General features: G+C 27.5%; 107 protein-coding genes, 4 tRNA genes, 2 pseudogenes and 2 other annotated features (2 of these 115 running past the window's edge). Of the genes and pseudogenes, 15 read left to right on the plus strand and 98 right to left on the minus strand.

Annotation, left to right across the window (positions count from 1 at the left end):
• The 3 genes from WFJ11_RS05300 to gcvH all read right to left on the minus strand — a co-directional run.
• A protein-coding gene (locus WFJ11_RS05300) for a 3D domain-containing protein (RefSeq protein WP_338817063.1) crosses the window boundary here: on the minus strand, positions 1–544 show its 5' portion. Its footprint begins 1,025 nt before the window's first position; only the first 544 of its 1,569 coding nucleotides appear in the window; the start codon lies at positions 542–544; its stop codon lies beyond the left edge, outside the window.
• Between the two features lie 284 nt (positions 545–828).
• Positions 829–1,716: a DMT family transporter gene (locus tag WFJ11_RS05305; RefSeq protein ID WP_293439114.1), complete on the minus strand. Its 888-nt coding sequence runs from the start codon at positions 1,714–1,716 to the stop codon at positions 829–831.
• Positions 1,717–1,786: 70 nt separating this feature from the next.
• Entirely contained in the window at positions 1,787–2,158 is a 372-nt protein-coding gene (gene gcvH, locus WFJ11_RS05310; RefSeq protein ID WP_009354933.1) for a glycine cleavage system protein GcvH, read from the minus strand.
• Between the two features lie 558 nt (positions 2,159–2,716).
• Between gcvH and guaB the strand changes: the two genes are divergently transcribed.
• A complete protein-coding gene (guaB, locus tag WFJ11_RS05315) occupies positions 2,717–4,180 on the plus strand; it encodes an IMP dehydrogenase (protein ID WP_338817066.1) in 1,464 nt (487 codons plus the stop codon).
• A gap of 18 nt (positions 4,181–4,198) precedes the next feature.
• Here guaB and WFJ11_RS05320 read toward each other — a convergent pair whose 3' ends face one another.
• From WFJ11_RS05320 to WFJ11_RS05355, 8 genes are all read right to left on the minus strand, one after another.
• On the minus strand, positions 4,199–5,125 hold the full coding sequence (locus WFJ11_RS05320) for an aminoglycoside phosphotransferase family protein (RefSeq protein WP_338817067.1): 927 nt from the start codon (positions 5,123–5,125) through the stop codon (positions 4,199–4,201).
• Between the two features lie 15 nt (positions 5,126–5,140).
• Complete coding sequence (locus WFJ11_RS05325) at positions 5,141–5,683, minus strand: TIGR01440 family protein (RefSeq protein ID WP_118058591.1); 543 nt, start codon at positions 5,681–5,683, stop codon at positions 5,141–5,143.
• 9 nt (positions 5,684–5,692) lie between these two features.
• On the minus strand, positions 5,693–7,027 hold the full coding sequence (locus tag WFJ11_RS05330; protein ID WP_338817068.1) for an MATE family efflux transporter: 1,335 nt from the start codon (positions 7,025–7,027) through the stop codon (positions 5,693–5,695).
• Positions 7,028–7,039: 12 nt separating this feature from the next.
• Positions 7,040–8,056 (minus strand): UDP-glucose 4-epimerase GalE, encoded by a 1,017-nt coding sequence (gene galE, locus WFJ11_RS05335; RefSeq protein ID WP_338817069.1) that lies wholly within the window; start codon positions 8,054–8,056, stop codon positions 7,040–7,042.
• Positions 8,057–8,065: 9 nt separating this feature from the next.
• Positions 8,066–8,992, minus strand: a complete 927-nt coding sequence (locus WFJ11_RS05340; RefSeq protein WP_338817070.1) for a bifunctional riboflavin kinase/FAD synthetase — start codon at positions 8,990–8,992, stop codon at positions 8,066–8,068.
• Positions 8,993–9,139: 147 nt separating this feature from the next.
• On the minus strand, positions 9,140–9,976 hold the full coding sequence (locus WFJ11_RS05345) for an Mrp/NBP35 family ATP-binding protein (RefSeq protein WP_313961042.1): 837 nt from the start codon (positions 9,974–9,976) through the stop codon (positions 9,140–9,142).
• A gap of 12 nt (positions 9,977–9,988) precedes the next feature.
• Positions 9,989–11,734 (minus strand): ABC transporter ATP-binding protein, encoded by a 1,746-nt coding sequence (locus WFJ11_RS05350; RefSeq protein WP_338817071.1) that lies wholly within the window; start codon positions 11,732–11,734, stop codon positions 9,989–9,991.
• Positions 11,727–13,517, minus strand: a complete 1,791-nt coding sequence (locus WFJ11_RS05355) for an ABC transporter ATP-binding protein (protein WP_338817072.1) — start codon at positions 13,515–13,517, stop codon at positions 11,727–11,729. Before WFJ11_RS05355 ends, WFJ11_RS05350 begins: the two co-directional genes overlap by 8 nt.
• Before the next feature lie 107 nt (positions 13,518–13,624).
• Here WFJ11_RS05355 and WFJ11_RS05360 point away from each other — a divergent pair, with 107 nt between their 5' ends.
• The gene (locus tag WFJ11_RS05360) at positions 13,625–14,512 is read left to right on the plus strand and encodes a linear amide C-N hydrolase (protein ID WP_338817073.1); all 888 of its coding nucleotides are present in this window, start codon (positions 13,625–13,627) and stop codon (positions 14,510–14,512) included.
• A 51-nt stretch (positions 14,513–14,563) separates the two neighbouring features.
• Here WFJ11_RS05360 and WFJ11_RS05365 read toward each other — a convergent pair whose 3' ends face one another.
• From WFJ11_RS05365 to WFJ11_RS05375, 3 genes are all read right to left on the minus strand, one after another.
• Positions 14,564–15,154 carry a DUF4230 domain-containing protein gene (locus tag WFJ11_RS05365; RefSeq protein ID WP_338817074.1) on the minus strand — a complete coding sequence of 197 codons (591 nt, stop codon included), beginning with the start codon at positions 15,152–15,154 and terminating at the stop codon, positions 14,564–14,566.
• Positions 15,155–15,318: 164 nt separating this feature from the next.
• The gene (gene whiA, locus WFJ11_RS05370) at positions 15,319–16,242 is read right to left on the minus strand and encodes a DNA-binding protein WhiA (protein ID WP_338817075.1); all 924 of its coding nucleotides are present in this window, start codon (positions 16,240–16,242) and stop codon (positions 15,319–15,321) included.
• Positions 16,242–16,655 (minus strand): NUDIX hydrolase, encoded by a 414-nt coding sequence (locus WFJ11_RS05375; protein ID WP_009354350.1) that lies wholly within the window; start codon positions 16,653–16,655, stop codon positions 16,242–16,244. The genes whiA and WFJ11_RS05375 overlap by 1 nt, the downstream gene beginning before the upstream one ends.
• A 209-nt stretch (positions 16,656–16,864) precedes the next feature.
• Here WFJ11_RS05375 and ychF point away from each other — a divergent pair, with 209 nt between their 5' ends.
• Both ychF and WFJ11_RS05385 read left to right on the plus strand, forming a co-directional pair.
• Positions 16,865–17,959, plus strand: coding sequence for a redox-regulated ATPase YchF (gene ychF / locus WFJ11_RS05380; protein ID WP_293439139.1), 1,095 nt, complete (start codon positions 16,865–16,867; stop codon positions 17,957–17,959).
• A gap of 18 nt (positions 17,960–17,977) precedes the next feature.
• The gene (locus WFJ11_RS05385) at positions 17,978–18,883 is read left to right on the plus strand and encodes a hypothetical protein (protein ID WP_338817078.1); all 906 of its coding nucleotides are present in this window, start codon (positions 17,978–17,980) and stop codon (positions 18,881–18,883) included.
• A gap of 109 nt (positions 18,884–18,992) precedes the next feature.
• Here the strand turns inward: WFJ11_RS05385 and WFJ11_RS05390 are convergent, their stop codons facing one another.
• From WFJ11_RS05390 to WFJ11_RS05405, 4 genes are read right to left on the minus strand one after another with little or no spacing between them, the layout of a single operon-like run.
• Positions 18,993–20,066 carry an ABC transporter substrate-binding protein gene (locus WFJ11_RS05390; protein ID WP_338817079.1) on the minus strand — a complete coding sequence of 358 codons (1,074 nt, stop codon included), beginning with the start codon at positions 20,064–20,066 and terminating at the stop codon, positions 18,993–18,995.
• Complete coding sequence (locus tag WFJ11_RS05395; protein WP_338817080.1) at positions 20,063–20,764, minus strand: class I SAM-dependent methyltransferase; 702 nt, start codon at positions 20,762–20,764, stop codon at positions 20,063–20,065. Before WFJ11_RS05395 ends, WFJ11_RS05390 begins: the two co-directional genes overlap by 4 nt.
• Complete coding sequence (locus tag WFJ11_RS05400) at positions 20,751–21,542, minus strand: ABC transporter ATP-binding protein (RefSeq protein WP_338817081.1); 792 nt, start codon at positions 21,540–21,542, stop codon at positions 20,751–20,753. Before WFJ11_RS05400 ends, WFJ11_RS05395 begins: the two co-directional genes overlap by 14 nt.
• Complete coding sequence (locus WFJ11_RS05405; protein ID WP_338817082.1) at positions 21,529–22,545, minus strand: iron ABC transporter permease; 1,017 nt, start codon at positions 22,543–22,545, stop codon at positions 21,529–21,531. The genes WFJ11_RS05400 and WFJ11_RS05405 overlap by 14 nt, the downstream gene beginning before the upstream one ends.
• Before the next feature lie 364 nt (positions 22,546–22,909).
• On the opposite strand from WFJ11_RS05405, the gene WFJ11_RS05410 reads away from it, so the two are divergent.
• Entirely contained in the window at positions 22,910–23,110 is a 201-nt protein-coding gene (locus WFJ11_RS05410; protein ID WP_338817083.1) for a hypothetical protein, read from the plus strand.
• Between the two features lie 154 nt (positions 23,111–23,264).
• On the opposite strand, the gene WFJ11_RS05415 is transcribed toward WFJ11_RS05410, so the two are convergent.
• The 10 genes from WFJ11_RS05415 to rplU form a co-directional block, all read right to left on the minus strand.
• A complete protein-coding gene (locus WFJ11_RS05415) occupies positions 23,265–24,155 on the minus strand; it encodes a M15 family metallopeptidase (protein WP_338817084.1) in 891 nt (296 codons plus the stop codon).
• Positions 24,156–24,230: 75 nt separating this feature from the next.
• Positions 24,231–24,410 carry a 50S ribosomal protein L32 gene (gene rpmF / locus WFJ11_RS05420; protein ID WP_004832204.1) on the minus strand — a complete coding sequence of 60 codons (180 nt, stop codon included), beginning with the start codon at positions 24,408–24,410 and terminating at the stop codon, positions 24,231–24,233.
• 91 nt (positions 24,411–24,501) lie between these two features.
• Positions 24,502–25,689 carry an acetate kinase gene (locus tag WFJ11_RS05425; RefSeq protein WP_338817086.1) on the minus strand — a complete coding sequence of 396 codons (1,188 nt, stop codon included), beginning with the start codon at positions 25,687–25,689 and terminating at the stop codon, positions 24,502–24,504.
• 110 nt (positions 25,690–25,799) lie between these two features.
• Positions 25,800–26,351 carry a DUF2812 domain-containing protein gene (locus WFJ11_RS05430; RefSeq protein ID WP_338817088.1) on the minus strand — a complete coding sequence of 184 codons (552 nt, stop codon included), beginning with the start codon at positions 26,349–26,351 and terminating at the stop codon, positions 25,800–25,802.
• Positions 26,335–26,673, minus strand: coding sequence for a PadR family transcriptional regulator (locus WFJ11_RS05435; protein WP_313961053.1), 339 nt, complete (start codon positions 26,671–26,673; stop codon positions 26,335–26,337). The genes WFJ11_RS05430 and WFJ11_RS05435 overlap by 17 nt, the downstream gene beginning before the upstream one ends.
• Before the next feature lie 202 nt (positions 26,674–26,875).
• On the minus strand, positions 26,876–27,472 hold the full coding sequence (plsY, locus tag WFJ11_RS05440) for a glycerol-3-phosphate 1-O-acyltransferase PlsY (protein ID WP_338817089.1): 597 nt from the start codon (positions 27,470–27,472) through the stop codon (positions 26,876–26,878).
• Complete coding sequence (gene der / locus WFJ11_RS05445) at positions 27,465–28,790, minus strand: ribosome biogenesis GTPase Der (protein WP_338817090.1); 1,326 nt, start codon at positions 28,788–28,790, stop codon at positions 27,465–27,467. Before der ends, plsY begins: the two co-directional genes overlap by 8 nt.
• A 79-nt stretch (positions 28,791–28,869) precedes the next feature.
• On the minus strand, positions 28,870–29,148 hold the full coding sequence (rpmA, locus tag WFJ11_RS05450) for a 50S ribosomal protein L27 (protein ID WP_004832215.1): 279 nt from the start codon (positions 29,146–29,148) through the stop codon (positions 28,870–28,872).
• 3 nt (positions 29,149–29,151) lie between these two features.
• A complete protein-coding gene (locus WFJ11_RS05455) occupies positions 29,152–29,490 on the minus strand; it encodes a ribosomal-processing cysteine protease Prp (RefSeq protein WP_338817091.1) in 339 nt (112 codons plus the stop codon).
• Positions 29,490–29,801 (minus strand): 50S ribosomal protein L21, encoded by a 312-nt coding sequence (gene rplU / locus WFJ11_RS05460; RefSeq protein ID WP_004832219.1) that lies wholly within the window; start codon positions 29,799–29,801, stop codon positions 29,490–29,492. Before rplU ends, WFJ11_RS05455 begins: the two co-directional genes overlap by 1 nt.
• Positions 29,802–30,031: 230 nt before the next feature.
• Here rplU and WFJ11_RS05465 point away from each other — a divergent pair, with 230 nt between their 5' ends.
• Positions 30,032–32,959, plus strand: a complete 2,928-nt coding sequence (locus WFJ11_RS05465) for a transglycosylase domain-containing protein (RefSeq protein WP_338817093.1) — start codon at positions 30,032–30,034, stop codon at positions 32,957–32,959.
• Between the two features lie 29 nt (positions 32,960–32,988).
• Here WFJ11_RS05465 and mnmA read toward each other — a convergent pair whose 3' ends face one another.
• From mnmA to WFJ11_RS05495, 6 genes are all read right to left on the minus strand, one after another.
• On the minus strand, positions 32,989–34,065 hold the full coding sequence (mnmA, locus tag WFJ11_RS05470; RefSeq protein WP_338817094.1) for a tRNA 2-thiouridine(34) synthase MnmA: 1,077 nt from the start codon (positions 34,063–34,065) through the stop codon (positions 32,989–32,991).
• A 10-nt stretch (positions 34,066–34,075) separates the two neighbouring features.
• Complete coding sequence (locus WFJ11_RS05475) at positions 34,076–34,906, minus strand: DegV family protein (protein ID WP_009354327.1); 831 nt, start codon at positions 34,904–34,906, stop codon at positions 34,076–34,078.
• Position 34,907: 1 nt separating this feature from the next.
• Positions 34,908–36,242 carry a phosphoglucosamine mutase gene (gene glmM, locus WFJ11_RS05480; protein WP_313961060.1) on the minus strand — a complete coding sequence of 445 codons (1,335 nt, stop codon included), beginning with the start codon at positions 36,240–36,242 and terminating at the stop codon, positions 34,908–34,910.
• Between the two features lie 170 nt (positions 36,243–36,412).
• Entirely contained in the window at positions 36,413–37,684 is a 1,272-nt protein-coding gene (locus tag WFJ11_RS05485) for an MFS transporter (RefSeq protein ID WP_338817095.1), read from the minus strand.
• A gap of 9 nt (positions 37,685–37,693) precedes the next feature.
• Positions 37,694–37,828: a hypothetical protein gene (locus WFJ11_RS05490; RefSeq protein WP_338817096.1), complete on the minus strand. Its 135-nt coding sequence runs from the start codon at positions 37,826–37,828 to the stop codon at positions 37,694–37,696.
• A 45-nt stretch (positions 37,829–37,873) separates the two neighbouring features.
• On the minus strand, positions 37,874–38,458 hold the full coding sequence (locus tag WFJ11_RS05495) for a methyltransferase domain-containing protein (protein ID WP_338817097.1): 585 nt from the start codon (positions 38,456–38,458) through the stop codon (positions 37,874–37,876).
• Between the two features lie 163 nt (positions 38,459–38,621).
• Between WFJ11_RS05495 and WFJ11_RS05500 the strand changes: the two genes are divergently transcribed.
• Complete coding sequence (locus WFJ11_RS05500) at positions 38,622–38,819, plus strand: DUF1858 domain-containing protein (protein ID WP_009354496.1); 198 nt, start codon at positions 38,622–38,624, stop codon at positions 38,817–38,819.
• Between the two features lie 98 nt (positions 38,820–38,917).
• On the opposite strand, the gene pepD is transcribed toward WFJ11_RS05500, so the two are convergent.
• The 5 genes from pepD to WFJ11_RS05525 all read right to left on the minus strand — a co-directional run bounded on the left by pepD (position 38,918) and on the right by WFJ11_RS05525 (position 45,930).
• Positions 38,918–40,333 carry a beta-Ala-His dipeptidase gene (gene pepD, locus WFJ11_RS05505; RefSeq protein WP_338817098.1) on the minus strand — a complete coding sequence of 472 codons (1,416 nt, stop codon included), beginning with the start codon at positions 40,331–40,333 and terminating at the stop codon, positions 38,918–38,920.
• A gap of 9 nt (positions 40,334–40,342) precedes the next feature.
• The gene (locus WFJ11_RS05510) at positions 40,343–40,609 is read right to left on the minus strand and encodes a glutaredoxin domain-containing protein (protein WP_338817099.1); all 267 of its coding nucleotides are present in this window, start codon (positions 40,607–40,609) and stop codon (positions 40,343–40,345) included.
• A gap of 8 nt (positions 40,610–40,617) precedes the next feature.
• Positions 40,618–42,009 carry a glycine--tRNA ligase gene (locus WFJ11_RS05515; RefSeq protein ID WP_009355004.1) on the minus strand — a complete coding sequence of 464 codons (1,392 nt, stop codon included), beginning with the start codon at positions 42,007–42,009 and terminating at the stop codon, positions 40,618–40,620.
• A gap of 240 nt (positions 42,010–42,249) precedes the next feature.
• Positions 42,250–44,814, minus strand: coding sequence for a L,D-transpeptidase family protein (locus WFJ11_RS05520; RefSeq protein WP_338817100.1), 2,565 nt, complete (start codon positions 44,812–44,814; stop codon positions 42,250–42,252).
• A gap of 216 nt (positions 44,815–45,030) precedes the next feature.
• The gene (locus WFJ11_RS05525) at positions 45,031–45,930 is read right to left on the minus strand and encodes a YitT family protein (RefSeq protein ID WP_009355037.1); all 900 of its coding nucleotides are present in this window, start codon (positions 45,928–45,930) and stop codon (positions 45,031–45,033) included.
• 213 nt (positions 45,931–46,143) lie between these two features.
• On the opposite strand from WFJ11_RS05525, the gene WFJ11_RS05530 reads away from it, so the two are divergent.
• Complete coding sequence (locus WFJ11_RS05530) at positions 46,144–46,677, plus strand: hypothetical protein (protein ID WP_009354522.1); 534 nt, start codon at positions 46,144–46,146, stop codon at positions 46,675–46,677.
• Positions 46,678–47,090: 413 nt separating this feature from the next.
• Positions 47,091–48,428 (plus strand): C1 family peptidase, encoded by a 1,338-nt coding sequence (locus WFJ11_RS05535; protein WP_338817101.1) that lies wholly within the window; start codon positions 47,091–47,093, stop codon positions 48,426–48,428.
• Between the two features lie 59 nt (positions 48,429–48,487).
• On the opposite strand, the gene WFJ11_RS05540 is transcribed toward WFJ11_RS05535, so the two are convergent.
• The 18 genes from WFJ11_RS05540 to WFJ11_RS05625 form a co-directional block, all read right to left on the minus strand.
• On the minus strand, positions 48,488–49,273 hold the full coding sequence (locus WFJ11_RS05540) for an RNA methyltransferase (RefSeq protein WP_338817102.1): 786 nt from the start codon (positions 49,271–49,273) through the stop codon (positions 48,488–48,490).
• On the minus strand, positions 49,248–49,889 hold the full coding sequence (locus WFJ11_RS05545; RefSeq protein WP_009354784.1) for a potassium channel family protein: 642 nt from the start codon (positions 49,887–49,889) through the stop codon (positions 49,248–49,250). Before WFJ11_RS05545 ends, WFJ11_RS05540 begins: the two co-directional genes overlap by 26 nt.
• A gap of 8 nt (positions 49,890–49,897) precedes the next feature.
• On the minus strand, positions 49,898–51,247 hold the full coding sequence (locus WFJ11_RS05550) for a TrkH family potassium uptake protein (RefSeq protein ID WP_338817104.1): 1,350 nt from the start codon (positions 51,245–51,247) through the stop codon (positions 49,898–49,900).
• 46 nt (positions 51,248–51,293) lie between these two features.
• Positions 51,294–51,638: a 50S ribosomal protein L20 gene (gene rplT, locus WFJ11_RS05555; protein ID WP_009354971.1), complete on the minus strand. Its 345-nt coding sequence runs from the start codon at positions 51,636–51,638 to the stop codon at positions 51,294–51,296.
• 18 nt (positions 51,639–51,656) lie between these two features.
• Entirely contained in the window at positions 51,657–51,848 is a 192-nt protein-coding gene (gene rpmI / locus WFJ11_RS05560; RefSeq protein WP_009354463.1) for a 50S ribosomal protein L35, read from the minus strand.
• A gap of 15 nt (positions 51,849–51,863) precedes the next feature.
• Entirely contained in the window at positions 51,864–52,415 is a 552-nt protein-coding gene (gene infC, locus WFJ11_RS05565) for a translation initiation factor IF-3 (protein ID WP_009354441.1), read from the minus strand.
• Between the two features lie 142 nt (positions 52,416–52,557).
• Positions 52,558–53,475, minus strand: coding sequence for a TDT family transporter (locus WFJ11_RS05570; RefSeq protein WP_338817105.1), 918 nt, complete (start codon positions 53,473–53,475; stop codon positions 52,558–52,560).
• A gap of 76 nt (positions 53,476–53,551) precedes the next feature.
• Complete coding sequence (locus WFJ11_RS05575) at positions 53,552–54,352, minus strand: DUF169 domain-containing protein (protein ID WP_338817106.1); 801 nt, start codon at positions 54,350–54,352, stop codon at positions 53,552–53,554.
• Positions 54,353–54,669: 317 nt separating this feature from the next.
• Positions 54,670–56,763 carry a Tex family protein gene (locus tag WFJ11_RS05580; protein WP_338817107.1) on the minus strand — a complete coding sequence of 698 codons (2,094 nt, stop codon included), beginning with the start codon at positions 56,761–56,763 and terminating at the stop codon, positions 54,670–54,672.
• Positions 56,764–56,819: 56 nt separating this feature from the next.
• Complete coding sequence (gene lpdA / locus WFJ11_RS05585; protein WP_009354968.1) at positions 56,820–58,220, minus strand: dihydrolipoyl dehydrogenase; 1,401 nt, start codon at positions 58,218–58,220, stop codon at positions 56,820–56,822.
• 158 nt (positions 58,221–58,378) lie between these two features.
• Positions 58,379–59,086: a CPBP family intramembrane glutamic endopeptidase gene (locus WFJ11_RS05590; RefSeq protein WP_009355079.1), complete on the minus strand. Its 708-nt coding sequence runs from the start codon at positions 59,084–59,086 to the stop codon at positions 58,379–58,381.
• A 50-nt stretch (positions 59,087–59,136) separates the two neighbouring features.
• Entirely contained in the window at positions 59,137–59,853 is a 717-nt protein-coding gene (locus WFJ11_RS05595; protein WP_338817109.1) for a CPBP family intramembrane glutamic endopeptidase, read from the minus strand.
• 67 nt (positions 59,854–59,920) lie between these two features.
• Positions 59,921–60,643: a type II CAAX endopeptidase family protein gene (locus tag WFJ11_RS05600; RefSeq protein ID WP_338817110.1), complete on the minus strand. Its 723-nt coding sequence runs from the start codon at positions 60,641–60,643 to the stop codon at positions 59,921–59,923.
• A 60-nt stretch (positions 60,644–60,703) separates the two neighbouring features.
• Positions 60,704–60,985 (minus strand): CPBP family intramembrane glutamic endopeptidase, encoded by a 282-nt coding sequence (locus WFJ11_RS05605; protein ID WP_338817111.1) that lies wholly within the window; start codon positions 60,983–60,985, stop codon positions 60,704–60,706.
• Positions 60,978–61,430 carry a hypothetical protein gene (locus tag WFJ11_RS05610; RefSeq protein ID WP_338817112.1) on the minus strand — a complete coding sequence of 151 codons (453 nt, stop codon included), beginning with the start codon at positions 61,428–61,430 and terminating at the stop codon, positions 60,978–60,980. Before WFJ11_RS05610 ends, WFJ11_RS05605 begins: the two co-directional genes overlap by 8 nt.
• Positions 61,431–61,459: 29 nt before the next feature.
• Entirely contained in the window at positions 61,460–62,173 is a 714-nt protein-coding gene (locus WFJ11_RS05615; RefSeq protein ID WP_293439239.1) for a CPBP family intramembrane glutamic endopeptidase, read from the minus strand.
• 778 nt (positions 62,174–62,951) lie between these two features.
• Positions 62,952–63,602, minus strand: a complete 651-nt coding sequence (locus WFJ11_RS05620; RefSeq protein ID WP_293439242.1) for a YaaA family protein — start codon at positions 63,600–63,602, stop codon at positions 62,952–62,954.
• Positions 63,603–63,713: 111 nt separating this feature from the next.
• Positions 63,714–64,049 (minus strand): hypothetical protein, encoded by a 336-nt coding sequence (locus WFJ11_RS05625; RefSeq protein ID WP_009354838.1) that lies wholly within the window; start codon positions 64,047–64,049, stop codon positions 63,714–63,716.
• A gap of 8 nt (positions 64,050–64,057) precedes the next feature.
• Here WFJ11_RS05625 and WFJ11_RS05630 point away from each other — a divergent pair, with 8 nt between their 5' ends.
• The 4 genes and pseudogenes from WFJ11_RS05630 to WFJ11_RS05645 form a co-directional block, all read left to right on the plus strand.
• Complete coding sequence (locus WFJ11_RS05630) at positions 64,058–64,192, plus strand: hypothetical protein (RefSeq protein WP_255260946.1); 135 nt, start codon at positions 64,058–64,060, stop codon at positions 64,190–64,192.
• Positions 64,193–64,260: 68 nt separating this feature from the next.
• On the plus strand, positions 64,261–64,803 hold the full coding sequence (locus tag WFJ11_RS05635) for a helix-turn-helix domain-containing protein (protein WP_293439249.1): 543 nt from the start codon (positions 64,261–64,263) through the stop codon (positions 64,801–64,803).
• A gap of 56 nt (positions 64,804–64,859) precedes the next feature.
• On the plus strand, positions 64,860–65,423 hold the full coding sequence (locus tag WFJ11_RS05640) for an IS3 family transposase (RefSeq protein ID WP_009354466.1): 564 nt from the start codon (positions 64,860–64,862) through the stop codon (positions 65,421–65,423).
• Positions 65,368–65,679: pseudogene (locus WFJ11_RS05645) on the plus strand (transposase); the annotation flags it as partial. The gene WFJ11_RS05640 and the pseudogene WFJ11_RS05645, both read left to right, overlap by 56 nt.
• A gap of 65 nt (positions 65,680–65,744) precedes the next feature.
• On the opposite strand, the gene WFJ11_RS05650 reads toward WFJ11_RS05645, so the two are convergent.
• Complete coding sequence (locus WFJ11_RS05650; protein WP_338817114.1) at positions 65,745–72,416, minus strand: S8 family serine peptidase; 6,672 nt, start codon at positions 72,414–72,416, stop codon at positions 65,745–65,747.
• 376 nt (positions 72,417–72,792) lie between these two features.
• Here WFJ11_RS05650 and WFJ11_RS05655 point away from each other — a divergent pair.
• Positions 72,793–73,447: pseudogene (locus WFJ11_RS05655) on the plus strand (IS30 family transposase).
• 85 nt (positions 73,448–73,532) lie between these two features.
• Here WFJ11_RS05655 and WFJ11_RS05660 read toward each other — a convergent pair.
• The 24 genes from WFJ11_RS05660 to WFJ11_RS05775 form a co-directional block, all read right to left on the minus strand.
• A complete protein-coding gene (locus tag WFJ11_RS05660; RefSeq protein WP_338817115.1) occupies positions 73,533–75,290 on the minus strand; it encodes an ABC transporter ATP-binding protein in 1,758 nt (585 codons plus the stop codon).
• On the minus strand, positions 75,283–77,037 hold the full coding sequence (locus WFJ11_RS05665) for an ATP-binding cassette domain-containing protein (RefSeq protein ID WP_338817116.1): 1,755 nt from the start codon (positions 77,035–77,037) through the stop codon (positions 75,283–75,285). The genes WFJ11_RS05660 and WFJ11_RS05665 overlap by 8 nt, the downstream gene beginning before the upstream one ends.
• 89 nt (positions 77,038–77,126) lie before the next feature.
• Positions 77,127–78,299, minus strand: coding sequence for a cation diffusion facilitator family transporter (locus WFJ11_RS05670; protein WP_324008663.1), 1,173 nt, complete (start codon positions 78,297–78,299; stop codon positions 77,127–77,129).
• A gap of 2 nt (positions 78,300–78,301) precedes the next feature.
• Positions 78,302–78,796: an anaerobic ribonucleoside-triphosphate reductase activating protein gene (nrdG, locus tag WFJ11_RS05675; protein ID WP_338817117.1), complete on the minus strand. Its 495-nt coding sequence runs from the start codon at positions 78,794–78,796 to the stop codon at positions 78,302–78,304.
• Between the two features lie 12 nt (positions 78,797–78,808).
• Positions 78,809–80,932, minus strand: a complete 2,124-nt coding sequence (nrdD, locus tag WFJ11_RS05680) for an anaerobic ribonucleoside-triphosphate reductase (protein ID WP_269720959.1) — start codon at positions 80,930–80,932, stop codon at positions 78,809–78,811.
• Positions 80,933–81,215: 283 nt separating this feature from the next.
• A complete protein-coding gene (locus WFJ11_RS05685; RefSeq protein ID WP_041953603.1) occupies positions 81,216–81,635 on the minus strand; it encodes a YbaN family protein in 420 nt (139 codons plus the stop codon).
• Between the two features lie 57 nt (positions 81,636–81,692).
• On the minus strand, positions 81,693–83,348 hold the full coding sequence (locus WFJ11_RS05690; protein ID WP_338817120.1) for an ABC transporter ATP-binding protein: 1,656 nt from the start codon (positions 83,346–83,348) through the stop codon (positions 81,693–81,695).
• Positions 83,338–85,128 carry an ABC transporter ATP-binding protein/permease gene (locus WFJ11_RS05695; RefSeq protein ID WP_338817121.1) on the minus strand — a complete coding sequence of 597 codons (1,791 nt, stop codon included), beginning with the start codon at positions 85,126–85,128 and terminating at the stop codon, positions 83,338–83,340. Before WFJ11_RS05695 ends, WFJ11_RS05690 begins: the two co-directional genes overlap by 11 nt.
• A gap of 110 nt (positions 85,129–85,238) precedes the next feature.
• Complete coding sequence (locus WFJ11_RS05700) at positions 85,239–86,942, minus strand: proline--tRNA ligase (RefSeq protein ID WP_338817122.1); 1,704 nt, start codon at positions 86,940–86,942, stop codon at positions 85,239–85,241.
• Positions 86,943–87,026: 84 nt separating this feature from the next.
• Positions 87,027–87,203 (minus strand) — a binding site (T-box leader).
• 169 nt (positions 87,204–87,372) lie between these two features.
• On the minus strand, positions 87,373–87,819 hold the full coding sequence (locus WFJ11_RS05705; RefSeq protein ID WP_338817123.1) for a DNA starvation/stationary phase protection protein: 447 nt from the start codon (positions 87,817–87,819) through the stop codon (positions 87,373–87,375).
• A 116-nt stretch (positions 87,820–87,935) separates the two neighbouring features.
• Positions 87,936–88,619, minus strand: coding sequence for an aspartate/glutamate racemase family protein (locus WFJ11_RS05710; protein WP_338817124.1), 684 nt, complete (start codon positions 88,617–88,619; stop codon positions 87,936–87,938).
• Positions 88,619–89,809: a D-alanine--D-alanine ligase gene (locus WFJ11_RS05715; RefSeq protein ID WP_338817126.1), complete on the minus strand. Its 1,191-nt coding sequence runs from the start codon at positions 89,807–89,809 to the stop codon at positions 88,619–88,621. The genes WFJ11_RS05710 and WFJ11_RS05715 overlap by 1 nt, the downstream gene beginning before the upstream one ends.
• Before the next feature lie 11 nt (positions 89,810–89,820).
• Complete coding sequence (gene asnB, locus WFJ11_RS05720) at positions 89,821–91,644, minus strand: asparagine synthase (glutamine-hydrolyzing) (protein WP_338817127.1); 1,824 nt, start codon at positions 91,642–91,644, stop codon at positions 89,821–89,823.
• Between the two features lie 73 nt (positions 91,645–91,717).
• Positions 91,718–93,193 carry a UDP-N-acetylmuramoyl-L-alanyl-D-glutamate--2,6-diaminopimelate ligase gene (locus tag WFJ11_RS05725; RefSeq protein WP_338817128.1) on the minus strand — a complete coding sequence of 492 codons (1,476 nt, stop codon included), beginning with the start codon at positions 93,191–93,193 and terminating at the stop codon, positions 91,718–91,720.
• A gap of 87 nt (positions 93,194–93,280) precedes the next feature.
• Positions 93,281–93,354, minus strand: a tRNA-Cys gene (locus tag WFJ11_RS05730).
• 9 nt (positions 93,355–93,363) lie between these two features.
• Positions 93,364–93,438, minus strand: a tRNA-Gly gene (locus WFJ11_RS05735).
• A gap of 3 nt (positions 93,439–93,441) precedes the next feature.
• Positions 93,442–93,517, minus strand: a tRNA-Phe gene (locus WFJ11_RS05740).
• 697 nt (positions 93,518–94,214) lie between these two features.
• Positions 94,215–94,290, minus strand: a tRNA-Lys gene (locus WFJ11_RS05745).
• Positions 94,291–94,450: 160 nt separating this feature from the next.
• Positions 94,451–94,942: a molybdopterin-guanine dinucleotide biosynthesis protein B gene (mobB, locus tag WFJ11_RS05750; protein WP_338817129.1), complete on the minus strand. Its 492-nt coding sequence runs from the start codon at positions 94,940–94,942 to the stop codon at positions 94,451–94,453.
• Complete coding sequence (gene glp / locus WFJ11_RS05755; RefSeq protein ID WP_338817130.1) at positions 94,932–96,161, minus strand: gephyrin-like molybdotransferase Glp; 1,230 nt, start codon at positions 96,159–96,161, stop codon at positions 94,932–94,934. The genes mobB and glp overlap by 11 nt, the downstream gene beginning before the upstream one ends.
• Complete coding sequence (locus WFJ11_RS05760; RefSeq protein ID WP_323988293.1) at positions 96,151–96,723, minus strand: AI-2E family transporter; 573 nt, start codon at positions 96,721–96,723, stop codon at positions 96,151–96,153. The genes glp and WFJ11_RS05760 overlap by 11 nt, the downstream gene beginning before the upstream one ends.
• Positions 96,724–96,736: 13 nt before the next feature.
• On the minus strand, positions 96,737–98,002 hold the full coding sequence (locus tag WFJ11_RS05765) for a glucose-6-phosphate isomerase (RefSeq protein ID WP_338817132.1): 1,266 nt from the start codon (positions 98,000–98,002) through the stop codon (positions 96,737–96,739).
• Complete coding sequence (locus WFJ11_RS05770) at positions 98,002–99,111, minus strand: SpoIIE family protein phosphatase (RefSeq protein ID WP_255260947.1); 1,110 nt, start codon at positions 99,109–99,111, stop codon at positions 98,002–98,004. Before WFJ11_RS05770 ends, WFJ11_RS05765 begins: the two co-directional genes overlap by 1 nt.
• A gap of 17 nt (positions 99,112–99,128) precedes the next feature.
• Positions 99,129–100,262, minus strand: a complete 1,134-nt coding sequence (locus tag WFJ11_RS05775; protein ID WP_338817134.1) for a class I SAM-dependent RNA methyltransferase — start codon at positions 100,260–100,262, stop codon at positions 99,129–99,131.
• A 171-nt stretch (positions 100,263–100,433) separates the two neighbouring features.
• Here WFJ11_RS05775 and WFJ11_RS05780 point away from each other — a divergent pair, with 171 nt between their 5' ends.
• Positions 100,434–100,997: an ECF transporter S component gene (locus WFJ11_RS05780; RefSeq protein ID WP_009354650.1), complete on the plus strand. Its 564-nt coding sequence runs from the start codon at positions 100,434–100,436 to the stop codon at positions 100,995–100,997.
• Positions 100,998–101,080: 83 nt separating this feature from the next.
• On the opposite strand, the gene WFJ11_RS05785 is transcribed toward WFJ11_RS05780, so the two are convergent.
• From WFJ11_RS05785 to WFJ11_RS05860, 16 genes are all read right to left on the minus strand, one after another.
• The gene (locus WFJ11_RS05785; RefSeq protein WP_009354820.1) at positions 101,081–101,320 is read right to left on the minus strand and encodes a Veg family protein; all 240 of its coding nucleotides are present in this window, start codon (positions 101,318–101,320) and stop codon (positions 101,081–101,083) included.
• Positions 101,321–101,450: 130 nt separating this feature from the next.
• Entirely contained in the window at positions 101,451–101,579 is a 129-nt protein-coding gene (locus tag WFJ11_RS05790; protein ID WP_293440089.1) for an LPXTG cell wall anchor domain-containing protein, read from the minus strand.
• Between the two features lie 12 nt (positions 101,580–101,591).
• Positions 101,592–102,398: a hypothetical protein gene (locus WFJ11_RS05795; protein WP_338817135.1), complete on the minus strand. Its 807-nt coding sequence runs from the start codon at positions 102,396–102,398 to the stop codon at positions 101,592–101,594.
• A gap of 3 nt (positions 102,399–102,401) precedes the next feature.
• Complete coding sequence (locus tag WFJ11_RS05800; RefSeq protein ID WP_009354493.1) at positions 102,402–102,674, minus strand: cyclic-di-AMP receptor; 273 nt, start codon at positions 102,672–102,674, stop codon at positions 102,402–102,404.
• 8 nt (positions 102,675–102,682) lie between these two features.
• Positions 102,683–103,009, minus strand: coding sequence for a cyclic-di-AMP receptor (locus tag WFJ11_RS05805; protein WP_338817136.1), 327 nt, complete (start codon positions 103,007–103,009; stop codon positions 102,683–102,685).
• A complete protein-coding gene (gene tmk, locus WFJ11_RS05810; RefSeq protein WP_338817137.1) occupies positions 103,006–103,635 on the minus strand; it encodes a dTMP kinase in 630 nt (209 codons plus the stop codon). Before tmk ends, WFJ11_RS05805 begins: the two co-directional genes overlap by 4 nt.
• Before the next feature lie 11 nt (positions 103,636–103,646).
• Complete coding sequence (locus tag WFJ11_RS05815) at positions 103,647–103,964, minus strand: pro-sigmaK processing inhibitor BofA family protein (RefSeq protein WP_293440097.1); 318 nt, start codon at positions 103,962–103,964, stop codon at positions 103,647–103,649.
• Positions 103,965–104,072: 108 nt separating this feature from the next.
• Positions 104,073–105,434, minus strand: a complete 1,362-nt coding sequence (locus WFJ11_RS05820) for an aldehyde dehydrogenase (RefSeq protein ID WP_338817138.1) — start codon at positions 105,432–105,434, stop codon at positions 104,073–104,075.
• A 177-nt stretch (positions 105,435–105,611) separates the two neighbouring features.
• The gene (locus tag WFJ11_RS05825; RefSeq protein WP_338817139.1) at positions 105,612–106,421 is read right to left on the minus strand and encodes an MBL fold metallo-hydrolase; all 810 of its coding nucleotides are present in this window, start codon (positions 106,419–106,421) and stop codon (positions 105,612–105,614) included.
• A gap of 111 nt (positions 106,422–106,532) precedes the next feature.
• Positions 106,533–108,038 carry a DKNYY domain-containing protein gene (locus tag WFJ11_RS05830; protein WP_338817140.1) on the minus strand — a complete coding sequence of 502 codons (1,506 nt, stop codon included), beginning with the start codon at positions 108,036–108,038 and terminating at the stop codon, positions 106,533–106,535.
• 137 nt (positions 108,039–108,175) lie between these two features.
• On the minus strand, positions 108,176–109,225 hold the full coding sequence (gene mcrC, locus WFJ11_RS05835) for a 5-methylcytosine-specific restriction endonuclease system specificity protein McrC (RefSeq protein ID WP_338817141.1): 1,050 nt from the start codon (positions 109,223–109,225) through the stop codon (positions 108,176–108,178).
• Positions 109,222–110,952: an AAA family ATPase gene (locus tag WFJ11_RS05840; protein WP_338817142.1), complete on the minus strand. Its 1,731-nt coding sequence runs from the start codon at positions 110,950–110,952 to the stop codon at positions 109,222–109,224. Before WFJ11_RS05840 ends, mcrC begins: the two co-directional genes overlap by 4 nt.
• Before the next feature lie 220 nt (positions 110,953–111,172).
• The gene (locus WFJ11_RS05845; RefSeq protein ID WP_338817143.1) at positions 111,173–112,453 is read right to left on the minus strand and encodes an O-acetylhomoserine aminocarboxypropyltransferase/cysteine synthase family protein; all 1,281 of its coding nucleotides are present in this window, start codon (positions 112,451–112,453) and stop codon (positions 111,173–111,175) included.
• A 24-nt stretch (positions 112,454–112,477) separates the two neighbouring features.
• Entirely contained in the window at positions 112,478–113,764 is a 1,287-nt protein-coding gene (brnQ, locus tag WFJ11_RS05850) for a branched-chain amino acid transport system II carrier protein (protein ID WP_338817144.1), read from the minus strand.
• Positions 113,765–113,882: 118 nt separating this feature from the next.
• Positions 113,883–114,133: a binding site (T-box leader), on the minus strand.
• 100 nt (positions 114,134–114,233) lie between these two features.
• Positions 114,234–114,950 carry a putative ABC transporter permease gene (locus WFJ11_RS05855; protein WP_338817145.1) on the minus strand — a complete coding sequence of 239 codons (717 nt, stop codon included), beginning with the start codon at positions 114,948–114,950 and terminating at the stop codon, positions 114,234–114,236.
• A 190-nt stretch (positions 114,951–115,140) separates the two neighbouring features.
• A protein-coding gene (locus tag WFJ11_RS05860; protein ID WP_338817146.1) for a GNAT family N-acetyltransferase crosses the window boundary here: on the minus strand, positions 115,141–115,343 show its final stretch. The gene runs 208 nt beyond the window's last position; the window shows 203 of its 411 coding nt (coding positions 209–411); the start codon falls outside the window, past its right edge — the gene reads right to left on this strand; its stop codon occupies positions 115,141–115,143.

Raw genomic sequence — 115,343 nt, forward strand, 5'->3', positions numbered from 1 at the left:
AATTCATATTATAAATTCGTGCATAATGAATAGCTCCTAAAATATCAGAATCATTTCCTGAATCTACAACCAAAAGATCACGTTTTTCTGAAACCTTATTTACGTGATAATTTGTATCGTCTGGATTATCGGAACCAATTCTTTCGAATTTGATGTCTAAACCATTCAAAATATCATCTGAAATTGAACTTTTATCTCCAACAACATACACTTGCTCACTATTTTTTAAAATAGCTTTCGAAACGTCATCAATATTATTATTCTTTACAGGAATAACAACTCCACCCTTATCTAATGAAAGTAAACCTGCCAAACTGAAGCTAATTTTATCGTCTATATTAACTACATAAGATATCTTAGATGCACTACCTTTAGTGTTATCTAAAATTCTGTCGTTTACCTTTTCAATAGTTTTGGAATCGGATTCTGATGAGATTACAAATCCTTTAACCTTTTCGTCTGCAAGTGACTTAGATGAAAATCCAGAAAATGTAGCATAAACACACAAACATGCTAAAACACTTCTAAATATTGCTCTTTTCAAATAATCACTCCTTAATTAAATTAATCAGCAATAAGCTGACAATAGAATTATAATGATTTTCTCCAAAATCGTCAACAAAATTCCTATTTTTCAATGAATTTTTCAAAAAAAAATAAAAATTTAACAATATTTTTAATTCAAAATGAGTGTTTGTAACATTTTTGTAATTTTTTGAGAAATATAGTTCCCTAGTTTTCAAAGGTTACAGAATGGTTACAAAAAATGACCTGTTTTCCCAAGCGAAAACTAAAAAATATTAAAAAAATGTAATATCTGCTATTTTTTTACATTTTTTTATCTCTATTTTTTCTCGTATTTACTATATATGACATCAATGACATAGAAAAAATAAGGGCAATTCCTATTAAACTATAAATACTTACTGACTCTCCAAGTATTACTTTTCCCAAAACAACTACAAATACAATTCCTAAATAATTAAATATACTTACTTCAGAAGCATTTGCATATTGATAACTAATAGTTAATCCAAACTGACCTACTGCAGATGCAATTCCAATTAAAATCAAATAAATTAACATCTTAAAATCAGGAATATTTAAATTATTAAAAATAAAAGGAAAACTACAAATAGTTGAAAACAAAGAAAATACAAAGATTATAGTCTCAGTTCTTTCAGCCTTTCCTATTCTTGATACACACATGTATGCGATAGATGCACTAAGAGCAGAGCTCATTGCAACTAATGCGGGAAATAATCTAGAATTAAATTGTGGTCTTACTACAAAAATTGCTCCAATGAAAGAAAATGTTAATGTTAAAAATCTTTCTAATGTAAACTTTTCTTTAAATATAAAACAAGCAATTAAAACTACAAAAATAGGACTAGTTCTTTGCAATATTCCTGCATCTGCAACAACCATATGATTTATAGCATAAAAATTAAAAATAACTCCCATATATCCAAAAGCTGATCTCATTAGTAGTAATTTTCTATTCTTTTTTTCGCCTAAAAAACTACTACCTCTTATAAGAATATATATAGTACAAATAATAAGCATTACAAAATTTCTCATAAAAACTTGTTGCATAAGTGTAAATTGACCTGATGTTAGCTTTACAAAAATCTGCATAAAACTAAAACCAAGTGTAGAAATAATCATAAAAATAATACCTAATTTTAAATTTTTATTTTTGGAATTATCTACCATAATACCTCCTTATTAAAAAAATAAATGCCACGCAAGTGGCATTTATTAAAAATATAATTTTAAGAAATTATTATAATGATGCTTCATAATCAGCGTCATTAGTTAATTTTTCTAATTCAGCTGGATTAGACATTTCAATTTTGCAAACCCATGCAGCATAACAATCTTTGTTAATTTCACCTGGTTCATCGTCTAATAATTCATTTACTTCTATAACTTTTCCTGAAACAGGAGCGTTAATATCACTAGCAGCTTTTACTGATTCAACAGAAGCTAAAGATTCGCCAGCTTCTACTTCATCATCAACTTCTGGAAGTTCAACGTAAACAATATCTCCTAAGTGATCTTGTGCATAATCAGCTAGTCCAACTGTTACTACATTTCCTTCAACTTTTACCCAATCATGATCTTCAGTATAAAGTAATCCTTTTTCTACTCTCATTCTAATATACCTCCTAAAATTTTTACTATAACAATACATCCAATTATGTACTATTCTATTGGACATCCACTATAATATTATAGTATACTTAAATTATAGTGTAGATTGAAAAAAATTTCAATACCTTTTATTAATTTTTTAGTGTTTTTTTGAAATTTATTCGAAAAAATTTCAAAAATTTTTAATTATTTATATTAAAAAGTATAATTGCATTATATTTCGTACCAAATAAAGCATAGTAAAAAATAAAATAGTATGAATTTTTAACATAAATTTTAGCTATATATTTTTACTTTTTTAAAGTATATAATTTTTTTATTTAAATTTTTTAAAAATTTTTTTGGGAAAACTTTTGTTTTTTAATGTTTTTAATTGATTTTTTTATAATTTGTTGTATAATATATGTTAATATATTTTTTTAGTAAATTTTGTTGTTAGACAATGAATTTTTTATATAACAAAAAAATACAAATTTTATTGTAAAATTTTTATTGTCATGAATAAAATTTTTAAAAGTATGTTTATAATAAATAATTTAATTTAGGAGGAGAAAATATTATGTGGGAAACAAAATTCCAAAAAGAAGGCTTAACATTTGATGATGTACTTTTAATTCCAGCAAAGAGTGAAGTTCTACCTAAGGATGTTAATTTATCATCACAACTTACAAAGAAAATCAAGTTAAATATTCCTATTATTTCTGCTGCAATGGATACTGTAACAGAACATAAGATGGCTATTGCAATGGCAAGAGAAGGTGGACTTGGTGTAATACATAAGAATATGCCTATTGAACTGCAAGCAGAAGAAGTTAAAAAAGTTAAACGTTCAGAAAGTGGTGTAATTAATGATCCATTTTTCTTAACTCCAAATCATAGAGTTCAAGAAGCTGAAGATTTGATGAGAAAATATAGAATTTCAGGCGTTCCAATAGTTAATTCAATGGAAGAAAAAAAATTAGTTGGAATTTTAACTAATAGAGATTTAAGATTTTTGGAAGATTATTCAGTTAAGATTGATACCGTGATGACAAAAGAAAATTTAGTAACAGCTCCTTCTAATACTACTTTAGATGATGCTACAAAAATTTTAAGAAATCATAAAATCGAAAAATTACCTCTTGTAAATGAAAAAGGAATTTTAACAGGTTTAATAACTATTAAAGATATAGAAAAAGTTGTTAAATATCCAAATTCTGCAAAAGATGCACAAGGAAGACTTCTTGTAGCAGCTTCAGTTGGGACTGGTGCCGATACTTTTGAAAGAGTAGAAGCTCTTGTAAATGCTGGTGTTGATGCTTTAGTTATAGATACTGCTCATGGTCATTCTATGGGAGTTGTAAGAAAAGTTAAAGAAATTAGAGAAAAATATCCAGATCTTGATATTATTGCAGGAAATGTTGTAACAGCAGAAGCAACAAGAACACTTTTTGAAGCAGGTGCTGATGTTGTTAAAGTTGGTGTTGGTCCTGGTTCAATCTGTACAACAAGAGTTGTTGCAGGTGTAGGAGTTCCACAAATTACAGCTGTTTATGATTGCGCAACTGTTGCAAGAGAAATGGGAAAAACAATTATTGCAGATGGTGGATTAAAATATTCAGGAGATGTTGTTAAAGCTCTTGCAGCAGGTGGAAATGTTGTAATGTTAGGTTCAATGCTTGCAGGAACTGATGAATCTCCGGGAGAATTTGAAATTTACCAAGGAAGAAGATTTAAAACTTATAGAGGTATGGGTTCTCTTGCCGCAATGGAAAAAGGATCAAAAGATAGATACTTCCAAGAAGAAGGTAAAAAACTTGTTCCGGAAGGTATTGAAGGAAGAATTCCTTATAAAGGAACTTTAGCAGATGCAATCTATCAAATCGTAGGTGGAATTAGAGCAGGTATGGGATATACAGGCGCTAAAGACTTACAAACTTTAAGAGATACTGCACAATTTGTTAAAATGACAGGTGCTGGACTTATTGAATCTCACCCACATGATGTTCAAATAATTAAAGAAGCTCCAAACTATTCTAAATAGAGAAAAAGGCTATTCGTTTTAAAGCGAATAGCCTTTATTATTTTTATAATCAGAATACCATTTAGGTATAATTGTTTTAAAATTCTCATAATTTTCAAAAGTCTTATAAAATCTTCTCTTCATTCCAAGAATTTCTTTTTCTCCAAATTTTTCAGCCCATTTAATTGAATATAAGGTATAACAAGCGACATAAATCGCTTGAATTTTCCAAAATTCATTCGGAACATTATCTTCAAAATAGGAGTCAATCTGCCCTACACAGTATGGAATACTAAACTCTATCCCGAAACTTTCTAATTTATAAAATTCCTCATAAGAGTTGGATATTTCCCAACGATTAAAATCTATAACACCTATCTCATTATTTTCCATTAAAATTAAATTTGAAGGATGAAAGTCTCCATGTAAATAAGAATAATTTCTACAAACTTTATCTACATTTCTTTTAACATATTCAATAAATTTATCGTCATTTTCAACTCTCACATCAGATGACTCATATTTTTCTATTTTATCCAACAATTTTATTTTAAGACAATCATCAAAATTTTTATCCTCAACTTTTAGACTGTGAATAGCTTTTAGAATTCTCCCCGCTTTTCTTCCAAGTAAATATTGCTCTTCTATTGAAAATTTTGGAAGTTCCTCACTTAAATCAACTCCGTTAATCCAAGATAAGAGCATATAGACATTCTTTTTATCATTACATATTCCAAAACTTATAGGCTTTGACATTTCAAAGCCCAGTTTAGAAAATTTTGAAATAACTTCATATTCTTCCATTTTTTGTTCATAAAGAGAAATGTCAGATAATCTTAAAAGCAAATACTCATCTTTATTTTTTAATTTTATCTTAAACTTTTCATCTTTAGAATATCCTTTATTTATTTTCTCAACACTTTCTACATCTTCCAGTTCTTTTATATCTTTTAAAAATTCAAACATATATTCTCCAATTAATTATTGATAAACTGCTCTACTTCCTCCAATCAATTTCGGTCTTGAAGTTAATGCTGTTAAATGTGCATTTCCTATTTCTTTTATTGATAATCTTACTGGTATCTGAACAAATTTAACATGCATTCCGATTGATGTATCTCCAATATCAAGTCCTGCTTTTGCAACTATTTTTTCTACAACCACAGGATTTTTAAATAATTCGTATGCAGAAGTAGCTACTCCACCACCCGCATTTTTTTGTGGTACTACATTAACTATTTCAAAATTATTTTTAATTGCAACTTCTTTTTCTATAACTATTGCTCTATTCAAATGTTCACAACATTGAACAGCAAAATTAACTTTAATTTTATCTAACTTTTCTTTTATAGTTTCAACAATTAGCTTTCCTACTTCAATATCAGTATCTTTTCCTATATGTTTTCCTTTCACCTCACTTGTACTACAACCTAAAACAAAGATGTCTCCCTCTTCAAATTTAGCTTTTTCGATAAGTTCATCCATACAAATTTCTAAATCTTCTCTAATTTTACCTAAATCCATAACGACCTCCTAAAAAGTACTAATCTTTTTAACAGTTTTTAAAAGCAAGATTAATCCTGTTACAGCAGAAATAAAATCAACTATTGGATAACTAATCCATGCTCCTAAAACACCAAATCTTCCTACCATAATTATAACTATCGGAATATATAGAAGTGTTTCTCTATAAATTGATAAGAAAAAATTGTATTTTTCCTTGCCGACTGATTGAAAAAAGTATATACAAATGTAATAAAAACTTAAAATTGGAAAAACTAGAATTACATATTTAAAACTATCTGCAGCCATTTGTAAAAGTCTTTCGTCTTTTAGAAATAGACCTATAATAAATTTAACATTATAATTCATAAATATCCATATAAGAGTGGATAATGAAAATACAAAAATAAATCCTGTTTTTAAAATTTTCTTGATTTTAACAAAATTTTTCGCTCCATAGTTAAATGAAATAAGTGGTTGAATTGAACTACTTACTCCTATCATTGCAACAAACATAAACATAGAAACTTTTGTTATTACTCCTACTAGAATAATCGCATCATTACCGCCAACCGGCAAAAGTAAATGATTAAGTACACTAATTAAAATGGCATCTGAAAATTCTATTATAAATGAAGAAAAACCTATTGTCAAAATATTAAATGAAATTTTGGGGTCAAGTCTTGGAATTAAAGAAAAATTATTTTCTTTCTGTAATTTTTTTACAAAGATAAGTGAAAATAAAAAAGATATAAATTGGCTCGAAATAGTGGCAATCGCCGCTCCTTCAACAGCCATGTTCAAATTTTTAATTAAAATATAATCTACAAATATATTTATTAAAGCTCCGATACTTGAAGCAATTAACATAACTTTCATATTTCCGTAAGCTATGTTCATATAACCGAAAACCGTTGTAAAAGCTAAAAATATACTACCAAACATAACTATTCTTAGATACTTGATAGAATATATCAATATATCATTTCTAGCACCTAAAAACATACAAATATTCTCAACAAAAAGAATTGAAATAATTGTAATTGCAAATATAATAAGTAAAGTTAGTCCGTTTACCGCTGTTGTATATTTTGTTATATCTTTATTTCTTTTTTCTCCAAGTCTTCTGGAAATTAAATTTGAAACTCCTATACCAAGACAAACAGAAATTGCAATAACAAGTCTTTGTAGCGGAAAAACTACACTTAAAGCTCCGATTGAATCGGCTCCGACATATCTACCAACGAAAAATGTATCAACCATATTATATAATTCCGCAATAAGAATACTCAAAATTCCCGGTATTGCAAAATGTAATATCGCCTTAACTATATTATTTTCGTAGTAAATACTTTTCGTGTCCATTTTTAAACCTCTTTAATCCTCATATCCATTTGGATTATTCACTTGCCATCTCCAACTGTCTTCACACATTTCTCTTATTCCATATTTAGCTTCCCAGCCAAGCTCTTCCTTTGCCTTAGTAGAATCAGCATAACATTCTGCAATATCTCCGCTTCTTCTTGGAGTAACTACATATTTTATCTTTTTACCTGTAACTTCTTCAAAATTTTTAATCATATCAAGAACACTATAACCTTCACCTGTTCCAAGATTATAAATTCTAACAGCCTTACTATCTTCAAACTTTTTAATTGCCTTTATATGACCTAATGCTAAATCTAAAACATGAATATAATCTCTTACACCTGTTCCATCTTTTGTTTCATAGTCATCTCCAAAGACTCTAACATAATCCAATTTACCAACTGCTACTTGAGTTATATATGGAACTAAATTATTAGGAATTCCATTCGGATTTTCTCCTATTCTACCACTCTTATGAGCTCCAATTGGATTAAAATATCTAAGAAGAATAACATTCCATTCATTATCAGAAATATATAAATCTGTAAAAATTTCTTCTAAAAATAATTTTGTTCTTCCATAAGGATTAGTTACAGAAAGTGAAAAATCTTCTTTTATAGGAACTGATTTTGGCTTCCCATAAACAGTAGCAGAAGAGCTGAAAATTAAATTTTTTACATTAAATTCTCTCATAACTTCTATAAGTTTTATACTTCCGTTAATATTATTATCATAATATTCTATAGGTTTTTCAACAGATTCTCCAACAGCCTTAAGCCCTGCAAAGTGAATTACTCCATAAATATCATTTTCTGAAAAAATCTTTCTAAGTATTTCTTTGTCTCTAATATCACCTTTGTAGAATTTGAATTTTTTACCACTAAGTTCTTCAATTATCTTTAAAACTTTTTCGCTGGAGTTGTAAAAATTATCAATTATTACAACTTCATATCCTTCATTTAAAAGTTCTATACAAGTATGAGAGCCAATATATCCTGCCCCTCCGGTAACTAAAATTTGTTTCATATTTATCTCCTATTTTATATTCTTAATTAATTCTCTACATCTAATTTCGTCTTTTTTTAATTGATCTATGAGTTCCTCAACAGAATTAAACTTTATATTATCCCTAAGTCTTTTTAAAAAGCAAAGTTCAATATCTTTTCCATAAATATCTTTATCAAAATCAAATATATGCGATTCTATCGTGGATTTTTTGTTATCAAAAGTTGGATTATATCCAACACTTGAAAAACTAAAATATCCCTTACCATCTACTATAGTTTTGGTAAAATAGACTCCCTCTTTTACCATAACATAATTAAAAGAAATCTCCAAATTTGCTGTAGGATAACCAAGATTTCTTCCTCTTTGAAAGCCGTGAGTTACTTTTCCCTTAATTGAATAACTATCTCCCAACAAATCATTTGCCAATTCAATTTTTCCTGATTTTATGTATTCAATTATTTTTGTACTACTAATCTCAATATTATCATAGCGTAATTTATCAATAATGGTACAAGATAGACACCTTTCTTTCATATAAGACTTTATAAAATCAGTATTTCCTTCACGATTTTTTGAAAATTTATAATCTTCTCCAACCACAATATGTTTTATATTTAGATTGATAGTTAAAAAATCTAAAAATTCTTTCGGTGAAAGATTTTTAATTTTTTCAGAAAATTCAATACTAAAAACATAATCTATTTTAAAACTTTCAAGTTTTTTTAATTTATCCTCAAAAGACATTATCCTACTTGCGTTTTGATGAAAAATCAAATCTTTTGTATGGTTTTCAAAGAGAAAAACTGCACTCTTATAACCTTTATCTAATTTTACATTATTTAATTCCGAAATCAATTTTTGATGTCCTCTATGAAAGCCATCAAAATTTCCTAGAGCTACAACAATGTCATCAAATTTAAAATCACTTTCCAAATTTAATTTAAAATGCTCCATAAAAACCTCTTATTTAATCCATATTTTACAATAATTATACAACAAAAAGTACTTAATTTCAATTTTAGAAATCGTAAGTACTTTAAGTCTATAAAAAATCTTATTTTTACCACATAAAAAAACACGTTCGTTTTGAACGCGTTCTCTCTATAATTTTTCTATTGCATCTAATATATCTGATAAGCAATCAGTATCTAATTTTTCTGCTTCACCTTCATCAACCATTTCAGGTATATTTTTATTTAGAGGTATCTTTGCAACATTTGTAAGACCGAATTTTCTTGAGATATAAGGTAAATCACTTTCACCGAATATATTTACTTCTTCATTACAGCAAGGACATTTAAAATAGCTCATATTTTCAACTATTCCTATAATTGGAATATTCATCATTCTTGCCATCTTAACTGCTTTTTCTACAATCATAGAAACTAAATCTTGAGGAGATGTTACAATTATAATTCCATCTACAGGTAAAGATTGGAAAACAGTTAGAGGAACGTCACCTGTTCCTGGTGGCATATCTACAAACATATAATCCACATTTTCCCATACTACATCTGTCCAAAATTGTTTTATTACTCCACCTATAACAGGTCCTCTCCAAATTACAGGATCAGTTTCTTTTTCGAGCAATAAATTTATACTCATTATTTTAATTCCATTTTCAGTTGTACAAGGAATGATTCCTCTTTCATCGATTTGAGCTTTTCTGTCAATCCCAAATGACTTAGGTATTGATGGGCCAGTAACATCAGCATCTAAAATACCAACTTCCTTACCTCTCTTCATCATTCCTGTAGCAAGCATAGAAGTTATTAAAGATTTTCCAACTCCTCCTTTACCACTTATAACACCAATAACTTTTTTTATATCACTAAATTGGTTTTGGTCAACCAATAAGCTTTCAAACTCTTCTGATACTCCACAGCTTGATGCACTAGGGCATCCTGAGCATCCTCCTGAACTACAACTATCACTCATAATAACATCCTCCTATATTTTCAGTTCTTCAGAAATATACATTTTATAGTAAATTCCTTTTTTCTCTAATAATTCTAAATGTGTTCCTTGTTCAAGAATATTTCCATTTTCAATCAAAACAATTTTATCACAATGCTTAATTGTTGATAATCTATGAGCAACAATAATAGATGTCTTTCCTTCTAAAATATCCTTCATCTTATTTTGAATAATTTTTTCAGTTTCAGTATCTATTGAAGAAGTTGCCTCATCCAATATTAACAATTTAGGATTTTTTATCAAAGCTCTTGCAAAAGATATTAATTGCTTTTGACCGTTTGATATATTATACCCATTTTCTCCAATGACCGTATCTATCCCGTCAGGTAATTTAAAAACAAAATCATCTATTCCCAACAAACTACAAACTTCTAAAATTTCATCATCAGAAGCATCCTCGTTTCCAAACTTAATATTATCTTTAATAGAAATAGAGAAAAGCTGGGGTTGTTGTAATACATAACCTAAATTATTGTACAGACTAGTTTTATCAATATTTTTGTAATTTATTCCATCAAGATAAATATCTCCAGAAGTTGGATTATAAAATTTACAAATCAAATTAACTATTGTTGATTTTCCACTTCCAGTACTACCGATAAAAGCAACACTTTCTCCTTTTTTAATTTCAAAATTAAAATCTTTTAAAATTAATTTATCATCATCAAAATAATGGAAACTTACATTTTCAAATTTTATATTTCCTTCAAAGTTTAAATCACTTTTTTGATTTTCAATAATTTCATCTTCTTCATATAAAATTTGAAAAACTCTTTCCGCAGATGCCTGTGCAGATTTTAAATCAGTAAAAATCTGTGCAAGCATTTTAAATGGTTCAAATATTTGAAAACTATAAGTTAAAAAACTCAAAAAAGCTCCATAGGTCATAACATTTTTCATAACTGAAATTGATGAAAAATTAAAAGCAAAACCGACGCCAATACTTGCAACAAACATAACAGCAGGCACAAAAATTGCTGAAATAAGTATAGATCTTAAATTGTATTTCCTATACTTTTCGTTAAATACCTTAAATTCTTTTTTCTTTTTGTCTTCAATTCCAAGCGATTTAATTGTCTTTATATAACTTAATGACTCCGTATAGCTTCTTATAATTTTAGAGTTATAATCCCTTACCTTTCTTTGAAATTTCAAAATATTTTTTTGAAAAATTAAAGTTACAATATAGATTGCTGGTAAAATCAAAAATAACATCAAAGTCAATGTATAACTTAGATATAGCATTATTATTATTGATATTAGCAAAACAATTATACTATGACAGGCATCTATAACTCCCCAACTAAAAACTTCACTTAATTTTTGAACATCTGAAGTTAATCTGGAAATCAGTTCGCCTGTTTCATATTTCTTTATATTAGTTACTGAAAATTTCTCAATTTTCTCAAAAACTGATTTTCTTATTTCCTTTGATACTTGATATTCAAGCTTACCTCCAAAAACATAGAAGCTATAAATTGCAAGAGTTGAAATTATTACAAGTGAAAAAAATCCAATCCCCGCAAAAATAAAACCCTTTAAATTCTGTTTTGTGATAAAATCGTCAGTTAATAATTTTATAGATAAAGGTACAACTGCTTGTAAAATTCCAGAAATCAAAACTACAAACATAAGCATATAAAGTTTTTTGTATTCTATTTTATAAAATTTTATTAAATCTCTAAAAACATTTATATTTACAACTTTCTTTTTATTCATTATTTACATCATATTCCTTACTTTGAATTTCATTAATTTTACTATACATCCCATTTTTCTTAATCAACTCACTATGTTTTCCGCTTTCAACTATTCTTCCACCATCCATTACAATTATATTGTCACAATTAGTTATCGTTGAAATTCTATGAGAAATTAAAATAGAAGTAAATTTTCTATCCATAGACTTTAGTGCATTATTTATTTTTAAATCAGTATTCATATCAACAGCACTTAAGCTATCATCTAAAATCAAAACTTCAAAAGGTTTTAATAAACTTCTAGCAATAGAAATTCTTTGCTTTTGACCTCCTGAAAGATTTATACCGTTATCTACTACGACGGTATCATACTTAGAAGAAAAATTCAAAATTTCATTATGTATAGAAGAAATCTTTGTCGCATCATAAACACTTTTTTCTTCGATATCATTATTTACAATCTTTACATTATCCAAAATAGACATATTAAAAAGTTCACTATCTTGCATAATTGCAGAAATTTTTTCTCTAATATACTTTTTATTTATCTCTTTTATGTTAATACCATCAATTAAAATTTCTCCACTTGTAGCTTCAAAAAATCCAAGTAATAAATATACTATCATACTTTTCCCACTACCAGTAGATCCGATAATGCCTAAACTTTCTCCTGAATTTAGAACAAAACTAATATTATCCAAAACAGTATTATCATTTATTTTTAGGCTAACATTTTTAAATTCAATCTTTTTAGAAAATGAAACATCTCTTATTCCATAATCATAATCCTCTTCTGGTAAATCTAAAACTTCATAAATTCTTGAGATTGAAACACTTGCCCTCGCCATATCACTAAGTAATTGTCCCATTTGTCTAATAGGCCAAATAATCATATTAATATAGATAACAAAAGCTATTAAATCCCCAAAATTCATTCTTCCAGCAATAGTTTCATATCCTCCAACTACTAAAATAATTGCAAGTTGTAGGAAAGTTAAAAAGTCATTTACTGCTCTAAATCTTGCAAAAGTCTTCATAAAATTATTTTGAGTTATATTAAATTCTTCATTTTTTTCTCTGAATAGATTTAAAATATAATCCTCTCTATTAAAAGCCTTTATAACTCTTATATTAAATAGAGCTTCTTTGATAAATACCATAAGTTCGCTTTCTGCTTCATCTGTCTTTTTAAAAATTTCACCTATTTTCTTATAAAAAACTGATGATAAAATGGCAATTACAATACAAAGAGTTATACTTATTGTAGCGAGCTTTAAATTTATTAAAGACATAACAACTATAACCAAAGAGATTGTTGCAATGGAGCCAAAAGCATTAACAAGTTGTGCTGAAAAGAGTTTTCTTACAGTCTCAATATCCGAAGAACTTCTTTGAATTAAATCTCCTGTAGAATAATCATTCAAGCATCTCATATCTAAATTTAAAAATTTATGATACATTTTTTCTTTTAAATTATATATTAAATTTTCACAGGCTACATTAGAATAATAATTTCTTAAAAAAATAAAAATACAACTAATACCTGTTAAAATAACAATTACAAAAGCTAATATGTAAATATTTTCTCTAAGATAATCTCTACCACCTATAAGATTAACAGCTTTTTCTAAAATATTGTATTTATACTCTTTATTTCCAATTATTGAATCTACTGTAATCATAATTACAATAGGTGTAAGTCCGGAAAAAATTTGTATAAAAATTGTAGAAATCATAGAAAGAAAATAAGTTAGTCTATTGTTTTTTAAAATCTTCCAAAAAAGTCTAATTTCTTTCAACATACCACCTCATAAAATACTTACATATATTTTAATCTAAATTAGGAAAAAAGGCAAATTTATTTGGATTTGTAAAGTTTTTTTGTTATAATACTTTAAGAGGTGATTTTATGTGTACAACTTTTTCTATTTTTAGAAATGGAGAAACACTACTTGGTAGAACTATGGATTTAAGATCTTATCATAGATATGAATTTAAGTATTTTCCAAAAGATTTTAACTACGAAGAAGATGTCTTTGGAAATAAATTATATACAAAATACAAAATAATGGGAGCAACTTTTAAAGATTATGACCATTTAATTGATGGAATAAATGAAAAAGGACTTTTAGGTTGTACCAACTCCTTTAGAAATGCTATTCATTTTAAAAAAGAGCCTGTAGAATCAAAAATTAATTTAACATCCACAAAGATTTTAAATGTATTTTTGACAAATTGTGAAACTCTTGAAGATATAAAAAATCTTGCTCCAAAAATTTATATAATTGAAAAATCTCTTGTTGATGAAAACAACTATTCAAGACATTATCATTATATGTTTACAGACAAAAACAATAAAAGTTTGATTGTTGAAATTGAAGATGGAAATTTAAAAGTTTATGAAAATAAATATAATATAATGACAAACAGTCCTAGCTTTACAAAACATATAAGAAATTTAGAAAAATATTTAGAAAAAAGAGAATTAAAGGGAAATATTTTCACTCCTACAAAAAGATTCATAAGAGCATACATAGAATTAGAAAATTTAAAAACTAATAATTTTTTAGAAAATAACGAAAATATTTTATTTAATTCTTTAAAAAAATTCGCAATTAGTAAAGAAGATTTGGAAAATCTTTCAGAAGATTCACAAAATATAACCCTGTACTATTCTATAAGCAATTCAAAAACTTTAAAATATTATTTCAAATATACAAATTTAGAAAATATTAATTCTTTTTCATTTGATGATTTTAAAAATGAAAATAGCAAAACTACAGTTCAATTTGTTTAACTAAAAAATGACTTTACAAAATGTAAAGTCATTTTAAATTTACTTGAAATATTATTCAAATACTATCTTATATTTTTCTTTTATTTCTTTTGTAGCATTTAAAAGATCTGAGATGACTTTTTTCGCCACTTCTGCTGACTGTTCAAAAGCTCCGCTTTCCCTTGCATCAGCTTCTGCGTTTTCTTTACCACTTTGAGTAAATTCTGCATAATCATCAACTTTAATAGGATTAAAAATAGAGTTCTTTTCATCATACACTTTTAAAGATTTCATATCCAGCTCATTTGATAATATTTTTGATTCAGGTAAAGTAACTTTTATAGTTTTATTAGCCTCATCAACCTCAACTTTTGTTTCTGATAAGTCGATTCCTAATTTTAAAATTCCTGTATAACTTACTATAAAACTTGACTTTGTAAATGGTAACTTGATATTAAATAAAGTGTTCCAATCTTCTCTACTGGCTATTTCTTTGTACTTATATTGTATAGTAGCCAATTCCTTCAATTCCTTAACTTGTACTCCAATAGTTTCATTAGTTATCTTAGGCTTTCCATTATCTGTTCTAAACCAAAAATATGAACATCCTATAAATAAAATTACAACTACTACTATTGCGGATACTTTTTTTAATAGTTTCATTATGAAATAGTCCTCCTAAACAAATAATAACGTAACCATTATATATATATATAGGATGTCAAGTATTTTTTCTTTATTTAAATAAGAACCCCACCCTTCCACGATGCTTCGCATCGGTTGGGTTCCCGGGAACCTTGTTGTTTCACAATAAAAAAGCGAATAAATTAAATTTTATTCGCCATATCCATTATTTTTTTAAATCTATGATTTACTCCCGATTTGCTAATTTTTAAAATCTCCGCCAATTCTTTTAATGAAAGAGTTGGATTTTTTAATCTTAACTCACAAAGTTCGAGTAAATTTTTATCTAAATTCTTTTTACCATATCTTTTATAAACTTTATTTATTGCATCTATTTGTGCAAATGCAGTATTTAAAGTTTTATCAAAATTTGCCGTTTCACAATTTGTAAGTCTATTCGTATTATTCTTTATTTCCTTTATCATCTTTGTTTCTTCAAACTTGAACAAACTATTTACAGTTCCAATTAATGAAAGAAAGTCAGAAATCATTGTACTATCTTTTACATATACAATGTATTGATCCTTTTTTTCTATACTTTTTGCCTTTATTCCAAATAGCTTCAAATATTTTATTACAAGTTTTGCCAATTCATTTGAATTCAAAGTAAATTCAAGATGATAACTCTTGTCAGGATTTGCTATTGATCCAGCACCTAAAAAAATTCCACATAAAAAATTTTTAATAAAATTTTTACTTTTAGCTGAATCTTCATATAAATCATCTTTTAGAAAAAGACTATCTAAGTCAGAGAAAAAAGTATCTTGTAAAAATCTTTTTGAAATTTCTTCATCTTCTATTACAATTTTATACACATTGTTTTTTCTTAAATTGGAAATCTTTGAAACCATTATTTTCCCATCATAAGAATATAGAAATTTAAAGAGTTTAAAAATTCTTCTTATAATTGAATTATTTGTAGTTTCAAAACGAATTATAAAAGCAAAGTTACTGAAAACTATAGTTCCATTAGTTCTTATAAAAGCAGAAAGCTCAGAAATAGCAGAATCTTTTTCTACTATTTCTCTTCTTGAAAGTTCATTTTTTAAATCAGTTGAAAAAGCCATTATTTTCTTTTTCTCTTTTCATAAAAATAATTGGCACTCTTTAACATATTTCTTTCAGCATCATGCTTTACTAATTTCATAGCTTTATCATATGGTAAAAATATTGCTTCTACAAAACCTTCCTCTCTTTGTGGAATTAAATTCAAATCCTCAGGTTCCATATAAAAATAATGAACTGTTTTTTTCACTTTTTCCCCGTCATTATGTTGATAATCATATTTTACAAATCCCAAATACTTGATAATTCTAGCTCGTATTCCTGATTCTTCTTGAACTTCTCTAATAGCGGCAATCTCTCTAGTTTCATTATTTTCAAGCCTACCCTTTGGCAAAACCCATTCATTGCTAAATTTCTTCAACAGCAGAAATTCACCATTATGAATAACAACTCCACCGGCACTAACTTCTAGCATAAACCCTCCTATTGTCGTATCTCATATCTTCTTAATATTATAACACGAAATGAAATCACATTCAAATTACAAGTTTCAAGTAAAGATTGTTAATTCTTAAAATTTTGCTTTGAACAATAAAATTACGATTGATTATCTTAGAAGAATTATGATATAATATGTCTTGTGTATTTTAAGATAAAAAAGATTTTTTATAAAGGAGATAATAAATGAAATTAGGAATAGTTGGACTACCAAATGTTGGTAAAAGTACATTATTTAATGCAATTACTAAAGCCGGAGCTGAATCAGCAAATTACCCTTTCTGTACTATAGATCCTAATGTAGGTCTAGTTAATGTACCTGATGAAAGATTAAATAAATTGACAGAACTTTACAATTCAAAAAAGACAATCCCTGCAGTTATTGAATTTTACGATATTGCCGGTCTCGTAAAAGGAGCTAGTAAAGGCGAAGGTCTAGGAAATAAATTCTTATCTCATATTAGAGAAGTTGATGCTATTGTTGAAGTTATAAGATGTTTTGAAGACGAAAATATTGTTCATGTAGATGGAGAAGTTAATCCTCTAAGAGATGTTGAAACAATAAATTTAGAACTTATACTATCAGACCTTGAACTCGTTGAAAAGAGATTAGAAAAAGCCAGAAAATCACTAAAGGGAAATAAAAGTTTTAAAGAGGAAGTTGACCTTTTAGAAAAAATATTACCTGTTTTAGAAGAAGGAAAATCCATTAGATCTTTAAGTTTTGATGATAGTGAAAAAGCAATTTTAAAAAACTTCTCTCTTTTAAGTGTTAAGCCTATTATTTATGTAGCAAATGTAAATGAAGATGATATGCTTGATGAAGGAAAAAATAATGAGTATGTAAAAGTACTTGATGATTTTGCCAAGAAAGAAAATTCTGGAATCGTAGTAATCAGTGCACAAATTGAAAAAGAAATTTCAGAACTTGAAGAAGATGAACAAATTGAATTTTTAAACGATTTAGGTATTTCTGAAAGCGGTGTTTCAAAGTTAATAAAAGAGAGCTATAATCTTTTAGGACTTATGAGCTTTTTAACTGCAGGGCCGGAAGAAACAAGAGCTTGGACAATTAAAATTGGAACAAATGCTGTAAATGCAGCTGGAAAAATACATTCAGATATTCAAAGGGGCTTTATCAGAGCTGAAATTGTAAATTATGATGATTTAATTTCCCTTGGGAGTATGGTCGCAGCTAGAGAAAAAGGACTTGTAAGGCTTGAAGGAAAAGAATATATTATGCAAGATGGAGATGTAGTTTACTTCAGATTCAATGTATAATAAATAAGGGGATTAAATATGAGAAAAAAATTATTATTAATGTTGTTAGTATTGACAACTATTGTAGGCTGTGGAAAGAATGAAGAAAATACGAAAGAAAAAGAAAATGCTCAGTCAACAATTACTGAAGAACAAAAAAGCGAAATTACTAAAAAAGTTAAAGAAAGAGAAACTAATAAGATAAAAGCAGAAGTTCATAAAGAAATTTTATCTAAATTTATAGAATTTTTATCTGAAAATTCAGAGAATGAATTTAAAATAGATTATAATATAAATGCCGATGCAATAACACTTCTTGCTGTTGGAGAAATGAAACAATCATTAATTGAATCATTAAATAGTGATAATCTTGACGAAGAATTAAAAGCACTTGGAGATAATCTTAAAAAAAGCGAAATAGATGACTTATTTCCAAATGTTAAATTATACTTTTTAAATCCAGAAAAACCTGATACTGTAGCTTTAATTTATAAAAATGGAGAAGTTACAAAAGTAGAAGAAGAATTAAATATTAATGAACAAAAGATTGAAGGAGAAGATAAAATTTCTTCTGAAGTTTTAACTGCTGACGAAATAAAAAAAATTAAATCTCAAACAAAAAAAGAAACTTTATCTAAATTTATAGAAATCTTTCAAAAAGAAATAAAACAAGCTGGAGATGTCGAATATAACGAAGAACAAGATGCTATAAATGTTAAACTAAAAGGTCAAGCAAAAGAAGGGCTTATCCAAATGTTAAAATTCAAAGATACTCAAAAAGCTCAAGAAACATGGAAAAAATCCTGTGAATACTTTGTATATTCATCAAATCTTATAAATAAAGTTTTATCAGATATGGTAATAAATATTTTATATCCTGATGATAGTAAAATATTATTATCTTTGAAGAATGGTCAAATTATAGAAGATAATTTTACAAAATAGTATTGTTACTTTACTATTCTACAATACTTACTATTTTGTGAATCAATAATAAAATTATTATGTAATAGAAAAGACTGTGTTAGAACACAGTCTTTTCTTATAATATTTGTTATTTTCCTAAAATACTTTTTACTTCTTCATCTTTTAATTCATAATTGTAAAATAATTTATAGAATTCTTTTACTTCTTTTTCCATATCATATTTATATATATCAGGATAAACTAAATTACCAAGCCATTTCATTCCGATTACTCTGTTTGCTGCAGGAGGTCTTCCAAAAAAGTTATAAGGTCCACTAGGTGCATAAAAAACTTTATTTTCCTTTACAGCTTTTAGATTTTTAAAAGTTGAATCACCTTTTATTTGATCAGCTAATTCTTTTGATTCAAAGATTAAGAAATCAGGATTTACTTCTGATAATTTTTCAAAAGGAATTTCATTTCCTGAACCACCTTGAACTTTTTCAACAGTAATTGCATTTTCTGCTCCTATGAATTCTATGATATCAGCATGAATAGAACCTTTTGCATTCGCAAATAATCCTGTTCTTCCTCCACCATAGTAAACTTTCTTAACATCTTTTATCTTCGCTTTATTTTCTTCAATTTCCTTATATGTTTTCTTTATATAATCTGAAAGCTCTTTTCCTCTTTCTTTATTACCTAGAACTTCAGCAAGTCTTTCAAAAGCTTCAGGTAATTTATCAAGAGTTAATTCTATAAAAACCACAGGAATTTTTAATTGTTCTTGAAGCTTATTTAAGTCTTCTTCAATTCCTTTTTTCTTTTCACCCATATCAATTATTACATCAGGTTTAGCATTAATAACAGCTTCCATATTCAGATTTGCCTTTTTGCCATAAAAAGCACCAAATTCTGGCAATTTTTTTAAATCATCTGAAATGTATTTTTCTGTACTTTGAGAAAATTTTGATGCAATTCCAACCAGCTTTTTAGGCTCATAAATATGCAGCATTACTTGTGCGGGATTCCCTGATGGTGCAACTTTTGTTATATTTTGTTTTAAAGTAACTTCTCTGCCTAAGTCATCTTTAAAAACTCTTGTTTCTTCTTTTGTTTCTGTTTGTTGTTTTTCTTCCTTCTTTTCTGCAGGTTTTGAACAAGCTGTAAAAAGAAGTCCAAAAGTTAAACAAAGCGCCAAAATTCTTTTAAACTTTTTCATATTTCCTCCTTTTCTACTACCACAATTGCTGTGTTTTTAGGTTTACAATAATATTTTGTAAAAACTTCTCCATTGTAACTATAATCTATATCTTTTACATTAGATATCATATTAATTCCTTCTTCGCCATACCATTTTTTTAAATACTTCATAACTTCTTCATTATCTTTTAAAGGTTGTCCAAATTCAAAAGTTTGTCTATAAATTTTATAAGTAACTTTTCTTTCTTCAAGAAATTTACAAATATCCTGAATTGTATTTTTATTTGGATTATGTACAATCTCATTTTCAATATCATTTCTAATTATAATCATTCTTTTAGAAAATAAATTATAAAAATTATAAAAATAATCTTCAATATTCCCAAAATGAGAGAATAAAATATTGTCCCTCTTCCCTATTTTTTCTATAAGTTCCCCATTATAGCAGTCAGAGCAAATTGTTTTAAAATTTTTAATTTTATTTTTAGCTATGCTTTGTTCCAAAAGTTTTAAAACATGCTCATCATAATCAACTCCAACTATATCACTGAAATGATTAGATAATTTCATCGGTAAAATTCCTAATCCACAACCAAAATCAACGAGACTTTCTCCTTTTGGAATGATTTTCTTTATTTCTGAAGTCATATTGTCGTGGTATTTTGTGTATTCAGAAGCAACTAAATACCATTTTATTCTATCTTCATTCCAAAACATAATCTTGTCTAACCTCCTTATAATTAGGAATACAGAATTTTCCATTTTCAGTTTCAATTAAATTTATAGGAACATTATATAGTTTTTCTAAAATTTCTTTATTTAAAATTGAAATATCTCCAAAATGACTTTCCTTATTTTTTTTAACAATCAAAATTTTATCTGCATAAGTTAATGCATGATTTGGATTATGAGTAGTAATTAAAAAACCTATATTTTTTTCCTTTAATGAATTACAAATCTCCATTATCTTAAGTTGATTGCCATAATCTAAGTTTGCAACCGGCTCATCCATAAAAATGTAGTTATTAGCTTGTAACAATGCTCTAGCAATTAACACAAGCTGTCTTTCCCCACCACTAATTTGTCTATAATTTTTATCTTTTAAATAAGAAATTCCTAAAGTTTTTAAAATTTCAACAGATTTTTCATAATCTTCCCTAGTTGTTTTATAGAAAAATCCATCTTTTTTAGAATAATTTCCCATTAAGATAACATCAATAACTTTATAGTCAAAAGCTGGAAAATGAATTTGTGGAATATATGAAATAAATCTTGAAAGTTTTTTACTATCTAATTCTTTTAAATCAAAATCATCAATAATTACATTTCCATTTTTTATAGGAATAAGTTTTAAAAGTGCTTTTAATAAAGTTGATTTTCCGGCTCCATTTTCTCCTAAAATGCAGATTATTTCTCCTTTATTTAATGAAAACACAATATCTTTTAGTATTTCATTATTCCCATAAAAAACATTTAAATTTTTAACCTCTATCATAATCTCTACCTTTTTTATAAATCAAATACAAGAATATTGGAGCACCGATAAAAGAAGTAACTATCCCTATTGGAATTTCAGAAGTAGTAATATTTCTACATAAAATATCTACGACAAGTAAAAAACTAGCTCCTAAAAGTCCAGATTCAGGAATTACAAATCTATAATCATCCCCAAAAATAAGTCTTGAAAAATGTGGTATTACAAGTCCAATCCAACCTATTATACCTGTAACCGCAACACTTGAAGCAGTCATTAATGTTGCAAAAAATATTATAATAAATCTTATTTTTTCAGTATTAAGTCCAAGTGTTTTAGCCTCTTCTTCACCCATTGTAAAAATATTTATTTCTACTTTATAAAGATTAGATACAATAAGTCCTGTTACAATTGGGAAAAAGATAAATTTAAAGTCTATCATTTTTACAGAAGCCAAAGAACCCATAAGCCAATATGTTATGCTTGGCAATTGGTTTTCTGTATCAGCAACAAGTTTTACAAAGGAAATTAAAGATGAAAATAAACTTCCTATCATCATTCCAGTTAAAATAAGCCCTAAAATTCTATCGCTTCTAAAAATTTTACTTAAAGTGTAAGTAACAAAAACTGAAATAATACCTAAACTAAAAGATAATAGTGTTATTTCAAAAAAATTAAAATACATAAGTATTCCAAATGCACTACCAAATGCAGCAGCTTGAGTTGTTCCTAAAATGTCAGGACTAACCATAGGATTTTTTAAAAGTCCTTGATATAATGCTCCACTTGTAGAAATTCCTGCTCCTACTAAAATTGCACATAAAACACGAGGAATCCTTATATTCCAAATCACCGTACTTGCAGGTGAATTATCAACTATTCCATAAAAAAATCTATCTGTTATCACTTTTATTACATCGAAAAATTTAATTGGATATCGACCAATACTAAAAGAAAAAATAAAAGCCAAAACTAAAAAAAACACTAAAAATAAGAACTTAATCCTTACTTTTTTATCAACCATAACTATGTTCTCCAAAAAATATAACGTTATATAAATTATAAATTATTAATATGAAAAAGTCAACGAATTTCAGTCTTTGTTTATGGCTAACTATGTAGTAAAGTCAAAATTTTAAACAAAAAAATAGTAAAACAATTTGATGATTTACTGTTTTTTTACAACCTTTAATGAATTGATTTTTATTGCGAAGCAACAAGGTTCTTGGGCACTCTCTATACAAAACATCGTGTAAAGTTGTCGTTCCTATCGATATAAGATATCATAACTATTAACAAACTTTTTCACATAAAAGCTTGACAGTTATAAAAGTTTCAAATATACTTATTGTAAGGAGTACATCGCATAAAAAATAGGAGGTGCTATTATGATATCAAGAGAATTACATTTTAGGATATTACTTATTATTCTTATAGTACAAAATATATATATTTATAAGAAGTATGTTATACCGACTATGAAAAATAATGGAACTTATGAAAAATATAAATGGTATTCCAGAATCGGCTCAATAGTTATGGCTTTAATTATTGTTTATGCAATATATTTTTTGTTTTTTGCTCGATAAAATCAAATTAACATAAGACCCCCACACTTCCACGATGCTTCGCATCGGGTAGGTTCGCGGGAACCTTGTTGTTTCACAATAAAAAAATAGACAATATTTTAAATTGTCTATTTTTTAATTCTGATATTTAATTGATAATTTTCTTAATTGAATTTTAATCAAGTCTAAAAAATTCTTCTAATGTGATATTATTTTTTAACATTTTATTTGCGTTTTCTACACCAACATAACGAAAATGCCATGGTGCAAACTTAAAATTTGTTATATCTTCCTTGTTTTCAGGATAGCGAAGAATAAATCCATATTTATGAGCATTTTTTATAAGCCAGTGAAATTCTTCAGTTTCTTTAAATGCTTCTGTTAAATTTTTTTCTTCATCTTTACCAATTATATCTAAACTTTGTCCTATTTGTGATTCATTATGCCCTGGTGCAGCATACATTGCATAAATAACAGCTCCATCAGGTTTTGGTGCATTTTTATGAATTTCTTTTTGCTCTTCATAACTTACATAATCTTTAGATAAATTAAGAGTTATTTTTTCTCTATTTGCATCTACTTTCATTAATTCAAATTGCTTTTCAACAAATTTATCCATTTGTGGATTAAAATCACTTGGCAATCCATATTCAGTATTTACTAAAAGTATTCCCTTTATAACTTTAAAATTTTTATCTTTGGATACATCTTCAATATTTTTACTCTTAACAAAATAAAAATTATCATTATATTTTATTTTACTTACTCCATCTTTATAGCCATAAACTTCAAGATACTTTTCCTTATCAATTTTACCTTTTTGAATAGAAAGATTTGCATTTTCATAAATAGGAGTTTTTTCCAAAGTTTTTGCATAATTTGTTAAAATATCTGAAAAATCTGTAACTTCAGGCAAAGATAAATTTTCAAAATTATAAGGTAAATCTTTTTCTATTTCCGACTTTTTATTTTTATTTTTAGTATATAATGAAAATACTACATAGGAAATAATTAATACAAAAATTGCTACTATAAAAATAAGTCTTCTACTTTTTGTCTTTTTCAAAATTACCCTCTATCTTATTATATCTTAATACATAATTAAAGGGATTTAGAAATCTAAATCCCTTTAAACTACTTTTTATTCAACATCTAATACTTTTCTTCCTTTATACATTCCTGTGTCAGGATTAACTCTGTGAGGTACAACCAATTCATTAGTTTCAGGATCTCTAACTAGAGCCACTTTAGGTAGTCTATATGAAGATGCTCTTCTCTTATCTCTTCTTGCTTTTGAAGTTTTTCTCTTAGGTACTGCCATTATAACACCTCCTCTGAATTCTTATAACATATACCTCCGTTTTAAACGGATAACAGAAGTATTATACTACAAAAAATTTAATTTGTCAACATTATTTTACTAAATTCATAGTATCTCTTGCAATCATTAATTCTTCATTTGTAGGAACTACTAGGACTTTTACTCTTGAATTATCAGCTGAAATAACAGCTTCTTCTCTTGTATCATTTTTAGCATCATCAATAATAATTCCATATTCTTCCATATTTTCTAATATTAATTTACGCATTGAAGCTGAATTTTCTCCAATACCACCGGCAAATGAAATAGCATCTACGTGACCTAATTCAGCCATAAATCCACCAACATATCTTCTTACTCTTGTGATAAACATATCTAAAGCAAGTTGTGCTCTTTCATTTCCTTTTTCAGCTGCTTCTTCTAAATCTCTAAAGTCTGAGCTTAATCCTGAAACTCCAAGAACTCCGGATTTTTTATTTAAAATTTGATTCATTTCATCAGCTGAATATCCTTTTTCATTCATTAAGAATGTCATAACTGTAGGATCTAAATCTCCACTTCTTGTTCCCATTACAAGTCCTTCTAACGGAGTTAATCCCATTGTTGTATCATAACATTCTCCGTTTTTAATTGCAGCGATTGATGATCCATTTCCTAAGTGAACAGTAATAATATTTAAGTTTTTCTTATCTGTATTTAACAATTCAGCAGTTCTTAAAGTTACATATCTATGGCTTGTTCCATGGAAACCAAATTTTCTAAGTCTATAATCTTCATAGTATTCATAAGGAATCGCATACATAAATGTTCTTGCTGGCATTGTTTGATGGAATGCTGTATCGAATACTGCAACATTTTGTTTTCCAGGAACTAAGCTTTCACAAGCTTCAATACCCATTAAATTTGCTGGGTTATGTAGTGGTCCAAATTTAATAAATTCTCTAACTTTTGCTTTTACATTTTCATCAATTATACATGATGCTGTTAATTTATCTCCACCATGAAGTACTCTATGTCCAATTGCATTAACTTCATCTAAGCTCTTAACAACTCCATATTTTTCATGAACTAAAGCATCAAATACATGTTTAATAGCTGCTGTATGGTCTTTCATTGCTTCTTCAACAACTAATTTTTCATTTCCAACTTTGTGAGTTAATTTTGAACCTTCTATTCCGATTCTTTCAACTAATCCTTTACATAATACACTTTCATCAGTCATATCAAATAATTGATATTTTAAAGATGAACTTCCACAGTTAATAACTAAAATTTTCATTAATTTCCTCCTAATTTTTAAAAAAGCATATTTTACATACATAGATATTTTACTATTTTGAGCTGAATAAGTCAATACAATTTTTTATTATAATCTAAAATCACCAGCTATTATTCTTCGAAAATATCAAATTTTTCTTTTTTAATGGTATTTTTTCTTTGCTTAAGAATTCCCATGATAAAAAATACAGTACCACAAATAACAAAAATTGTTCCGAAAATTGCAGTTATCCAAAATGGTGCATTTTTTTCTTTAATATATTTTAACATTGAAATTAGTAACATAATTCCAATAGCAAACTGTGAAACTCCAATAGAAATAAACATTGAATATCTTTTTCTAATTTGCTTATTAATATCTTTACTTTCTGTATATAATTCCAATGGTCCATGCGCTTTATTTTTTCGCATATATACTCTTCCAGCATATTCTGCAACTATAGTAATTCCACTTTGTTCTAAAAAATTAAGATACTCTTTTTTCTTGTCTCCATGATAGTTTGGAATATCAATTTTATATTGATACTTAGCTGGTGAAACATCTTCAAACTCATAATTTCCATTGCTATATCCTATTAACATAAGTCCACTTTCACCTTGTTCATTTAACCATTCTTCTTCTTTACAAATATCCAAAAAAGTCTTTTTAACTGTTGTTTTCATTGTTTTTCTCCTTTACTGTTCTCGCATTTTTCAATAATTCTTCTAAACGAATAAGTTCTAACTCAAAATATTTTTTTCCTGTATCTGTTATAATATATTCTATTTTTCTATCTTGAGGTTCATTATCCAACTGTCTAATCCAGTTCTTTTTTTGTAGTGTGTCTAATGCCCCATAAAGTGTTCCTGCTCCAAGATTTACTCTATTATCAGTCATCTCTGCAATATCTTTCATTAAAGCATATCCATGAGCTGGGTTATGAAGACGAAGTAAAATATAAAAAACAGATTCTGTTAAAGCTCCACTATTAGTTTGTCTTCCCATTATTTCTCCTTTCTATTACGTTTTATGATATATCGTAATTAAAGTATATCATAAAAAGTAATAGTTGTCAACACTTTAATAAAAAAATTTTTTATTTGTAAAATATAGTAAAATCAGCAATAATAGGATATTTTATTAAGAGATTCTTGTTGTTTCACAATAAAAAAAGCAGAAATTTTTTTAATCTCTGCCTTCTATAATATTATTTTTTAAAATTTATTTTATTTTCATTACCATTAATAAGTCTTACAATATTACTTTTATGTCTATATATACTTAAACTTGCTAAAAGAAAAAATGTTAATAAAACATAAATATTTCTATATTTAAAAAATATATATGATATTGGCAATACTAAAGTTGTTGTAAGTATTGACCCCAATGATATATATTTCGTCAATACAACTATTGTAATAAATAGTATAATTGCTACAATTGCAATTTTATAGTCTAAAAATATAATAAATCCAAAAGAGGATGCAATACCCTTTCCACCTTTAAAATTCAAAAACACAGGCCAATTATGCCCTATAACCACAAAAATTCCAGCTAATAGAACACCATTTAATCCTAATAGCTTCATTCCTATAAAACAAGCTAAAATTGATTTTAAAAGGTCAACAATAAATGTTAGAGCTCCTGCCTTAATTCCAAAGACTCTTAATGCATTCGTCGTTCCCGCATTTTTACTTCCATAATCTCTAATATCTTTATTAAATAACAACTTTCCAAAAATCATTCCACCAGATATATTACCTAAAAAATAAGCAATAATTATACAAAATATAAAATTAAACATTTTCTTCTCCCCTTGCTCTAAGTTCAAAAACTATAGGAGAAGAAGTAAATGAAAAATTCTTTCTAATTTGATTTTCTAAATATCTCAAATATGAAAAATGCATCAACTCCACTTTATTAACAAATATTACAAACTTCGGTGGTCTAACCGAAACTTGACTTGCATAAAATATTTTTAGTCTTTGTCCTTTATCAGTAGGTGGTGAATTATGAACAACTGCATCATTTATAATATCATTTAAAATCCCAGTTGAAATTCTTGTACTATAATTTTCATCTGCAATTCTTATAGCGTCAAATAATTTATCAATTCTTTGCCCTGTTTTAACTGAAATAAAAACAAGTTGTGCATACGGAACAAAGCTTAATTTAGTTCTTATATCATCTTCAAAAGCTTTATAAGTTTTATTATCTTTAACGATTAAATCCCATTTATTAACTGCGATGATTAAAGATTTATTTTGTTCTTTAGCAAAACCAATAACTTTTGTATCCTGTTCCGTAACACCTTCTGTAGCATCAATCAAAAGAATTGCAATATCTGATCTTTCAACTGCATTTAAAGTTCTTACTACACTATATCTTTCCAAGTTTTCAGTTATATTCTTTTTTCTTCTTAGCCCAGCAGTATCAGTGAAAATGTAAGTTTTTCCATCAATTTCAACTCTAGAATCTATAGAATCTCTTGTAGTTCCGGCAATATCAGAAACAATCATTCTTTCTTCCCCAAGAATTCTATTCATTAAAGAGCTCTTACCTACATTAGGTTTCCCAATTAATGCAATTTTTGTTACTTCATCTTCTTCCCCTGTATATTTATTTTCAGGAAATTCTTTTATAATTTCATCAAGCAAATCTCCAAGTCCAAAACCTTGAGTCGCAGATATAATATTCAAATTTTCAAAACCAAGCTCATAAAACTCATAAACTTCTGCAGGCATTTTATGAGTATCAACTTTATTTACAGCTAGAACAACTGGCTTTTTAGTTCTTCTCAAATAGTTTGAAATTTCTCTATCTTCATCCATTAAGCCACTTTTCCCATCCACTACAAATAAAATTACATCAGCATTTTCCATTGCAACATCAGCTTGAGCTTTAATTTTTTGTAAAATAATATCATCACTATTAGGCTCAAGTCCTCCTGTATCGCAAAGAATAAAATGTTTATTTTGCCATTCAGCATCTTGATATAATCTATCTCTCGTAACACCGGGAGTATCTTCAGTAATAGCAATTCTTTTATTTATAAGTTTATTAAAAAGTGTTGATTTCCCAACATTTGGTCGTCCAACTACACAAACTAAAGGTCTTTCCATAAATTCACCTCCACTTTCTTAATATATTTTAACATATTTTGTTATTTAAAAAAATAAGCTCCTACAAAGGAGCTCATTATTATACTGGATAAATAGAAACTTGTTTTTTATCTCTACCTTTTCTTTCAAATCTTACAACACCAGAAACTTTAGCAAAAAGTGTATCATCTCCACCCTTACCAACATTTACTCCTGGGTGTATTTTTGTTCCACGTTGTCTAACTAAAATATTTCCTGCAAGAACGAATTGTCCATCCCCTCTTTTAGTACCTAATCTTTTAGCTCTACTATCACGACCGTTCTTAGTACTACCTAAACCTTTTTTACTGGAAAAAAGTTGTAAATTAATTTTTAACATACTCTACACCTCCTTATAATAAATCTCAATATATTTATTATATTCTTCTTTCAATGATATAATGCCAACTTCAAAAGTTTTTATTATCGTCTGAATATCTCTAACCTTAGCTTCATCTAAATTTTCAATATCTATCATCATCTTTAAATAACCATCTCCTACATCAATATCCATATACTTAGGGTCTATGGAACAGATTTTTTCAATAGAATTTGGTGTATTCATAGATAAAATAGATAATGATGCACAGAGAATATCATTCTCTTTACTAAAATCAGCATGTCCATCCATTTCAAATCCGTAATATAAATCTTTTTTCTTAAAAATATAAATATCAGTCATTAAAATGCAATACTTTCAATTTTAACTTTTGTAAATGGTTGACGATGTCCTTTTTTCTTTCTATAATTTTTCTTAGCTTTGAACTTGAAAATTATAACTTTCTTTCCTCTTCCATGTCTTTCAACAGTTCCTTCAACCTTAGCTCCTTCAACCAATGGAGAACCAACTTTAATATCTCCATCTTTAGAAACTAAAAGAACTTTATCAAAAGATACTTTAGAACCTTCTTCAACATTTAATTTTTCAACAAAAATGCTTTGTCCTTCTTCAACTTGGTATTGTTTACCACCAGTTTCAATTATTGCGTACATAGTGCACCTCCTCATTCTTAAGTCTCGCCGAAATTAGGTGCTATGCTTTAAAAACCTAATCCGTGCGGTAACACAACAAGTAGTATATCATAAAAATAACAAAAAATCAAGATTTTTCAAAAAATTTTATATTATTTTAATTTTATGGTATAATAATTTATATTATTTTAAAAATAAGATAAAAGTAATTATATAAAAATCAAAATGATTGTTCTTTGAGGAGGTTTTTTATGTCAGAGAAAAAAATAAGAAGTATACAATCAAAACCTAAAAATAAGAAGCAAAGTTCTGGAAAATCAATTTTCAAAATTTTAACCATAACTATATTGACTATTCTTATGCTTGGAGCAGGAATTACAGGAATTTTTGCAACAACATTCGTAGATATTATGAAAGATGCTCCAGTTGTTGATACGTCTAATATAAATGAACTAATGATTCAATCTTCTAAAATTTTAGATAGAGATGAAAATGTAGTTGAAAAAATAGAAAACTTAGAAAATAGAACAATTGTAAAACTAAGCGATGTTCCTGAACATTTGGTAAATGCTTTTATTTCTATTGAAGACGAAAGATTTTATACACATAAAGGTGTTGACCCTATTGGTATTGCAAAGAGTCTTTTCGATACTGCTAAAGGTAGACTTAGAGGTGGTTCAACAATTGCTCAGCAATTAGCTAGAAACTTATACCTTTCTAACGAAAAGAAAATAGAAAGAAAATTAAAAGAAGCATATCTTGCAATTAAAATTACAGATAGTTTAAAAAGAGAAGGTGTTCTTGAAGCCTATTTAAATAGAGTTTTCTTAGGACAGCATTCCTATGGTGTGCAATCAGCAAGTCAAGGGTATTTTTCAAAAGATGTAAAAGATTTGACTATTGCAGAATCTGCACTTCTTGCAGCTATTGTTCAAAGTCCATCAAACTATTCTCTATATAAGACTATTAAGCCAGAAAATGTAAATGATGAATCTTCTGTTATAAAAGATTTAAACATCAATGGTCAAGTTTATAAAGCAGTATATAATCCTAAAGTACTAGATAGACAAAAATATGTTTTGAAAAAAATGTATCAGCTTAAGAAAATAACTAAAGAAGAATATGAAGAAGCTCTTAAAGAAGATGTATTTGCTGCTATCAAGCCTAATAAGGGATTTGAGAGAGAGGTTTCAACTTACTTCACAGAATACGTTAAATACCAAGTTGCTGAAAAGTTAATGAAAAAGTATAATTATACAAAAGAAGAAGCCTGGAATAAAATATACAATGGTGGTTTGACTATTCATTCTACAATGGATCAAACTATTCAGAAAAATTTAGAAAATCTTTATAGTGATTTTGCAAATGTTATGAAGGCCCCAAAAAGTGGTGGACCTGCATTTGCTTCATTTAAAAGAGATAGATCGAATAATATAACTGATTCTAATGGAAAGATAATATTATATAAAAAATCTAATATTATCGATGGAAATAATAATATTATAATTCCAAAAGGAGAATTTACCATAAACGAAGATAAATCTTTGGAAATTAAGAGTAATAGAATTTCCATGTACCAAAATGTTTTAGCGGTATCAAGTTTCTATACTATTAATAACCAAAACAATCTTGTAACCCATGGAATAGGAAGTTTTCAAGTTCCTGAGGAAAATTTAACTATTGAAAATGAAAAAACTTTTAAAATTTCTGCAAGTTTCTTTGAAACTTATAAAGATTTTTATAATGTAAATGATAATGGAGATTTAACTTTAAACTCAAAATACTTCCAAATAGATGAAGATGGAACAGTTCAACCACAATCCTCTTCTGTAGTAATAGACCATACTAAAGGCGAATTAATTGCAATAATTGGAGGTAGAGAAACAAAAGGTAATCCTCTAAATAGAGCTTATAGAGTTCCGAGACAACCAGGTTCTACTATGAAACCTATCGGAGTATATACACCTGCACTTGATAATGGATATACTGCTGCTACTGGAATTGAAGATGCTCCACACTATAATGATAAGCACGAATTGTGGCCAAAAAACTGGTATAATGGTTATAGAGGTCTTCAAACGCTTAGAGAAAGTATTGTTCAGTCTATAAACGTAAATGCAGTTAAAACGCTAGAGAAAATTGGAATTGAAAAATCAAAAGAATATTTGAAAAGATTTGGTTTAATAAATGAAGAAAATGAATTAGATGATACTTATGTTTCAAGGTCAGAAAATATTGAATATAATGACGAAAACTTATCAAGTATGGCTTTAGGTGGTATGACAAGAGGTATGACTAACTTAAAAATGACCGCTGCTTATGCCTCAATAGCAAATGATGGAAAATACCTTGAACCTATTTCATTTACAAAAGTAGTCGACTCTACAGGTAAAGTGATTTTAGAACCAGATCAAAAGCAAAGAGAAGTTACGTCAAATGCTAATGCTTTTATTATGAGAGATATACTTAAAGGAGTCCCTGATGCTATGGCACCTGGTGCTAAACATCCAACAATAGAAGTTGCTGGTAAAACAGGTACTACAAGTGACCTTAGAGACTCTTGGTTCGTTGGTTTTTCACCTTATTATACTATTGGAACATGGATTGGATTTGATAATCAAAATATAGAACTAAATAATAATAATTCTATGGCAGCAACCCTTTGGGGAAAAGTTAATAAGATAGTCTTAGAAGGTAAAAAGGCAAAGAAATTTGACCCACCTCCTGAAAATGTAATTAAGAAATACATTTCAGTCAGATCAGGATTGTTAGCTACAGAAGGATCAGGAAAAGCTGTTTATGAATATTTTGTAAAAGGTACTGAACCTACAAAATTTGAACAATCATATTTTGTTTATTATAAGATTGATAAAAGAAATGGAAAATTAGCTACTGAATCTACTCCAAAGCAATATGTTGAAGAGAGAAAATATTATATTAAAGCTAGTGCTTATAAACCAGGTAAAACTGATTATTCTAGAGATGACTTTATTAATCCACCTCCATCAGATGTATCTGATATAGTAGATGATCCAAATACAAATAACAATAACAATAATAATAATAATAACAACAGTAATAATAACAACAATAATAATAATAACGATAGTAATAGTAATACTAACGATACTAATACTAACGATACTAATACTAACACAAATGAAAATAACAATCCATAAAAAAAAAGAGTTGCAATCGCAACTCTTTTTTAGTATACTTCATCGATTATTCCGCCACCTATTACAATATCATCCAAATAAAACACAGCTGATTGTCCTTTGTTCGGGGCTCTTACTTGTTTTTCAAATTCTACAAATAACTCATTATTTTTATAGAATAATAATCCTTTAGTTTCATTTTGACCATGTCTTACTTTTACACTAACTTCCAAAGGCTTTTCTAAAGTATCAAAAGGTATAAAATTTTCTTCCCTTATTTTTATTTTATCTTTATAAAGTGCATCTTCATCCGATAATGTTACTGTATTATCTATTGCATTTATCTTAGATACAAATACTCTTTTACCCAGTGCAATTCCAAGACCTTTTCTTTGACCAACAGTATAGTAAACTATACCTTTATGTTTTCCAAGTTTATTTCCCTTTTCATCAATAAAGTATCCTTCTTTTATCAATTCGGGATTCCTTTGTTTAATAAAAAGACCATGATCTCTATTTTGAACAAAACAAATTTCTTCACTATCTTTTTTTGAATAAGTCAAAATATTTTCATCTTTAGCAATTTGTCTTACTTCTTCCTTTTCTAAATCTGCAAGTGGAAATAAAGTCTTTGATAAAACTTCTTGACTTGTATTGTATAAAAAATAAGTTTGATCTTTTTTAGAGTCTTTAGCTCTTTTTAATAAGTATCTATTATAATTTTTATCAAATTCAACTTTTGCATAATGTCCAGTAGAAATAAAATCAGCCTTTAGAGGCTTTATTTTTTCCACAAAGCTATTAAATTTAATGTATTTATTACAAGCAACACAAGGATTCGGAGTGTAACCAAGAGAGTACTCTCTTACAAAATTTTCAATTACTTTTCTATCAAATTCTTCCCTAAAGCTCATTGTATAATGCTTTACTCCCATAGCTTCAGCAACAATTTTTGCATCCATAACAGAGGATAAAGAACAACAGCCTTTTTCTTCATCATAAAGATGTCCTTTAGGTACTAAATTCATAGTAACTCCAATTACTTCATAACCTTCTTCCAATAACAAATGGCAGGCAACACAACTGTCGACCCCGCCACTCATTCCTAAAATAACTCTTTTATTCAAAATTACCTCACTAATAACTGATAATTATTCCACCCTCATTTTCGTAAGTAGAAGATAATCCTCTTGCAGAAACAATCAAAATATCCTTAAAATTGTATCTTTCAACTATTTTATTCTTTATTTCTTTTGCTCTTTCCAAACAATTACAATGAGTTATTACCAATATTTTTTCTTCAATATTTGAACTATTTTCAGCTATTGCATCAATTAATTCACTATATGCTTTTTTTAAGCCTCTAACTTTCTTATAAATATCTATTTCACCATTAATACCTTGCATAACAGGCTTTATAGAAAAAGCAGAAGCAATCATAGCTTTTAATTTAGAAATTCTTCCATTTTTTATTAAATTATCAAGACTTTCCAAAACAAAAAATATATTCATTTCTGAAATGTATTTTGTTACATTATCAACAATTTCTTGGAACGTCATTTTTTTATCTATACATTCTTGAATTTTCAAGGCAACTAAAGTTTCTCCAGAGGCAGCAGACTTAGTATCAAAAACATGAATCAATCTTTCTCCCTTTTCAAGTACCATTGTCTTTGCTAAACATGCATTAGAATATGTTGCACTTAATTTTCCAGATAAAGTTACACAAAAAACTTCTTTTGCCTCTTCAAATTTATCCATAAAAAGTTTAGGAGATGGTGCAGCTGTTTTTATAGAACTTGCATTTCTCATAGCTTGTATATATTTATCTACATCTAAATTTTCATCATCTAAATAATCAACATCATCCAGTTGTAATGTCAAAGGAACTAATTCGATATCTAGTTTGCTTTTCATCTCCTCTGTTAAATCACAACAACTGTCAGCAACTATCAATCTATCTTTCATACTATCCTAACCTCTCTTCAATAAATTTGGCAAGTTTTTTAGCTTCAACTTCCAATTCTTCTTGATTTTCTCCTTCAATCATAACTCTAACTAAAGGTTCAGTTCCAGAAGGTCTTATTAAAACTCTTCCATTACCTGAAAATTTTTCTTCAATTTGTTTTATCTCAGCAACTATTTCCTTATCTTGTGCATAAGCATTTCTATTTTCAAGCTTAACTTTTGCATTTACTAAAACTTGTGGATATGAAACCATAAGCTCATTAAAATAAGACAATTTATTTATACTACTTGCAACTAGTTCACAAATCTTTAAAGCTGTAAAAGTCCCATCTCCCGTTGTACTATCATTTAAGAAAATCATATGTCCAGATTGCTCAGCTCCAAGAATGTAATCATGTTCAAGCATTTGTTCAAGAACGAACCTATCTCCAACTTTTGCTGCAACAAAATTTACATCTATTGAGTCTAAATATTTTTTTAGTCCAATATTACTCATAACTGTTCCAACAACAGCATTATTTGTAAGTTCATCTTTTTCTTTATATGACTTAGCCATTGCTGCTAAAATATGATCTCCATCCATAATATTTCCTTTTTCATCAACAGCTAAACATCTATCAGCATCTCCATCAAAAGAAAATCCCATATCAACATCATTTTCCAAAACGGCTTTTCTTATTACTTCCATATTTGTACTACCACAATTTAAGTTAATATTCTTTCCATCAGGAGCAGTATTTAAAGAAATAACTTCCATTCCTAACTCTTCAAATAATTTTCTCGCAATTTTATAACTTGCCCCATTTCCAAAGTCTACTGCTATTTTTAAATTTGAAAAATCTGCATCTACTCTTGATTTTAAATAATCCGCATAAATAGAAACCGCCTCTTTTTCTTCAGTGAAAATTCCTTCTTGAACTTCTCCAAAGTCAAAATTTTCATCATCTAAAATATTTTCAACTTTAAATTCTATTTCATCAGAAAGTTTGAAGCCATCTTCATTAAAAATCTTAATTCCATTATATTTAAAAGGATTATGTGAAGCAGAAATAACAGCTCCTCCAACTGCTTTAAAATATTTAATTAAATAAGCAACTGTTGGTGTTGGCGCTATTCCAATAGTAACTACATTAAAGCCCATTTCTAATAAGCCTTTAGCTAAACTACTCTCAAGATTTTTTCCACTTTCTCTAGTATCTCTACCTATTATAAATAACTTTTCTTCTTTATCTTTTAAAATATATCCAACAGATTTTCCGAGTTTATATGCAAGTTCGTCAGTTAAATTTTCTCCATATACTCCTCTTACACCATCTGTTCCAAAATAATTACCCATTTTTTCTCCTGTTTTATTTTCTAAATTTATTCTTGATTACACAAATAATCACAACAATTATATCATAAATAAAGAAAAAAATCATTAATTATAGCAAAAAACAATGTATTTATATTTATCGTACTAAATTTAAATTTCTCATACTATTATAAATAAAGTACAATACTTTTTTAATTTTTCTCTTTTATTTTAAATTGTGCCATTATTATACTTAATAAAGTAATGACAACAACTATAAGGTAAATTGATTTGTTCTGTTCAAATCCTAAAATTCCCTCTGGTATTAACTTTGAAATCCATAGATAAACTCTATCTCCAAAATAGACTCCCATAGCAAAGAACAATTGAAAAATTCCCATACTTACATTTCTATCTTCTTTTTCAAAGTATTGCATAGCCATTGAAATCAAGCAAGTATACGCAATTCCATAGCCAAAACCATTAAAAATATATCCAAAAAATGCAGGGATATATGAATTAGTTAATAAAATAATTATATAAAATATTAGATTTGAAACTAAACCTAAGATTAAAGTTTTTTCAATTCCTATCTTCTTTGCAAAATAAGTTCCTGCTAATACACTTGCAATAAGTTGTGGAAAAGCAAATAGTACGTCAATATAAGCCAAACATATAGGTGGCATATTTAAATTAACTTTTGCATAAGCAATCATATTTGCTCCTGACGTTGAAAACTTTATAAATGAAACTAAAATTGCAATTAAACAGATATATAAATAGCCTTTAAATTCAAAAACTTTTTTAACTTTTTCAAAGCTAAATCTCTTTGCAGAATAAGAAACATCTTTAACAAAAAAACTTAATATCAAAGCTACAATTGAAATTGTAGCAGAAAGTGTCCAAAGCAATTTAAAATTCTTGTATGTACCATAAGTTGACAAATACTGTATTGGAGCTGCTATAAATTCTGCTAAAAGCGGTGCTATTGATAGAATCGACGCTGAAATTGCAGCTTTTTCCTTAGAAAAAGTCTCTGAAAACAACACATTGAAAACTGCAAGCATAGATGCACATATTCCCATAGCTATTGATGAAAAATAAAGAGTATTATAGCTTGGTTTTAAAACGACCATTAAAGATGCTAATGTTAAAATAAAAAGTGCAATTTGAATAAATATTTTTTTTCTATTAAAAATATCACTCAATATAAAAATTGGCAGTCTGATAAAGCAACTTATTAGTCCGTATGCAGAAGTTATCTGTGCAGCCAAAACAATCGAAAAACCAAGCCCCCCCTCTTTCATAGGACTTATAGCATAGAGCTTTCTATAAGCTCTTACAACTGTTATTCCACTCCAAAAAAGTACAAACAACCAAAATATTAACTTTTGATTTCTATCCAAATCGTATTTCTTTGAAATAAAATATATAATTACAAAAGTTAAAATAATCATAAAAATTGATGAATATAATTTTTCCATTTTTCTCTCCTAATTTTTTGGCTTAAAAGCTAAAATTTTACCACGTCTTATATATTTCTTTAAATCTATTTTATGTCCCCATTTTGCAAGATATTCTTCAGTTAATTCCTCTTCAATTATAGTATAAAGTTCGAAACCTACCATTTTTAAAATATTCTTTAACTTCTCCGAAGTTATTGAGCCAGCGACTCAAGTTGCATGAAAAATCGGTTCATCTTTGACCCATGATGGCAATTCATTAAATTGAACAATATCTGAAATTGAAATTCTTCCCCCTGATTTTAAAACTCGAAAAATTTCAGAATAAACTTTCTCCTTATCTTCACATAAATTTATAACACAATTTGAAATTACACAATCAACAGTATTGCTCTCAACTTTAAGATTATCTATATCTGAAACCATAAATTTAGTATTTAAAAACTTCTTTTTTTCTCTTATGTAATTTGCTCTTTCAATCATTTCAGGAAGTCTATCAACTCCGATAACAAAGCCTTCTTTCCCAACTATTTTACAAGCCTTAAAAACATCCATTCCTTTACCACAACCTAAATCTAAGACTGTTTCTCCACATCTTAAATTTGCATTTTGAATAGGATTACCACAACCCAAGCCAAGATTTGCTCCATTTTCTATATCTTCTAAAGTATAACCTAGACTTAAAGCAATCTTCTTTTCAATCTCTTTACTATCTTCACTTTCTCTTAATCTATCGTTTACAGCAATATTTTTATATAGATTATCTATTACTTTTTTACTATCACAACATTTCATATAAGCCTCCATACGACTTTATTATTTTATCACAAAATAAGGTGTTAGTCTAATTTACTTTTAATTTTTTAACTATACAAATTTTTACAAAAAAAATTAATAACTTGATTTTTTTCTAAATTACCTGTATTATATGGGTATAAGATAACTAGGAGGTGCAGTTATGAAAATAACAAAAGATATGCTAATAGGAGACATTATTCAAATCCATCCGGATGCTGTTGAAATCCTATTTAATTTTGGACTTTCTTGTGTTGGTTGTCCTGCAAGTCAAATGGAGACTCTTGAAGAAGCTACAATGGTTCATGGACTAAATTTAGATTTACTTCTTGAAGTCTTAAACGAAAATAATTCAAATTAAAATTATTCCTCACCTTTCACAAAAGTGTTCGGTGAGTAGTACATAAAAAAATCGCGAGTAAGGTTATCGCGATTTTTTATATATTATATACTTATTTTTTATAATTTTTCTAATAATTCTTTTACAAATTCAAAAGTTCTTTGAGTTGAAGGAATATTTAATCTTTCAACAGGACTGTGAACATCTTTCATTGTAGGTCCTATTGATATCATTTCCATATCAGGGAATGTATCAACAAAAACTGCTGGTTCTAATGCGGCATGAACAACTTCAACTTTCATTTCTTTTCCTGTTAAATTTTTATAAACTTCTAAAGCAGTATCTCTTAATTTTGAAACTTTTGCAAACTCCCATGGTTTATAATAATCTTCTAATGTATATTCAACACCATTTTCTTCATAAACTTTCTTTACAATATTTGTATATTCTTCAAAAGTCTTAGGATTTGAACTTCTTAATGAAAGTGTAAATCTAACAAAATTTCCATCAAATTTAATCATAGCAAAATTATCTGAACATTCAACGATTGATGGATATTCTTCCATCATTGAATACACTCCATGAGGAATATTTCTAATTACATTTTCAATTTTTTCTTGACATCCATGACATAAAACTTCTTTTACATTTTCAACTTTTTCTATAGAAACTCTCATATCTTTATCAAGTGGATATTCATTAATTAATTTAGAAAAATCAATTTTAAATTCATCAGCATCACTTGTAAAAACAACTTTTGCATCTCTAGGAATTGCATTATGTTTTGTTCCCCCTTCGATACTAACCAATCTGTAATCTGCTATTTCTTTTACCATATCCATAGCCTTAAGAGCAAATTTTAAAGAATTTCCTCTTTGTTGATGAATTTCCATTCCTGAGTGACCACCAAGCATATTATTTACAGATAAAACAAAAGTATTTTTCTTATCATTTTCTTCAAATTTAACTTTCAAAGTTCCCATAACATTATGTCCACCTGAACATCCTGATAAAAGCACTCCTTCTTCTTCAGCATCAATATTTAAGAGTTTTCTTCCCTTTAACAACTCTCTTTTTACAGCTCTTGCACCTGCCATTGTTCTTTCTTCATCAGTAGTTACAAGTAATTCAAGTGCAGGATGTTTAGCTTCTTTATCTTCCAAAATGGCAAGTCCCATTGCAACTGCTATTCCATCATCAGCTCCTAAAGTTGTACCTTTAGTCTTAACCCAATCTCCATCCACAATAACAGGAATAGGATCAACTAGAAAATTATGTTCAACTCCGTCAGCTTTTTCTGCAACCATATCCATATGTCCTTGAATAACAACAGGTTCGTGATCTTCATAACCTTTATATGCAGGTTTTCTTATAACAATATTATTGCTTTCATCTTGAATAGTTTCTAATCCTAAAGACTTTCCAACACTATATAAATAATCGCTAACTGCCTTTTCATTTCCAGATTCTCTTGGAATCTTAGTTAGCTCTTCAAAATAATAAAAAACTCTTTCAGGTTTTAAATTTTCTAACATAATTGCCTCCTACTTATTATATTCATCAAATTCTTCTATGCTAAAAATTATTTTTTCTCCATCATTTATTACCATTGCAGGAATCCCTATTGAGCCATTTTCCTTAGCAAAATTAAATGCAGGATTTTCTCTAAATTTTAAGAATTTTTTAAGATTTGCTAAATTTTCAGTAATATCTAAATACAAATACTTAACTCCTCTTTCATCAAGTGCCTTTTTCATAACAATACAATCAGGACACATACTTGATCCAAAAACAACTTTTTTCTTAACCATAATTCCTCCTAAAATTCTAAAGACTTTTCAATAAAATCTTTTAGTTCTGAGATTTTTATTCTCTCTTGTTCCATAGTATCTCTAAATCTAACCGTTACACAATCATCTTCCAAAGTATCAAAATCGACAGTTATACAGAAAGGAGTTCCAACTTCATCTTGTCTTCTGTATCTTTTTCCAATACTTCCTGAAACATCTGTATCTATCATAAAATATTTTGAAAGTTCATCATAAATTTCATCAGACTTATCTGACAATTTTTTAGTAAGTGGTAAAATTGCAGCCTTAAATGGAGCTAAAGCGGGATGAAGTCTTAAAACAGTTCTAACATCTCCTTCTCCTATCTCTTCTTCATCATAAGCATTACATAAGAATGCTAACGCAACTCTGTCTGCTCCAAGTGAAGGCTCAATACAATATGGAATATATTTTTCATTTGTAACAGGGTCTATATATCTTAAATCTTCTCCGGAAACTTCAATATGTCTTGATAAGTCATAATCTGTTCTATCTGCAATCCCCCAAAGTTCTCCCCAACCAAATGGGAATAAAAATTCTATATCACAAGTAGCTTTACTGTAAAAACTCAATTCTTCTTGTTCATGGTCTCTAAGCCTTAAAGTTTCCTCATTCATTCCTAAAGACAATAACCAATTAAAAGAATAGTTTTTCCAATAGTCATACCATTCTAAATCTTCTCCAGGTTTACAGAAAAATTCCAATTCCATTTGTTCAAATTCACGAGTTCTAAAAGTAAAATTACCAGGAGTAATTTCATTTCTAAAAGATTTCCCAACTTGAGCAATACCAAAAGGAACTTTCTTTCTTGAAGTTCTAGCAATATTTTTGAAATTAACAAAAATACCTTGTGCAGTTTCTGGTCTTAAATATATTTCAGATTTGCTATCCTCAGTTACACCTTGAAAAGTTTTAAACATAAGATTAAATCTTCTTATTCCTGTAAAATTTTGCTTTTTACAATTTGGACAGCAAATATTTTTTTCTTTCATTAGCTCTTCAACTTTTTCGTTTTCCCAACCATCAACATTTATATCTCCAAGATTATTTTCAAAATAAAAATCTTCGATAAGTTTATCAGCTCTAAAACGAGATTTACATTCTTTACAGTCAATCAAAGGATCACTAAAACTTCCAACATGGCCTGATGCAACCCAAACTTCTGGATTCATCAAAATTGCACTATCAAGACCAACATTATATTTTGATTGTTGAACAAATTTTTTCCACCAAGCTTTTTTTACATTATTTTTAAATTCAACACCTAAAGGACCATAATCCCAAGTGTTTGCAAGTCCACCGTAAATTTCTGACCCTGGATAAATTATTCCCCTATTTTTACATAAAGAAACAACTTTTTCCATACTCTTTTCTGATTTCATAATATTCCTCCTAAATTTAAATAAACAAAAAGGCCATATCGCAAGGGACGATATGACCGTGGTTCCACCCTAATTATGTTAAAAAACATCTCTCTAAAAAATTTACTCCCGATTTCCCCATAATACAAAAATGTAATTTTGCACCAAACAACTACTCTCTAAAATTTTCATATTATTTTTTATCGTTCAACGTAAGTATTAACAAGATAATTCTAACATATTTGTTTTTTAAAATCAATACTAATAGACTATAACTCTCATTCCAATATAAGAATTATTGTAAATATATCCCATTGAACCAGGATAAACATTTATACAACCATGTGAGCCACCTCTTCTATAGTAGTAATAATCTGAAAAAGCATAACCTGGTTGCCAATTTGCATCATGAATTCCATAACTTCCATGGAATGGCATCCAATATTGAACCCAAGAAGCATATCCAGGTCCTTTTAGAATTCTCGAATATTCCTTTGAAAGCACACTGAAAATTCCTGTTACAGTAGGTGTAGAAGGCTTACCACTTGCAATACCTACTTTAGAAATTATAGTTCCATTTCTAACAAGCCATAACTTTTGATCACTCAAACTTACTACTATAAAATTTCCATTTACATGGCAACTTCTACCTGTATTTTTGGACCTCCAAATTCCATTTGAAACGTACCAATCAGAATCCGCCAAGCCTACTTCAACTCCATCAATATAGGATTTTCCTCCATAATATCCATTTGCGTATTTCCCGTTTACAAAATATCTTGAACCATTTCCATCTGTTGCATATCCATTATGTTTTCTTCCATCTCGGAAAAAATACCAATCATACCCATCATCATACCAACCATTGGCTAGATATTTATCTCCTCCAAAATATAAACCGTTTATATAAGTATTGCCTTCAGATTCTAAACCATCTTTATATAACTTTCCGTTATATCTTCCATTGGCATATTTTCCTTTTACAAAATATCTTCTTCCATTAGCATCTACTCCAAAACCTGTAAGTTTTTTTCCGTTCTTGAAAAAAAACCATGCAGTTCCATCATCGCACCACCAATCTGCAATTTTACCTTCGCTATAGTAAATTCCTCCAACATAATCATTAGCATACTTACCATTTATAAAATACATCTCACCATTTCCATCAACAGCTTTTCCTGTATGCTTTCTACCATCTTTAAAGAAATACCATGCAGTTCCATCATCATACCAACCATTTGCTAAATATTTATCTTCGGCATAATACAATCCGTTTATATAAGTATTCCCCGCAGATTCTAAACCGTCTTTATATAATTTTTCATTATATCTTCCATTGGCATATTTTCCACCTACGAATAATCTTGTTCCATTTGCATCTTTTCCAAGTCCATTATGTTTTATTCCATTTTGGAAAAAATACCATGCTGTTCCATCATCACACCACCAGTTGGCTATTACTCCATCTTTATAAAACAATCCGTCTATATAACAATTTGCATATTTTCCTTTTACGAAATACATTTCGCCATTTCCGTCTACTGCTTTTCCTGTGTATTTTTTACCATCTTTAAAGAAGTACCATCCTTCTCCATCATCATACCACCAATTCGCTGGCTTTTTATCATATCCGTAAAATATTCCATTTACATAAGTTTTACCATCAGACTCTACACCATCTTTATATAATTTATCATCATATATTCCATTGGCATATTTTCCATTTACAAAATACCTTATTCCGTTAGCATCTTTTCCATTTCCATTATGTTTCTTCCCATTTTGGAAAAAATACCATGCTGTTCCATCATCACACCACCAATTCGCAATTTCTCCATCTTTATAAAAAATCTCATCTATATAAGCATTAGCATATTTTCCGTTTACAAAATATCTTATTCCATTAGCATCTTTTCCCTTTCCATTATGTTTCTTCCCGCCTTGGAAAAAATACCATGCTGTTCCGTCATCGCACCACCAATCTGCTAATTTCCCATCTTTATAAAAAAGTTTATCTACATAACCATTGGCATATTTTCCTTTTACGAAATACATTTCACCATTTGCATCTATTCCTTTTCCAGTGAGCTTTTTACCATCCTTAAAGAAATACCAACCTGTACCATCGTCATACCATGCATTTGCTGGTTTTTTATCATATCCGTAAAATATTCCATTTACATAAATTTTACCATTTGACTCTACACCATCTTTATATAATTTTTCATTATATATTCCATTGGCATATTTTCCATTTACAAATAATCTTATTCCATTAGCATCTTTTCCAATTCCGTTATGTTTTTTACCACCTTGGAAAAAATACCACGCTGTGCCATCATCACACCACCAATCTGCTAACTTACCATCTTTATAGAAAAGTTTATCTATATATCCATTAGCATATTTCCCATTTACGAAATACATTTCGCCATTTGCATCTACAGCTTTTCCTGTATATTTTTTACCATCTTGGAAAAAATACCATGCTGTGCCATCATCATACCATCCATTTGCAGGTTTCCCATCAGGATCATAAAAAATGTTGTTTACATAAACCTTTCCTTTTTGCTCTACACCATTTTTATATAGAATTCCTTCATAAATTCCGTTGGCATATTTTCCATTTACAAAATATTTATCTTGATATTTTCCAGTATATTTTTTACCATTTTGGTAAAAATACTTTTGATTGTCTTCTTCTTTCCAACCACTAAAGCCTTCAGCAACAACAATATTTTTATCTTCATAATTATCTAAAACAAGAATATTTACCATAAATAAAGATAAAATCAACAAAACTCTTGATAAAAATTTTCTTCTCATAGCTCCTCCTTTATTAAAATTATAAAAATAAATAAACACTATTAATTTTGATAGACATACTATCAAATTAAATATATTTTAATTTAAAACATATAATTATCATCCCAATTATAGTATATAAAATTTTATGTAAAAAGTCAATAAGAAATCGATGTTTACTGTGTTTATTTCATATAAAAAACTGTTATGAAACAAATCTTCATAACAGTTTTACAATTACATTTTTCTAGTTTTATTCTTTTCTTTTAAAACTTTTTTATTTTCTTCAGTAAGGTAACTAAATCCTTCTCCAGAAACTTCACTAACTGTTGCAACATTTACAAATGCGTTATTGTCAAATTCTCTAATAAAATTCATAAGTTTTATGTACTCAGGTCTTGTAAGAATAGTTTCAATCATAACTCTTTGACTCTTATTAAAACCGCCTTTTACTTCGTACAATGTACTTCCTCTGACAATCTCATTAAGGATATAATCATTAATACCCTCCCATTTTCTTGAGTTAATATAAACTTTAATTCTAGTCTTGTATCCAGTAAGAACTTTATCTATAACTACTGCATTAAATAAAATACCAACTAGAGCATACATTGCAGCATTAATTCCATAAGCAGCATAACCCATAACTACAACAGAGAAATCAGCTATAAAAACTCCAACACTTAAATCTACATGAATATACTTATTCAATATTTTTCCAACGATATCAGTTCCACCAGTTGAGGCATTTTGATTTAATGATAGAGCAATACCAAAAGCCGTAACACCAACTCCTATAATCATACTCATAAACGGAGTATCAACTAATGGTTGAATATTTGGAAATATTTTTTCAAAAGCAATAAGTGAAATAGATAATACAATTGTAGCATATATACTAAGTCCACCAAACTCTGCTCCTACAAGTAAAAATGCTAAAATAAACAAAATAATATTAATTCCAAGTTGAAATACCCCAACAGGTATACCAGGAATAAATTTTGCTAATGCTATTGATAGCCCTGCTGTTCCTCCAATAGTCAAATTATAAGGAACCATAAAGAAATAAACCCCTGCAGATACTATAACAGATGCAAATGTTGTAATAATAACTTTTCTTAATGTACTATAATTCATAATCTCCCCTCCTATAATCTACCGTACAAGTATAACAAAACTTTTCAAATTTTACAACAAGTAAATTACATAAGTATTGATTTTTTTACAAAAAAAGTTTACAATTAATTTATACTATATTTTATATTGTTCATAAAAATTTTTTATGCAAAATATAGAAATGAAATTTTTTACATATTTATTGTAAATTTTAATAATTTATTGGAGGCTTATATGATTAAACAAATTGAATTAAACTTAGAAACTATCGAATCCATGTTATATTTATGGACTGCATTAGCTGAAAAAGAAAAAGTTGCTGAAAGCTTTTTTGTTGATGTAGCTAAACAATATCCACTACAAGCTATAAAGACTAAAGATTTTAATGAAGAATCAGTAAGAAGAGTTTTATCTGCTATCCAAAATAGAGAATTACTTTCTACAGCTACTAAAGAAGAAAAAAGATTTTGGAATAATAATATGTGGATGATGGAAGACCTTGAACTTCCACAACTTATGGCAAAACCTATAAAAGTTCTTAATGTAAATCATCTTATTGAAGAATTAAACAAAGAATTTCCAAACAATAATAAAGAAATCTTGAAAGTTTACATTGCTCCATTACATTTAGATGATTACTATATAGTTGATGGAAATTTAATTATCAACTTCTTTAGAATTATGTTACCAGATGGAGAAAATGCATTTATTGATGGTAAACCAATTGATGAATATATTCTTGAAAAACTAAGAGAAGTTTTAAAATAATTCTTAAATGATTAATATTAGATTTTCATAATACAAATAAATTAATTACTTTAAGGAATGTGACCTGTAATTATCAGGAAACATTCCTTTTTAATTATCTGTAATTATTCTAATGTTATAGCGATTAATATAATATATTACCATTTTATCAATATTTCAAGAATTTTTAGTCAAATATTTCCTATTTCTATATTTTAAAAATTATTAAAAATTTATAATATTTATAATAAAATACTATTGTTATAATATCATTTCTTAGGTTACTTATTATTTTATCTCAATATATAATATATTTAAAAATTTATAATTTTTTATCATTTTTGATAATAATTATCTTTTATTTATTATAATTTTATGTTACAATGTAATTGTGAGGTTTCTCACAAAAAAATTTTTTAAGGAGAGTGATACAAATGGCATTAACAAATGAAATTCTTAAGTCATTTAAAGAAAGATTTAATTCTTGTAAAACAAACAAGATTGTAGCTGCAAGTGTTGCAAAAGTGGGGTTACACGAAGCATCTACAAATCACGAAGTCTATAAAAGACATAATTTTCAGTTTTCTGATGTTACAAAAAAAGGTGAAATAACAAACCAAAAATCAAGTGGTAGATGTTGGATGTTCTCTGCATTAAATGTTGCAAGAGTTTCCACTATGGAAAAATTAAACATAAAATCTATGGAATACTCACAAACATATACTCTATTTTGGGACAAACTTGAAAAAGCAAACTTCTTTTTAGAAAGTATAATTGAAACATTAGACGAAAAAACTGATTCAAGAGTTGTTTCTCATCTTTTAACTGCGCCTGTACAAGATGGCGGTCAATGGGATATGTTTAGAGGTCTTTTAGAAAAATATGGTGTTGTTCCTAAAGGAATTATGCCAGAAACATTCCACTCTTCAAACACAAGAGATATGGAAGCAATACTAACTAAATATCTTAGAAAAGCAGCTTGTGATATGAGAAATCTTCATAAAGCTGGCAAATCATTGAAAGAAATTGAAGATTTAAAAAATGAAACTCTTTATACAGTTTACAATATTTTAACTAAATGTTTAGGAGAAATTCCTGAAACTTTTACCTATGAATACAGAGATAAAGACGAAAAATTCCACAGAATATCAAATATTACTCCTAAAGAATTTTTCGATAAATATGTTGGTTGGAATTTAAAAGATAAAATAAGTTTAATCAATGCTCCAACTGATGACAAACCTTACGGAAAAGTTTATACTGTAAAATTCTTGGGAACAGTTAAAGAAGCAGACAAAATAAAATACTTAAATGTTCCTATAGAAGTATTAAAAGAAAGTGCTATAAAGTCAATTAAAGCTGGAGAACCTATATGGTTTGGCTGTGATGTAATTAAGTTTTTGGAAAAGCAAAAAGGAATTATGGACTTAGATATGTTCTTGTATGATGACATATTCCCTACTTTAGAAAACTTTACAAAAGCAGAAAGACTTGATTATCACGAAAGTGTATTAACTCATGCAATGGTGTTTACAGGAGTAAATCTTGATGAAAATGGAAAACCGTTAGAATGGCAAGTTGAAAACTCTTGGGGAGATGCAGTTGGAGATAAAGGTATTTTTTCAATGACTGATGAATGGTTTGATGAATACAACTATGAAGTAATGGTTGACAAAAAATACGTTGATGAAAAATGGTTAAAAGCTCTTGATGAAAAAACAATAGAACTTGAACCATGGGATCCATTTGGTGCATTGGCAAGATTAAAATAATTGAAAAATTGTCCCAAAAATATATAGTACAAAAAAGGAAGTGCTTATAAACACTTCCTTTAATTTTTATATATTTTATACATTATTATTGCAGCTGCTATTGATACATTTAAAGACTCCATTGAATTGTCCATATCTATTTTTAAATGTGCATTTGAAATTCTTAGAATTTCAGCTGAAACTCCATTTGCTTCATTTCCCATAACTACAATATTTTTTCCATCAAATTTAAAATCTTCTAAAATTTTTGAATTTTCACTTAATGTCGTAGAAATTAATCTATATCCATCTTTTTGTAATTCTTTTATTTTTTCAATTTCACAATCTACAATATTTGTTCTAAACATTGCACCCATAGTTGCTCTTAAAACTTTTGAATTATATTTATCTACACAATTTATAGTCAATATATCCTTAATTCCAAAAGCATTTGCAGTTCTAACTATTGTTCCAAAATTTCCCGGATCACTTACATTTTCTAAACAAATTATATTTTTAGAAGAAATATTTTTATCCTCAATATAATTTACAACAGTAATGACTCCTTCAGAATTTGTAAGTTCAGTCAAGTTTTTAAATAATTTTTCAGATAAGATTATAACTTTATCTAAGTATTTTTCATTAAAATCAAAGTTTTCAATAAATTTTTCAGTACAAATTATATTTTCTATATCAAGTTCTTCGCCAATAGCCTCTAATAAGAGTTTTTTTCCTTCTAGCAAAAATAATTTATATTTATCTCTATTTTTTTTCAAATACAGACTCTTAAATAATTTATACCTTTTATTATCTTTACTATCTATAACTTTAAATTCCATATTATACCAGCTTACCAATCCAGTCATTTCTACCGGCAACTAAAAGAATATCACTGCTCTTTATAACATAGTCAGCTCCTACATTTATCTCCAAGCCATCTTTATTCTTTATAGCAACTATATTTACATGATGTCTATTTCTAATTTCAGAATCCTTTATTGATTTTCCAACCCAAACTTCCATTGGTGAAATTTCAACAAGAGAATATTCATCAGATAAATTGATAGAGTCTAAAATATTTGAATTACTTATATTATTTGCTACTCTTACTCCCATATCTTTTTCTGGAATTATAACTCTATCTGCTCCTATTTTTCTTAGAACCATTGCTTGAACACTATCAGTCGCTTTTGCAATAATTTTTGGAATACCTAGCTCTTTTGCTTCTACAGTTGCAATAATTGAAGTCTTATAGTCAGATCCTATTGCAACAACACAAATATCAAAATTAGCAAGTCCTAATTCCTTAAGGCTTCCATCTACACTAACATCACAAATTATAGCATGCGTAACCTTATCTGCAATAGAGTTTATAATCTCTTCATCTTTATCTATAACCATTACTTCATTTCCAAGTTTTCCCAAGGTTATGGCTAAACTCATTCCAAATCTTCCACAACCTATAACAGCAATTTGTTTCATACTATCTCCTATCCAACAATAACATTTCCACTTGAATACTTAAATTTCTTTTTATTAACCTTTTTATAAAAAGAGAAAATAATTGTAAGCGGACCAACTCTTCCAATAAACATCAATATAATTAATAATATTTTTGTAATATCTTTTAAATGTGGAGTTAAATCTTTACTAAGTCCAACTGTCGCAAAAGCTGAAACAGTTTCAAAAAGCAAATCTATAAATCTTACATTTTCAATCAAAGTTAAAATAAAAACTACAGTATTAACTAGTAACAAAGATATAACAAATATTCCAATTGCTCTTTTTGCTAAAGAAAAAGAAATTCTCCTTTTAAAAACTTCTATCTCATTATTATTTTGAATGAAAGATATAGTTGTTACTATCAATAAAAATATTGTAGTTGTCTTTATACCACCGGCTGTACTTGCAGGAGAGCCTCCTATAAACATCAAAAATACACTTAGAATCGTTGAAGATTCCGTAAAACCAGTTTGATCTATAGATGCAAAACCTGCAGTTCTTGTAGTAACAGATTGAAAAAATGAATTTGTAATTTTATCAAAAAAGTTTAAGTTTTTTAAAGTTTTTGCATTAGAATATTCTAAGACAAAAAAAGCAATTGTTCCAAATATAAGAAGTCCTAAAGTCATTACTAGAACAATCTTAGTATGCAATGAATACTTTTTATAATTGAATCTAAAATTACTTATATCAATATAAACATGAAATCCAAGACCTCCTAATATTATCAAAAACGAAACTATTAAAAGTAAATATGGATTTGTATTAAAACTCTCTAAACTATTTTCTCCTAAAACATCAAAACCTGCATTACAAAAAGCTGATATTGAATGAAAAATAGAATAATAAATTCCTTTCAACCCAAACTTAGGAACGAATGTAAAAGAAAGTAATATTGCACCCAAACCTTCAATTAAAAAGGTTGAAAAAATTACATATCTTATAAGTTTAACCATTCCACTAAGTTTTGTTGATCCCATTTGTTCTTGAATTACAAGTCTATCTTTTAAAGTTATCTTTTCGCCTAAAATCATAGCTACCATAGTAGCCATTGTCATAAAGCCTAATCCTCCTGCTTGAATTAAAAGCATTATAATAGTTTTTCCAAAATAATTAAATTCATTAGTTATATTTATAGTTGAAAGCCCAGTTACACAAACAGAAGAAGTTGATATAAATACACAATCTAAAAAATTTGTAAAATTTAAATTTTTAGATGAAAAAGGTAAAAATAACAGAATAGATCCAACAGTTATTATTAAAAAGAAACCTAAAGTTAATACCGCAGGCGGATTAGTTTCAAGCTTATTTTTTAACTGCTTTATAAAATCTCTCAAAATAACCTCCAAAAAAAAGCCCTTCAATTATGAAGGGACATTTTCTCTATTTTACTAATTCAACTAATTTTTTGAATCCTTCTGGATCATTTATAGCCATTTCAGAAAGCATTTTTCTGTTCATATTTATATTATTTTTCTTAAGTCCATACATAAATTTGCTATAACTTAAACCATATTGTCTTGTTCCGGCATTAATTCTTGCAATCCATAAGCTTCTAAAATCTCTTTTCTTTCTCTTTCTTCCTATGAATGAATAAGTCATTGATTTCATGATTGCTTGATTAGCAACTTTGAATAATTTTGACTTTGCACCATAATAACCTTTAGCTTGTTTTAATACTTTTCTATGTTTTTTTCTTGCATTTAAACTACGTTTTATTCTTGCCATTACTCTTTACCTCCATTATTAAGGAATCATATTATTGATTCTTTTTTGATCTCCACTACTGATAACTGATGATTTTCTTAAATTTCTAATTCTCTTTGGTGATTTCTTACTTGTTAAATGGCTCTTATATGCCTTAAATCTTTTAATTTTTCCAGTACCAGTTCTCTTGAATCTCTTAGCTGACGCTCTATGTGTTTTCATTTTAGCCATATCTAAAACCTCCTATTAATCTTGTTTTGGTGATAAAAACATTGTCATATTTCTACCTTCCATTACGGAATCTTTTTCTACATTTCCATATTCTGCAGTAAGTTCTTTAAATTGATTTAAAACTACCTTACCAATATCAGTATGTCCTAATTCTCTACCTCTAAATCTTACAGAAACTTTTACCTTATCTCCACCTTTTAAGAAATTATTCGCATGTTTTGCCTTAACTTCTATATCATGTTTATCAATACTTGGAGTAAGTCTAATTTCTTTAACATTTATAACTTTTTGTTTTTTTCTTGATTCTTTTTCTTTCTTTAGTGAATCATATCTATATTTTCCATAATCTAAAATTTTGCAAACAGGTGGATTAGCATTAGGAGAAATATTAACAAGATCCAATTTCTTTTCATTTGCCATTTCTAATGCTCTCGAAATTGGAACTACTCCAATTTGATTACCTTCTGCATCAATTAACCTAACATCTTTTGCTCTAATCTCTTCATTAATTAAAAGCTCTTTTATAATAACACCTCCATAAAAAAACGGCGAGTAAACACCCGCCATAATAATTACAAAACTTAAATTATTAACATAAACCTGAAACAAAATAGTAACAAGGTGAGAGCGAGTACTCTACTTCATTCATCATATTACTTAAATATTTTAACATATACTAATTAAATAGTCAAGCAATTTTTATAATAATTTAATTCTCTTTTGAAAATAAAAATTTCATATATCCAATAAAAACATATAGTACAATCAACGTTGCTAATATTTCTTGAAAATTAACAAATAATTTTAAAACTGAATTTGCTCCATATAATTTTGTAACATATCCATTAAATAATTTAGAAGAAAGTGCACTAATAACTAATGGGAATGTAAAACCTGAAAAACCTGGAGAAAATTTCAATTTCAGTAATTTTGGTAAATTTACTAAAACTACTAAATAGAAGAATAGTGAAAATCCAAACAAAACAGCAGCGAAAGTAAAATTCTTTTCAGGAAAAGTATTCAAATATCCTGCAAGTGCAAGTGAACCAGGTGCTGATAAAATTGCAAAAGTAGGTTGTGCAGGTTCTGGAATTTCTTTAACTTTAAATACTCTGTAACATACAACAGGTATTAAAATAAAATATGAAATTAAAGCAAACCAAAAACAAATTTGCCCTAATTTTAATTGTCCCGCTGCTCCTGCTGTAACACTAGCTGTTGCAATTCCTACATAAACAATATACCAAGATGGGAATACTTTCTTAATTGAAAAATTAGGTAAAAATTTAATACTAAACCAAATAATTAACAAAGCATGTAAGATTACACCAACAAACCAAAATGTAGCAGCTAAGCCTGAAGAATAAGGCTTTGCATAGCTACTAAGTAAAATAGTAGCCATTGTAATTGTTAAAAGTACACTTGCAGGAACTGGATTATCTAAAACAGTTTTTAATTTTGAGTTTAACAAAACAATTTTTAAAACAAAAATAATATATAAAATAAGTGCAACTCCACCTATACATAATCTAACAACATTACTATAAGATTGTAACAAATTTCCTAATGCAAACATAGCTAAAATCAATCCCGCAATAGGAATAGGTAATTTTTTTAATAAATCCATAAAATTCTCCTTTACTAAAATTTTTAAAAAATTCAAGTTAGGAATTTCTAAAAAGAAATCCCTAACTATTTTGAATTTATTTTTCTATTGGTCCACCTAAATATGATCCTGTATCATAATTTTTATTTAATTCGATTACAGAATCATCCATATGATTCTTTTTCATCTTCTTAATTATTTTTCTCTTATTCCCATTACGTTCAAATGGATTTGTAGTTTCAACTATACCTTGAACAACATTGTACCAATGTTTCCACGCCATTCCAATTCCTAACTCGTCAGGATGCCAATTTGCCATCAATCTAGTTCCCGGACATAAGAATGTGATATTTATTGTTCCATGTTCATAAGGAAGAGTTGTAAGATCATGACAAACCGCTTGTAAACCAACAGTTTTCATTTCTGGAGAATAGCCATTAAAATAAGAATATCCATGAACAACTCTCATTATATTATATGCTTTTTCAATCATAACAACAACATCCGGTTCAACTTTAAAATTTTCTAAAGGCATCACTACTATACCATAGATTGGTTCTTTCAAAAATATCATTTCATCAGAAACACTCTTTGATGTTTCAACATCTTTATAAATATTTTTACTAAATCTAGCTTCTCCAGATGCCATTTTAGGTGGTGCTTGATTAAAACCAAAAGCAACTGAACCATTTGGACAACCTTGATGTACCTTTCTTACCTTTATGTTTGAACCTTTAGATGCTAAATTAACAGCATTACAATATGTAACTTTACTTTCTCTTTCAGGTACTTCAAAATTTTCATAACTTTCCTCATCGTGAAAAAACTTCACACCTACAACTTTACGATTTAAATCTAAATATGAATCTACAAGTTTTACACTTTCTTGAATATCCATTCAAAACCTCCTATTTAATTTTTATATTTATATTTGATAAAATACTTTGCGAATTAGCAAACAAATATAATCAGTATTATATTATCATAGGATTAGAAATAAGTCTAATACTTTTTTCTTATGGATAGACAATATTAATAATTTTTTTCTATCATAAAATTTTTTAGTTGATTTTTAAACATTTAACAACCTTATGAAATCATAAAAATTCTTATGATAAAATATTCACTATTTTTTTAAAGATTTTACACAACATTAGCATTGATAATTACTTTATTTTTATACAAAAAAAGAAATGCGTTTTACCGCATTTCTTTTTACTTCATTGTCAATTTTACTTTTTGCTTTTCAAGGTCAATTTCTAAAATTTTAACCTTAACTACATCAGAAACTTTTAATACTTCTGAAGGATGCTTTATATATTTATTTGAAATTTGTGAAATATGAACTAGTCCATCATTTTTAATTCCAATGTCTACAAATGCCCCAAAATCTACAACATTTCTTACAGTTCCCTTTAATTCCATTCCAACCTCTAAATCTTCAATGGAAAGAACATCAGATCTTAAAATCGGTTTTGGCATATCTTCTCTTATATCACGACCAGGTCTTTTAAGCTCTTCAATAATATCTTTTAAAGTCAATTCACCAACTTCTAATTCTTTTGAAAGTTTAGAAATATTAATCTTATCTAAATCTTTCCCATAGAGTTTTTCAGCAATTTCATAACTTTCAGGGTGAACAGCTGTATTATCAAGTGGGTTTTCGCCATTTCTAATTCTCAAAAATCCCGCGGATTGAGTATATGCCTTAGGTCCTATTCCCTTTACTTTTTTTATTTCATCTCTATTTTTAAATGCCCCATTTTCATCACGATATGAAACTAAATTTTTAGCCATAGTTTTTGTCATTCCTGAAATATAAGATAAAAGTGAAAATGATGCAGTATTAACATCAACTCCAACTTTATTTACACAATCTTCAATAACATCTGATAAAGTTTCTGTTAATTGTTTTTGATTTACATCATGCTGATATTGTCCTATGCCAATATGTTTTGGTTCAATCTTTACAAGCTCAGCCATCGGGTCTTGAATACGTCTAGCTATTGATATTGCACCTCTAACAGTTACATCTAAATCTGGAAATTCTTCTTGTCCAAGTTTAGAAGCTGAATAAATTGAAGCTCCCGCTTCATTTACTATTGAATAGAATAAATCTTCTTTTTTCAATTCATTTATCAATTCTACAACAACTTTTTCAGTTTCACGACTTGCAGTTCCATTTCCTATTGCAATTAAACTTACATCATATTTTTTAATAAGTTTTGCCAAAATTTCCTTGCTTTCTTTTATCTTTTCCTGCGGTTTTGTAGGATAGATATTTACATGGTCTAAAACTGATCCAGTTTTTGAAATAACAGCTACCTTACAACCCGTTCTATAACCAGGGTCAATTCCTAGAACAACTCTGTCAAGAATTGGAGATTGCATAATATAAGGTTTTAAATTCTTGCCAAAAACTTCAATAGATTGTGTATCTGCTTTTTCTTTTAAATTTGCTCTTATTTCAGTTTCTATTTGTGGGAATAAAAGTCTATTATAACTATCGATAACAGCATCTTTTAAGAATTTATGACAGAAATTTTTATCATCCATACATAGTGAAAATAAAATTTCACCAATATTTTTTTCGTCACTTAACTTTATAGAAACCTTTAGAGCTTTTTCCTTTTCTCCTCTATTTATAGCAAGTATTCTATGTGCTGGAAGTTTAGAAATCTTTTCAGAAAATTCATAATACATATCATAAACATTATTCTCTTCTTTTCCCTTTTCAGAGACTAAAATTCCATTTTTCTCGGCATCTTTTCTTAAAATATCTCTAAAATCTTTATCTTCAGAAATCATTTCTGCAATAATATCTAAAGCACCAGCCATAGCTTCATCAATATTTAAAACTTCTTTTTCTTCACTAATAAATTCAGAAACTTTTTGTTCAAAATTATTTTCATTAAGTTTTCTATCTAAAATTAAATCAGCAAGTGGTTTTAGACCTTTTTCCTTTGCAATAGTTGCTCTAGTTCTCTTTTTAGGTCTAAATGGAAGATATATATCCTCAACTTTTGAAAGAGTTTCAGCATTTATAATTTCATTTTTTAATTCATCAGTCAACTCTCCAAGCTCGTCAATTAATCTAATAACATCTTCTTTTCTCTGCTCTAAATTTCTTAAATATTGTAATTTTTGTTCTAAATTTCTAAGTATTTCATCATCTAAATTACCCGTAACTTCTTTTCTATATCTTGCGATAAAAGGGATAGTATTTCCCTCATCTATAAGTTTTACAGTATTTTCAACTTGACCTACTTTTATATTTAATTCTTTTGCAATTTGTTCAAAAATATTCATTCTTACCTCTTTAATAAAAAAGGGAGCTAACGCTCCCTAAAATTCTAACAAAATAATTATTTTGCAGGTGCACTATGGATTGACTTTCCTTCTAATTGGTGAATTGCTTCCATAAATGCTTCTGATAGAGTTGGGTGAGCGTGAATCATCTTGCCTATTGACTCAACTCCCATATCATTTGCCATAGCAACTGTTCCTTCATGAATTAAGTCATTTGCATGAGGTCCAATAATATGGATACCTAAAATTCTCTTTAAGTCTTCAGTTGCAAGAACCTTTACAAATCCATCAGCTTCTCCTAATGAAACAGCTTTACCATTTCCGCTGAACATAAATTTACTCTTAACATAAGGAATATTTTGAGCAATAACTTCTTCTTCAGTTAAACCAACTTGAGCAACTTCTGGTAAAGTAAATGTACAAGCAGGAACAATATCTAAATTAATTTCAGGATGTTCTCCCATTAATTTTTCAACAACATGAATTGCTTGTGCACTTGCAACGTGAGCAAGTTGAACATTTCCATAAACAACGTCACCAATAGCATAAATATGGTCAACATTTGTCTTAAATCCTTTATCAGTAACTACAGCTCCTCTTTCAGTAACAACCCCAGCTTTTTCGATTTCTAATCCATCGATATTAGCTTTTCTTCCTGTTGCTAAAAGAACCATTGTACCTTCAGCTTCTTCAACTTTATCTTTATCAACTCTCTTAGCTGTAACTTTTAATTTACCGTTTTCTTGTGTAATTTCACTAGCACGAACTTTATTTACAATCTTAATTCCCGCTCTTTTGAAAATACTTGGAATTCTCTTTTGTATTTCTCCGTCAGTTGCAGGTAAAACACCGTTAGTCATTACAGTTACTTTTGAACCGAATTGAGCATAAATACTTGCAAATTCCATTCCAATAACTCCACCACCAACAACTATAAGTTCTTCAGGAATTTCTTTTAAATCTAAGAACTCATCACTAGTAATTACATTAGGCAAATCAGTTCCTGCAATTGGTGGAACACTTGGTTTAGAACCTGTAGCAATGATTATGTAATCAGCTGTTACATCTTTTTCTGAACCATCATTTAATTTAACATGAATTTTATGAGGATCAACAAAAGAACCAAAACCTTTTAGGTATTCAATATTTGGATAAGAACCAATTAAGAATTCTACCCCACCTACGATTTTTTCAACAACTTCGCATTTTCTTTCATTAAGTCTTATTGGATCAATTTTACATTCATCCATAAGTAAACCGAATTCTGCTTTTCTATGAATATTTTCCATAATTTCAGCATTTTTCCAAAGTGTTTTTGTAGGGATACATCCTCTATTTAAACAAGTACCACCCGGTCTATCTGCTTCAATAAGTACAACTTCTGCTCCCATTTGTGCAGCTCTAATAGCAGCCTCATATCCTCCTGGGCCTGCTCCAATAACAGCTATTTTAGTCATAAAACACACTCCTTAATTATTTTATTTTAAGTTTTCACTCACTTAAAATTATATATCAAAAATATTTTTTTTTCAAGTTTTTAAGTAAAATTTACTATATTTGCAATAAACTATTTAAAAGTATTTACAATTATACAAAATAATTAATATAAACAATTTTATAAAACACTTGTCTTTACTATAAATGAAAGTATTACAATACCTGTACTAAATACAATATGTCCGATTATCGCGCTTTCTATTCTTTTTGTCTTTAAATAAACATATCCAAAAGTCAAGGATATAATTACAGCTTCTACTACGACAGGAAGTGCATGTTTTACATTTATGAGTGCAAACAAAATTCCTGATAAACAGGCTGGCGTAAATAATCTGACAAATTTGTATCCACCTTCATATAAATCATATAAGTAGCCAAATACTATATTTCTATAGACTATTTCAGTTACAAATGGAATAATAAACACCATATTTATTAAGGAAATTTTATTATTAGAAACCAGATTTTTAATTCTAATAAATTCTCCAGTCATATCATAGGGATAACCTAAAAATCCTAAAATTTTATATATAATTTGCATTACAACTATCAAAGCTATCCCAGAACATACCCCAATCAAAATTGATTTTACTAAAGGTTCCTTTTTACTACCTTTGGATATTGAATTTGTTGGAAACTTTTTACAAAACAAATATACTAAAACTCCAAAAATCAAAAGTAAAATAATATTTATATTTGATAGGTTTTTAAGTACAAATTCTGATTTTAAATATTTATTTGCCAATGTAGAAAATCTTAAAATCCCTAAAAAATACACCAATGATATTATTAATGATACAATAAAATTTTTTGTCTTAACACTCATAACTTCCTCCTAAAATTTTTATTTTATAAATAAATTTTTTATATGTTAATTTAGAAAAATCTCATAATTGTTATAAATATATTAACTAAAATATGAACAGTTATAGCTGAACTGATTCTCTTAGTATATAAGTATATTGCTGAAAAAGATATTCCATAAATTATATACTGAATCATAGCCAAATGAAATACACCATCATGTGTTGAGCCGAAAATTATCGATGATATTATCATAGATGTTATTATCCTAATATATTTATTACAACCCGAATGTAAATCATACAAATATCCAAACAGTATTCGTCTATACACCAGTTCTTCAAATATATTTACCGAAGCTATTGAAAATAAACTTACAAACAAATTTAGTCTTTCAGTACCCCTAGTATTTTTTGCATTCAAACTATAAACATCAAGTTTGAAAATACTTTCAATGTATGAAGCTAAATATATAATCAACATAGTAAAAACAAAAACTAATATCGAAATAATTATAGATTTTTTTAAGTCCATTTTTTCTGAATTATCTATAGAATTTAATTTTCCATTAAATACATACTTTATAATCAAAAATATTATACAGTTTCCAAATAGACAACAAATCCCACCAACAAAGAAATTATTTACAATTGGATTTTCAAAAAATTTAAAAATAAATATTTTTCCAAAAAATAAAGAATTTAAAATTTTCTGCCTAAAAATAAATTCAAAAAATATAAACATTAAAGCAGGGAAAATCCACTTTTTAAAGTTTTTTACATTTATCAAAATATCCTCCTTTGCAATATTTTTTTAATATGAATTATTTTTTCTAAAAAAAGTTATTTTGATTAAATTACAAAAATGTATCTTTAACTATTAAAAATATATTAATTAAAACATGAACTGCTATAGAAGCACTGATTCTCTTAGTATATAAATATACTGCTGAAAAAGATATTCCATATATAATATATCTAACCATAGCATAAGCAAAAACACCATCATGTATTGAACCGAAGATTATAGATGATACTATTACAGATGTTATTATCCTAATATATTTATTACAACCCGAATGTAAATCATACAAATATCCAAACAGTATTCGTCTATACACCATTTCTTCAAAAATAGATATACAAACGCCTGAAAACATACTCACAGAAAAATTAAGTTTTTCGATAGCAAGAATATTTTTAGTATTTAAACTTATGTTAGATATATTAAAAATATAATATTCAACATACTTAGTAGTATAAACTAATATCATAGTAAATACAAAAAATAAAATTGAAATAATTATAGACTTTTTTAAATCCATTTTTTCAGAATTATCTATAGAATTCATTTTTCCATTAAATACAAACTTAGAAATTAATAAAATAATACAAGCAACAACAAAACACCATAATCCCAATGAAAAATATTTATTTACTACAGTATTATCAAAAAAAACAAAAACTAATAAATCATCATAAAATATTTTTTTTGATATTCTTTGCCTAAAAATGAATTCAAAAAATATAAACATTAAAATTGGAACTACCCATTTTTTTGAATTTTTTATATTTCCCACAATTTCACCTCTGCAATATTTTTTATAATATTTATAATTTTCTTAAAAATTTTATTATAATTAAATTCCAAAAATATCCATAATTGCTAAAAACAAATTATTTAAAACATGCACCGTCATAGATGCAGAAATTCTTTTCGTATAAAAATATACACTAGAAAAAACTACTCCATATATAACATATGTAATCATAGAAGGATGAAAAACTCCATCATGTGTTGCCCCAAAAATTATTGATGACACAAGTGCAGACGTTATAAATCTTACATATTTATTGCATCCTGAAAGTAAATCATATAAATATCCAAATAAGATTTTTCTATATACTATTTCCTCAAACATAGGTCCTGTAAATACTATAGTAAATACAGAAAACAATGTTTTTTTCAAAAAAAAATACTGTAATAATGGTGTTCTTACTTTTTCTAACAATACCTAAAACATTTACTAAAAAATTGTTGAGTATAAATAAAAATATTATAGTTAAAATCAAGATTACAATACAAAATAAAAAACTCTCTTTCAATCCTTTTTTTGAAGAAGCATCTATTGAATTAAATCTTCCATTATATACATACTTAGAAATTAACAACACTGATAAAATTATAAAAATATACCCTAATCCATCAAATAAAATACCATCAAAAAAATAATCTCCAGTCAATACGAACTTTCTAAAAATAGGTAAAATTTTTCTTTTAAAAATAAATTCACAAAAAACAAACATTAAAATCGGTAATATCCACTTTTTAAAGTTTTTTACATTTAATATATTAGCATTTAGCATTGTTTTCTCCTTTATTTTTTTTCATAATATTAAAAATAAATTATAAATCTCCTAAGGTCTAAAAGTAAGTTAAATAAAACATGTACAATTATTGGAGATGATATTCTTTTTGTATATAAATAAAGTCCAGATAAAATAAAACCATAAGTTATGTATTGAAGCATTGCAGGATGGAATAAACCATCATGTATTGATCCAAATATAATTGCAGATATTAATGCTGAAGTTATATATCTAATATATTTATTACATCCTGAAAATAAATCATACAAATATCCAAACAACAGTTGTCTATAAACTAGTTCCTCAAGTGTTGATGTTACAAAAGAAAGCCCAACTACTGGTAAGGGATTAGATTTAAATTCTTTTGTAATAGCATCTGCATTGGAACTATTTAAGCTAATATGACTAAAAAGAAAAGATTGTACCCACATAACCCCATATATAATTCCTATAGTTAAAAATAACACAACTATTGAAATAATAATAGATTTTTTTAAGTCCATTTTTTCAGAACTATCAATCGAATTTAATTTTCCTTTAAATATAAATTTAATTAACAAAAACAATATAATTGCAACAATAAAATTACCAATTAATATCGATTTAGAAAAATTACCTGCTCTATTTATTACAATATAAGAAATCATCTTATCAAATATAAATTTATAAGAAATTAATAAAATAATTGGTAATATCCATTTTTTAAAGTTTTTTACATTTAATAAATTAGTTTTTCTCATAAAAACTCCTTGACCATATATTTTATTGAATAACAATTTGTTAAAATTCACCTAAAGAAAGTGTAAATGCAGTATAATAATCACTATGCAAAGTAATGATACCATAAAGAAAACGTATTTGTCAAGATGAAATAACAAAATATTGTAAAACAATAAAAACGCTAATTATTATAAAATGTAATTATTGAAAAAACAGTATTTTTTATTTAATAAAAAATTTATTTATTAATTTTATTTATAAAAAGCTAATATAAAATTTATTATATATCTGTATGCAAACATTTCTATAAAGATTATTTTAAACTCAATAAAAAAACTCCAAAAGTTTTTACACTTTTGAAGTTCTAATTATAAAATAAAAAACCTTCACTTAATATTACGCTGGAAATCAAATCTCTAATATGTCATCTCAATCGAAATTAAACGACTTGAAAAAAATCTAGTCTTTATTTTGTTTACTTATAATCTAATTATGAGATTTCCAGAGCAATTGTATCTAATTATACAATTGCTCTGTCAGACCTACTTTTATTTGAAAGCAAACAAAGTTAGGGCTAGATTCACTACACTTCGCTTCGGTCGAAATGACGTGCAAAGAGAAAATCTAATTTAATAGCATAATGTTAAAAGTTAATAAACTTAAAACCATATTAATACTCTATAAACATAACAAAAATATTCATATCGTGTTGACGTTCATTTCAAATCCCTAATATGTCATCTCGACCGAAGTTGAGCGACGCGAAACGAAGCGGAGAGATCTCATATAATAATATTTCTAACTATTTTTTACAAATACAAATTTATTCTCTAAAGACATTTCTTCAGCAAAACCATATCCATCTTTGTCAAATTTCTTTATATCTTCAATATTTTCAATTTTATTTTTAGTCATAAAGTTAAGCATCATTCCCCTAGCTTTTTTTGAAATCGTAGAATGTTTTTTTAACTTTCCATCAACTTTTTCAAAAAATTCAAAATCCAAAATTTGCTTCTCTGAAATGTACTTTTTAACAGTTTTTGAAAATTCATCACTTGCAAGATTAACAATAAAATCTGTGTCTTTTAAAATGTTCTTGGCAATATCATCTTTCCAAAAATTATATAAATTTCCCATTTTTGTTTTCATAAGAAAATCAAGTCTATATGGATTAATTAAATCAAAAGGTTTAAGCACTCCATAAAGTGCAGAAATAATAATTAAATGCTCCTTTATATATTCTAAATCGCACTCATCAAACTCTTCTCTTTTTATATTTTTATAACACATTCCATCATACATATAAAAAGCCTTGTAATAATCTTTTGAAACCAAAACTTCCGGAACATTCTTTATAATTTCATTTGTTTTATCAGAAAATTCAACTCCCAAAGAAAATCTCTCACAAGTTTTAGAAATTGTCTTTGCAGGTGATAAAATTATTTTCATATTTTTCTCCTTAAATCTATTTTAAAATAGCAATATTCCAAATAAAATACTACATTGATTATATTAAAAAATCTCATTATAGTCAACAAAAAATAGCACTCTCGTGCTATTTTATAAATAATCATATAATATTGTTATTGATGTTTTTAAATTATTATCGTAGCTTTTAATCAGTTCTTCTATCTCACATTTAAATATATTTTCATCAAATGTTTTACCTAATTTATTTCCGTATAATGCTACTTGCATACCTACAAAATATTCCTCTCCTTCTTTGTAGATTGCAAAATCGTGAATTGATTTTATATATTCAAACTGATTTTTCCAATTTTCAGTAATTTCTTTTAATTCAATTTCTCTTTCCGTAAAGTTTCCACCAACAGGTTCAACATGTATAACAAGTACAATTTCATATTTATCATAAATTTCTTTTTCAATAAGGCTCATAAGATTATGTGCTTTTACAAAATCCTCTTTATGTTGATGGAGTTGCTTATCCTCACCACAACGAAAAATTTGGACTTAATGAAAAATATTTTATAAATGGTGTTAAATTCTTTGTTCAAGCAGTACATGATTATTTAAAATAAATTTAAAAGCACCTAAATAATATTGATGTGAACCCCTAAATCCGGACAAAGGATTTGGGGGTTTTTGAATGTCAAAATATGATATAAAATTAAAAATAAAAGTAATTAAAGAATATGAAAAAAATGATATTAGTCAATCTGAATTATCAAAAAAATATAAAATACCACAAACAACTATTTCAAATTGGATAAAATGGTATATTGATAATGGTATTAAAGGCGTAAGTAAAAAAGTAAAAAATAAAATTTATACTAGTAATTTTAAGCTGTTTGTATTACAATACAGAAAAACTAATAATCTAACTTTTAGAGAAACTGCTGTTAAATTTGATATAACAAATGATTCAATCATAGTTAATTGGCAAAGGAAATATGATGAATATGGATTAGATGGTTTAAATAGTAAAACAAAAGGAAGAAAGCCTAAAATGAAAAAATCTATACCAATAGAACAAAAAAGAAAAAAAAATTTACAAGAAAGCGAAAGAGAAGAACTTTTAAGACTAAGAGAAGAAAATCTCCTATTAAAGGCAGCTATAGCTTATGAAAAAAAACTTCAAGCCTTGCTTATGGAAAAGGACTTAAAAACAAAGAAAAAGCAAAAGCGATAATTGAATTAAGCAAGGCAAAAGAATATAAATCAATTACAATATTACAATGGTTAAAAGTGGCTAAATTAAATAAAAGTTCCTTTTATGAGTGGAAAGAAAAACTAAATAAACAGATAAAGTCAAAAGAGATTTATATTATTGAAAAAATAAAAGATATAGTAAAAGAATCTAAAGGAAGATATGGATATAGAAGAGTAAGTAAGGTATTAAGATTAGAATATGGACTTATTGTAAATCACAAGAAAGTTTTAAGAATAATGAAAGAAAACGAACTTTTATGTAAAAAGTTCAAAAACAGAGTTAGAAAGTATAATTTATATAAAGGAACAGTGGGAAAAATCGCAAAAAATGTTGTTAATAGGAATTTTAAAACTGATAAAACTTATAAATTATGGCTAACAGATATAACAGAATTTAAAATAGGAAATAATACAAAGAAAATATATTTATCACCTATTTTAGATACTTTTAATGGAGAAATAATATCATATTCAATAGGTTTTAGTCCTACAGTAAATTTAACGAATGTGTCATTAGAAAAATCTTTAAAAAGAATAAAGAACAAAGAACAAAGAAGATTTAACGATTCATACAGATCAAGGCTTTCATTACAAACATAGTAGTTTTGTAAGAACATTAGAAAATAACAAAATAAGACAAAGTATGTCTAGGAAAGAAAACTGCTTAGATAATGCACCAATGGAGAATTTTTTTGGAATATTGAAACAAGAAATGTTTTATGAAGAAAATTATTCTTCTTATGAAAAATTAATAGAAGATATAAAAGAGTATATTAAATGGTATAATACGAAAAGAATTAAGGAGAATTTAAAAGGAATGTCTCCTATTGATTATAGATTACATTCCTTTGAATAATTTATTTAACTCTCCGTGTTTTTGGGTTCAGCTCATAATTCTAACACTTTTATTTTTTTATTTTTCTATTTTCTTTTTCTTTTAACTACTACTAAAGCTATAGTAGATAGAATTAAAGGTATAAAAGATATATTTTGTATTGAAGTATTTGCCATAGAAGTATTTGTTCTTTTTGCATTATTATTATTTTTGCTTCTAGCTTTATCTTCTTTCTTAGAGTCTTTAACTAAAATACAAGTTTCAATACTTCCTTCTTTAAAGTTAAATTTAAACTTATGTTTTTTACAAGAAAGTTTTTTTATAAATTCATCTTTAAACTCAATTATAGTACTTCCCTTTTTTACATCATACATAGATTTATCAACAAGTTTTTCATCTACATAAACATCTTTAAAATCTTCTACTTTTGGAGATATTTTAAAAATTAATGTTTCATTTTTATTTTTATCAATTTCTTGATTTTCTCCAAATAAAAATTTTATTTGTGTTTTTTCTTCTGGTGTTTTAGGGTCTTTATGACTTGGATTTACAGGATTTATAGGATTTACAGTAGAGTTTTCTTTTTCTACAACTGTAACTGTAGCTTTTTTTATTACACTTACATTTTTATTTGTTAATTTAAATGTTATTGTATATGTTCCTACTTTGTCTTTGTTAAATCCACCTTCATCTATAATTTCAACTTGTTCTTTTAAATCGTTGTTTTTATTATCTTTTGCTTTAACGATTAATGATTTAAGATCTAATGTATCTTGTTGATGTATTGTAACATTTTTAACTTCAAGTTCTATAGTTTTTTCTTCAGATGGTGTTTTTTTAACCCATTTTGCAAAAATTGTAGTATCTGTTATTATTTTTTTATCAAAATCAAACACCTTTGTTAATTCACTATCTTCATACCAACCTTTAAAAGTATAACCATCTTTAGTAGGATCTTGTACTTTAGCTAATTTATTTGCACTTAATTGATTAACTTTTATAATTTGATCATCAATTTTACTTCCACCAAAAGTTTCAAACTTAACAGTTGATACAATTTCTGTAGTATATAAAGCGTTCATTACCATATCATCAGCTGATATAATATGAAGTTTTAAATCTTTATATCCTCTTGCGGAAATTATAATTTCATCATCTCTATTAAAGAAAGTTTTATCCTTAAATACAATACTTACCTTATCTAAAGTTTTATCAAGATTTTTATATTTTCCATCTTCTTTTGTAAATAGATAATGTTTTATTTCTTTTCCATTTCTTCTTATAGTTATAAGATTTATTTTATTTACATATTCACTATCTTCTTTTTTATAGCCGATTAAATTAATACAATTAACTTTCATAACTGATGGATCTTTCGATGAAATTTCTCCAAGTAGTGGTTCTTTAGGCTCTTTTGATTTATCTTCTTTTATCCATAAAGCTTTTAGAGTTATATCTTCGTTTAGGGTAATTTTTTCTCCTGGAAGATGTCTTTGTCCATTAATTTCCCAACAATCAAATTCCATATCTTTTGGAGCTAAAAATTCACAAACAGGAAGTTCATATTCTTCTTTTACTAATTTTTTAACCTCTTGCATAGTTCCTAGACCACCATTTTTATCAAATGTAATTGTAGCTTTTTTAGTTAATTTTTCTTTCCAAAGAGCTTTTATTGTTATATTTTTAGTAATTTGATATTGATGTCCTACCTCTGTTTTTTCATTCATATATTCCCAACTATCAAACTCCATACCTGAAGGTGCTGCAAAAGTACATTGTGGAACTGTAAAAATTTCTCCATTTTCAACTTCTACATCTTTCATTTCTCCACTACCACCATTTTTATCAAAAGTAACTTTATAAACTACCTTTTTACCTTCAATATTTGCACTTATTGAGTAATAGACATCATTTCCTACAAGGGTATCCTTTGTTATTTTTACAATAACATTTTTGTATTTGCTAGAAACAATAGTTATAGTATCATCTTTATCTAATTTTTCAGTAAATGAAAATTGTAGTTTTTTATTTGGATTAGATGCGAAATCTGTAGAGTCAATGCCTTTAACATCAGTTATTTCACTTGTCTTTCCTTTGTGATTTACAATAACTTTTTGAACTGATTTTAAATACTCATCAGATTTGTTATCATTAGAATAAGTTATAAAATGAGTAAAATCAGTTGCATTTGTAGTCATTAAAAGTGGATTTGGCATTATAGGGTCAAGTTTTTCTTCTTGTGGATTTTCATTTTTCTTATCTTTCCAAAGAGCTTTTATTGTTAAATCTTTATCTACTTTTATTGTATCTGATACATTTTTTCTTTCATTATTTACTTGCCAAGCATCAAACTCTTGATTGTCTGGAGCTGTAAAAGTACATTGTGGTAATTTATAATCTTCATTAGCTTTTAGTTTTACAGCTTGCATTTCTCCGCTACCACCGTTTTTATCAAAACTAATTGTAACTTGTTTAACTTCTTTATCAGATAATGTATTAACCTTGGCTCCTATCATATATGTTCCTTTAGTTTCAGGTTCATCCCAAGCTCCATTAAACATTTGAAAAGAATTAATTCCATCGTTACTATCATCCATACCAAGTGCAATTTCTCCATCTAGTTTTGTAAATGCAATATAATAATCACCATTTACTTGAACATTTGAAATAGAAAGTTTATTCCAGCCTTCTTTTTCAAATGTTAAATCTTTTGAAAATAACACTTTTGATGGAAGTTCATCTTCAGTATTTTTATCATAAATAGAAATTCTATATTTACTATTAGTTAAATCTACATCTTTAGTTTTTGTAATAAAATATGAAATTTCTTTTATATCTACAAGTTTATCATTTGAAATTTTATTTGCAAATGCTCTATCCTTTAGGTCCATTCCTGAAAGCTTAGTTGCTTTTTCATCTGTATAACCTACATTTAACTGACTTTCTTGATAAACTTTTTCTAAAGGCATACTTACAGTTCCAGTTCCAGGAATTTTAATATTTTTTTCTAATCTTTTATAACCATCGCTTGTTGCAACTAAAGTGTAATTTCCAGATGTTAAGTTTGTAAATCTAACAGTTTCTCCATTTTCTTCTGCTATAGGTTCTAATTTCCCCTCTTTATAAAGTTTTACATTTCCTTTTATTGACTCATAATCAGAATCTTTTACATTAACTGATATAGCAACTTTTTTAAAATTATCTAAATAAAAATCTTTATTTACATCATTTGTAAGGTCTATAACTTCTTCTTTGTCCTTATAGCCATCTGCGCTTGCTATTACAGTATATTTACCAGCCGGAAGCTTTATACTAAACTTACCTGTTCCAGCTTCTGTATTAATAGTTTTTCCTGTTTCTTTAATTGTAATTTTTCCAACTAATGCAAGTATATCTTTTTTTTCGTTTTCTTCACTTAAATTTTGCATATTTAAAAGCTTAAATGGAGATACTTTTTCTATTATATTGTTATTTTTTACATCTTTAGTATTTATAGTAACATCGTCAATATACCAACCTCCGCATTGCTCCGGATCTGTATTTCCTTTATCACTTCCTGCATCAAGAACAAATTTAACTTTAAATTTATCTGTTAAATAATCTTTTTTAATTTCAACACCATTTGTAAACCAAGCATGTTTTATATGCTTATCTACTTCACTTTCATCTAAAGTATAAACTTTATCCCAAGTTTTTCCATCATCTTTTGAAAAATAAATTTCTCCTATATCTTGATTATATGAATCATACTCATCAGTTTTTCTTTTTCCACTTGAACCAAACCAGTTTTGGTAATAAAGCGTAGCATCTTTTAAAGTTGACAAGTCCATAGTTGGAGAGATAAGTGAATATTTTGTGTTAGGCTTTCTATGATCATTTAAATTTGTCGCCCAAACATTCATACCGTCATTTTTACCTAATGATTGAACACTTGTAGGCTTTTTATATTTTGCATCATATTTATCTCCATATTCTAATTTACCAAAATCCCATTTTGTTTCTTTATCACTTTCTACACTTGTAAAATCATCTTGTCCTTTTTCAAAATCAAAACTTTTAACTTCTTTCCCTTCTGTAAAAGTATGAGATAAAATTTCAGAAGGCTCACTTTTATTTTCGCCAATCTTTGCAACAGCATAGTAATAATAAGTTCCTTTTTGTGGCTTTGGAATATCAACTAAATCAATAGAGTATTTTCCAAATCCATTTTTAGAATCTCCTTTTTCAACTTTTTTTATAAGTTCAAAAGGTCCATTTTTATCTTTTGATCTATATAGCTCATAAGATGTAATCTTTTCGTTTTTTACCGGAGAAAATGTGTAAATTAATCTACCGTCTTTTTTATCATTTAACTTTAAATATTCACTTGGAGTTTGTGGTATTTCTTTTGATGCTTCTTCTATTTTTATATCATCAATATACCAACCATTACCACTACTTTTATATTCTCCATTAGGTCTAAATCCAAACATTACACAAATTTTCTTACCCTTGTAAGCTGAAAGGTCAATGTATTCATCAACCCACTTTTCTTTTGAAGAGTTTTTATAACTTCTTTTTAATTCCCATTTTAAACTATCTGGATCACTATCTTCTTTAGCTTCTGCAATCCAAACCTCAGCAGTATCAAAAAAGGCTGATTCGTAATTTCCAAGGTCATAAAAATGTTTAAAACTTAAAGCTGGATTTCTAGTTTCTTCTGTTAAATCTATTGGAGGCATAACAAAAATAGAATTTCCACGAACATTTTTATAAGGTTGTATACCTATTAATTTTTTATTTGCTTCATCTTTTTTAATATTTCCCCATTTAAATAATTTTGATTGTCCGCCCAACTCAAAACCTGAAGTATCTTTTTCAAAATCTTGTATATATCCAATACCAACACCTTTTTGAACTTCAAATGAAAATTCATCACTCTTAGTAACTTTTTTGTTAATATCTGTAGCTTCAATATAATATTTTCCATTTGTAACATTTTTAAAAGTTGCAACCGGAATATTTACACTATAATAACCTGAAAGATTATTTCCATTTTTAAGTTTCATATCATAAGATTTATATTCACTACCAACATTTAAATAAAGTTTTACACTATCAACTCCAACATTATCTTTTACATTTGCATCAAAAGTTGTTTTATATGTTGTAAAAACCTTACTAATCGGAGTGTGATTTATAACTGGTTTTTCATTATCCACTCCCTTTGTAAGAATACGACCTTGTAAAAGTTTCATATTTGAAATATCTATATCTTTTCCCTTTTTTTGACCGATAGAAAGCTTAACTGCATTAAGAGCATCAACTTTTCCATGCCCATAACCATGGTTTGGAGTTGTTGTATAGTCATTGTCTTTTAAAGGTGTTGCAGTTTCATTTAAAATCTTTTCAATTTGATCAACACTTAAATTTGGATTAGCTTTAAGCATCAAACAAACAACACCTGTAACATGAGGACTTGCCATAGAGGTTCCAGTATAAATTGTATATTTTCCATTTGGAATTGAAGATAAAATATTAACTCCGGGCGCAACAATATCCGGCTTAAAATTTTCTGTATAGTTAGATTTACCTCTTAGAGAAAATTTTGCAACTATTTCATCTTGTCTAATAGCTCCAACTGCATAAGCTTGTGGATATGAAGCAGGTGTCCCTATAGAATCAGCCCCTCCTTCATTAAATTGACTTACATTACCTGCAGAAAATACAGGAAAAATTCCTGCTTCTCTCCATTTTTGAACCATATCTTGATAAAACCCATCTGTTGAATTCCCACCCCATGAGTTATTTACAACTTTTGGAGCCATTTCTGGATGAGGTATACCATTTTCATCTTTAGGTGCCATAATCCATTCACCCGCTTTTAAAAGCTTAGCATTATCTGTTTCACCATTTGAATCAAAAACTTTTACAGCCATCCATTTAGCATTCGGACAAACACCTAAAAGAGAGTTTTCTCTTTGACCCAAGATAGTTCCGCAAACATGAGTTCCATGTCCCCTATCATCATAAGGTTCTTCTTTATCTCCCGTCTTTTCATTTACAGCATTATACCAAGAATATCTTTTAAGCTTTTCATCATTTCCTCTATAATTATTTTTAATTGCAGGATGATTTCCATCAACACCAGAATCAATTATCGCAACAACAACATCGTTATTAGAATTTTCAACTTCTTTTTGTGCCTTATCTGCACTAATCATCTTTAAATTCCAAGGGATATGCTTTTTTTCCACACTAGATAAAGCTTCTCTATCTTCTGGAATATTATTTTGAAGCTTTGGCATCTTCACTTTTTTATTAATACAAATCTTTTCTACATCAGACCTTTTTGAAATCTTAACCAAAACTTCTTTTTTACAAACTACATTTATACAATTTATAATAAAAAATTGTTGATAATTCTTTACATTACCATCTTTTTTAGAACGTTCAAGAATTTCTATAATAGACTTTTGACTATCTTCTTTTAACTTTATAGACTTATCTACCATATCCTTTCTTATCTCATTTTGAATTTCTTCCTTAGATGCATTAACATTTTCTTTTTTAACAGCATCTTTAATTTTTGAAACATCAACTTGTTTTTTCAATTTGATAATTACATCGACAAAATCATCATCTTTGTAATCTTTTAACTCTTCTATCTTTTTTTGAAAATCTAAAGACTTACTTTCAGTAGCAAAAACACCACTAAAACTTGTAAAAATCAAAGAACAAAATACCACAAAAGATATGATTTTCTTAAAAATTTTCATATAATTCCTCCTAAAAAAATAAAATAAAATTAGCATAAACTAACAAAAAATATTTTATATCAATTAATAGTAATTGTCAATATCAAACTTTAAACAACATTTAATTTTTATAAAAACAAAAATTAAATAAAAAAAGAACACCCTTATATAAGAGCATTCTTTTAATAAAATAAATTTAACATCTTTAGTAAAAAATATATAAAAATTATTTTCATAATCTACTTAGATATTAAAATAAAATTTTTAATTTTATTTTAATTTTTAAATTTCGTATATTGTAAAATTAAATTAGCCACAAATGAAAAAATAGAAAAAAACATCTCAAAGAGGTAAAATAATAGTTAAGCTAAAAACTAAAGAAAGGAACCTCAATGAGATCCACAATAATTGTAACACAAAATATAAGCACTTAACAATAGATTTAAGAAAATTAATAGAGAAATGGAAAAAAGAAAGAAATAGTAATAGAGAAATAGTAAGATTACTAGGTAAAAATCATCAAACAATAAATAATGAAATAAAAAGAGGAAGTAAAAAGAGTAAGAATATTAGGAAAAATAATAGAAGAAAGACCAAAAGAAATAAATAATAGAGAAGAAGTAGGACATTATGAAATAGATACTGTAATATTAAGAAAGGAAAAGGGGCAATGTCTATTAACATTAACAGATAGGAAAAGTAGATATGAAATAATAAGGTTAATTGAAGATAAAACAGTTAAATCAGTAAATAGAGCTTTAAAAGAAGTATTAAAAGAGTATGAAATAAAAAGTATAACAGCGGATAATGGCTTAGAGTTTGCAAGACTGTATGAAGTATTTGACTATGAAAAAATATATTATGCACATCCATATAGTAATTATGAAAGAGGAAGTAATGAAAACCACAACAGACTCATAAGAAGATTTTTACCAAAAGGAACAAAAAACACTACTCAACAAAGAGTAGCATTTATTGAAGATTGGATAAATAATTATCCTAAAAAACTATTTAACTATAAAACACCTTTTGAAGTTTTTTCAATTGGCTAACTTATTCTTGCAATTTGTAAATATAATATTTTTAAAATACCTTTAACAAAAAAGTCTAAATTCTAAATAGAATCTAGACTTCATTCTAATTATATCTCTCTGCCTGTGATAAATATAATTCCTTATATTCTACAGAATTCTCGATGAGCTCATTATGATTTCCGAAAATAATTTTTCCATCTTTCATAAACCATATTTCATCCGCAACATGAACTGATGCCATTCTATGAGAAATCATAAATATTATTTTATCTTCTTTTATATTTTTTAAAATTTTATAAATGGAATTCTCTTTTTCAATATCAAGACTTCCTGTTGGTTCATCTAAAACTAGTATAGGACTATTTTTATAAATTGCCCTTAAGATTGCAATTAGTTGAGCTTGACCTCCTGACAATTCAATATTTTCATCATCAAGTTCAACTCCAAGTTTATCGTATAAATTAATTTTAAAATCTTCTTTTTTTATACCGAGTTTATCAACAATTTTAAAAATTTCCTCATCTACGATTTCTTTTTCGTCTTCATTTTCTATTAATTTACAGCAAATATTTTCTCTTAAAGTTATATCATCAATCAACTTAAAGTCTTGAAAAATTGTACTTATATACTTATTTTCAGTTTCATAAATAGACTTTCCATCATAAGTTAAACTTCCTTTTGAAGCCTCATAAAGTCCTGAAATAAGTTTTATTAAAGTACTTTTCCCTGCTCCGTTTTCTCCAATAATTACTACAATTTTAGGTTTTTTTACTTCAAACGAAATATCATTTAGAACATAATTTTCAGAATCTCTATATTTAAAGTAAATATTTTTTGCAATTAATCCAAAATCATTATTCTCAACAATTCTTTCTATATTTTTTCCAATGTCAAATTCAATGAAATCCAAAACAGGAATAGTATATTTTGAAAATCTATCCAAGTCAATTATATTTTCAGAAAATTCATTCATACTGTTTGTAAATTTTAGTATACCTACCACAGTAAAACTAAAATCGGAAAAGCTGATTTCATTTTTATAAACCCTACTTGCACTAAAAATTATTACAAATAAGGTACAGATAATTGAATTTATTACTTCAATTATATTTACAACAGCCTTATTCCTATAAAAAGGCTTAAAACATTTTAATATATCTTTTATAGTTTTAGAAAATTTATTATCTATAAAAGTTTCAAATTCATTTGATTTTATATCTAATATATCATCTCTGTTCAAAACCATATAACTATAATACCAGTATTTTCTATTTATCGGAGATAAGTTTTCATAAAATTTACTCTCTTCCTTACTGTATTTTTTCTTTGCAAATATATTTACAACAAATAGAACAAGTAATACTATGCTTAGATAGAAAGAAAAATATCCTATGGCAATAAAAGTTGTTAACATAATGGAAATATGTTCTATGCTTTTTACAATTGCCTCTAATAAATTTTCAAGACAATATTGATTTCTAAGGGAAAATCTTGCCCTTTCTTGTAAATTATGAAAATCAGGACTTTCTAAATTAGAATAGTCTATTTCCGTTGATTTTTTCAAAAGTTCTTTTTCCATTTTAAGTAAATACTCTCTTGCAGAGTATTGAACTCTCCACTTTAATACTTCTTTAAAAATCCTTAATACAACAAAAACAATAGCCTCAAAAATTATTTTAATAGAAATATTTTTAATATTTCCAATTTGTAAATATTCTGTAAAATCTCTAACCATAAATAAAGCTAGTAAAGTCAATAGAATATTAATTAAAATATCAATTGAAATTCTATAAATAAATTTCTTATCTATTTTAAAAGACAATTTTAAAAATCTGAAAATAGTTTTAAATGAATTAATCATTTTCATCACCTACTTTCAATTTAAACATACTTTTAGTCAATTCTTTTAAATATCTATAATATTCAGATCTTTCAATTAATTCAAAATGAGAACCTGAATCTAATATTTTTCCATTATTTAAAATATAAATTTTATCCACTATATTAGAAATTGCCAATCTATGAGAAATAATAATAAATCCCTTTGTCTTTTCTTCAAGAGATAATCTGTTATAAAAGTCCATTTCTTTTTTAGTGTCAAGTGCAGATGTGGGTTCATCTAAAATTAACATTGTTCCACTTTTAACCAATGCTCTTAGAATAGTTAGCATTTGTAATTGACCACCTGACGGTTCAAAAGCATCTTCAAAAAATTCTTTTCCAAATCTGGTATTCAAATCTATCAATTTCCCATTTACATTGTCAAGTTTACAACTTTCTAAATATTCTTCGACATATTTTTCTTCATTATTTTTTACATTATCAAATCCGAATAAATTTTCTTTAAGTGTCCCTGCAAAAAAATGTGAATTTTGAAAAACGGCTGAAAAATAAGCAAGTCTTTCTTTTGTTGAAACTTCTTTCCCATTAATGAGAATTTTTCCGCTTGTTTGATTGTAAATTCCCATAATTACTTTTATAAGTGTACTCTTTCCTGCGCCATTTTCTCCAATTATTCCGATTTTATTGAAAGATGAAAACTCCATATTTATATTTTCTAAACTGTATTTATCAGCATTTGGATATTTAAAGTAAATATTTTTAAGTTCAAAGGATACGTCATTATTTTCTATATTAGCTTTTTTACTTTTTAAACTATTTTCTTCTAAATGCAAAAGGTATTTATCAAACATTTTGATATTTTTCTTTAAATCGGATATAATTCTTAAAGACTCCTTTTCATTAGTTACAAAAAGTTGATACATACTGAAAACTATAAAAATCGTAGATATAGAAATGGAATTAATACTAAATAAGTATATCAACATTCCAATTGTAAAAATATCAGTTATAATTTCCAAAAATATTGAAATAATCCCTAATTTTATACCTAAATTAGTTTTATTTCTTATAATAGCCATCGCTTCATTAACAATTTTCTCATATCTCTTTAAAATTAGATTTCCTAAATTAAAAATACGAATATCCTTTCCATATTCATTTCTCATACTAAAATTATTGTAATATTCAAGTTTTGTTAATACATTTCCCTGTTCTAAATCTGTATCCAAGTCAAATTCATTAATTTTTTCTCTTAGAGGATATGCTCCAAGTTGAATTAAAAAAGTAAAAACTACAATGTAAAAAGTAGTTTTCGAAATAATAAAGCCTGAAAAAATAAGCAATACAAAAATAGGAATAAAATTTACTAAATCCATTAAAATTGCACTAAAACCTGCATTATCATAAGCTAAAAAATTCCAAGCTCTATTCATTGAATATTCAAATTTAGGATTTTCAATATCTTCCATATTCTTTTGTAAAATTGAGTTATTCAGTTTTCTTGCTAACTTAAATCTAAAACGAACTACTTCATAAGATAGCTTTGAAAATAAAATACTTGATATAATTTTAGAAAATATAATTATAGCAAACAAAAAAAGGATAATAAAGATAAATTTATTATAACTATATATTTTATTTTCGACTAAAGAAAAAATATATCCAAAATAATAAGCATCTAAAAAATATGCAACTATAAAACAAATATTATAAATCAAAATTTTAAAAATATTTTTTCTAATAAAAGGTAATACTAAATTTTTCATAAATTTTCTCCAAATAAATTGCTACCCTGATTATATAAAAAAATTACCTACTCGTCAACTTATACAAAAAATAGCACCGAAGTGCTATTTTAAAAGTATTCATATAAAATTGTTATTGAAGTTTTTAATTCTTCATCATAATTTTTTATCAGTTCTTCAAGCTCTGATTTTAAACTATTTTCGTCAAAATTTTTATCCAATTTGTTTCCGTCTAATGCTAATTGCAATCCTACAAAGTACTTATCTCCCTGTTTGTAAATTGCAAAGTCATGCATTGATTTTATATAACTAAACTGATTTTTCCAATTTTCAGTAATTTCTTTTAATTCAATTTCTCTTTCAGTAAAGTTTCCCCCTACCGGTTCAACATGTATTACCAATACAATTTCATATTTTTCATAAATTTCTTTTTCAATCAAACTCATAAGATTATGAGCTTTGATTAAACTCATTTCCGAATCAACTTCAACATCAACAGTTGCAATTGTTTTAAGATGTCCATATCTATGAAAAGTGTAATTGTGTATTCCCAAAATTTCTTTGTGCTTTTCAATATCTGTCAAAACTGACTTTATCAATTCTACACTTGGTGCCTCTCCAATAAGTTGGCTAATTGTTTCCTTTGCCAAAGAGAAACCGGAGAATAGAATAAATGCAGAAACTATTAGGCCTACAACTCCATCAACCGGAAAAGTAGTATAGTTAGCAAAAATCATTGCAATTAAAACAACTGAAGTTGTAAAAACATCACTCAAACAGTCAATTGATGTAGCCTTCAGAATACTTGAATCTATTGCTTTAGATAGTTTTCTATTGAATAAACTCATCCAAAGTTTTACAAAAATAGAAATTACTAAAAAAGCAATTCCTATTTTACCCATTATAATTTTTTCAGGATTTATAATTCTTTCGATAGATGTCTTTGCAAACTGAACTCCTACAATCATAACCATCATTGAGATTATTAAGGTAGTTATATATTCAACTCTTCCATGTCCATAAGGATGATCCTTATCCGGAGGTGCAGAAGAAAATTTGAAGCCTAAAACTGTTGCAAAGGAATAAATTGCATCTGAGAAATTATTTACTGCATCAGCCGTTATTGAAACTGAATTTGCTAAAATTCCAATTACAAATTTTGATACTCCCAAAGTAACGTTTAAAAATGTTCCTATCATTCCTGAAAGATATCCGACTTTTTTTCTATCATATTTATCTGTATTTTCTATTTTTGAAATATTCAATATTTTTTTCTCTAACATATTTACTCCATAAACAATACAATATTTCCGGTTTCAATTGTCTTTTTTATGTCTATAATTCTTTGGTTTGAAGAACCTCGAAATTTCAAAGTTAAGTCTTTTAATCTATAATCAAATCTTCCATCAACTAAAACATCACATTCTTTTAAAAGCTCAAATCTGTCATCATCTTCAAGAATTTCCTCAAAGGTATATCCCGAATAAATCCAAATATTTTTATTTACACTTTTTTTTATATCCCTTACAATTTCAAGGAGTTCTTTTGCGTTTTGCATTGGTTCTCCACCAAGCAAGGTAAGACCCGCTACATTTTTATCACGCAAATAGTCTATGACTAAATTGGTAGTTTCTTTAGTCCAAAGCTCTCCAAAATTGAAATCCATATATTTTTTATTAAAACAATCTTTACAATTATGTGTACAGCCAGTTACGAAAATACTAGTTCTGATACCAACTCCATTTGCAACATCATAAGATCTTATCTGACCATATCTCATTTTAATCCCTCACTATATATGAAGAACTCTTGCCTTTATTTCTTTTGTTCTTCCTTCATTCCAGAAGTTTTCTCCAAGATAACCACAAGTTCTTCTAGTTACATTCATTTTTTGCTTATCTTTATTATGACATTGAGGACATTCCCATTCATTATATTCGTTTATGATTATTTCTCCATCAAATCCGCAAACATGGCAATAATCTGATTTTGTATTAAATTCAGCATATTGAATATTATCATAGATAAACCTAATCATTTGTTCAACAGCTTCAACATTATGGTTCATATTAGGAATTTCCGCATAGGAAATACAACCTCCTGTTGACAATTTTTGGAAATCTTCTTCAAATCTGAATTTATCAAAAACTGAAATATTTTCCCTAACATCAACATGATAACTATTTGTATAATATCCCTTATCTGTTATATCCTTTATTTCTCCATATTTCTTTCTATCTATAGAACAGAATCTGTGAGTTAAACTTTCAGCAGGAGTTCCATATAATGAAAATGTCATTCCTGTTTCTTCACTCCAACTGTCAGCCGCTTCTTTTATTTTTCTCATAACTTTAAGAGCAAATTCTTTTCCTTCTTCAGTTGTATGACTAACGCCTTTTACACACATAGTAGCTTCATATAATCCAATATATCCTACAGAAAGAGTTGAATATCCGTTTTCAAGGTATTTTTTAATACTTTCACCTTTTTTAAGTCTAGCAATTGCTCCATATTGCCAATGAATAGGAGAATTATCGCTCTTTACATTTTGAAGAAGTGAATTTCTGAATAAAAGTGCTTTTTTTACAATTTCAAGTCTTTTATCCAACATTTCAAAGAAACCTTCTTCATTTCCCGTATTTAAAATTCCTATTTGTGGTAAATTCAAACTTACTACACCTTGATTAAATCTACCTTCAAATTTATAGTTTCCATTTTCATCTTTATAAGGCGCTAAGAACGATCTACAACCCATAGGTCCGAATACATTTCCTTCATAATGTTCTCTAAGTTTTTTAGCAGAGATATAATCAGGATACATTCTCTTTGCAGTACATTTTGCAGCAAGTTTTGTTAAATAATAGTACTTACTATCTTCTCTTACATTGTTTTCATCTAAAACATAAATCAATTTAGGGAAAGCAGGTGTGATATAAACACCTTTTTCGTTTTTAATTCCTTCTAATCTTTGTTTTATTATTTCCTCAACAATTTGCGCAACTTCATCTTCATATTCAAAACCATCTTCAACATACATAAAAAGAGTAACAAAAGGACTTTGTCCATTTGTAGTCATCAAAGTATTTATTTGGTATTGAATAGTTTGAATACCTGCTTCCAATTCTTTCTTAGTCATTGCTCTTGCAATATTTTCAATGTCTTTTTCATCAGTTAAAATTTCTTTTGCAAGTTTTAAATGTTTTTCATAGCTCCTTCTTAGATACTTTCCTAGATGAGCAACATTTAAGCTTTGACCACCAAATTGACCTGATGCTACTTGTGCAATTATTTGAGTCATAACTGTACAAGCAACTTGGAAAGACTTTGGAGTTTCAACCATTTTACCATTAATTACTGTTCCATTATCAAGCATATCTCCAATATTAACTAGACAGCAATTAAACATAGGTTGAATTAAATAGTCCATATCGTGAAGATGTATAGCTCCTTCGTCATGAGCCTGAACAATATCCACAGGAATTAACATTCTTCTTGCTATATCCTTTGAAACTTCTCCGGCAATCAAATCTCTTTGAGTTGATGCAAGAATAGCATTTTTATTTGAATTTTCATTTATAACATCCAAATTTGTCTTATCCAGAAGACCTAAAATACTTTCGTCAGTAGTATTTTTAAGTCTTTTAAAAGTTTGCACAGCCTTATAGTTTTCATAAGCTCTGGCGGTTGCAGGATTTCCATATTTAATTAAGCTGTAGTAAACATGATCTTCTATATCATATATACTCATCTTCTTTCCGATTGTTGTTGCAAAAGTTTCTATCTCTGATGCAATCTTTTCTGCCAATCCTTCTTCGTATACTCCTGTACTACTATGCATAGCTTTATTTATCGCTATTGCAATTTTATTAGCATCAAAATCTACTTCTTGACCATTTCTTTTTATAACTTTAATCATATACTACCTCCAAAAATACTTCGTAAATGCTCGATAGTAAGATTATATCATCAACAATATATATTGTCAACAAACTATATAGCTACTATATATAGTATATTTACCCATTTTTTCTTCTGAAATCCATTGTAATTATTTTTATATCAATAAGTAGAACAAAAAAATTTTAAATTTTTTAAAAAAATTTTTTAAACAATAAGAACCCCACCCTTCCACGATGCTTCGCATCGGGTGGGTTCCCGGGAACCTTGTTGTTTCACAATAAAAAACTGATATGAATTTCTTAATTCATATCAGCTTCTATATATTCTATTTCATTTTCATTACTTTTTATTGTCTTAATCCCAAAAACAAAATATATGACATGGAAAACCCAAACTATTCCTAATATAATTCGTCCAATTTTTGTATTTTTCATAAAATAAAATCCAATTCCCATTGTCAAGGTGAAAAATATTATAATCTTTACTTTCTGTCTTAGTGGAAGTCCTTTTCTATTTGCAATTTTTTCTATATTATTTTTGTATAGTTTGGTTCCAACAAACCAAGTATGCAATTTCTCAGAACTTCTTGCAAAACAAAATAATGTTACAATATAAAATGGAAACGTAGGCAATATTGGTAAGAAAGCACCAATAGTTCCTATTGCAAAAAATATCAGTCCTATTATAATCCAAGTATATTTTACAAATTTAATTTTCATATATTACCCCTCATATTTTTAGTATGATGATAACATATTTCATCTTAATCTGCAAGGCTATATTTTAAAGCATTTACCATTTTCTACTCTATACACAATATCTGAAAATGATACAGTACTCATTCTGTGAGAGATCAAAAATACCATTCCCTTACAATTTTCTTTAATCAAATTCAAAATTATTGATTCATTTAAAGTATCTAAATTGCTTGTAGGCTCATCAAAAATATAAACATCAGCCCTCTTTAATAATGCTCTCATAAGTTCAAGTCTTTGCATTTCTCCACTTGAAAAAATAATTTTTTCAGAATTTATTTTAGTATCAAGTCCATTTTCAGTTGATAAAATTACATCCTTTAATCTACATTTTTCAGCAATTTCTAAAATTTCTTCATCAGTAATCTTATCATTTCCTAAAACTAAATTTTCTCTGATTGTTTGAGAAAAAATTTGTGGAAATTGAGGAATATAAGCAATTTTTTCTTGTAGTTTTCTACTATCTATTTTTAAAATATCTTCCTCATTTAGAAATATTTTTCCTGATTTTGCCATATACCATTTCATAACCATTTTCATCAATGTACTTTTCCCTGATCCACTCTCGCCGACAAGACCTACAATTTTTTCATCTTCAAAAAGCAAATTCAAATTTTCAAAAATCATCTTATCTCTCTTAGGATAAGAGAAATCAACATTTTCAAATTTTATTTCATTTATTTTTTCAATTTCTTTACTTCCGTCATTTCCAAGTGGTTCATTTTCATCTAATAAACTAAAAGTTTGTTTTGCTGCTTGTAATGCACGTCCAAGTCCTAAAGGAAGTCTGCTAAGTTCTAAAAATGGAGCAAATGATGAACTAAAAACTACCAATGTAATTACTGCACCTTTTACACTAATTACATTTTTATTTACAAGTATAAAATCTACAAAAGCAAAGGCTAAAACTCCGAAACCTATTGTTAAAAAACTGTATGAAAATTGTAAGAAATTTAATTTTGCAACATTTCTTTCTTTTTTATTTACAATTCGACTTTCTTTTGATAAGTTTTTAAATCTTTCTTTTTCAACTCCAAGTTGAAGTAAATCTTTCATACCTCTTAAACTTTCCAAAAAATATGAAGTATATGATTTTCTATATTTTTGTTGAACTTCAAGATGTGGTTTTAATTTGTTTGAAAATATATTAGGTATAATAACAGCAAGTGTAAAATACACTATAACTGCAATTAAAGCTAAAAGTATATTATATTGTAAATAATAAATAATTAAAATTATTGAAACAATAGTCCCTGTTGTAATAGGTGCTAAAGTATGAGCAAAGAAAACTTCTAAAGCTTCAACATCTTCGCCTATTAGTTTCAACAAAGCTCCACTATCTTGAGAATCAAGTTTTGATGGAGCAAGTCGTCTAAGTTTTGAAAAAATTTCTCTTCTAAAATCTGCCAAAACTTTAAACGCAACGTAATGTCCGAAATAATGTTCTCCATATCTGAAAAGCCCTCTTGAAATTGCAAGAACAACTAAAATTATTAAAGATATTATTTTTAACTTTTCCCCATTAACCGCATCAAATCCTAATGAAATAATTTTTGCAGGAATATATACAGTAATTAAAAATCCAAAAACTGCAAAAAATACAGCTAACAAAATTACCGGGAGTAATTTTTTCATAAAATTTATAAGTCTAGCTACTAATCTTAAACTATCTTTCATTTAAAATTTCCTCCATTTCATTTTGTTTATCCAATAACATCTTATATTCATAATTTGAATTATATAAATCTTCCGGTTTTCCAAAATCCCAACTTTTTTCTTTCCTCATAAATAAAACAAAATCTGCTTTATTAACTTGCTTCATCTTATGAGAAATAAACATAACAATAGAATTTTTAGAAATCATTTTGATTAAATCCAAAATTGCTATTTCGTTTTCGGTATCAACACTTGATGTCATTTCATCAAAAATGTAAATTTTCCTATCTGCTAGCAAACTTCTAACACAAATTATCTGTTGCCTTTGCCCCGGAGAAATCAATCTTCCATTTTCTCCGATAATTGTATTAAAACCGTCAGGCAAAGTCTTTACAAATTTTAAAATATTTTTCTCCTCAATCCATTCTAAAATTTCGTGTTCAGATAATTTTGTAGCTTTTTTCAAATTATCCATAATGCTTTCATTAAAGACATAAGAATCTGGAGATACATAAAAACCTAATGCATTTATATCTGACTTTGAAAAATCTCTTAAAGATTTTCCGTCTATCAAAATCTCACCGGAATAATTCTCAAGATTTTTAAACAAAATTTTTGCAAATGTGCTCTTTCCAAGTCCGCTTTCTCCTGCTATTGCAAACAAATTACCTTTAGTGATACTTAAATTAATATTATTTAAAACCTTTCTATCGTCATACGAAAAAGATAAATTTTTAAATTCAATATTATCTATACTTTCTAAATTGATATTTGAAACTTCTGTTTTATTTTCATCCTTTACACTATCTAAAAAAGTAAAAATCCTATCTGCCATTTTAGTATTCATCATAAGTAAATGCATACAATATCCCAATTCTCTAATTGGAGTAAAAAATTCAGTTGCAATCAAAACAAAGAATATAAAATTAAAAATTGACATATTGCCTTTTGAAACTGAAAGAACCGCTAAAAATCCTGAAATTGCAATTCCAAGATACATAACTCCGTCCATATATCCTACTGATTGAAGTTGAAATTTCAAAAGTTCCATAGTGGAAAGTCTAAAGTTTTCAGCAGATTCATTAAATTTCTTCTCATAAATAGCATCTGCACTATAAGAATAAAGAGTATTCAATCCCTTTAAATCATCCATAAACAAATTACTTACATCCATATAAGTTGACCAATAATGTTGCATAATTTTTGCTGAACGCTTTTGTATTAACACTATTGAAACAGGAATAAAAGGAATACTAACTAAAAAGACCAAACCACCCAAAGGATAGATAAAAGCTGCAATCAATAAAATTGTTGCACAATTAAAATATGTTCTTAAAGTTGTTGTCAAATAATTACTGTAAAAAGTATCTAAACTGTCAATCCCTTGAGATGCAACTGTAAGTACATCTGCTGTTGAATAGCCTTTAAAAACTTCCTCATTACCTTTGGAAAAGGCATCAAAAAATTTAACTTTTAAATTATTTCTTGCATACTGAGATGCAACACCTTGATATCTCTTAGCAAAAATAGAAATCCAAAAACCAAATATATTTAATCCGATTGTAATTACAACATAAGCAAAAAGATTAAAATCTATTTTATTATATAAATTAGAAAATCCCTTTGCTATAAATCCAAAAGAAATAATTCTCATCAAGAACTGAATCCAAGACAAAAAAGAAGCTATATAGACAAATCTCATTCTATCTCCTAACTCTTTTTTTAATCTATTTTTTAATTCTTTTCGTCTTTCGCGACTTATTTTTTGTTTTTGAATTTTTGTACTGAAATCACTATCCATAAAAACTCCTTTTACAATTTAATACTAACTATTTATATGGTACCCAATTAAATAAAAAAACAAGATACAATCAATTAGAAAAAATACCACATATTGTGGTATTAAAAATATTATTTTATTTTTCTAACTTCTTCTACAACTCTATTAATTACATCTTCAGAAGACATTTCAACATTTTCCATCTCTTTTCTAGTTGAAAATTCAATTATATTTTCGTTAGCTTTTTTACCAACAGTTATTCTTAAAGGAATACCAATTAAATCTCTATCATTAAATTTGACGCCTATTCTTTCCTTTCTATCATCAAGCATTACTTCAACACCTTGAGCTTCCAATTCATCATGGATTTTTTCACCAAGCTTCATTTGTTCTTCATCATTAATATTTACAACTGTAACTATTGCATGATATGGTGCAACTTGGATTGGCCAAATAATTCCTTTTTCATCATTATTTTGTTCAATAATCGCAGTAATGCTTCTTGTAATTCCTATTCCATGACTTCCCATCCAGAAATATTGACTAACTCCATTTTCGTCCAAGAAAGTCGCATTTAAAGCCTTAGAATATTTTGTTCCAAGTTGGAAGATATTTCCAACTTCTATCCCTCTTGCAAATTTCAAAGGATGTCCACTTATAGGACAAACATCTCCCTCTTGAACCATAAGTAAATCTTCTGCAATTTCTCCATCAAAATCTCTTCCAAAATTACAATTTATATAGTGATGATTTTCCTTATTCCCACCAACTACAGTATTTTTCATAAGAGTAACTCTCTTATCTAAAATCTTTCTTGCTTTCAAGTTTACTGGTCCTGTGTATCCAGCTGATGATCCAATTTTTAAAATTGTTTCTTCATCCATCATTTCAATTTCATGTTCTGGAACACCAAGATAAGCACAAAGTTTTGTCATATTAAGCTCTCTATCTCCTGGAACAAATACTATAATAGGTTCTCCTGCTACAATTAAATCTATCGCCTTAATACATTTTGATGCATCTTGTTTTAAAAAGTTTGCAACATCTTCTATTGTCTTGCAATTTGGAGTATAAACCAATTCAAGTTCCTCTTCATCTCCACTTTCGTCAACTTTGTAAATGACTTCTGCTTTTTCGTCTGTAGCAGCATATCCACTTTCATCACAATAGCAAATAACTCCTTCTCCAACATCAGAAAGAGCAATAAATTCATGTGAGCTGTTACCTCCCATTGCTCCTGCATCTCCGGCAACAATTTTATAATTAAGTCCTAATCTATTAAATACTTTTTCATATGCTTTCCACATTTCTTTATAAGATTCCATCATCATTTCAGGGCTTACATCAAAAGTATAAGCATCTTTCATTGAAAATTCTCTGGCTCTGTTTATACCAAAACGTGGTCTTTTTTCATCTCGATATTTTGTTTGAATTTGATAAATATTTAAAGGTAATTGTTTATAGCTTTTAATTTCTCCACTTATCAAAGTTGTAAAATATTCTTCAGCAGTAGGTCCAAGACAGAATTCTCTTTCATTTCTATCCTTAACTTTAAACATTTCTGGTCCAAAAGTTTGCCATCTTCCAGATTCTTCCCATATTTCTTTTGGTTGAAGTGCAGACATTAAAATTTCATATCCACCCATTCTGTCCATTTCTTCTCTTACAATATTTTCTACTTTTCTAATTGCTCTGTAACCAAGAGGAAGATAGGAGTAAATTCCTGCAGCACTCTTTCTAATCATTCCTGCTCTTAAAAGCAATTTATGACTTATAATTTCTGCCTCTTGTGGATCTTCCCTAAGTGTTGGCATATAGTATCTTTTCATTTTCATAATAAATTTCCTCCGTAATTATAAATTAATTTTTGTGATGATTTTTATAAAATAACTTCTATAATAAAAAAACGGCAATCATCTCCAAGAGACGAAAGCCGTGGTACCACTCTAATTTATACTCAAAAGCTATAAGGCACAACCCTGTATTTTGAATACAAGCTCCAAGATAGGTTCAATTATCTGCATAAAAGTTTTTCACCAAACAACTTCTCTCTAAATATACATAAATAATTTACTATTTCTTATCATCACTAAATATCTAATGAATAAATTATATTAGATTTAGTAAAAAAAGTCAACTGTAAAAAATTATATTCTAAATAATACGCTTCTACTTACACAATATTTTACATCGGGTGAGTTACTGATAATCTTATTATTTCACAAAAAAAGGTTGAGTATAAACTCAACCTAAATTTTTTTATTATTATTTATTGCAACATGGTTTAGAAGCTCTTAAGAACCAAACATTCTTTTCTAGCTCTCCAATTTGATCTTCTAACATTGAAACAATTATGAAATCTCCATCATTATCAGCTTCTTCTCTAATTTTAGTAGCTTCTTCTTTAAGAGCAGCTAAATCATTCATAACTATTTCGTTAACTTCATCAACTGTTACTTTCTTAGATTCTAATTCTTTAACAGTAGCATTAGCAACATATTCTTTTAATGATGCAAATGGGAATCCACCTCTCATTTTAATTGCTTCAGCAACTTCATCATACCATTCGAAGAATTTATCATATAACCCTTCTGTGAAAATATGTGTTTGATAGAAATTTCTTCCTTCTACATTCCAATGCAAATTATGCAATTTAGTTGTCATAACTGCGATGTTTGATAAATAAACATTTAAACTTTTAAAATCTTTCATTTTTCATTCCTCCTATTATTTTATCATTCACAACCATTATATACCCAAATATTTTAAAAATAAAGTTTTTTTATAATTTTTTTTATTTTTTTGAGAATATATGATTAGAATCACATTTATTTTTTAATCTTTGCTCCACTGTATTCAATACTCTTATTTACGAGAACATCCAAAGCATCAATCGTATTTATATTTTTACATATATCCAAAAGACTAAGTTCAGTACAAGCTATTATTCCAATAGTTTCGTTATCACAGTATTTATTTAGAATTTCTACAAATTCTTTATTCTCTAAATTATTTGTTTCTTTAATCTTGTAAATAATATCCATAACAGTTTTCTTATCTTCTATGGACAATTCTTTTACTTCTATTCCATTTTCTTCTGCATATTTATTATAAACTTTTGAATTTAGTGTTCCAAGTGTTCCAAAGACTGCGACTTTTTTTATTCCTCTTCTTTTTATTTCTAAAATTGTTTCTTCAATCATATTTATAATTTTTAAATTTGCGAAGTTTTTAAATTCATCATAAAAATAATGACTTGTATTACAAGGAATAGCAACTACATCTACACCAATTTTATTCAGAATTTCCAAATCTTTCTTAATTTCATTTAAAAATTCAGTATCTTTATTTTCTATAATACATCTTGTTCTATCAGGCATTGTTGAATGATTTAACACTATTAAATCAATATGTTCATTGTCATTATGCGCCTCAGTATTTAAAACGACTTTATCGTAGAACTTAACAGTTGCTAAAGGTCCCATACCTCCGATAACTCCTAATTTGTACACTATTTCCTCCTAAATATTTTTCTAAAAACTTTTCCCAATAGAATTTTATTAAAGAAAAACCAAGGTTTTAAATCATCAGTAGCAAAAATTGCAGGAGCCCATTTGCTTGAAAATGAAATCTTTAAAGATTTCAAAATTCCAACTTGTTTTGTTTTCTTATAACGCCAAATTGCAACCATATCTTCAAAACCATAAATAAAAGCATAATTTGTATCGTAATCAACATACTTACAATCACTTTCTTTTAAATTTCCAGTTAAATCAAGATATGCAATATAAGGCATATTAATTCCAACTTTATAAATCAAATTGTTAAAATTAGTAGTCCTTGCATTTATTTCTATCAGATAGATTTCTCCCGTTTTTTCATGTCTTTTATATTCTATTTCACCAAAACCTCTATATCCTATATTTTCTAGGAAAGGCTTTGACATATCAATTAATTTTTGATTGTACTTTTGAATTGTAAAACAAGATGCTCCAAAGTTTATCGGCCATTGTCTTTGTTTTTGAGCAGTCATATAATGAGTAGTTTTTCCATTTTTATCAATATAAAAATCATAAGTCAACATACAATCGTCAAAACCCGGAACAATTTCTTGAATAAAGATTTCTATATTATTGTCTTTCGATTTTTTTATTCCATTTTCCATTTCTTCAACATTATTACAGATAAAAACTTTATTTCTAAAAATCTTAGTAAATTCTACAGTATCAACAGGCTTGATGATACAAGGAAATCCTACTTCATTTTTTACTTTTTCAACTAAATTTTCGTCATTTGCATTAATTGTTGCCGGAATTTTAACTCCATTTTCTTTTGCAATATCATATAAAGTCCATTTATCCAATAATTTTGAATTAAGTCCTTTAGCTTGACTGATTAAATAATATTTTTCCAATTCATCATAATATTCATCTATAAATTCAACATATTTATCATGTGTTGGGAGTAAAACAGGTTTTTCTTCTTGTTTTTTTCCATATTCTATCAATCCTACAAAAGCCTCTTCTCCAAATTTATTCAAATCATCAATTTTTAAAAATTCAGAAATGTATTTAGACTTTGCTCCATAGGAATTATCAAAGTCATAATCACAAGCTACAACATGAACTCCTTCACGTCCTAAGCATCTTATTATGCTAAGTCCTATATAGTAATTACAACCTAAAACAACAGCTTTGTTCATTCTTTTACCTCTTAATTAAAATATTGTTCATACCATTTTAAAAATGTATAAATAGTATAAATCTTACGACCATTATTGTTTTTATTATTAAAGTGATCATCAAGAAGTGAATTGATTTTTTCCACATCAAAAAATTCACTTACAAAATCCTTATTGAAAGTTTCTTTAACAATATTATAATATTTTTCTTCCTTAATCCATAAAACAAAAGGAACAACAAAACCTAACTTTCTTCTCTTAGCCCAATCATCAGGCAATTTGTTCAAAGCAGCTTTTCTAAAAGCATATTTTGTTATTTCATTATGAACTTTATGTCTTACAGGAATTGTTCTTGCAAGTTCCCACATCTTTTTATCTAAAAGTGGAACTCTAAGCTCAATAGAATTTGCCATAGTCATCTTATCTGCTTTAAGCAAAATATCGTCAACTATCCACATTTTCATATCAAGATATAATCTCTTAGAAACATCATCCATATCTTTAACTTCATCATAATATTTTTTAGTTAAATCTCTTGATGTTTCAGAATTTTGATATTTTTCTTTTAAAAGTAAATTAGCTTGTTCATCAGACATTATTTCTGCAGGTCCAATATATCTATCTTCAACCTTTCGACCATACTTCATTATAATAGTCTTTCCACTAAAATGCTTTTTATCTTTGTACTTGTTATATAACTTATTTCTTAAACTAAATGGTAATTTTTTGTAAATTCTTTGTGGAAGAGCCTCTGCATATTCATTATATCCTGCAAATAATTCATCAGCTCCTTCTCCTGACAAAACTACCTTAACTTGTTCAGATGCAAGTTTTGACAAGAAATATAGAGCAACAGAAGAAAGATTTGCATGTGGCTCATCTGAATAATATTGCACTTTATTTATTCCGTCAAAAAACTCATCAGGCGTTATTATTTTTGAAAAATTTTCAATTCCTAATCTATCTGAAAGATCTTTTGCATAAACTGTTTCATCAAAGCCTTTATTATCAAAACCTACCGAAAAAGTTTTGTTAGGCATAGCTGTTGCAACAACATAACTTGAGTCAACACCGCCTGACAAGAAAGAGCCAACTTCAACATCACTTATCTTGTGATATTTAACTGATTCTTCAACTTCTTTTTCTATCTTACTTACAGCTTCATCAAAAGTCATTTCCTTATAATCAAGAGTTAAATCGTAATAACTCTTGATTTCAAGTTTCCCATTTTCAAAAATATAATAATGTCCTGGTCTAAGTTTCTTTACACCTTTGAAAAATGTTTCTTCTAAAGGATTGTATTGAAAAACTAAATAATGCTTTAATGCTTTTTCATTAATTTCTTTTTTAAACTTTGGATATTTTAAGAATGACTTAACTTCTGAACCAAAAATAAAATCTCCATCAATCATTGTATAATAATATGGTTTTATTCCAAAATGATCTCTTGCTCCAAAAAGTCTCTCTTTCTTACTATCCCAAATAGTAAAAGCAAACATTCCTCTTAATTTAGCTAAAATTCCTTCTTCACCATATTCTTCATATCCATGTAAAATAACTTCAGTATCAGTATTAGTTTTAAATTTATATCCCTTTTCTAACAAATCATCCTTAATTTCTTGATAATTATAAATTTCTCCATTAAAAATAATAGCCACATCATTATTTTCATTCAAAATCGGCTGAGAGCCTTCGTGTAAATCAATTATACTAAGTCTTCTAAACCCAAAATTAATTCCTTTATCAAAATAATATCCGTCACTATCTGGACCACGATGGATAATTTGATTATTCATCTCTTTTATTATATTTTCACCTTTTATATCTTTACTGTAAAATCCTACAAATCCACACATAATTTCTCCTTAAATACTACTTAAAAGAATTAACAAATTATTAATTAATTATATCATATAGAACAATTTATTTCTATTTTTTTAAAATTTCCTTAACTGTATCTATCTCACTATAAGGAAAATATTCATCACCAATTACTTGATATGGCTCTGCACCCTTTCCTGCAAGTAATACAATATCATTTTCTTTTGCTATTTCAAAAGCATATTCTATTGCTTCTTTTCTATCTTCAACAACAGTATAATTACCCTTATCACATTCGGAAACCAATTCTCTTACAATTTTACTAATTGATTCATGTCTAGGATTATCTGCTGTAAATACAACTTCATCAGAATTTTCTAAGGCTATTTTCCCTAAATCAGGTCTCATACTGGAATCTCTATTACCACCACTATGACCTATCATAGTAATAATCCTATTATGAGGAACCTTATTCAAAGTTTCAAGAACATTTATAAGTCCATCTGGAGTATGAGCAAAATCAATTATTATTCTGTAATTTCTATTTGATTCTACTATTTCCATTCTACCACTTACACCTGCAAAACTCTTTAAAGCCTCTAATATATCTGAGATTGAAATTCCCTTTACATATCCTGCACAAATTGCAGCCAACACATTATATACATTAAAAACTCCAACTAAATTAGTTTCAACTCTATATACTTCATCTAAAAAATGTAAATCAAATCTCATTTTCCAATCATCAAATGAAATATTATCAGCAAAAAAATCAGCGTTTTTATCATTTATTCCATAAGTAATAATTTCTGATGGAATATGTTCAGCAAATCTTTTTGAATATTCGTCATCACTATTTAAAATAGCTGTTTTTAACTTTCCATTCTTTAAATTATGACCTAATTGTGTAAATAAAAGCTCCTTTGTATTTGCATAATTTTCCATTGTCTTGTGTAATTCTAAATGTTCATGTGACAAATTAGTAAAAATTGCACAGTCAAAATCACAACCTAAAACTCTATCTAAAGCCAGTGCATGTGATGAAACTTCCATTACACAACATTTGCAATTTTCAACTACCATTTCATTTAAAAAACCTTGCAAATCAACAGAAATAGGAGTTGTATTTTTAGTAGGGATTACTTTATTTCCTATTTTATGATGTATTGTTCCTATTAATCCTGTTTTCATATTACAAGTTTCAAAAATATGATTAATTAAATAACTTGTAGTTGTCTTTCCATTAGTTCCAGTTATTCCAACCATAAATAGTTTTTCGCTTGGACATTTATATAGCACATTAGCTAGAAGTCCCATAACTTTTAGTGTATCTTTAACATAAACAACTGGAACATCTCCTGACTTGTCAGATACATCCTTTGATGCTATCAATAATTTTGCACCATTTTTTACAGCACTCTCAACAAATGAATGTCCATCTACAGTATTACCTTCTATGCAAATAAAAGCAGTATTCTCTTTTATATTTCTATTATCTTGAGAAATGTATTCTATATTTATATTTTCAATATTTCCGCAAATCTTTTTTACCTTTAAATAAGATAACAATTCATTAGCTAACATATCTTACTCCTATCTATAAAACTCCAATTAACACTCTAATTATTTTATTATTCTTTACATAAACAAAAAAGGTCTCATAAGAGACCTTGGAGGCGACATCCAGATTTGAACTGGAGATGAAGGTGTTGCAGACCTCTGCCTTACCACTTGGCTATGTCGCCAAATCGAAATGGAGCGGAAGACGAGATTCGAACTCGCGACCCTCGCCTTGGCAAGGCGATGCTCTACCACTGAGCCACTCCCGCAAATGGTGCCCAGAGGCGGAATCGAACCACCGACACGAGGATTTTCAGTCCTCTGCTCTACCGACTGAGCTATCTGGGCATATAGTATTCAATTTTTTCAAAATTTTTAGAATTTTAAACTTGCTTTTATTTCAATTTTTAGATAGCTCATTCTCTCGTGCTTCGCACTAGACTAAGATATTGCCTAAAAACAACTTCGTTGTTTTTGCCACTCTCTTATACCGACTTTCACTATCTGGGCATAATATTTAATTTTTTCAAAATTTTTAGAATTTTATACTTGCTTTTATTTCAATTCTTAGATAGCTCATTCTCTCGTGCTTCGCACTAGACTAAGATATTAACTCAAAATATCTTCGATTTCATCTCCATATTTTGGTTACTCTCTTATACCGACTTTCACTATCTGGGCATAATATTTAATTTTTTTAAACCATTATGTTCTTTAATATTTCTTTTATATCAATTTTTAGATAGCTCATTCTCTCGTGCTTCGCACTAGACTAAGATATTGCCTAAAAACAACTTCGTTGTTTTTGCCACTCTCTTATACCAACTCTCACTATCTGGGCATATAATATTCAATTTTTTCAAACTTTTATATTTTTTAATATATCTTTTATATCAATTCTCGGATAGCTCATTCTCTCGTGCTTCGCACTAGACTAAGATATTGCCTAAAAACAACTTCGTTGTTTTTGCCACTCTCTTATACCGACTTTCACTATCTGGGCACACAACTTTCTAGGTATCTTCTAACGACCTAAAAAATTAATTGGTGCACCTTCAGGGGTTCGAACCCTGGACACCCTGATTAAGAGTCAGGTGCTCTGCCAGCTGAGCTAAAGGTGCATATTTGATACCTAAATAGTATAAATCATTTATTTTAATTTGTCAAGTACTTTACAATATTTTTTATAGGACAAAGCTCTACTTTCTTGATATTTTTAATTAGTCATTTTTATATAACACTTTCAAATAGGCAAAAAAATTGAGATGTAAAACATCTCAATTAAATACTAAAGTAATCTTTTATTTTTTCTGCAATTTTTTCATATTCATTTGATTTAAATTGATCTACATCCAAATCATGTTCCATATCTGAAACAATTGCAATTAGTTTTTCTCTTTCAGAAATTATTTTCGTCGAATAGCCTGTTCTATAAATTTCAATTCTATCTAAGTTTTCCCATTTATATCCTTCAACTAAAACAAAATCATATTCAGTCATTGTTTTTAAAACATCATTTAAAGATTTTTCATAATTTAGGTTTTCAACTGTTATCACTCTATTTGGGCTAACCATTTTTACACAACTTGCTCCAGCCTGTGAGAATATATAACTGTCTTTACCCTCTCTATCAAAATCAAATTCTCTATGATGATGTTTTACAACTCCTACTTTCAATCCTTCTTTAGAAAATATTTTTAACAAATTTTTTATTAAAGTTGTCTTTCCAACATTAGAACATTCTCCAACTATGGAAATTGCTCTATTGTTCATACAAAAACTCCGCTTCAATCATTTCTCCCTTAGAAATTTCAGTTTGACTTGGAACAATAACTATGGAATTTTTTGAAATCATTGTAGATAAAACTCCTGATTTTTGTCCTTCTTCAATTTCTGTAAAGAATTTCCCGCCTTTGTATAATGTTGTTGCTCTTAAAATTCTACTAACTTTTGCTTTATTGTTAAATCCGTTAATTAATTCACTTTGAACTTTAAGCATATTAGCATTTCTGTTTTGTAATCTTAAAATTATTGGTCTTACATAAAGGTAGAAATTCATAAAAGATGCTGCAGGATTTCCAGATAAAGCAAATATAAATTTACCTTCATATTCTCCAAAGAAAACATGTCCACCCGGTTTTGCCATAACTCTTGTAAAAATAGTCTTAACTCCTATTTTATCTAATGCGGTTAAAACAAAATCACTATCTCCAACAGAAATTCCTCCTGTAGAAATAACAATATCGCTATTTCTTATAGCCTTTCTATACATATCAACCAAGGAATCCAAATCATCTTCAACTTTTCCATATTGGATAACATCGGCATTGTAGATTTTACCAAGTTGTTCAATAGTATAACTGTTACTATTTCTTATCTTTCCATCTTCCATCTTATCAGTAACATCAAGTAGCTCACTTCCTGTAGCAAAAACACTTAACAGAGGCGCTTTATAGACCTTAATAAAAGGAATTCCAAGACTAGCTAAAACACCAATTTCTGCAGGAGTTAGAAATGTACCTTTTTTTATTATTACATCGCCTTTTCTTACATCTTCACCAAGTCCAATTATATTCTTATTTTTCCCTATTGGAGAAAAAATCTTAACTTCTTTGTCGTTAAATTCAGTTTCTTCATATCTTACGATACAATTTGCACCACTCGGAACTTTTGCTCCAGTCATCAATCTAACAGCTTGTCCTTTAGAAACTGATTTTTCTGAAACGTCCCCTGCCATTATTACATCTATAACTTCTAAAACAACGGGATTTTCTTTGCTTGCATTTACGACATCTTCTTCCCTAAAAGCATAGCCATCCAATGGTGACTTATCAAAGTTAGGGATATTAACTTTTGAAATTATATCTTCAGCAATAACTTTTTCTAAAGCATCATTGAAGTATACTTTTTCAATTTTTTCTTCAACTTTGACTTCATCAACTATTTTTCTAGCTTCTTTTAATTCAATAGGTGAAAAATTATTAATTATCATGGTCATCTCCTATACTTTCATAATCGTATTTTTTTCTAAGTTCTCTTTCTCTAAGTCTTTTTTCTTTTCTTTCTTTCATCTTTCTTTTTTGATCAAAAGAGTAAATATCGTTAATATTTATCAAAGTGTTCAAAATAAAGATTATTACAGTCATTATTGAAAGTCCTTTATTCCCGCCGATAATTTTAGATATAATTGCTAAAAAGATTATAACTCCAATTTTATAATTAAGTTTTCTTCCTAATAAAATTGGTTCTAATACTAATCTAACACATAATATTGTAAGGTACAATATTGCTAAATTAGCTGAAATTACGACTTCGTGATTAATCAAATTAACTACAATTTGATAAGCCAAATAAAGTCCATTACCTATTATTGGAACAATTTCCAAAATACCCATAATTAAACCAGCTTTAAATTTCCCAGGATAACCCATTAGGTAAACAGCAATTAATGAAGTAAGCATTGCTAACAAAACGAGAATTCCTTGTACTTTTAAATAAAAACTTAAAGTTTTTCTACATTTTTTAAGCATAGCTTTTATATAGCTTACATACATATTTCTTCCTCCTTTACATCTTTTCTAATAATTGATACATATTTTTTTTATAATTATCTACTCCAGGTTGATCAAAAGGATTAACATCCAACATATAAGCAGAAATAGCACAAGACATTTCAAAAAAGTAAATTAACTTTCCAATATTGTATGCATCTAATTTTGGAACAGTAATCTTAATAGTTGGAACATCACCATCTGTATGTGCCTTCCTTGTAGCTGTAACAGCAACCTTATTTATTTCATTAAGTGATTTTTTTGCTAAATAATTTAAATTGTCAAAATCTTCATCGATAAGAGGAAAGATAATGTCATTCTTTAAATCTTCAACTTCAATTATAGTTTCAAAAGTGATTTTATTTCCATCTTGAATCATTTGACCAAAAGAATGTAAATCTCTTGTAAAAATTGCACTTTCTACATAAAGTCCTTTTCCATTTTTTCCTTCACTTTCAGCAAATAATTGTTTCCACCACTCTTGAAGATAAGCTAGTTTAAATTCATGCGCAACTAAGTATTCTATTTCCTTTTTTTCATCTTTAAACATTGCATTTCTAATTATTGCATATTTCAAAGAAATATTATCCAAACTTTTCTTAGTATATTCTTCTAAGGCATCATTTGCTCCAAGTAAAAGTGCATCAGTATCAATTCCTGCACACATAATAGGAAATAAACCAACCGCTGTTAAAACTGAAAATCTTCCACCTATATCATCAGGTACATTAAAAGTTTCGTAACCGACTTTATTGCTAAGTTCTTTTAACAATCCTCGTTCTGAATCAGTTGTAACAATAATTCTATTTATCGATTCTTTTCCATATTTTTCTTCACATAATTCTTTTAAAACTCTAAAAGCTACAGCAGTTTCAAATGTACTTCCCGATTTTGAAATTACATTTATGAAAAAGTCCTTATCTTTTATATATTCAACCAATTCACTCAAATAATCTCCGCTTAGATTATTCCCTGCAAATACAATATCCAAGCCATCTTGTTTGAAATAAGGTTTAAGGGCTTTTATAACCGCTTTAGATCCTAGGAAACTTCCTCCTACACCAATAACAACAAGAACTTCTGACTTTTTTACTTTTTCAGAAAGTTTTTTCATTCTTGAGTATTCTTCCCTGTCATAAACTTCAGGATGAGTTACCCAGCCTAAAAAATTACTCCCCAAACCATTTTTATTTAAAATAAAATCTAATGCTTTAAAAGCATCTTCTTTATAATTAGTAAAACATAAATCTTCTGAGAAATCTAGCTCAAAATTATTTATCATTATAAAACCCTCATACTTAGTAATGCAATATCATCTTCTTGAATTCCACATCTAAATTCAGAAACATCTTCAACTAACTTGTCCAAAAGTTCCTTATCAGAAAGTGAATTTTTATATTTATCTACTACATTAAAAAATCTTTCTTCTCCATATTCTTCTCTGTTTTCATTTTTTGTTTCAGTGAGTCCATCTGTATAAAATAGCACACAATCTCCATGACATAGTTTTGCTTTACCAACAGAATATCTACTATCTTGGAATAACCAAGATATTGGTAAACCACTTAATTCTAATCGAACATTTTTATCCTTATTAAATAAAATCGGGATAGAATTATGTCCTGCATTTGAATACTCAAATTCACAAGTTTCTCTATTGTAAATCCCCAAAAATATTGTAAAATACATTTCTAAATTAAGTTTTGAAAACTCCTTTGATAAAGCTCTTAGTATCTCTCTTGGATGTTCTATTTTTCGCCCATGAACTAACATCCTAACGGAAAATTTTATAAACATTGTTATCATACTTGCAGAAATACCATGGCCCATAACATCAGCTATATACACACAAGTTTTATCGTTAGGTAATTCTATTACATCAAAAAAATCTCCTGATAACTGATCAGATGATATATATTTATATTCTAAATTTAGTCCATCAATATGACTCAATTTAGATAATAAACTTTTTTGTATATCCGATGCAGTTAACATATCATTTTTTATCATTTTTTGATATTTGATTAGGTCTTTTTGAAGTCTATTACCTTCTGTAATATCTCTAAAAACTTCAATACTACCCCAGTAATCCTTTTTGTCATCAAAAATAGGACTACTCTTTACTAAAAAGTCTCTTTCTCCAACTGATAATAATTCAGTTTCTACATCTTCCTTGTGTCCAATAGGTGCAACACATTTTAAAGAAGAAAAAATTTTATCATTCTTATGTATGTAATCATCTGAAAACAAACAAAACTTTCCTTCTTCATTTTCTAAAAATTTTTTCATACTGGCATTAGTATATACAATTCGTCCAGTTTTATCGAAAACTCGAACTAAATCTTCCATAAAATCTGCCAGTTCAAAATTTAAATGTGTAATCTTGTCCATATACATTCTGTTCTCCGTTATTTTGGCTTAGGTCCATAAAATTGATAGAAATCGACTTTAATTCTTCCGTTAAAAAGTTTTCTCTTTCTATCAGCTTTCCTCCCATATAATCTTTCAAAACTTTCTATACTTGTTATTAAATACACAGACCAAGTATCTAATTCCTTAAATTTTTTCCCAAAATCTCTATAAAGCCTCTCAACTTCTTCCATATCTCCCATACGTTCTCCATATGGAGGATTGGTAACAACAACACCATATTCATTATAAAGATCAACATCTCTCATATCTTTTATAAAAAATGAAATTTCATCATCCACGCCTAAAATATCAGCATTATCTCTGGCTATTAAAATCGAATGTCTATCTATATCCGACCCTAAAATTTTTAAATCTCTATCATAATCTATTAATGCTCTTGCTATATTTTTCTCATTTTTTAAAGCATCTTTATCTAACAAATTCCAATTTTCAAAAGCAAAATTTCTCATTATACCAGGAGCAATATTTCTTCCTATCATATAAGCTTCAATGCAAAGAGTTCCACTTCCACAAAAAGGATCGTAAAAAACTCTACTTGGTTCCCAAAAAGATAAACTAATCATAGCACTTGCTAAAGTTTCTTTAAGTGGTGCATCTCCAGCTCTCTTTCTATATCCTCTTTTATGTAAAGCCTCTCCTGAAGTATCAACGGTAACAGTTGCAATATCCTTTAAAATAGATACTTCTATATAGTACAATGCATCTGAAGTTTCATCAAACCATTCAACTCCATAAACATTTTTAAGTCTATCAACTATTGCTCTTTTTGTAATCTTTTGAATATCTGATAAACTAAAAAGTTTTGATTTTACACTATTAGCATTTACAGGAAATTTATCATTTACTGAAATTAAATCTTCCCATTTTATTTTCTTTATTCCTTGATACAAATCTTCAAAACTTAAAACTTTAAATTCATCCAATTTAAGTAAAATTCTTTCTGCACATCTAACCCATAAATTAACTTTCGCAATATCATTTACATTTGCTAAAAATTCTACTTTTCCATCAGAAACTTTTATATCATCAAAACCAAGTTTGATTATCTCTCTTTTAACAACTGCCTCTAAACCAAAAGCACAAGTGGCAATTAAAGTTATTTTTTTCATTATTTCTCCATTTATATAAAAATCTAATATAACAAAAATACATCTATCATTGACTATAATTATACCAAATTTGCATAAAAAAAACAAAAGAAATTGAAAATTATGGAATTTTTCTATTATTTTTGTTATAATAAACAAGGCTTTAATATTCAAAACTCTAAGGAGGAATTTATGAAAGATATTTCAACAAAATCCGTAACAAAAATCGGAATACTAAGTGCAATTGTAATTATTTTATCACTTTCTCCAATAGGATTTATTCCATTAGGAGTAGTTAGAATTACTACAGTACATATACCAATAGTTTTAATCGCATTAATAGAGAAACCAACAGTATCATTTTTTGTTGGATTAATTTTTGGATTATTCTCATTTTTTCAACATTTATCAGGAATAAGCCCTCTATCTTTTATGTTTATAAATCCGATGGTATCAATACTTCCAAGAGCACTGATAGGAGTTGGAACATATTATACATTTAATTTTATAAAAAAATACATTAAAAATATTTTTAATGTTGTACTTGCAAGTATGGTAGGAACAATGATAAACACATTTGGAGTCCTTTCTATGGCATATATATTCTGTGCTAATCAAATATATGATGTTTTAAAAGTCAATCCTGCAAAATTTTTATTTGGAGTTGCAATTTCAAATGGAATTCCAGAAATAATAGTATGTTCTGCATTAGTCCCTATAATTTACAAGAGTTTACAAAAGATTTTAAAATTTTAGCAAAAATGGGTGATTATTAATCACTCATTTCTTATATACACAAAAAAAAGAACTTTGAAAAATCAAAGTTCTAAAAATCCATTTTAGCTTGCCTTTAAACTTACTTGAGATGTCAAAACATCAAAATAGGAATATGAACAAGTTCTTGTTTTATGTTCTTCTGTTTCAATTTCAACAGTAAAGAATGAAGTAAATACTTCTCCAATTACTCCCTTAATTTCAACATATTCTTCTTTGCTTCGTTTAATAGTAATCAATACTTTTCTTCCAATGTTGTTTCCCAAAACTCTTCTAATCATAACTAATTTCTCTTTTGTATCCATAACAGCACCGCCTTTTATATATATTTTAACATAAAAAAGAAATAAAGTCAAATTAGAAAACTTTGATAAAAAAACAAAAAACTGTAGATATTTTATAAGAATATCTACAGTTAAAAATATCCATAAAAATTTATTTATTTCTTCTCTTCATAACTAATACAACTATAATAGCTATTAAACTTAAAACTCCTATTATTAAAAATAGATTCTTACTACTATCAATATTCATAAATGAAATAAGATTAGTATATTCTCCCATACAAACCTCCAACTACCTCAAAATTGTTATAAATACTTTCTCAATAGACAATTGAAAATTCACATTATTATACAAATTTTCTCTAACAATTTCTATCGTTTCTAAAATTTTTGATAATTTCTTCTTATCAAAATCAACATTATTTTTAAATATTTTCAAAATATCTTTATTTGAAACATCTTGACCCGTTTCTAAAAAAATATAAAATTCTTTAAAAAAATTATACAATAAAGGTATAAAATTTCTATCCTCTTTCAAACTCAAAAGATATTCCTTATTTTTCGAATCATAAATTGCTAAAAAGTCACCTTTAAGTGCAATGGATAAAATTTCTAACAATTTACCATAATCTGAATAATCAAAGTTTTCTGAGGAATTTACTTCTGAAACAAAAATACATCTACTTCTTATTGTTGACAATAGTTTATATCTTGAATCAACTAAAATACAGATTATGACATAGTCAAAAGACTCTTCTAGAGTTTTTAATAAAGCATTTGATGATTCTGCTCTTAAAAACTGTCCACCTTTTATGATGACCAATTTATACTTTGATTCCAAAGGTCTTTTTTGGACATATTTAATCATCTCTCTAATTGAATCAATAGGAATATTATTCCTTTCACTTTCAACTATCATCAAATCAGGATGTGTTTGCTCTTCAATTTCTCTAGAAATTTTAAAATCATCTTCGGGATTTAAAACCTTTAATGTTAATTCTTTTGAAACTTTATCTAAAAAATCTTCGCTTCCCTCAACAATATAGTTTTGGGAAAAATCAAAGAAATCAATCTTTTCTTTGAAAAGAGTGTAATTCATAAACTACACCCTAATAAATTGATTCATATTTAGAACAAACATTACAGTATTAGCTGTTTTATCATCAACTGTTTCCTTATTTTTTGAAATATTTAAAATCATTTCTTTAACTCTATCTAATTTTTCTTCTTCAATACCTATCAATATTGTAGTATTTCCTTTTTTGAAAAATCCACCTGTTGAAGATAGTTTTGTAGCTCTAACTTTATTTTCAGAAAGCTCATTTAAAACGTCTTGAGCTATATGGTCTTGTATAATTGCTAAAATAAGTTTCATAAAATCACCTACATTCTTACAAAATCTACAACATCAAGTACAAAAATTGTAGCACCACCTACTAGAACTTCCATAGGGAAAGGAATGTAAGCGTCGCCTGGCATTGTAACACTCAAAACAGATGTTGTAATTTCTCTTGACTTGCAATTTTCTTCAATAATTTTCAAACATTCTTCTAACTTTTCTTCTTCAACCCCAATTAAAAGAGTTGAGTTTCCAGCTCTTAAAAATCCACCTGTTGAAGCAAGATTTGTCATTCTGAATCCCTTTTCAGTTAAATCTTCTTGTAGTGGGTTCAAGTCTTGATCTTGAACTATTGCAATAATCATCTTCATAGCAATTCCTCCATTTTTTCATCTATTATTTTTTTTACATCTTCAAAAACTTCTTCCATGCTTTTAGTAGCATCAACTTTTCTTAAGACCTTATCATCTTTCATTTCATCAAGAAGTTCCATATATGTATCATAAACTCTACTATGGAAATCATCTCCAGAAAGTTCAAGTCTGTCAGCATTTTCATTTAAAGACTTTCTTTTCAAAGTTGTCAAAGGGTCAACATAAAAGAAAATAATCATATCTGGATTAACTCCGTTAATAGCAAAATCATTTATTCTTTTAACATTTTCAACCCCAAGTTTTCTGCCACCACCTTGATAAGCAAGTGAACTTAAAACAAATCTATCTGAAATAACAATATTACCCTTTTTCAAATTCGGCTTTACAAGTTCATCAATATGTTGAGCTCTACTAGCTGCATAAAGTAATGCTTCTGTTCGTGGCGACATATTTACATTATCATTAGATAAAATAAGTTCTCTAATTTCTTCTGATATTTTTGTTCCACCTGGTTCTCTTGTAAAAATTATTTTTTCGTTATCCTTATAGTATTCCTTAATTAAATTTATTATTGAAGTTTTCCCACATCCGTCAGGTCCCTCAAAAGTAATAAATAAACCCATTATTTAACTCCTTAGAATGAATAAAATAAATATGATAAAATTATTCCAACTATTCCGAAGCTACCAACTAAAAAGTAGCTCAAATAAGTAAATGGAACAATAACTATTTTAAAAATCGCTAAAATATATAAAATTACGTATCCTATTATAGAATTCACAATAATCTTTTTTAAAATCTTTAACGGGAACTTTAGTAATTTAAAAACTAAAATAATTAATAAAATTCCTACAATATAAGAAATAATACTATGTTCGAAAAAAAACTTACTTAAACCAGCGAAATCAAGAGATTCTAATGAATCATAATACATTTTTCCTAGGTTTTCCAAAGTATCACTCTCCTATTCTTACTATTATTTTATCACAATGCAAAGATTTTATCAATTAAAACTGTCAAAAAATAAATATATCTATTCTAACTGTTTTTTATTTGTTTGCTACATTATCTTTTTAAATATATTCAATTTTTTCAAATCAAAAGGTGCATATCTAAATGGTAAATCTAAAATAGTTTTATTTTTTACAATTCCTTTTTTATGGCTTAATAAATCAAAGCCATGTTTTCCATGATAAGAGCCCATACCACTATTTCCTACTCCACCAAAAGGAATATGACTATTTGCCAGTTGCATTATAGTATCATTCACACAACCTCCTCCATAAGAAAGGCTATTAATAATATACTCTGCATTTTCCTTTCTTTGAGAAAAAATATAACATGCTAATGGTTTTTCTCTTTCTTTAATTATATCAATTACTTTATCTATATCATCATACTCAATAATCGGTAACAAAGGTCCAAAAATTTCATCTTTCATAATCTCGTGATTAAAATCTACATCAGTAAATATTGTAGGTTCAATCTTTCTTTCACTATCATTGCTTTTCCCACCGATTACTTTTGACTCAGTCTCTATTAAATTTAAAAGACGTTCATAATGACGAGTATTAATAATTTTTGGATAAGATTTGTTATTTACAGCATCAGGATATCTTAATTCAATTTCTTTTTGTAAATATTTAAGAAGTTCTTCTTTTACATTTTTATGAACAACAATATAGTCTATAGATACACATGTCTGTCCTGCATTTAAAAGTTTCCCCCATACGATACGTTTTGCTGAAAGTTTTATATCAGCTGTTTCGTCAATAATACAAGGACTCTTTCCCCCTAACTCCAAAGATACAGGAATTAAATTTTCACTTGCAACACGCATTATGATTTTTCCAACTCTTGCACTTCCGGTAAAAAATATAAAATCATATCTTTGATGAAGAATTTCATCATAATCAAGCTCAGAATCTACACAGTAAATATATTCTTCTTCAAATGTTTTATTGATTATCTCTCTAATAATTCTTGAAGTGTTTTTGCTCTCTTTTGAGCATTTTATAACAGCACAATTTCCTGCAGCAATAGCAGCAACTAGTGGGGAAAGTGACAAATTAAAAGGATAATTCCACGGTGCCATTATTAACACAACACCATAAGGTTCTGAATAGACATAGCTTTTAGCAGGAAATGTCCCAAGACTTCCTCTCACTCTTTTAGGCTTACTCCATTTCTTCACTTTTTTCAATGCCTCATGAATTTCACTATATACTATTCCAATTTCAGTAAGATAACCTTCCGCCTCGGATTTTGAAAGATCTTCATAGAGAGCGGATAATATTTGCTTTTCATTAGTATGAATTACCTTTTCGAGTTTTTGTAACATATTAATTCTAAATTCAACAGACTTTGTTGCTTTTGTTTTAAAAAATTTTCTCTGCTTTTCAACAATACTTTTTAATTCCATCTTGTACTCCTTATGATATACTATATTTTGTTAAGATTTTCTCTAAATATAAGTCAAATTTGTTTTAAAAAGCTCCTTAGAAATACCATTAATTAACTCTAAAGCCTATTAATTTAATTTTATATTATTTAAAATAAAAATAGATAATTATCTTTATAATAAAATTTACCATTGTAATTAGTATTTCATACAGTCATCAGGAGCATCTTCATCAAAATGATTTTTTCTGCCAAAGTCTGCAGTCTCCGTAATATGAGCAAAAGTATTATTGTCAAATTCTCTATATCCACTATGACCAGTACATACAGCTTCTATGTTATATCCCTTAACTTTTTCTTTTAATTTAATTAAGGATTTTTTATTCATTTCTGGAAATTGTGTGAAAAAGTCAAAGAACGGATAACCACCTTTTTTATTAATCGCTAAACAATCTCCACTTATAAGAATTTTGTCATCAACAATATAACACATATGTCCAATTGTATGTCCAGGAATATGAATAGCAACAATTTTTATACCTTCAATATTAAAAACGTCTCCGTCTTTAATTAGTTTATAACCAGAAGATAAACTTACACCGATATTAAGCTTTAAAAATCCTAATTTCTTCATTCTATGAAGTTGTCCTGTTAAATATTGTTCATCTTTTTCACCAATATATACTTGAGCGTTTGGAAAAATATTCTTTCCATTCTTATCAATCCCACCAGCGTGATCTACGTCAACATGAGTTAAAAAAACATATTTAATATTATCTGGATTTATATTAATTTTTTCAAACTCAAAATTGACATCTGGAAAATTCATATGCCCTGAATCAAAAGCAATAGTATTACCATCTTTAGTATAAAACCACATATTTACATCAGCTTCTCTAATACATGAAATTCCATTTGGAAAAACACCAGTATTAGATGGATTAAGCGCCTTGGTACCCTTCAAAAGATACTTTTTAAAATGTTTGTCAAAAAAATAAATTATTCCCATAATATCCTCCTTATAAATTTATTTAAATTACAGAAAAATTATTTTAATTATACAAATCAACATTTATCATTGTATTTATATGTAATACTGAGCAAACATTTCATATAGATATTAATGGTATTTGTTGCTATAAATATCGTATTTATATCTTCCATTTTGTCTAAACAATTTTCTTCTTCCCTTTTGTTTTAATATGCTACCAACAATTACAAAAGGAAATAATAAAATCATATAAAGGTAATAATAACTATATTTTACAGTTGCTGTGTATTTGACTTCTCCTGATACAGCTTGCATTTTTTCGTCTTTTATTATTTCTCTAATTCTATCAACAGTTGTTTTGCCTTCATCTGATAATAATTCGTTCAATACTTCTTTGTCAGTAATTTCAAAAACTGTATCGTTAATAAGTTGGCTGTTTCCTAAATTGTCAAAATAATAGTATTTCCCATTTTTTGTCCAAACGGAGCCTATTACATTACTTTGTATGTCTTTTACTTTTTCCCAACCTTCTTTTTTATCAAAGCTAACTATTTGAGAATTTCTTGAATACAATCGTCTAATATGTGGAACTCTAAATCTAACAATATACGTTTCATAAGAATTTAAAAAATACATATTTTCTTCATCACAAAATACATTTTCATCTAAAAATTCAATATTTCCTTTAAAATTATTTTCTCCAATTTTTATTTGCTTATTTTTTCTTTGATTATAAAAATATACTCCATCTTTTGAAGCAAAAAATAGATTATAAATATGAGAACTACTATTTCCAATTACTCTATAAGGAGTGAAATTTTCGTCAAATCTAAGATTACCTTTAAAAACCTCTCCACTCTTTTTATCATAAAGCAAATCGTCCCCCTGTTCAACTGAAACGACTTCTAATTCCCCACTATTTTTAATTGGTAAAAGTTCATTTTTATAATAAACATTATTTTTATCACAAAAATACTCTCCATGTTTAGAAACCTGCTTCATAGTATTTGTATCTGCGTTTTCAAGTGGCTTTCCCTTGTAATAGAGAACATCTCCATCTGTTGCAAAATATATTAAATTATTAATTTTCGAAATTTTCTTTTCGGTATTTAATTTATGATATGGATAAATATATGACTTAGGCTTTTTATCCTTAAAAAATGCATGAACTATATGTCCAAAAATTTCTGAAACATAAGAAATCTCATCATTTCTCTCAGAAAGTGAAGAACAAAAATAAGTACTTTTACCATCAGTATAATATCCATTTCCAACATTAGTTATTTCCTTTGGATTAAGGTCTTCAATTTTTACATTTCCAAAATAAACATGATTTTTATCAATTCCAACAACACGAGAATCATAAGTATTCTCTGAATTAATAACACTAAAAGAATCTACATCTGCATCCTCTACAATATAATATCCACCACTTGGAATAAGTGCATAAATCTTATTATCATATTTATAAAAAATGCTATTGCCAATTCTCTGTCCACTTCTTTCAATATTGACATAAGTATCATCTCTTACAAGAAGCTGACTAAATGTAAAAAAAGCAATTATTAAACTAACTAAAATTAAACAAATACCCAAAACTTTTGATCGAGTACTTTCATTCTCTTTCCTATCCAAATAACATCATCCCCCATAGTTGAACTTATTTTATTCACAATAATATCATTTTTAATACTATCAAGATAAAAATCTAAAAGTTATTAAAAATTATAATAAAGCTCAATTTTTGCTTTTTTATAAATAAAATTCTCAAATCATTCATATTTTTTTAATCTTTCAAAATGAGATTCTACTACATTATCCATTTGTTCAGCAATTTTATCAAATGAGCAATTTAAATCTAGAGTTTTTACACTTATTTGATTCCCATGCATCTGATATACATTATCCGGATAAATTGTTTCATCTGTCTTTGCATATAAAAGCATTCCGGATACTGTTTTATTTTGATTTTCAAATTGATAATCACAATTTTTTACATAGGTAAAAATTTGATATAGATTATTTGAGTAAATCTTATGTTTATCAAACTGCATTTGTGTTGTCTTCCCATAATATTTAGCATCAATAATCAAAATACTATCTTCATTATGAATATATATGTCACTTTGCATAATTGGAAGCATTTCTTTGACGCCATCATCCAATGACCACGGAATTTGAGAAGCTCTAACAGATAATTTTGGATAATGTTTCTTATAGTACTCAAGTATAAATTTTTCATAAAGACGACTCATTCGTTGGTCATCTAGAAAATCCATCATCTTCATAGTTCCATCTTTATTGGTTTGTATTAATCCTTTAACTATAAGATAACATATTGCAATCAACATTTGATAGTGTTTGTTATTTCTATTATATTTAAAATTCCAATCTATATATCTTATATTAATAGTCTCAACATCTCTAAAATATATCATTAATTTTCTAAGCTCTTTTTTTCTTTTTTTAGATAAATTTGAAGTTAAGAGTGTTTCAACCGTTGATTTTATAATTCTATTCATTGTACTATTTACTGAAAAATCATCATAGACACAAATTAATTTTTTTCTTATCATACTATTATTTTTTATGGATTCAGATATTTCTAATTTGCCTCTAACAGATGTTAACTCCTCTGTTTGTAAAATATACTCTCTTTCAAGTCCTCTTTTAATTTGTCCGGATATCCCTTTTATCAAAATCTCTGCCATTAATTCTAAAATATTGTCAAATTTTTCAGTAGCTAATTTTTTATATCCTTGTTGATTAAGAACTCTAAAAGTATATGACAACATATAGTAAATATTTTGTATTGGAATCATTTAATTGCACTCCTAAGATTAATAATCCAATTATTTACCTTGGAAGGTTCATCAAACCAATATTCTTTTAAAAGTGGAATTAATTCATATTCTACAATTCCTGATAATACTTTATCATCTATTTTATCTTTACTTAAGTTACATAGATAACTGTGTCCAATACAAAAACCATCTCCCAAAGATTCATCACTAGAAATAATATCATTAAGACTTTTTACACATTCTATAAGTCTATTAAATTTATCATTTTTTAAGCTATTTCTATACTTAATAAATCCATCAGTTACAAATCCCGGCTTAATATCATAGAATGAAAATCTTCTTCTTAAAGCATAATCTAACATAGCCAAACTTCTATCTGCAGTATTCATCATACCTATAATATATATGTTTTTTGGAACAGAGAATCTTTCATCAGAATATAAAAGTTGTAATGATTGTCCACGCTTATCATTTTCAATAAGCATAAATAATTCTCCAAATATTTTACTCAAATTACCTCTATTAATTTCATCAATAATAAAAAAGTAATCATTTTTTTCATCAATTTCTGCCTTTTTACAAAAATTATAAAAAGCTCCATTTTTTAATTCAAAACTATTTTTTGTAGGTCTATATCCCATAATAAAATCTTCATAAGAATAACTTTGATGAAATTGAACCATCATTACTCTATCAATATCTTTTACACCCATTATTGAATAAGCCAATCTTTTTGCAACAAAAGTTTTTCCAACTCCAGGTGCACCTTGTAATATTAAATTCTTTTTCTTTTTTAGAAGGGTTGCTAAATTATCATATTCTTCTTCTTGCATATAAACTTCTGATAAAAAATCATCTTTATTATACTTTTGAATTGCTTTTTCAAATTCTTTTAAATCTACCTTTTTCTCATCTTCATATATTAAATTTGATCTCTCTTCATCATCTGCAAACGAAAAACTTATTTTAGTATTATTTTTTTCTTTCTTTTTATCTCGATTTACCTGCTCAGAATAATTCCATGCATCAAATGATAATTCTTTAAAGTCTTTCAAAACACTCCTAGAACTATTCAAATAAGATTTTAAACAATCTCCTATCATCAAATAATCTTTTGCAGAAAATTTTGATTTAATTAGAGGAAGTTGTTTAACAATATCAACCGGAATTTTTCCGGATTTATAAATATACCACTCATTTCTACTATCAAAATTTAAAAAAGTATCTGGTGAAATCCAATACAAACCCATTGTAATTTTACTATTACCATTACCTTTTATATTAATAGCTAAATCAAAATAATCTGAAAAATCCTTTCTTCGAATTTCTGAAGGGTCTTTTACATAAGCCAATGCTGACTCAAAAAATCCCCATAAATAATTAATATCATTATCTTCGCGATCACCTATAAAATAGTAAAAAGTAGCATTTTGAGGAGTTAGTAAAGGCAAACCATCAAATGATGTTGGAATTTCTGATACAACATCAAACAATTCAGATATAGCCTTAAGTATTTTTATACGATTTTCATCCTTAATATTCTTGTTAAAAAGAGCAAATACAGTAAAAGGATCAATATCAACAATATTATTCTCTCTTTCTAAAGTTGGTAATTTTATACCTGCCATTTTAAAAACAGATTTTACCTTTTCTATAAGTTCTGCTCGACTATCCTTATACTCTAATAATTTTAAGGCAAATTCCTCATAAAAATCTACCCAGTTAAATCGATTTCTTTCACTCATATTTCTTCCTCCAAATATAAATTAAATATAATGTTTCTCAACAAAACAAGCTTTTTAAAAACTCTTTATTTTTATTACCTTAAATAATTTTATTTCTTTTTTTATATCCTAATATATTATATCATATCTATCCATTCTTTTCCCTTTAGTTTTACTAAAAAAAGAGTTCCTATAATTGATAATTTAATCAACTATAAACAACTCTTTTAAAGTATTTAATTTATTTTTCTAAAGCTTGGTCAATATCGTCTATTAAATCACGAATATCTTCTATACCTACTGAAAGTCTAATTAAGTCCGGAGATACTCCCGCTGCTATTAACTCTTCATCATTCATTTGTCTGTGAGTTGTTGATGCAGGATGTAGAACACAAGTTCTTGTATCTGCTACGTGAGTAACAATTGCAGCAAGTCTTAGAGAGTCCATGAATTTAACTGCAGCTTCTCTACCACCTTTGATTCCAAAAGATATTACTCCACAAGAGCCATTTGGAAGATATTTTTGTGCCAATTCGTGTTGGCTATCATTTTCTAAACCTGAAAAAGAAACCCAAGACACTTTAGGATGTTTTTCTAAATGTTTAGCAAGTGCTAATGCATTTTCGAAATGTCTTTCCATTCTTAAGTGTAAAGTTTCTAAACCAACTCCAAGATAGAAAGAGTTTTGTGGTGAAGGTATAGAACCTAAATCTCTCATTAAGTTAGTAGTCATTTTTGTAATATATGCACCCTTACCAAAGCTTTCGGTATATACTGTTCCATGATATGTTTCATCCGGAGTTGTTAGTCCTGGATATTTTTCACTATATTGTGTCCAATCAAAATTACCTGAATCTACAACCGCTCCACCAACTGCATTTGCAGAACCATTCATATATTTTGTAGTTGAGTGAGTGACAATATCTGCTCCCCATTCAAAAGGTCTACAGAAGATTGGTGTAGGGAATGTGTTATCAACTATTAGAGGTACTCCATTTTTATGAGCAACTTTTGCAAATTTTTCTATATCTAAAATATTAAGTGATGGATTTGATAAAGTTTCGCCAAAAATTAATTTAGTATTTGGTTTAAACTTTGATTCTAACTCTTCAACTGAGATATCAGGGTCAACAAAAGTTGATTCAATTCCTAAATTTTTCATTGTATTTGCTATAAGGTTATAAGTTCCACCATAGATAGCAGAAGTTGAAATTATATGGTCTCCAGCACTAGCTATGTTTAATATTGCATAGAAATTTGCTGCTTGTCCTGATGATGTAAGTATTGCTGCAACTCCACCTTCTAGTTTACAAATCTTATTTGCTACTGCATCATTTGTAGGGTTTGCAAGTCTTGTATAAAAATATCCTGAATCTTTTAGGTCAAATAAATCTCCCATTTTTTCTGATGATTCATATTTGAAAGTTGTTGATTGTACTATTGGAACTACTCTTGATTCTCCGTTTTTAGGTTCATAACCACCTTGTACGCAGATTGTGCTTGTATTATATTTTTTTGTCATTTTTATTTCTCCTTTAAAATTATTTTATTCAAATTGTGTTATAGGTTCACTGCCACTTACAGCTCCTACAATAAGTCCAAGTGTAGCAGGTAATACCCAAGCAAATCCAAGACCACTTAGTGGAAGTATATCAATAAATGCCTTGATACTAGGGACATTAGCTACAGATAAAATTGCTTCTAATACACTTACTGCCAATGTAAAAATTAATGCATATCTAAAACTTTGTTTATTAGGTATAAATTTACGGAAAATCCCCAAAATCATTAATACTATTAAGCTTGGATAAACTCCCTTGTAAATTGGTGTTGCATAGTAAACTATGTTTTCAACTCCAAGTACTGCAATTGTAGCACCAACAACTGATGAAACTACAGCAGCTATCTTATGACGTATCTTTCCATTTGAAAAGTCATGGAAGAAGTTCGCTATTGATGTAATTTGTCCAATAGCAGTTGTTACACAAGCCAAAACTACAGCTATTGAAAGGAATAACATTCCATTCTTTCCTAAAACTCTTTCTGCTATGGCTAATAACAACTTACTCCTATCAATATCTTTTGGATAATAGCTACTTACTGAAGCTCCAAGATATATCAATCCTACATAAATAACTGCTAAAAGAATTAAAGCAATTACTCCACAATAAGCAGTTAATTTATTTCTTTCTCTACTTGTACGATATCCTCTGTAAACAATATCTCCTATAAAAACAGTTCCTATAAGGTAACTTACTATTAAATCTCCAGTTTGATATCCTTCTAAAAATGAATGAGTAAAAACTCCACTTTGTTGTGGAAGTGTTGGAACTCCTATTGGAGTAAAAATTCCTTTAATAATAATTCCAAGTAATACTATAACTAAAATTGGCGTTAAAAACTTTCCTACACTGTTAATCATTCTGTTGATATCCAATGAAAAATATAGTGCTATAGCAAAATATCCAATAATAAATGCTACGATTGATACACTTGGAAAAAGTGATTTAAATCCTAATTCATATGCAACTGCCCCTGTACGTGGTACAGAAATACATCCTGCAAAGACCATTATAAATAATAATAAAAACTTAGCAAAATTTTTATGTATATCTTCTGTCATGGCTTCAAGTGAACCACCATTTTTAGAAATTACATAAAGTCCCACAACTGGCATTAAGACAGCAGAAATGCAAAATCCTATTGCAGCTAATGACCATTGACTTCCCGAAATAAATCCCAATAAAGGTGGAAATATAAGATTTCCTGCACCGAAGTAGGAGCCAAATAAAGCTAATCCTACTATTAAAATATCTTTCTTTTGTTTGTTCATAATCTTCTCCTTTTTAATTACACTGATATTGCTGAAAGAGAATGATAAGTAAATCAAAAAATTAAGTAACCAGTTGCGCACCTAGTTATGAGCTAAAAATAAAAAAAGCTCCCGTCCAACAAAGGACGAGAGCGAAAACTCACGTGTTACCACCTTAATTCATCTTTTTATCACTAAAAAGACCTTATTGAGTACTATCATACTCGCAATGCTATAACGGGCACACCCGTCACAACCTAAATCTATAAATAAATCTCGATGTGATGACTCCAAGGCCATGTTCGAAAGCTTCTCTCTCATTTCTCTCACCAAACGAAATGTCTCTGTATTGATTGAATAACTTTCTACTCTTCTCTTCAACGTCTTGCTATAGATTATAAACGACAAAAAACATTTTGTCAATACCTAAAATGAATTTTTTTTTAAAAATTTTTATAACTATACATAAACATATATAAATAATGAAAAATTATTTTTTCTTTTTCAAATCACGTCTTATTTTTACTAATCTATCTGCAATCATATTACGAGACTCACTCATCCTAAAAGAAGCAATTCTGCTCAATGTTCTACCATATAATTTACTATGTCTTTCAAATATTTTATCTACAGTCGAAGTCATTCTATCTTGGAACTCTTCTTCAAGTTCCGCAATATTTCTTTGGAAATTAGTCAATCCTGAAACCGTAAGAGTAAAATCGGAAGAATGAATTGCTATCAAAATCACAGCAAGAGCTATTGCAATACTATTTGGTATTGTTACATAAATTTTTTCAAAAAGCGGAATAAAAAATTCCATTATAATAATTGCTCCAATACCAAAACCAACAGAAGTAATCGCACAAGTCCTTCCATTTATATTAAGTGGCATATCACTATAATCCCACCATCTAGCATGAAACAATTTTTCAAGCACATAAGATGTTGGATATTCTAATACCATACTAGCAACAAATCCCATAATAAATATTTGCCACCATGATAGATGAGAAATTTTACCAATTGAAATAAGATCATAAAAAATCAATCCTAAAATTGAACCAAAACCATAAATCGGACATAATGGTCCATACAAAAACCCACGATTTTGCCATTTTCTCTGGTCGATTGTACAGTATATACTTTCCCATATCCAGCCTAAAACACTAAATTCAAAATATGCATTCAAATATCTAATTAATTCCATAATACTCCTTAAAAACTCGTAAATACTCTATTTTAAATTAAAATAGATTTCCTTACTATATAAATAAATTCTGTTTTTTATATTCATAATCTGTTATATAGAATTATGAATTTATACATAAACATTTCTAAACAAATATGTTTACAAAAAATTTGTACTATTTACTTTATATTTTAATACTAAACTTCAATCATAGCTCTTTTGTATAATAATATCTTTCACCTATATATGGGTACTCTTTCAATGCGAACACTTCTTTATAGCCATGCTTTTTATAAAAATCTGGAGCTTGAAACTTAAAAGTATCTACAAATGAATATTTACAATTTCTTTTTCTAGCCTCAATTTCTGCTCTATTCAAAATTTCTGAACCAAGTCCTTGCCCACGTAACT

Origin of the sequence: Parvimonas micra, from assembly GCF_037482165.1 — a bacterium.
Taxonomy (GTDB): domain Bacteria; phylum Bacillota; class Clostridia; order Tissierellales; family Peptoniphilaceae; genus Parvimonas.

Excerpts from the sequence above, each read along its gene's own strand:
- guaB (WP_338817066.1), top strand. The coding sequence starts at position 2,717 with ATGTGGGAAACAAAATTCCAAAAAGAAGGCTTAACATTTGATGATGTA.
- WFJ11_RS05535 (WP_338817101.1), top strand. The coding sequence starts at position 47,091 with ATGGCATTAACAAATGAAATTCTTAAGTCATTTAAAGAAAGATTTAAT.
- WFJ11_RS05365 (WP_338817074.1), bottom strand. The coding sequence starts at position 15,154 with ATGAAACTATTAAAAAAAGTATCCGCAATAGTAGTAGTTGTAATTTTA.
- WFJ11_RS05465 (WP_338817093.1), top strand. The coding sequence starts at position 30,032 with ATGTCAGAGAAAAAAATAAGAAGTATACAATCAAAACCTAAAAATAAG.
- WFJ11_RS05490 (WP_338817096.1), bottom strand. The coding sequence starts at position 37,828 with ATGGTAGGTTTCGAACTTTATACTATAATTGAAGAGGAATTAACTGAA.
- WFJ11_RS05425 (WP_338817086.1), bottom strand. The coding sequence starts at position 25,689 with ATGAAAATTTTAGTTATTAACTGTGGAAGTTCATCTTTAAAATATCAA.
- WFJ11_RS05400 (WP_338817081.1), bottom strand. The coding sequence starts at position 21,542 with ATGATAGAGGTTAAAAATTTAAATGTTTTTTATGGGAATAATGAAATA.
- WFJ11_RS05305 (WP_293439114.1), bottom strand. The coding sequence starts at position 1,716 with ATGGTAGATAATTCCAAAAATAAAAATTTAAAATTAGGTATTATTTTT.
- WFJ11_RS05785 (WP_009354820.1), bottom strand. The coding sequence starts at position 101,320 with ATGGATACAAAAGAGAAATTAGTTATGATTAGAAGAGTTTTGGGAAAC.
- WFJ11_RS05620 (WP_293439242.1), bottom strand. The coding sequence starts at position 63,602 with ATGAAAATAATTTTATCACCTGCAAAGACAATTTCTAAAACTTGTGAG.
- WFJ11_RS05325 (WP_118058591.1), bottom strand. The coding sequence starts at position 5,683 with ATGGATTTAGGTAAAATTAGAGAAGATTTAGAAATTTGTATGGATGAA.
- nrdG (WP_338817117.1), bottom strand. The coding sequence starts at position 78,796 with ATGAGATATGGTCAGATAAGATCTTATGATGTTGCAAATGGAGTTGGT.
- WFJ11_RS05500 (WP_009354496.1), top strand. The coding sequence starts at position 38,622 with ATGAAAATAACAAAAGATATGCTAATAGGAGACATTATTCAAATCCAT.
- rpmF (WP_004832204.1), bottom strand. The coding sequence starts at position 24,410 with ATGGCAGTACCTAAGAGAAAAACTTCAAAAGCAAGAAGAGATAAGAGA.
- whiA (WP_338817075.1), bottom strand. The coding sequence starts at position 16,242 with ATGGCTTTTTCAACTGATTTAAAAAATGAACTTTCAAGAAGAGAAATA.
- WFJ11_RS05340 (WP_338817070.1), bottom strand. The coding sequence starts at position 8,992 with ATGGAGCATTTTAAATTAAATTTGGAAAGTGATTTTAAATTTGATGAC.
- rplU (WP_004832219.1), bottom strand. The coding sequence starts at position 29,801 with ATGTACGCAATAATTGAAACTGGTGGTAAACAATACCAAGTTGAAGAA.
- mobB (WP_338817129.1), bottom strand. The coding sequence starts at position 94,942 with ATGAACAATAGAGCAATTTCCATAGTTGGAGAATGTTCTAATGTTGGA.
- ychF (WP_293439139.1), top strand. The coding sequence starts at position 16,865 with ATGAAATTAGGAATAGTTGGACTACCAAATGTTGGTAAAAGTACATTA.
- WFJ11_RS05350 (WP_338817071.1), bottom strand. The coding sequence starts at position 11,734 with ATGAATAAAAAGAAAGTTGTAAATATAAATGTTTTTAGAGATTTAATA.
- WFJ11_RS05525 (WP_009355037.1), bottom strand. The coding sequence starts at position 45,930 with ATGAATTATAGTACATTAAGAAAAGTTATTATTACAACATTTGCATCT.
- WFJ11_RS05700 (WP_338817122.1), bottom strand. The coding sequence starts at position 86,942 with ATGAAAATGAAAAGATACTATATGCCAACACTTAGGGAAGATCCACAA.
- rplT (WP_009354971.1), bottom strand. The coding sequence starts at position 51,638 with ATGGCAAGAATAAAACGTAGTTTAAATGCAAGAAAAAAACATAGAAAA.
- WFJ11_RS05760 (WP_323988293.1), bottom strand. The coding sequence starts at position 96,723 with ATGTATGTAAGCTATATAAAAGCTATGCTTAAAAAATGTAGAAAAACT.
- WFJ11_RS05855 (WP_338817145.1), bottom strand. The coding sequence starts at position 114,950 with ATGGAATTAATTAGATATTTGAATGCATATTTTGAATTTAGTGTTTTA.
- WFJ11_RS05530 (WP_009354522.1), top strand. The coding sequence starts at position 46,144 with ATGATTAAACAAATTGAATTAAACTTAGAAACTATCGAATCCATGTTA.
- WFJ11_RS05685 (WP_041953603.1), bottom strand. The coding sequence starts at position 81,635 with ATGAAAATTAAATTTGTAAAATATACTTGGATTATAATAGGACTGATA.
- WFJ11_RS05510 (WP_338817099.1), bottom strand. The coding sequence starts at position 40,609 with ATGGTTAAGAAAAAAGTTGTTTTTGGATCAAGTATGTGTCCTGATTGT.
- WFJ11_RS05765 (WP_338817132.1), bottom strand. The coding sequence starts at position 98,002 with ATGATAAATAATTTTGAGCTAGATTTCTCAGAAGATTTATGTTTTACT.
- WFJ11_RS05320 (WP_338817067.1), bottom strand. The coding sequence starts at position 5,125 with ATGTTTGAATTTTTAAAAGATATAAAAGAACTGGAAGATGTAGAAAGT.
- nrdD (WP_269720959.1), bottom strand. The coding sequence starts at position 80,932 with ATGATTAAAGTTATAAAAAGAAATGGTCAAGAAGTAGATTTTGATGCT.
- WFJ11_RS05610 (WP_338817112.1), bottom strand. The coding sequence starts at position 61,430 with ATGCTAAATGCTAATATATTAAATGTAAAAAACTTTAAAAAGTGGATA.
- WFJ11_RS05845 (WP_338817143.1), bottom strand. The coding sequence starts at position 112,453 with ATGACAAAAAAATATAATACAAGCACAATCTGCGTACAAGGTGGTTAT.
- WFJ11_RS05355 (WP_338817072.1), bottom strand. The coding sequence starts at position 13,517 with ATGTTGAAAGAAATTAGACTTTTTTGGAAGATTTTAAAAAACAATAGA.
- gcvH (WP_009354933.1), bottom strand. The coding sequence starts at position 2,158 with ATGAGAGTAGAAAAAGGATTACTTTATACTGAAGATCATGATTGGGTA.
- mcrC (WP_338817141.1), bottom strand. The coding sequence starts at position 109,225 with ATGATTCCAATACAAAATATTTACTATATGTTGTCATATACTTTTAGA.
- WFJ11_RS05410 (WP_338817083.1), top strand. The coding sequence starts at position 22,910 with ATGATATCAAGAGAATTACATTTTAGGATATTACTTATTATTCTTATA.
- WFJ11_RS05405 (WP_338817082.1), bottom strand. The coding sequence starts at position 22,545 with ATGGTTGATAAAAAAGTAAGGATTAAGTTCTTATTTTTAGTGTTTTTT.
- pepD (WP_338817098.1), bottom strand. The coding sequence starts at position 40,333 with ATGTTAGAAAATTTAAAACCTGAAAGAGTTTTTTATTATTTTGAAGAG.
- WFJ11_RS05825 (WP_338817139.1), bottom strand. The coding sequence starts at position 106,421 with ATGGGAATAATTTATTTTTTTGACAAACATTTTAAAAAGTATCTTTTG.
- galE (WP_338817069.1), bottom strand. The coding sequence starts at position 8,056 with ATGAAACAAATTTTAGTTACCGGAGGGGCAGGATATATTGGCTCTCAT.
- WFJ11_RS05540 (WP_338817102.1), bottom strand. The coding sequence starts at position 49,273 with ATGACTGGATTGGTAAGCTGGTATAATATGGAATTTAAAGTTATAGAT.
- WFJ11_RS05395 (WP_338817080.1), bottom strand. The coding sequence starts at position 20,764 with ATGTTTTGGAATGAAGATAGAATAAAATGGTATTTAGTTGCTTCTGAA.
- WFJ11_RS05475 (WP_009354327.1), bottom strand. The coding sequence starts at position 34,906 with ATGAAAGATAGATTGATAGTTGCTGACAGTTGTTGTGATTTAACAGAG.
- WFJ11_RS05430 (WP_338817088.1), bottom strand. The coding sequence starts at position 26,351 with ATGAAAACAACAGTTAAAAAGACTTTTTTGGATATTTGTAAAGAAGAA.
- WFJ11_RS05660 (WP_338817115.1), bottom strand. The coding sequence starts at position 75,290 with ATGATTAATTCATTTAAAACTATTTTCAGATTTTTAAAATTGTCTTTT.
- plsY (WP_338817089.1), bottom strand. The coding sequence starts at position 27,472 with ATGTTTAATTTTATATTTTGTATAATTATTGCTTATTTTTTAGGTAAT.
- WFJ11_RS05580 (WP_338817107.1), bottom strand. The coding sequence starts at position 56,763 with ATGAATATTTTTGAACAAATTGCAAAAGAATTAAATATAAAAGTAGGT.
- WFJ11_RS05775 (WP_338817134.1), bottom strand. The coding sequence starts at position 100,262 with ATGAAAAAAATAACTTTAATTGCCACTTGTGCTTTTGGTTTAGAGGCA.
- WFJ11_RS05840 (WP_338817142.1), bottom strand. The coding sequence starts at position 110,952 with ATGAGTGAAAGAAATCGATTTAACTGGGTAGATTTTTATGAGGAATTT.
- lpdA (WP_009354968.1), bottom strand. The coding sequence starts at position 58,220 with ATGACTAAAATAGCTGTTATTGGAGCAGGCCCAGGAGGATATGAGGCT.
- WFJ11_RS05695 (WP_338817121.1), bottom strand. The coding sequence starts at position 85,128 with ATGGATAGTGATTTCAGTACAAAAATTCAAAAACAAAAAATAAGTCGC.
- WFJ11_RS05360 (WP_338817073.1), top strand. The coding sequence starts at position 13,625 with ATGTGTACAACTTTTTCTATTTTTAGAAATGGAGAAACACTACTTGGT.
- WFJ11_RS05650 (WP_338817114.1), bottom strand. The coding sequence starts at position 72,416 with ATGAAAATTTTTAAGAAAATCATATCTTTTGTGGTATTTTGTTCTTTG.
- WFJ11_RS05570 (WP_338817105.1), bottom strand. The coding sequence starts at position 53,475 with ATGGATTTATTAAAAAAATTACCTATTCCTATTGCGGGATTGATTTTA.
- WFJ11_RS05800 (WP_009354493.1), bottom strand. The coding sequence starts at position 102,674 with ATGAAACTTATTTTAGCAATTATACAAGACCATATAGCTCAAGACGTT.
- WFJ11_RS05515 (WP_009355004.1), bottom strand. The coding sequence starts at position 42,009 with ATGAAATCAGAAAAGAGTATGGAAAAAGTTGTTTCTTTATGTAAAAAT.
- WFJ11_RS05605 (WP_338817111.1), bottom strand. The coding sequence starts at position 60,985 with ATGTTTGAGGAAATAGTATATAGAAAAATCTTATTTGGATATTTATAT.
- infC (WP_009354441.1), bottom strand. The coding sequence starts at position 52,415 with ATGGCGGGTGTTTACTCGCCGTTTTTTTATGGAGGTGTTATTATAAAA.
- rpmI (WP_009354463.1), bottom strand. The coding sequence starts at position 51,848 with ATGGCTAAAATGAAAACACATAGAGCGTCAGCTAAGAGATTCAAGAGA.
- glp (WP_338817130.1), bottom strand. The coding sequence starts at position 96,161 with ATGATAATTAATAATTTTTCACCTATTGAATTAAAAGAAGCTAGAAAA.
- WFJ11_RS05520 (WP_338817100.1), bottom strand. The coding sequence starts at position 44,814 with ATGAGAAGAAAATTTTTATCAAGAGTTTTGTTGATTTTATCTTTATTT.
- WFJ11_RS05795 (WP_338817135.1), bottom strand. The coding sequence starts at position 102,398 with ATGAATTACACTCTTTTCAAAGAAAAGATTGATTTCTTTGATTTTTCC.
- WFJ11_RS05790 (WP_293440089.1), bottom strand. The coding sequence starts at position 101,579 with ATGGGAGAATATACTAATCTTATTTCATTTATGAATATTGATAGTAGT.
- WFJ11_RS05345 (WP_313961042.1), bottom strand. The coding sequence starts at position 9,976 with ATGAGTGATAGTTGTAGTTCAGGAGGATGCTCAGGATGCCCTAGTGCA.
- WFJ11_RS05390 (WP_338817079.1), bottom strand. The coding sequence starts at position 20,066 with ATGAAAAAGTTTAAAAGAATTTTGGCGCTTTGTTTAACTTTTGGACTT.
- WFJ11_RS05545 (WP_009354784.1), bottom strand. The coding sequence starts at position 49,889 with ATGAAACAAATTGCTGTTATAGGTTGTGGAAGATTTGGAATGAGTTTA.
- WFJ11_RS05435 (WP_313961053.1), bottom strand. The coding sequence starts at position 26,673 with ATGGGAAGACAAACTAATAGTGGAGCTTTAACAGAATCTGTTTTTTAT.
- glmM (WP_313961060.1), bottom strand. The coding sequence starts at position 36,242 with ATGGGTAATTATTTTGGAACAGATGGTGTAAGAGGAGTATATGGAGAA.
- WFJ11_RS05575 (WP_338817106.1), bottom strand. The coding sequence starts at position 54,352 with ATGGATATTCAAGAAAGTGTAAAACTTGTAGATTCATATTTAGATTTA.
- WFJ11_RS05705 (WP_338817123.1), bottom strand. The coding sequence starts at position 87,819 with ATGAAAGATTTTAAAAGTTTAAATGTTTATTTATCAAACATCGCAGTT.
- WFJ11_RS05485 (WP_338817095.1), bottom strand. The coding sequence starts at position 37,684 with ATGGAAAAATTATATTCATCAATTTTTATGATTATTTTAACTTTTGTA.
- WFJ11_RS05690 (WP_338817120.1), bottom strand. The coding sequence starts at position 83,348 with ATGAAAGATAGTTTAAGATTAGTAGCTAGACTTATAAATTTTATGAAA.
- tmk (WP_338817137.1), bottom strand. The coding sequence starts at position 103,635 with ATGGGTTTATTTATTACTTTTGAGGGACCTGACGGATGTGGGAAAACT.
- asnB (WP_338817127.1), bottom strand. The coding sequence starts at position 91,644 with ATGTGTGGATTTGTAGGATTTTACAGTAAAGATATAAAAGGTGAAAAT.
- WFJ11_RS05495 (WP_338817097.1), bottom strand. The coding sequence starts at position 38,458 with ATGAAATGTTGTGATAGTAAAAAAGTAATAGATAATCTATATAAAAAT.
- WFJ11_RS05805 (WP_338817136.1), bottom strand. The coding sequence starts at position 103,009 with ATGAAGATGATTATTGCAATAGTTCAAGATCAAGACTTGAACCCACTA.
- WFJ11_RS05615 (WP_293439239.1), bottom strand. The coding sequence starts at position 62,173 with ATGAGAAAAACTAATTTATTAAATGTAAAAAACTTTAAAAAATGGATA.
- WFJ11_RS05770 (WP_255260947.1), bottom strand. The coding sequence starts at position 99,111 with ATGGACAAGATTACACATTTAAATTTTGAACTGGCAGATTTTATGGAA.
- WFJ11_RS05455 (WP_338817091.1), bottom strand. The coding sequence starts at position 29,490 with ATGACTGATATTTATATTTTTAAGAAAAAAGATTTATATTACGGATTT.
- WFJ11_RS05780 (WP_009354650.1), top strand. The coding sequence starts at position 100,434 with ATGAAAGATATTTCAACAAAATCCGTAACAAAAATCGGAATACTAAGT.
- brnQ (WP_338817144.1), bottom strand. The coding sequence starts at position 113,764 with ATGAACAAACAAAAGAAAGATATTTTAATAGTAGGATTAGCTTTATTT.
- rpmA (WP_004832215.1), bottom strand. The coding sequence starts at position 29,148 with ATGTTAAAAATTAATTTACAACTTTTTTCCAGTAAAAAAGGTTTAGGT.
- WFJ11_RS05385 (WP_338817078.1), top strand. The coding sequence starts at position 17,978 with ATGAGAAAAAAATTATTATTAATGTTGTTAGTATTGACAACTATTGTA.
- WFJ11_RS05625 (WP_009354838.1), bottom strand. The coding sequence starts at position 64,049 with ATGAGCCTTATTGAAAAAGAAATTTATGATAAATATGAAATTGTACTT.
- WFJ11_RS05725 (WP_338817128.1), bottom strand. The coding sequence starts at position 93,193 with ATGTTAGCTAATGAATTGTTATCTTATTTAAAGGTAAAAAAGATTTGC.
- WFJ11_RS05665 (WP_338817116.1), bottom strand. The coding sequence starts at position 77,037 with ATGAAAAATTTAGTATTACCTTTTATTAGAAAAAATATTTTTAAAATT.
- WFJ11_RS05670 (WP_324008663.1), bottom strand. The coding sequence starts at position 78,299 with ATGTTAGAGAAAAAAATATTGAATATTTCAAAAATAGAAAATACAGAT.
- WFJ11_RS05375 (WP_009354350.1), bottom strand. The coding sequence starts at position 16,655 with ATGCTAGAAGTTAGTGCCGGTGGAGTTGTTATTCATAATGGTGAATTT.
- der (WP_338817090.1), bottom strand. The coding sequence starts at position 28,790 with ATGGAAAGACCTTTAGTTTGTGTAGTTGGACGACCAAATGTTGGGAAA.
- WFJ11_RS05820 (WP_338817138.1), bottom strand. The coding sequence starts at position 105,434 with ATGGAATTAAAAAGTATTGTTGAAAAGCAGAGAAAATTTTTTAAAACA.
- WFJ11_RS05590 (WP_009355079.1), bottom strand. The coding sequence starts at position 59,086 with ATGAGTGTTAAGACAAAAAATTTTATTGTATCATTAATAATATCATTG.
- WFJ11_RS05635 (WP_293439249.1), top strand. The coding sequence starts at position 64,261 with ATGTCAAAATATGATATAAAATTAAAAATAAAAGTAATTAAAGAATAT.
- WFJ11_RS05330 (WP_338817068.1), bottom strand. The coding sequence starts at position 7,027 with ATGGACACGAAAAGTATTTACTACGAAAATAATATAGTTAAGGCGATA.
- WFJ11_RS05715 (WP_338817126.1), bottom strand. The coding sequence starts at position 89,809 with ATGAACAAAGCTGTTGTTTTAGGTTGTAATTACTATATAGGACTTAGC.